This is a genomic window from Flavobacterium sp., assembly GCF_027533505.1.
Classification (GTDB): domain Bacteria; phylum Bacteroidota; class Bacteroidia; order Flavobacteriales; family Flavobacteriaceae; genus Flavobacterium.
This window is the reverse complement of record NZ_JAPZUB010000037.1, coordinates 57672-160244: the sequence shown is the minus strand read 5'-3', so window position 1 is coordinate 160244 and position 102573 is coordinate 57672. Positions and strand designations below refer to the sequence as shown.

Annotated in this window: 85 protein-coding genes, 1 tRNA gene and 1 riboswitch (1 of these 87 cut by a window edge); of the genes, 51 read left to right on the top strand and 35 right to left on the bottom strand. The window is 40.7% G+C overall.

What is annotated here, in order from left to right:
- The first annotated feature begins 288 nt into the window (after positions 1–288).
- The gene (locus O9316_RS08990; RefSeq protein ID WP_298203546.1) at positions 289–1641 is read left to right on the top strand and encodes an IS5 family transposase; all 1353 of its coding nucleotides are present in this window, start codon (positions 289–291) and stop codon (positions 1639–1641) included.
- A gap of 156 nt (positions 1642–1797) precedes the next feature.
- Here the strand turns inward: O9316_RS08990 and O9316_RS08985 are convergent.
- Positions 1798–1873, bottom strand: a tRNA-Phe gene (locus O9316_RS08985).
- Between the two features lie 99 nt (positions 1874–1972).
- On the opposite strand from O9316_RS08985, the gene O9316_RS08980 reads away from it, so the two are divergent.
- The 6 genes from O9316_RS08980 (at position 1973) to O9316_RS08955 (ending at position 8273) form a co-directional block, all read left to right on the top strand.
- Positions 1973–2704 carry a type III pantothenate kinase gene (locus tag O9316_RS08980; protein WP_298203545.1) on the top strand — a complete coding sequence of 244 codons (732 nt, stop codon included), beginning with the start codon at positions 1973–1975 and terminating at the stop codon, positions 2702–2704.
- Positions 2697–3947, top strand: a complete 1251-nt coding sequence (locus O9316_RS08975; protein WP_298203544.1) for a hypothetical protein — start codon at positions 2697–2699, stop codon at positions 3945–3947. Before O9316_RS08980 ends, O9316_RS08975 begins: the two co-directional genes overlap by 8 nt.
- A gap of 15 nt (positions 3948–3962) precedes the next feature.
- The gene (locus O9316_RS08970) at positions 3963–5201 is read left to right on the top strand and encodes a hypothetical protein (RefSeq protein ID WP_298203543.1); all 1239 of its coding nucleotides are present in this window, start codon (positions 3963–3965) and stop codon (positions 5199–5201) included.
- Entirely contained in the window at positions 5201–5743 is a 543-nt protein-coding gene (gene lptC / locus O9316_RS08965) for an LPS export ABC transporter periplasmic protein LptC (protein WP_298203542.1), read from the top strand. Before O9316_RS08970 ends, lptC begins: the two co-directional genes overlap by 1 nt.
- Positions 5744–5747: 4 nt before the next feature.
- On the top strand, positions 5748–5948 hold the full coding sequence (locus tag O9316_RS08960) for a DUF6526 family protein (protein WP_298203541.1): 201 nt from the start codon (positions 5748–5750) through the stop codon (positions 5946–5948).
- Positions 5949–6182: 234 nt separating this feature from the next.
- Complete coding sequence (locus O9316_RS08955; protein ID WP_298203540.1) at positions 6183–8273, top strand: peptidylprolyl isomerase; 2091 nt, start codon at positions 6183–6185, stop codon at positions 8271–8273.
- Positions 8274–8326: 53 nt separating this feature from the next.
- Here O9316_RS08955 and O9316_RS08950 read toward each other — a convergent pair whose 3' ends face one another.
- Positions 8327–9244 (bottom strand): GYDIA family GHMP kinase, encoded by a 918-nt coding sequence (locus O9316_RS08950; RefSeq protein WP_298203539.1) that lies wholly within the window; start codon positions 9242–9244, stop codon positions 8327–8329.
- 134 nt (positions 9245–9378) lie between these two features.
- The gene (locus O9316_RS08945; protein WP_298203538.1) at positions 9379–10716 is read right to left on the bottom strand and encodes a hydroxymethylglutaryl-CoA reductase, degradative; all 1338 of its coding nucleotides are present in this window, start codon (positions 10714–10716) and stop codon (positions 9379–9381) included.
- Positions 10717–10883: 167 nt separating this feature from the next.
- Here O9316_RS08945 and O9316_RS08940 point away from each other — a divergent pair, with 167 nt between their 5' ends.
- The 5 genes from O9316_RS08940 to O9316_RS08920 all read left to right on the top strand — a co-directional run bounded on the left by O9316_RS08940 (position 10884) and on the right by O9316_RS08920 (position 18321).
- Entirely contained in the window at positions 10884–13052 is a 2169-nt protein-coding gene (locus tag O9316_RS08940) for a S9 family peptidase (RefSeq protein WP_298203537.1), read from the top strand.
- 26 nt (positions 13053–13078) lie between these two features.
- Positions 13079–14587, top strand: coding sequence for a peptide MFS transporter (locus tag O9316_RS08935; RefSeq protein ID WP_298203536.1), 1509 nt, complete (start codon positions 13079–13081; stop codon positions 14585–14587).
- Between the two features lie 71 nt (positions 14588–14658).
- Positions 14659–16311, top strand: coding sequence for a peptide MFS transporter (locus O9316_RS08930; RefSeq protein WP_298203535.1), 1653 nt, complete (start codon positions 14659–14661; stop codon positions 16309–16311).
- 1 nt (position 16312) lies between these two features.
- Positions 16313–17785: a peptide MFS transporter gene (locus O9316_RS08925; protein ID WP_298203534.1), complete on the top strand. Its 1473-nt coding sequence runs from the start codon at positions 16313–16315 to the stop codon at positions 17783–17785.
- 32 nt (positions 17786–17817) lie between these two features.
- The gene (locus O9316_RS08920; protein WP_298203533.1) at positions 17818–18321 is read left to right on the top strand and encodes a thioredoxin family protein; all 504 of its coding nucleotides are present in this window, start codon (positions 17818–17820) and stop codon (positions 18319–18321) included.
- On the opposite strand, the gene O9316_RS08915 is transcribed toward O9316_RS08920, so the two are convergent.
- Genes O9316_RS08915 through surE form a run of 5 tightly spaced genes read right to left on the bottom strand, consistent with a single transcriptional unit; the run spans position 18318 to position 23242 of the window.
- Complete coding sequence (locus tag O9316_RS08915) at positions 18318–20321, bottom strand: ComEC/Rec2 family competence protein (RefSeq protein ID WP_298203532.1); 2004 nt, start codon at positions 20319–20321, stop codon at positions 18318–18320. The genes O9316_RS08920 and O9316_RS08915 overlap by 4 nt on opposite strands.
- A 24-nt stretch (positions 20322–20345) precedes the next feature.
- Positions 20346–21038 (bottom strand): C40 family peptidase, encoded by a 693-nt coding sequence (locus O9316_RS08910; RefSeq protein ID WP_298203531.1) that lies wholly within the window; start codon positions 21036–21038, stop codon positions 20346–20348.
- A 40-nt stretch (positions 21039–21078) separates the two neighbouring features.
- Complete coding sequence (gene lpxB, locus O9316_RS08905) at positions 21079–22194, bottom strand: lipid-A-disaccharide synthase (protein ID WP_298203530.1); 1116 nt, start codon at positions 22192–22194, stop codon at positions 21079–21081.
- A 3-nt stretch (positions 22195–22197) separates the two neighbouring features.
- On the bottom strand, positions 22198–22470 hold the full coding sequence (locus tag O9316_RS08900; protein ID WP_298203529.1) for a hypothetical protein: 273 nt from the start codon (positions 22468–22470) through the stop codon (positions 22198–22200).
- A complete protein-coding gene (gene surE / locus O9316_RS08895; protein WP_298203528.1) occupies positions 22463–23242 on the bottom strand; it encodes a 5'/3'-nucleotidase SurE in 780 nt (259 codons plus the stop codon). The genes O9316_RS08900 and surE overlap by 8 nt, the downstream gene beginning before the upstream one ends.
- Positions 23243–23391: 149 nt before the next feature.
- Here surE and O9316_RS08890 point away from each other — a divergent pair, with 149 nt between their 5' ends.
- Complete coding sequence (locus O9316_RS08890) at positions 23392–25563, top strand: carboxy terminal-processing peptidase (RefSeq protein ID WP_298203527.1); 2172 nt, start codon at positions 23392–23394, stop codon at positions 25561–25563.
- A 95-nt stretch (positions 25564–25658) separates the two neighbouring features.
- Here the strand turns inward: O9316_RS08890 and O9316_RS08885 are convergent, their stop codons facing one another.
- From O9316_RS08885 to purH, 7 genes are all read right to left on the bottom strand, one after another.
- Positions 25659–26066, bottom strand: coding sequence for a hypothetical protein (locus tag O9316_RS08885; protein ID WP_298203526.1), 408 nt, complete (start codon positions 26064–26066; stop codon positions 25659–25661).
- A gap of 71 nt (positions 26067–26137) precedes the next feature.
- Positions 26138–27403 (bottom strand): rod shape-determining protein RodA, encoded by a 1266-nt coding sequence (rodA, locus tag O9316_RS08880; RefSeq protein ID WP_298203525.1) that lies wholly within the window; start codon positions 27401–27403, stop codon positions 26138–26140.
- Positions 27400–29373 (bottom strand): penicillin-binding protein 2, encoded by a 1974-nt coding sequence (gene mrdA / locus O9316_RS08875; protein WP_298203524.1) that lies wholly within the window; start codon positions 29371–29373, stop codon positions 27400–27402. The genes rodA and mrdA overlap by 4 nt, the downstream gene beginning before the upstream one ends.
- Positions 29370–29879, bottom strand: coding sequence for a rod shape-determining protein MreD (locus tag O9316_RS08870; protein ID WP_298203523.1), 510 nt, complete (start codon positions 29877–29879; stop codon positions 29370–29372). Before O9316_RS08870 ends, mrdA begins: the two co-directional genes overlap by 4 nt.
- Positions 29869–30702 (bottom strand): rod shape-determining protein MreC, encoded by an 834-nt coding sequence (gene mreC / locus O9316_RS08865; protein ID WP_298203522.1) that lies wholly within the window; start codon positions 30700–30702, stop codon positions 29869–29871. The genes O9316_RS08870 and mreC overlap by 11 nt, the downstream gene beginning before the upstream one ends.
- A 66-nt stretch (positions 30703–30768) precedes the next feature.
- Entirely contained in the window at positions 30769–31797 is a 1029-nt protein-coding gene (locus tag O9316_RS08860) for a rod shape-determining protein (protein WP_073361559.1), read from the bottom strand.
- 57 nt (positions 31798–31854) lie between these two features.
- Complete coding sequence (gene purH, locus O9316_RS08855) at positions 31855–33381, bottom strand: bifunctional phosphoribosylaminoimidazolecarboxamide formyltransferase/IMP cyclohydrolase (protein WP_298203521.1); 1527 nt, start codon at positions 33379–33381, stop codon at positions 31855–31857.
- A gap of 142 nt (positions 33382–33523) precedes the next feature.
- On the opposite strand from purH, the gene O9316_RS08850 reads away from it, so the two are divergent.
- The gene (locus O9316_RS08850) at positions 33524–34768 is read left to right on the top strand and encodes an ABC transporter permease (RefSeq protein WP_298203520.1); all 1245 of its coding nucleotides are present in this window, start codon (positions 33524–33526) and stop codon (positions 34766–34768) included.
- 81 nt (positions 34769–34849) lie between these two features.
- On the opposite strand, the gene accD is transcribed toward O9316_RS08850, so the two are convergent.
- The 3 genes from accD to O9316_RS08835 form a co-directional block, all read right to left on the bottom strand.
- Positions 34850–35704, bottom strand: coding sequence for an acetyl-CoA carboxylase, carboxyltransferase subunit beta (accD, locus tag O9316_RS08845; RefSeq protein ID WP_073361555.1), 855 nt, complete (start codon positions 35702–35704; stop codon positions 34850–34852).
- 70 nt (positions 35705–35774) lie between these two features.
- Positions 35775–36845 carry a class II fructose-bisphosphate aldolase gene (gene fbaA, locus O9316_RS08840; RefSeq protein WP_298203519.1) on the bottom strand — a complete coding sequence of 357 codons (1071 nt, stop codon included), beginning with the start codon at positions 36843–36845 and terminating at the stop codon, positions 35775–35777.
- A 48-nt stretch (positions 36846–36893) separates the two neighbouring features.
- The gene (locus tag O9316_RS08835) at positions 36894–39443 is read right to left on the bottom strand and encodes a BamA/TamA family outer membrane protein (RefSeq protein WP_298203551.1); all 2550 of its coding nucleotides are present in this window, start codon (positions 39441–39443) and stop codon (positions 36894–36896) included.
- A 36-nt stretch (positions 39444–39479) separates the two neighbouring features.
- Between O9316_RS08835 and O9316_RS08830 the strand changes: the two genes are divergently transcribed.
- Entirely contained in the window at positions 39480–40205 is a 726-nt protein-coding gene (locus tag O9316_RS08830; RefSeq protein WP_298203518.1) for an RNA methyltransferase, read from the top strand.
- On the opposite strand, the gene O9316_RS08825 is transcribed toward O9316_RS08830, so the two are convergent.
- The 3 genes from O9316_RS08825 to O9316_RS08815 form a co-directional block, all read right to left on the bottom strand.
- Positions 40202–40840, bottom strand: a complete 639-nt coding sequence (locus O9316_RS08825; protein ID WP_298203550.1) for a porin family protein — start codon at positions 40838–40840, stop codon at positions 40202–40204. The genes O9316_RS08830 and O9316_RS08825 overlap by 4 nt on opposite strands.
- A 66-nt stretch (positions 40841–40906) precedes the next feature.
- The gene (gene ubiE, locus O9316_RS08820; RefSeq protein ID WP_288041113.1) at positions 40907–41635 is read right to left on the bottom strand and encodes a bifunctional demethylmenaquinone methyltransferase/2-methoxy-6-polyprenyl-1,4-benzoquinol methylase UbiE; all 729 of its coding nucleotides are present in this window, start codon (positions 41633–41635) and stop codon (positions 40907–40909) included.
- A gap of 57 nt (positions 41636–41692) precedes the next feature.
- Complete coding sequence (locus tag O9316_RS08815) at positions 41693–42175, bottom strand: dihydrofolate reductase (protein WP_298203517.1); 483 nt, start codon at positions 42173–42175, stop codon at positions 41693–41695.
- Between the two features lie 314 nt (positions 42176–42489).
- Here O9316_RS08815 and O9316_RS08810 point away from each other — a divergent pair, with 314 nt between their 5' ends.
- Positions 42490–42786 (top strand): isoamylase early set domain-containing protein, encoded by a 297-nt coding sequence (locus O9316_RS08810; RefSeq protein ID WP_298203516.1) that lies wholly within the window; start codon positions 42490–42492, stop codon positions 42784–42786.
- An 89-nt stretch (positions 42787–42875) separates the two neighbouring features.
- Here O9316_RS08810 and O9316_RS08805 read toward each other — a convergent pair whose 3' ends face one another.
- The 4 genes from O9316_RS08805 to O9316_RS08790 form a co-directional block, all read right to left on the bottom strand.
- Positions 42876–43700, bottom strand: coding sequence for a thymidylate synthase (locus tag O9316_RS08805; RefSeq protein ID WP_298203515.1), 825 nt, complete (start codon positions 43698–43700; stop codon positions 42876–42878).
- Between the two features lie 12 nt (positions 43701–43712).
- On the bottom strand, positions 43713–44321 hold the full coding sequence (locus O9316_RS08800; RefSeq protein WP_287785290.1) for a bifunctional nuclease family protein: 609 nt from the start codon (positions 44319–44321) through the stop codon (positions 43713–43715).
- Positions 44322–44543: 222 nt separating this feature from the next.
- A complete protein-coding gene (locus O9316_RS08795; RefSeq protein ID WP_298203514.1) occupies positions 44544–45512 on the bottom strand; it encodes an electron transfer flavoprotein subunit alpha/FixB family protein in 969 nt (322 codons plus the stop codon).
- A 20-nt stretch (positions 45513–45532) separates the two neighbouring features.
- Entirely contained in the window at positions 45533–46279 is a 747-nt protein-coding gene (locus O9316_RS08790; protein ID WP_287785286.1) for an electron transfer flavoprotein subunit beta/FixA family protein, read from the bottom strand.
- Between the two features lie 342 nt (positions 46280–46621).
- Here O9316_RS08790 and O9316_RS08785 point away from each other — a divergent pair, with 342 nt between their 5' ends.
- The 8 genes from O9316_RS08785 (at position 46622) to O9316_RS08750 (ending at position 60057) form a co-directional block, all read left to right on the top strand.
- Positions 46622–47599 (top strand): pyruvate dehydrogenase complex E1 component subunit beta, encoded by a 978-nt coding sequence (locus O9316_RS08785; protein WP_287785284.1) that lies wholly within the window; start codon positions 46622–46624, stop codon positions 47597–47599.
- Between the two features lie 67 nt (positions 47600–47666).
- The gene (locus tag O9316_RS08780) at positions 47667–50150 is read left to right on the top strand and encodes a DUF5686 and carboxypeptidase-like regulatory domain-containing protein (protein ID WP_298347113.1); all 2484 of its coding nucleotides are present in this window, start codon (positions 47667–47669) and stop codon (positions 50148–50150) included.
- Positions 50151–50388: 238 nt separating this feature from the next.
- A complete protein-coding gene (locus O9316_RS08775; protein WP_298203512.1) occupies positions 50389–50919 on the top strand; it encodes an inorganic diphosphatase in 531 nt (176 codons plus the stop codon).
- 238 nt (positions 50920–51157) lie between these two features.
- Positions 51158–53593 (top strand): sodium-translocating pyrophosphatase, encoded by a 2436-nt coding sequence (locus O9316_RS08770; protein ID WP_298203511.1) that lies wholly within the window; start codon positions 51158–51160, stop codon positions 53591–53593.
- Positions 53594–53667: 74 nt separating this feature from the next.
- Entirely contained in the window at positions 53668–55932 is a 2265-nt protein-coding gene (locus O9316_RS08765; RefSeq protein WP_298203510.1) for a family 20 glycosylhydrolase, read from the top strand.
- Entirely contained in the window at positions 55933–56931 is a 999-nt protein-coding gene (locus O9316_RS08760; RefSeq protein ID WP_298203509.1) for an isoaspartyl peptidase/L-asparaginase family protein, read from the top strand.
- Entirely contained in the window at positions 56928–57602 is a 675-nt protein-coding gene (locus tag O9316_RS08755; protein WP_298203508.1) for a copper homeostasis protein CutC, read from the top strand. The genes O9316_RS08760 and O9316_RS08755 overlap by 4 nt, the downstream gene beginning before the upstream one ends.
- Positions 57595–60057: a glycoside hydrolase family 2 protein gene (locus tag O9316_RS08750; RefSeq protein WP_298203507.1), complete on the top strand. Its 2463-nt coding sequence runs from the start codon at positions 57595–57597 to the stop codon at positions 60055–60057. The genes O9316_RS08755 and O9316_RS08750 overlap by 8 nt, the downstream gene beginning before the upstream one ends.
- 20 nt (positions 60058–60077) lie before the next feature.
- On the opposite strand, the gene O9316_RS08745 is transcribed toward O9316_RS08750, so the two are convergent.
- Entirely contained in the window at positions 60078–60692 is a 615-nt protein-coding gene (locus O9316_RS08745) for a deoxynucleoside kinase (protein WP_073361517.1), read from the bottom strand.
- Positions 60692–61483 (bottom strand): hypothetical protein, encoded by a 792-nt coding sequence (locus O9316_RS08740; RefSeq protein ID WP_298203506.1) that lies wholly within the window; start codon positions 61481–61483, stop codon positions 60692–60694. Before O9316_RS08740 ends, O9316_RS08745 begins: the two co-directional genes overlap by 1 nt.
- Before the next feature lie 126 nt (positions 61484–61609).
- On the opposite strand from O9316_RS08740, the gene O9316_RS08735 reads away from it, so the two are divergent.
- Complete coding sequence (locus O9316_RS08735) at positions 61610–62545, top strand: GLPGLI family protein (RefSeq protein WP_298203505.1); 936 nt, start codon at positions 61610–61612, stop codon at positions 62543–62545.
- An 11-nt stretch (positions 62546–62556) separates the two neighbouring features.
- Positions 62557–65262, top strand: a complete 2706-nt coding sequence (locus O9316_RS08730; protein ID WP_298203504.1) for a carboxypeptidase-like regulatory domain-containing protein — start codon at positions 62557–62559, stop codon at positions 65260–65262.
- Between the two features lie 54 nt (positions 65263–65316).
- Here the strand turns inward: O9316_RS08730 and metK are convergent, their stop codons facing one another.
- The gene (metK, locus tag O9316_RS08725; RefSeq protein WP_298203503.1) at positions 65317–66567 is read right to left on the bottom strand and encodes a methionine adenosyltransferase; all 1251 of its coding nucleotides are present in this window, start codon (positions 66565–66567) and stop codon (positions 65317–65319) included.
- Positions 66568–66842: 275 nt separating this feature from the next.
- Positions 66843–66950: riboswitch (SAM riboswitch) on the top strand.
- Between the two features lie 49 nt (positions 66951–66999).
- On the opposite strand from metK, the gene O9316_RS08720 reads away from it, so the two are divergent.
- From O9316_RS08720 to O9316_RS08700, 5 genes are all read left to right on the top strand, one after another.
- The gene (locus O9316_RS08720) at positions 67000–67992 is read left to right on the top strand and encodes a homocysteine S-methyltransferase family protein (RefSeq protein WP_298203502.1); all 993 of its coding nucleotides are present in this window, start codon (positions 67000–67002) and stop codon (positions 67990–67992) included.
- Between the two features lie 38 nt (positions 67993–68030).
- Positions 68031–68393, top strand: coding sequence for a four helix bundle protein (locus O9316_RS08715; RefSeq protein WP_298203501.1), 363 nt, complete (start codon positions 68031–68033; stop codon positions 68391–68393).
- A gap of 195 nt (positions 68394–68588) precedes the next feature.
- Complete coding sequence (locus tag O9316_RS08710) at positions 68589–71750, top strand: vitamin B12 dependent-methionine synthase activation domain-containing protein (RefSeq protein WP_298203500.1); 3162 nt, start codon at positions 68589–68591, stop codon at positions 71748–71750.
- A gap of 350 nt (positions 71751–72100) precedes the next feature.
- Complete coding sequence (metF, locus tag O9316_RS08705) at positions 72101–73057, top strand: methylenetetrahydrofolate reductase [NAD(P)H] (protein ID WP_298203499.1); 957 nt, start codon at positions 72101–72103, stop codon at positions 73055–73057.
- Positions 73058–73213: 156 nt separating this feature from the next.
- Entirely contained in the window at positions 73214–74800 is a 1587-nt protein-coding gene (locus O9316_RS08700; protein ID WP_298203498.1) for a T9SS type A sorting domain-containing protein, read from the top strand.
- Positions 74801–74910: 110 nt separating this feature from the next.
- Here O9316_RS08700 and O9316_RS08695 read toward each other — a convergent pair whose 3' ends face one another.
- Both O9316_RS08695 and O9316_RS08690 read right to left on the bottom strand, forming a co-directional pair.
- Positions 74911–75648, bottom strand: a complete 738-nt coding sequence (locus O9316_RS08695; RefSeq protein ID WP_298203497.1) for a hypothetical protein — start codon at positions 75646–75648, stop codon at positions 74911–74913.
- 266 nt (positions 75649–75914) lie between these two features.
- Positions 75915–76541, bottom strand: coding sequence for a hypothetical protein (locus tag O9316_RS08690; protein WP_298203496.1), 627 nt, complete (start codon positions 76539–76541; stop codon positions 75915–75917).
- Between the two features lie 123 nt (positions 76542–76664).
- Here O9316_RS08690 and O9316_RS08685 point away from each other — a divergent pair, with 123 nt between their 5' ends.
- Positions 76665–77753 carry an acyloxyacyl hydrolase gene (locus tag O9316_RS08685; protein ID WP_298203495.1) on the top strand — a complete coding sequence of 363 codons (1089 nt, stop codon included), beginning with the start codon at positions 76665–76667 and terminating at the stop codon, positions 77751–77753.
- A 2-nt stretch (positions 77754–77755) separates the two neighbouring features.
- Positions 77756–78502 (top strand): head GIN domain-containing protein, encoded by a 747-nt coding sequence (locus O9316_RS08680; protein ID WP_298203494.1) that lies wholly within the window; start codon positions 77756–77758, stop codon positions 78500–78502.
- Here O9316_RS08680 and gldA read toward each other — a convergent pair.
- Positions 78499–79404: a gliding motility-associated ABC transporter ATP-binding subunit GldA gene (gldA, locus tag O9316_RS08675; RefSeq protein WP_298203493.1), complete on the bottom strand. Its 906-nt coding sequence runs from the start codon at positions 79402–79404 to the stop codon at positions 78499–78501. The two genes, O9316_RS08680 and gldA, sit on opposite strands and share 4 nt — an antisense overlap.
- A gap of 483 nt (positions 79405–79887) precedes the next feature.
- Between gldA and O9316_RS08670 the strand changes: the two genes are divergently transcribed.
- From O9316_RS08670 to O9316_RS08590, 17 genes are all read left to right on the top strand, one after another.
- Positions 79888–80712 carry a prephenate dehydratase gene (locus O9316_RS08670; protein ID WP_298203492.1) on the top strand — a complete coding sequence of 275 codons (825 nt, stop codon included), beginning with the start codon at positions 79888–79890 and terminating at the stop codon, positions 80710–80712.
- The gene (locus O9316_RS08665) at positions 80709–81857 is read left to right on the top strand and encodes an aminotransferase class I/II-fold pyridoxal phosphate-dependent enzyme (protein ID WP_298203491.1); all 1149 of its coding nucleotides are present in this window, start codon (positions 80709–80711) and stop codon (positions 81855–81857) included. The genes O9316_RS08670 and O9316_RS08665 overlap by 4 nt, the downstream gene beginning before the upstream one ends.
- Positions 81854–82705 carry a prephenate dehydrogenase gene (locus O9316_RS08660; protein ID WP_298203490.1) on the top strand — a complete coding sequence of 284 codons (852 nt, stop codon included), beginning with the start codon at positions 81854–81856 and terminating at the stop codon, positions 82703–82705. The genes O9316_RS08665 and O9316_RS08660 overlap by 4 nt, the downstream gene beginning before the upstream one ends.
- A 5-nt stretch (positions 82706–82710) precedes the next feature.
- Positions 82711–83796, top strand: a complete 1086-nt coding sequence (locus tag O9316_RS08655; RefSeq protein WP_298203489.1) for a bifunctional 3-deoxy-7-phosphoheptulonate synthase/chorismate mutase type II — start codon at positions 82711–82713, stop codon at positions 83794–83796.
- A 40-nt stretch (positions 83797–83836) separates the two neighbouring features.
- The gene (locus O9316_RS08650) at positions 83837–84355 is read left to right on the top strand and encodes a hypothetical protein (protein WP_298203488.1); all 519 of its coding nucleotides are present in this window, start codon (positions 83837–83839) and stop codon (positions 84353–84355) included.
- 61 nt (positions 84356–84416) lie between these two features.
- Positions 84417–85379 carry a ribosome small subunit-dependent GTPase A gene (rsgA, locus tag O9316_RS08645; RefSeq protein ID WP_298203487.1) on the top strand — a complete coding sequence of 321 codons (963 nt, stop codon included), beginning with the start codon at positions 84417–84419 and terminating at the stop codon, positions 85377–85379.
- Positions 85380–85617: 238 nt separating this feature from the next.
- Positions 85618–86070, top strand: coding sequence for a D-aminoacyl-tRNA deacylase (dtd, locus tag O9316_RS08640; protein ID WP_298203486.1), 453 nt, complete (start codon positions 85618–85620; stop codon positions 86068–86070).
- A 55-nt stretch (positions 86071–86125) separates the two neighbouring features.
- Entirely contained in the window at positions 86126–88030 is a 1905-nt protein-coding gene (locus O9316_RS08635; RefSeq protein ID WP_298203485.1) for a DUF3857 domain-containing transglutaminase family protein, read from the top strand.
- Positions 88031–88034: 4 nt separating this feature from the next.
- A complete protein-coding gene (locus O9316_RS08630; RefSeq protein ID WP_298203484.1) occupies positions 88035–90011 on the top strand; it encodes a DUF3857 domain-containing protein in 1977 nt (658 codons plus the stop codon).
- 311 nt (positions 90012–90322) lie between these two features.
- Positions 90323–90547 (top strand): hypothetical protein, encoded by a 225-nt coding sequence (locus tag O9316_RS08625; protein WP_298203483.1) that lies wholly within the window; start codon positions 90323–90325, stop codon positions 90545–90547.
- Between the two features lies 1 nt (position 90548).
- Complete coding sequence (locus tag O9316_RS08620) at positions 90549–90875, top strand: nucleotide pyrophosphohydrolase (protein ID WP_298203482.1); 327 nt, start codon at positions 90549–90551, stop codon at positions 90873–90875.
- Positions 90876–91058: 183 nt separating this feature from the next.
- Positions 91059–92330, top strand: coding sequence for a 3-phosphoshikimate 1-carboxyvinyltransferase (locus O9316_RS08615; protein ID WP_298203481.1), 1272 nt, complete (start codon positions 91059–91061; stop codon positions 92328–92330).
- Between the two features lie 85 nt (positions 92331–92415).
- Positions 92416–93465, top strand: a complete 1050-nt coding sequence (queA, locus tag O9316_RS08610) for a tRNA preQ1(34) S-adenosylmethionine ribosyltransferase-isomerase QueA (protein WP_073361469.1) — start codon at positions 92416–92418, stop codon at positions 93463–93465.
- Positions 93466–93688: 223 nt separating this feature from the next.
- Entirely contained in the window at positions 93689–94972 is a 1284-nt protein-coding gene (kynU, locus tag O9316_RS08605) for a kynureninase (RefSeq protein ID WP_298203480.1), read from the top strand.
- 121 nt (positions 94973–95093) lie between these two features.
- Positions 95094–95732 carry a hypothetical protein gene (locus O9316_RS08600; RefSeq protein ID WP_298203479.1) on the top strand — a complete coding sequence of 213 codons (639 nt, stop codon included), beginning with the start codon at positions 95094–95096 and terminating at the stop codon, positions 95730–95732.
- A 174-nt stretch (positions 95733–95906) separates the two neighbouring features.
- Positions 95907–96125 (top strand): hypothetical protein, encoded by a 219-nt coding sequence (locus O9316_RS08595; protein ID WP_298203478.1) that lies wholly within the window; start codon positions 95907–95909, stop codon positions 96123–96125.
- Positions 96126–96214: 89 nt separating this feature from the next.
- Positions 96215–98605, top strand: coding sequence for a penicillin acylase family protein (locus O9316_RS08590; protein ID WP_298203477.1), 2391 nt, complete (start codon positions 96215–96217; stop codon positions 98603–98605).
- 30 nt (positions 98606–98635) lie between these two features.
- Here the strand turns inward: O9316_RS08590 and O9316_RS08585 are convergent, their stop codons facing one another.
- Genes O9316_RS08585 through O9316_RS08570 form a run of 4 tightly spaced genes read right to left on the bottom strand, consistent with a single transcriptional unit; the run spans position 98636 to position 102231 of the window.
- Positions 98636–100174, bottom strand: a complete 1539-nt coding sequence (locus O9316_RS08585; RefSeq protein ID WP_298203476.1) for a cryptochrome/photolyase family protein — start codon at positions 100172–100174, stop codon at positions 98636–98638.
- A complete protein-coding gene (locus tag O9316_RS08580) occupies positions 100162–101439 on the bottom strand; it encodes a DASH family cryptochrome (RefSeq protein WP_298203475.1) in 1278 nt (425 codons plus the stop codon). Before O9316_RS08580 ends, O9316_RS08585 begins: the two co-directional genes overlap by 13 nt.
- Entirely contained in the window at positions 101436–101579 is a 144-nt protein-coding gene (locus O9316_RS08575; RefSeq protein WP_073361459.1) for a DUF2256 domain-containing protein, read from the bottom strand. Before O9316_RS08575 ends, O9316_RS08580 begins: the two co-directional genes overlap by 4 nt.
- Entirely contained in the window at positions 101569–102231 is a 663-nt protein-coding gene (locus O9316_RS08570; protein ID WP_366941532.1) for a flavin reductase, read from the bottom strand. The genes O9316_RS08575 and O9316_RS08570 overlap by 11 nt, the downstream gene beginning before the upstream one ends.
- 128 nt (positions 102232–102359) lie before the next feature.
- On the opposite strand from O9316_RS08570, the gene O9316_RS08565 reads away from it, so the two are divergent.
- Positions 102360–102573: the 5' end (the start) of an NAD(P)/FAD-dependent oxidoreductase gene (locus tag O9316_RS08565; RefSeq protein ID WP_298203474.1), read on the top strand. The gene runs 1133 nt beyond the window's last position; the window shows 214 of its 1347 coding nt (coding positions 1–214); it begins with the start codon at positions 102360–102362; the stop codon falls past the right edge of the window.

Here is a 102573-nt window from a genome sequence, read left to right as displayed (position 1 = left end):
GGCAGTCCGTACCCATCGATTTGTCAGGACAACCCACAGGCGTGTTTCATATAACACTCCACACCGAAACAGCCTCCTATGCGTTGAAAGTAAGTAAACAATAAATCAAAAAGAAAAGAGTCGTGAATGCGGCTCTTTTTGTTTTAAAAAAAATAGGGATGCTTTAACTAGTCATCCCTTAAAAAACAAATAACTGCCTGATTGTTTTTTTATTACAATAAAATTTAGCTAGAAATAGATGATAATTATTGCCAAAAATGGTATATTTGAGTATAAAATAGTGGCAATATGTTAGGCAAAATAAAACCCGATTTACAACAAAATTTATTCAAAACTAGGCTCACAGACCTTATCAACCTTGGGCATCCGTTGGTAAAATTATCCCAAGAGATTTCTTGGGATAAAATGGAGGTTGAGTTCGAAAATTTATATTCGACTCAAGGAAGACCCTCTATTCCTATTCGTAAAATAGCAGGAATGTTGCTTTTGAAAGAAATGTTTAAAGAGAGTGATGAATCGGTAGTGGAACGTTGGATTGAAAATGCGTATTGGCAATATTTTACAGGAGAAGAATTTTTCCAAACCCATCAGCCTTTTGATCCATCAGAGTTTGTTCATTTTAGAAAACGCCTTAAAGAAAAAGGGCTAGAGTTTTTATTGAGCCAAAGCGTGTCGCTACATCCTAAAGCAAAAAACGAAAAAGAAGTTCAGATTGATACCACGGTTCAAGAAAAGAATATCTCTTTTCCAACGGATGCAAAATTAGCCAAGAAAGTAATTGATAATTGTACCAAAATAGCCCAAAAGGCAGGAGTTGTACAAAGACAAACCTACAAAAGAGTAGCTAAACAACATCTTAGAGATGCTTATTTTGGTCATCATCCCAAGAGAAAAAAGAAGGCTACAATGGCACGCAAAAAGTTACGAACTATTGGTCATCGAGTAGTGCGAGAGTTAGAAAGAAAATTGCCAGAGGAATTACAAAAGCAATACCAAGCAGAATTTACTCTCTACAAAAAAGTACTTACTCAAGGGCGAAACAGCAAAGACAAAATTTACAGTTTACACGAACCACAAACAGCCTGTATTGCTAAAGGCAAGGCACATAAAGCGTATGAATTTGGAACAAAAGTAGCTGTTGTAAGAGGTCGGAATACAGGAATAATCACAGCTGTAAAACGTTTTTTGGGAAATCCACACGACAGTAAAACTTTGGAAGAATCATTAGCACAAAGCGAACGAGTAAGAGCCAAAATTGGAGGGACAAGACCTGAAATTGCCAGTACAGACAGAGGTTTTAGAGGACAAACTCAGGTTGGAACCACGCAAATATTGATCCCCAAGAACAACAAAGAAAAGACAAAATACAAACAAGAGGTAGCAAGAAAAAGATTTAGAGCAAGAGCTGCTATTGAACCTACAATCTCACACTTGAAAAGAAATCATTCTTTAGGGTTAAATTTCCTTAAAGGAGTGACTGGAGATGTCCATAATGCACTACTAGCAGGAATTGGATACAATCTAAAGCTCCGATTTAACCAAATTAAAGAACTAATTATTTTTTGGTTACAATTATTGTTCAACTTTTTCACTAAAAATAAAACCACTATTTTAATGGAATTTAAAATAGTGGCTTTTTAAGGAATGACTAAATAGGGTCACAATCAAAAAAGTATAAGTTAAAAAAGCAAAAGATTTTAGTTCCTTTTCTTTTGGATATAAATTACGCTGTAAATTACACAGTGAAAAGAAAAAACCCTCAATAATCTATAGAAAATCAAGGGTTTGTAAAAACTGTGGTGGTACCTCCAGGAATCGAACCAGGGACACACGGATTTTCAGTCCGTTGCTCTACCAACTGAGCTAAGGTACCGTTGCTAATGCGGGTGCAAATATAGAATCATTTTTAATTTATCCAAAAGAAAAATCAAAAAAAATCTATTCGTATTTTTGCCTCTTAAATAACTGCTACATGCTTTTAGTCCTTGATTTTGGGAATACGCAAATCAAAGCCGCTGTCTTTGAGAAGTATACCTTGTTAGAAATGCTTCGATTTGAGGTAGTACAAGCGTCTCATTTGTTGGAATTAGTATGGCAACGTTATCCAAAAATAAATGCGGTTTGCTGTGCATCGGTTACGTTACAGCACCAAACAGTTTTGGAGAGTTTGCCAGAATCTTTGGAAAAATGGATCATCCAAAGGCATCATAAATTTCCTTTTGTTAATGCTTACAGTACACCTCAAACCCTTGGAATGGATCGAATGGTGTTGGCTGCGGGGGCTGTATTAGCATATCCTAACCAAAATCGATTGGTAATCGATGCAGGGACCTGTATTACTTATGACTTTATCACAGAACACGATGTCTACAAAGGAGGGGCTATTAGTCCTGGAATTAATATGCGTTATAAAGCCCTTCATGAGTACACGGCTCAACTCCCTTTATTAACGATTGCTGATGTGTTTCCGCTCACTGGCGATTCGACCGAAAAGTCCATTCATTCCGGGGTGCTTCAAGGTGTTCTTTTTGAAATTGAGGGTGTAATTGCACAATATGCTCAAGAAAATCATAACTTTAGTATAATTTTAACCGGCGGAGATGCCAATTTTTTGGCTGCTCACTTAAAAAATAGCATATTTGCCAATCCAAATTTTTTGTTGGAGAGCCTAGTACATGTATACCAATATCAACATAATGATTAAAAAATTTTTATTCCTTTTCGCAATATTGTGCTCCGGGGTGGTTATGGCACAACAAGGAACCAGCTCACCCTATTCGTTTTACGGTATCGGCGATGTTCGATTTAAAGGAACTATTGAAAACCGTGCCATGGGAAGTATCACAGCACACGGGGATAGTATTCACGTTAATTTGCAAAATCCGGCCTATCATTCGGCTATTCGATTGACAACTTTTGCCGTAGGGGCAACGTATGGGACCAACCAAATTGAATCCAATACGCAAAGTGCCAAAGCGCGCACTACTGCTTTAGATTATATTGCGGTGGTGATTCCAACAAAAAAAGTGGCTTTTTCATTGGGATTAATGCCTTTTTCATCCGTAGGGTATAATGTGTTAAATGATTTAAATTCATCGATTATTCGACAATATACGGGAACAGGTGGCATCAATAAAGTTTATTTTGCAACATCTTTTAGAGTGACCCCCAACTTTTCAATTGGAGCCGATCTTAATTATAATTTCGGAAATATTGAGACCAAATCCATCAGTGCTTTTCCTGGTGTAGAATTTGCCACCCGCGAAATTAATACCTCTAATGCCTCTGGGGTAAATTATAATATCGGTTTACGCTATCAAAAATTGTTTAAGAAGAAATATTTAGTCTACACAAGTGCTGTTTTCAGTCCCGAAGCCAATCTCACGTTTAACAATACGCGTCAATTAGCGTTAATTAATTGGACAATTGGCGGTGCAGAAACTGTGGTAACAGGGCAAACGCAAGATTTAGAAGTTGACGATACTAAAATTAAGTTGCCTTCAAAAATCGATTTTGGGGTTGGTTTTGGGCAAACCAACAAATGGACGATCGGAGCCAATATTTTGTTGCAAAACGCGAGTAATTTTGGAAACCGAAATAATGACATTACCAATGTGCGATTTGAAAATGCGACACGGTTCAGTTTCGGCGGTTATTACATTCCTAACTATAAATCGTTTTCAAGTTATTTTGACCGCGTAGTTTACCGTGCTGGACTTCGCTACGAGAACACAGGGTTGATTTTAAATGATAAGTCCATTACTGACACAGCGGCAACACTTGGACTTGGCTTGCCCGTTCGTGGGACTTTTTCAAACGTAAATTTTGTATTTGAATACGGTTCTCGTGGCACCCAAAGCAATAATTTGGTGAGAGAGCGTTATTTCAATATAGGATTCTCATTTTCGTTCAACGATCAATGGTTCCAAAGAAGAAAATATGATTAATTAAATGCATACGCAATGAAAGTAAACTGGACTTTATGGATGTGTATTTTTTGTGCTACTGTTTTTGGTCAAAAAGATTGTACGCTAACAAAAGATTTTGATACGGCCATTAACTTGAAGAATTTTGAGGAGGCCTCCGTGTTATGGAAAAATTATATGGCCCAATGTGAAAATAAGACGGAAGCTGAATACAAAAAAGGGGAGGTGATATATACCGCTTCCATTGAGAACGCCAAAGATCCGAAATCAAAAAAAAATGAAGTTGACGCTCTACTTGGCTATTATAACCAATACAATGCGTTATTCCCTAACAATGGAATGGAAATGTTTTCCAAATTAGCCTTTGTGATGTATACCTACAAAGATGATTTTAAAACAGAACAAATAAAAAAAGCCTTTGATCTTGCCTTTAGTGAAAAAAGAGAGTCTTTTCGTGAGCCATCCTATCTATTGGCCTATTTTGAAGTGCAATACCAAAATTATTTCAAAGAAGAAAATGGCGAACAAAAATTGCTTGCACTCTACTTTGATGTGGCGGCCAAATGCAATATAAACCGTCTAAAGTTTCCGGAGTTCTCCTCAGCATATGATGCGCTTCTTCAAACGATGCAAGTTCGCTTGAAAGATCAATTGAGTCGAATGAGTTTGGATGCCTTTGCGCACAAAGTGAATGATAAAGAGTTGTCAAATCCTTTTTGGATACAAGGATTGGTAGAAGCTTTAGCTAAGTTTTGTGAAATGGATCCCATTTTTCTGACACGCGCTGAGCAATCGTATCAATTGGAGAAAAATACTGCTACAGCTTATTATTACGCCGTTGCACTCAAAAATCAAGGAAGTTTAGACAAAGCCTTGGCCTATTTTGATGAATCGCTAACCTTGGAAAAGCCAGGTAAGTTGAAATCGGATCGTGCGTGTCAAGTTGCGATGTATCTTTTAGGTAGTGATAATAAAACCGCTATGAACTACCTCCAAAAAGCACAAATTGCCGATCCCAAAAATGCAAAAGTGAACTTGCTGATGGGCGAAGTATATGTCAATGCTATAAAAGAGTGTGATTTAGAGGGTAAACCTGCAGAAGCGGTATATGTGTTAGCTGCCAAAACGGTATTAAAAGCCGCAGAAGCCGACAAACGATTTGCTGCCGCTGCTCAAAAGAAAGCCGAGGAATACCGTAAAAAAGTTACTACGCCTGCAGGCAAAAAGACAAGTGTGGTGGTCGGGTGTTGGATCAATCAAACCGTAAACTGGTAATGAAAAAAGCGCTAGGGATACTCGGTGTCTGTATTGTTTTTTGGAGCGTTTTGGCTTGTGAAAGCAAGTTGCGTGAAGTCCAGAAATCAGTTTATGCCGAATTTACACCTAGCGGGGATGCCGATTCCATTCATGTCAAATACACCGATTCGGGGCGCATTAAATCGGTTTTGGAGAGTCCCAAAATGCTCGATTATGCTACCGTAAAGTATCCCTATACCGAATTTCCAAAAGGAGTTCGCGTTACCCTTTACGACAACAAAGGCGTTCCTACATTTGTCACCGCCAAATACGCCGTAAGTTTTAAAGACACCGACTTATTTGATCTACAAGGGAACGTAAAAATCAGTAACACTGCGGGTCAGGTTTTTGAAACCGAGCAGCTTTATTTCGATCAAAAAAACGAATGGTTTTTTACCGAAAGACGCTATAAATTTACCGATCCCAAAGGGGTTTCCTATGGCGAAGGAGTCGATTTTAGTAAAGATTTAAAAATTATAAACTCGCAACGAGTCTCAGGGGCTTTAGATAAAACAGAGTAACATTATGGGCTATTTGAAAATTACACAGTATTTGTATTTAGTGGCAGCGGGAATTTTTACTTTTGATGCGGTAACCCATTGGAACGACGAACCCAAGCCCTGGATTAGTGTTGGGATTGCCTTAGTTTCTCTTTTTTTATTCTTTTTTCGACGCCATTTTGCTAAAAAATTCCAAGACCGTCAAAACACCCAAGGCAGAAAATAAAATGCTATACTTTTCTGAGGGTTGAAGCCTTTGTATTTGTTAAAGTTAGGAATTTAAAAAAGCTAAAATTGGTTCCTATTTTCTCCCTATTTTTAAAAAATCGGTTGCAAAAACAGGCAATTTGAAATCATTCAAAAAAAAATTGCTCTCGAGCACAAATTATCCAACTACGATTGTAATTATTTCATAGATAATTGTATTTTCGCAGACTGAAATAAAAATATAGTAGATACAATGGCAGTTTTACAGAAAATTAGAAATCGTTCCGGATTGCTTTTACTGATTATTGGTTTTGCCTTATTGGCTTTTGTGGTGCAAGATTTGTTTACCAATGGATTGAGCCAACAATCGCGTGATGTAGGAAGCGTCAACGGGAAAGATATCGCCTTCGAAGATTTTAGAGTGAAAGTAGCGAATCTTGAAAAAAGCGGGCAAGGAGGTCAAATGACGCAAACGCAAGCTGCTAACCAAACGTGGGATATTGAAGTGAATAAAACACTTTTGGTCGATCAGTTTGACAAAGCAGGTGTTCGTGTAGGCGAAACTTTCAAATTGGAAACCTTCAAAAAAGACCCAAATATTGGTGCTAACCCAATGTTCCAAAACAAAGGGAAATTTGATTTGAATAAATTCAAAGAATTTTTCAAAAACAATCCAGAGCAAGCCAAAATGTTCGAGCAACAAGAAAAGGACATGGAGCTTAACGGGAAATTCCAAATCTACAACACCATGGTGAAAGCCGGGATGTACGTAACTCAAGTAGAGGGTAAATTCAAATATGCTTTGGAGCAAGATAAAGTGGACTTTGATTATGTAGGGGTTATGTACTCTTCAATTAAAGATAGTGAAGTCAAAGTAACCGATGAAGATATTACGGCCTACATGCAAAAACACGAAAAACGTTTTAAAGCGGAAGAAAGTCGTGAAATCGAATATGTATTGGTAGAAGATAAACCTTCAAACAAAGATCAAGAAGAAGCAAAGGCCAAAATAGTAGCGTTGTTAAATGCAACCGTTGAGTATAATAAAGAAACGGGCAAGAATGATACCTTACCGGGTTTTAAAACGACAACAAACATTGCTGAATTTGTAGCTAATAATTCCGATCGTTCTTACGATTCTACCTATGTAACCAAACAACAATTGCCTGCGGCTGTAGCCGATGCGTTGGTGAATTTACCTGTAGGTGAAATTTATGGACCTTACATTGATGGGGATTACTATTGTTTGAGTAAAATGATGGGGCGTAAAGCCAATGAAAAAGCTAAGGCAAGTCACATCTTAATTAGCTGGGAAGGTATAGATCGCGTTCAGAAAAAAGAAAAACGAACCAAAGAAGAAGCGAAAGCAAAAGCCGAAAGTTTATTGGCACAAGCAAAAGCCAACCCAGGTTCTTTCATGATGTTGGCTTTAACCAACTCGGATGACTCCTCAGCACAACAAGGCGGTGATTTAGGTTATTTCGGCCCTAACCAAATGGTGAAACCTTTCAATGATTTTGTATTCAATAATCCTGTGGGAACCATCGGTTTGGTGGAGTCTGAATTTGGATTCCATATCATCAATGTAACCGATAAGCAAGATGGTATTCGTTTGGCAACTATTGCTCAAAAAATTCAACCTTCTGAAGCTACTACCAACGATGCTTACACCAAAGCAACTCAGTTTGAAATGGATGCAGCGAAAGGTGATTTTGCCAAACTCGCTAAAAAATCAGGGTTAAAAGTGGAGTCTATCAAAGCTAAGGCGATGGATGAAGCTTTAGGTGCTGCAGGTAACCAACGTCAAGTGGTGAAATGGGCCTACAGTGAAGATACCGCCATTGGTGATGTAAAACGTTTTGAAGTAACCAATGTAGGTCACGTTATTGCGCGTTTGAAAAAAATTAATCCCAAAGGGTTAACGCCGATTGAAGATGCACGTCCTTCGGTTGAGGGTATTCTTAAAAACGAGAAGAAAGCGCAATTGATTATGGCTAAAATGAAAGGAAATTCCTTGGAAGCTATTGCCAAAGCCAATAAAACTACTGTAATGAACATTCCTGCGGTTTCTATCGAGAGTCCGATGCTACCCAGCGTAGGGATGGAAGCGAAAGTAGTGGGTACTGCTTTTGGAACACCTAAGAATAAGATCTCCGAACCTATTGAAGGTTTGTCAGGTGTGTATGTAGTCAAAACCAAAGCGGTGACCAAAGCACCAAAAATCGCGAAATACGATGAGTATGTAACGCGTTTAAAACAACAAGCTGCTCAAAATGCAAATCGAGTGATTCCAACCTTGCGTAACGCAGCCGATATTCAAGACAATCGTATAGAATTCTATTAATAGATTCAGAAATACATAAAAAATCCCGAAGAAGCACTTCGGGATTTTTTTATTTAGGAAAGAATCATTTTTGCATAGGGAACCACCACAGGATATCCATTTTGGGTGAAGTAATCGGTTGGATTTTCTTGAGAAACCACCAAGACAAAATCACCGCCCCAAGCTCCCAAACTTTTAATCACCCCATCAAAGTCAGGAAAGAGAGCTTCTTGGATTGTCATTTCTTCGAGTACATCACTTAAAATGATTTCATGTTCCCGCAGTGCTTTCGCAAATTCTTTGGGATGTTGTGCCGCGATTACCCGTTGTGTAATAGCATTAATCTGTAGAATTGTTTTTTCAATATTACCTTGTTTGTCCAAATAGGCCGCAATCGCCGCTTTCGAATTTCTTTTTTGATTGAGGTACACAAAAAAGAGATGTTCCGTAAAAGCTGGTGCAAAAGACACCGTTTGAATAACAGGTTGTTCGTTTTGCAATTGATAGCGTATTGGGGCGTTGTTTTGCGCACAAGCCACATCGTAACCACTCCCCCCGAAACTTCGTTTTAACAGCGTAAAGGCGTCCACTTCTGCCCATTGTGCGATATTATTTATCAAGGTGGAGGAGGTGCCTAATCCCCAATTTTTGGGAAAACTTAATTCGGTTTCGATTTGGAATCCCGCAGCTTGATGTAAAAACTCAGCATTCATTACGTAAGCTTCATGAAGGATCTCAATAAGCGTATTTTTAATAGTTGCTGCGGCATCTTCTTTTGTTTTTCGGATGATGGATTCCAATGGAATGGTGGCTTCAAACCAACAGCTTTTATCGCAATCAAAACTGGTCCATTGAATGCATTGGTTCTCACCCGATCGAACCTGCAGGGTTTGGCCAAAGCGTGTCGGTAAGGCAAGCGCTTGTGCTCCGTCTAGAACGACATATTCGCCAGTGATGAGCAATTTTCCGTTGCTATAAAACGATTGTTTCATGTTGGGTGTTTTGGAATCTAGTTTTTCTAATTAGCCCGGATAGAGCCGATATCCTCCCCCGACGCGAGGAGGGGGAGATACAGGCGAAAGCCGGAGGGGTGTGGTGCAAGACGAACATGTTCTTGCTCCTTATTTTACTTCCGAAGTTGTTCAATCAATTCCACCACCGAAGCGTGCGTAACCGTTTGTTTGGCAAAGTGTGCGTGAATGGTATTGCGTTCGTCGGCTGTGGCTTGGTATTGATTTAAGATATTGTTTAAGTGCATTTTCATGTGTCCTTCTTGAATTCCGGTAGTCGTTAACGAACGCAAGGCGGCAAAGTTTTGTGCCAAGCCGGTCGCTGCAACAATTTGCATCAGCTCTTGTGCTGTGGGTTTGCCCAGAATCTCTAAGGCTACTTTCACCAGCGGATGCAACGAGGTGAGTCCGCCCACCGTTCCTAGGGCTAGGGGGACGTCCATCCAAAAGGTAAAGCGATCATTTTCGATTTTGGCATGCGATAAGCTGCTGTATTTCCCATTTCGAGCAGCATAGGCATGAATACCTGCTTCGACGGCTCTAAAGTCATTACCCGTAGCCAAAACTACGGCGTCGATTCCATTCATAATCCCTTTGTTGTGGGTAACCGCACGGTAGGGTTCGATTTCGGCAATGGTGACTGCTTGCACAAATTTTTCAGCAAAGGCATGTCCGTTTTCAATAGCACCGGGTCTACCTGGGGGAAGACTTTCGGCCAAATCGGCTAGGGGACAAGAGACTTCGGCGCGCACTACACAGTTGGGAACATAATTCGACAAAATACTCATCACGATGGTGATGGCTTTTTCTGCATCGGTAAATGTAGGTTCTTCAGCAGCCAAACGGCACAAGGTTTTGGCCATTTGTTCCAAACAAGAGTTGATGAAATTGGCCCCCATACTATCTTTGGTGTTGAAGGTAACATGCAACTGAAAATAGTGTGCCAATTCGCTACTTTTATCGCGAAGTTCAATATCCAAAATGCCGCCACCCCGCTTATTCATGTTACGCGTAATGGGTTCGGTATCTTCCAAGAATTGGGGTTTTATTTTATCAAAAAACGGTTGAAGTTTTTCGTGCGAACCTTGAAATAAGAAGTGTACTTGTCCTATTTTTTCAGTTGCAATTACTGAAGTTTTAAATCCGCCACGGGTGCTCCAAAACTTGGCTGCTTTGGCGGCGGCGGCTACCACCGAACTTTCTTCAATAACCATGGGTACAGAATAATAGGTACCGTTGATATTGAAGTTGGGTGCGATACCCATTGGGAGGTAGAAATTGGTGATGGTGTTTTCGATAAACTCATCGTGCAATTGTTGCAGTTTTGTATCCTGATTCCAGTATTGTTTGAAGATTTTTTCAGCCTCTTCAGGGGTGTGGAAATAGGTTTGTGCGATCCATTGGATTTTTTCCTCTTTGGATAATTTTGAAAAACCAGAAACGGCTTGATTCATTTTCAATCGATTATAATTTAGTACAACAAAGATACATCTTCAACCCTTTTAATGACGTAATTTTAAGGAAATAAAATGCCTTGTTTAGTTGTATTTTGGCTAAAAAAATAAGGTAGTTTGCTTTTTTTTCATTAAAATTGAACTCGATAATTTTCATTTTTTGAATTATGCTAGTAAAAAGGCTTATTGCTTTATTTTTATTCGTTGGGATTGTCTCTTCAGCCCAGCAAAAGGTAACTATTGAAGAAATTTACACAGGTGCTTTTCGCGCCAAAGGAATGGATGAATTGCAGGCCATGAAGTTGTCCAACCAATATACTGTGTTAAACACTGATCGCAGTTCCCGAAGTCAGCAAATAGACTTGTATGATTATGCCACTTTTAAAAAGATCAGTACGCTTTTGGATACTAAAAATCACAAAGCCTTATCCGATGGTATCGACAGCTATACTTTTAGTTCGGATGAAAAGCAAATTTTGATTGCCAACAATTCCAATCCTATTTATCGCCATTCTTTTACGGCTGATTATTATGTTTATGAGGTCACATCCAAGTCCCTTCGCAAAGTTTTGGAACAAGTGCAAGAACCTATCTTTTCGCCTGATGGAACAAAAATCGCGTATGCCAAAGCCAATAATTTATATGTATACGACCTCGCTTCTGGTCAATCTACAGCGTTAACTACCGACGGGCAGAAGAATGCTATTATTAATGGGATTGCCGATTGGGTGTATGAGGAGGAGTTTGCTTTTGTGCGTGCTTTTGATTGGAGTAAGGACAGTCAAAAAATTGCCTTTATCCGATTTGACGAACGGGAAGTGCCCGAATTTTCAATGGATGTGTACGGCAAAAATTTGTATCCCAACCAAGAGCGCTTTAAATACCCCAAAGCGGGAGAGAAAAATGCATTGGTTTCTTTGCATATCTACGATTTGAAAACCGCCACAAAGAAAGAAGTAAAGTTATCTCAATACAACGATTTTTACATTGCGCGTATGCGATGGACCAATGAAGCCAACGTGTTATGTGCACAAGTCTTGAATCGCCATCAAAACAATTTGGATCTGCTTTTCATCGATGGAACCACAGCAGATGCTAAAGTGGTTTTGAATGAAAAAGACAATGCGTATGTGGATGTTACCGATAACCTCACCTTTTTGAAAGACAACAGTTTTATTTGGACCTCTGAAAAAGACGGGTGGAACCACATTTATCTTTATGACAAAACAGGAAAATTGAAAAACCAAGTCACCAAAGGCAATTGGGAAGTCACCGCTTATTATGGTTTTGATGAAAAAACGAACACAGTGTTCTATCAATCCACCGAGAATGGTTCCACACTGCGCGATATCTACCGTATCGGCTTAGACGGCAAAAAGAAAGTGAAGTTGAGTAATCAAGCGGGAACTAGCGCAGCAACTTTTAGTCCCAATTTTGAATTCTTTATCCATTCCTTTTCCTCGGCCACTATACCCCCTACTCACACTTTGAATCAAGCTAAGGATGGAGCGCAAGTACAAATGATTGTCGAAAATTCGGCTTTGATAGAAAAACTCAAAAAATACGATTTACCCATCAAAGAGTTTTTGGTGTTGACTACCGAAAAAGGGCACCAACTCAATGCCTGGATGATCAAGCCTAAAAATTTTGATGCCACCAAGAAATACCCCGTATTCATGTATCAATATTCGGGTCCGGGTTCGCAACAAGTGGCCAACGACTGGTTGGATACCAACGATTATTGGTTTATGATGTTGGCACAACAAGGCTATATTACGGTTTGTGTTGACGGTCGAGGCACCGGATTCAAAGGGGCGGCTTTCAAAAAATGTACCCAAAAAGAATTGGGGAAATACGAAGTAGAAGATCAAATTGATGCCGCCAAGGTAATAGGTAACTATGCCTATGTTGATAAAAACCGTATCGGTATTTTCGGATGGTCGTATGGCGGATTTATGGCGAGCAATTGTTTGTTTAAAGGGGCAGACGTTTTCAAAATGGCCATTGCGGTGGCTCCCGTGACCAACTGGCGTTTTTACGATTCGATTTACACGGAACGCTATATGCAAACACCTCAAGAAAACCCATCGGGATACGATGAGAATTCACCCATCAACCACGTCAGTAAGTTGAAAGGAAGTTTCTTGTTGATCCATGGAACCGCCGATGACAATGTACATGTACAAAATTCAATGCAAATGATTGAGGCCTTAGTGCAAGCCAACAAACAATTTGATTGGGCCATTTATCCCGACAAAAACCATGGCATTTATGGTGGGAAAACGCGGTTACAACTCTACACCAAAATGACCAATTTTATTAAAGAGAAACTATAACTAACCAGTAAATAAAAATAAACTATATGGAAAACAATGCTGTAAAAACGGGACACCCTAAAGGATTGTACTTTTTGTTCTTCACAGAAATGTGGGAGCGATTTAGTTATTATGGAATGAGAGCGATTTTCATTTTATTTATGACTAAAGTATTATTGATGAAAGATGCTGATGCTTCTGAAATATATGGAAGTTACACAGGTTTAGTGTACTTGACCCCACTTTTAGGGGGTTATTTGTGCGATAAGTTTTTAGGAAACCGAAGAAGTATTGTAATTGGAGGCCTTTTGATGGCAATAGGACAGTTCTTTATGTTCTTTAGCGCTTCCGTAGGAGCAAATGGTGGTGTTTCACTAATGTGGATGGGTTTAACTGCTATAATAATTGGAAATGGATTCTTTAAACCGAATATATCTACTATGGTAGGCCAATTATATCCAGCAAATGACAGAAGAATTGATAGTGCTTTTACAATTTTTTACATGGGTATTAATCTAGGAGCATTTTTTTCACCCTTAGTTTGTGGATCTATGGATTTCAAATGGGGATTCCTAGCAGCAGGTGTTGGAATGTTAATTGGCTTATTGGCTTTTATCGTAGGTCAAAAGAAATATTTAATATCAGAAGACGGAAAAGCGATTGGATTACCGGTAAAAAAATTAGATGTCAAAAATATAGCAATGATTATTGGATCTATTGCAATTATTTTTTTCATGTTAAATTTTAAGCAATTGTTTAAAAGCAATGTTGATATCATTAGCTATTTAATTTATGGTGCAATGGTTGCGATGCCAATTTTAATTTTTAGTGACAAAAGTTTAACTAAAATTGAAACACAACGAATTACTGTAATTTTCATCTTGGCGTTCTTCGTTATTTTCTTTTGGGGAGCTTTTGAACAAGCTGGCGCTTCATTGACATTGTTTGCTGATAGACAAACCGAAAGAACAATTTTTGGTTGGGAAATGCCAGCCTCTTATTTTCAGTCAGTTAATCCATTGGCAGTTATTGCTTTAGCTCCAGTAATGACAATTGTTTGGGGATTCTTATACGCAAGAAAATTAGAACCTTCATCTCCTAAGAAAATGGCAATTGGACTCGGTTTAGTTGCATTAGGATATGTGGTTATAGCGATAGCAGTAAAAGGGTTAGGAATTGGTGAGAAAGTTTCCATGTGGTGGTTATTTGGGTTATATGTAATTCATACAATGGGTGAATTATGTTTATCGCCAATTGGTTTGTCAATGGTTTCTAAACTAGCACCATTGCGATTATCATCTTTAATGATGGGAACATGGTTTTTAGCTAATGCTGCAGCAAATAAGTTTGCTGGAACCTTAAGTGCTTTAATTCCAGGAGGTGAAGATGGAACTGGTGGGGCAACATCATTCTTGGGATTCCAGATAACGAATTTATATGAGTTCTTCATTTTATTCATCATTATGTCTGGTGCAGCCGCTGCGATTCTTTTTGTATTGAGTTCTTGGTTAGAAAAAAGAATGCATAACGACCACATCGAAGGACAACCAGAATAGATTAGGATTTAAATGTTTTTTATATCTTTCAAACCTGTAAGTGAATTACAGGTTTTTTTAATTTGAGTATTATGAAAAATAAACACCCAAAAGGATTAATGTTTTTGTTTTTTACCGAAATGTGGGAGCGTTTTGGTTACTATTTGATTATAGGGATTTTTGTGTTGTATATGATTGATCCTACATCCACAGGAGGTTTGGCATTCTCCGATAAATATGCAGACGATATTTTTGGAACATACATTGCCCTAACCTATTTAACCCCATTTCTTGGAGGTTATTTGGCAGACCGATTTTTAGGGTATTTCAAAGCAATATATTTAGGTGGGTTTTTAATGGGATTAGGCTATATCGGTTTAGGATTCCATGATGTTACAATGTTTTATATTTCTATGGCTTTGATTATTGTGGGTAATGGATTTTTCAAACCAAGTATTTCTACTTTAGTAGGTAATTTATATTCTACAGATGAGTTTAAAGCCAATAAAGATGCGGGTTATAATATTTTTTACATGGGCATAAATCTCGGGGCTTTTCTATGCAACATAGTTGCTGCATTTATGCGAAATCAATACGGATGGGGAGCTGCATTCACTACGGCAGGTATAGGAATGTTTTTGGGGTTAATTATCTTCTTTTTAGGAAAAAAACATCTAGAAACCGCCAATGTTATGAAACCAGTTCAGGAAGGTGATATAAGTTTGAGTAAAATTTTAGGAATGGTTTTTTTACCCGCAATATTGTGTGGAGCTATTGGATGGATAATTCCAGGAAATATTTTTAAAAGTGATTCAACGGATGCCTTTATTTTTGCATGTATTCCAGTCATTATATTTTATGTACGGTTGTATTTAAAAGCAAATAGTGAAGATAAACGACCATTGGGTGCTTTATTAGCCATTTTTGCTGTTGGAATGTTATTTTGGGCTGTTTTTAAACAAAACGGGACTGCATTAACACGTTGGGCAAATTATTACACGGATCGACAAGTTACAGGAAAAACAGAAGAAGCATTATCCACGATTTATTTGGTGGAAGAAAAGGATTATCAAACTAAAGAAGTTCAAAAATATGACAATCAGTTTCAAGCGGAGAAAGATGCCAATAGTAATCCTATAAAAATTCAAGGAAAAGATGTTTATTTTACCAATGTCTCTCCCGAACAAAAGAAAGTTTTAGAATCAAATCCTGAACAAAAGGTTTCGTTAATTAATACCGAACTTTTTCAATCGGTCAATCCCGGTTGGATTATACTTTTAACCCCATTTGTAGTTGGATTTTTTGCATTGTTGCGAAGAAAAGGGAAAGAACCTTCAACACCTTCTAAAATTGTATTGGGACTATTTATCTCCTCTCTTTCTTGTCTAGTGATGGTGGTTGCAGTTTATTTTGGAAGTAACGGAGCAGTTAAAGTTTCCCCTTGGTGGCTTGTGGCAACTTATGGAGTTATAACTATAGGAGAGTTATGCTTGTCTCCAATGGGATTATCAATAGTCTCTAAGTTAAGTCCGCCACGATTAACAGCTCTAATGATGGGTGGATTCTTTTTATCAATATCAATTGGGAATAAGTTATCGGGTGTTTTAGCAAGTATGTGGTATGATTACGAAAATAAATCGAATTTCTTTATCGTAAATGCTCTGTTACTTTTGTTTGCAACAAGTTTAGGTTTGCTAATCCTAAAAAGATTAAATGCTGTAATGAAAGAAAAAGGCTTAAATTAATATGCAAACAATACAAGATATTCAAAATTTCGAGGGCAAGTACCCAAAACAACTTTGGTATTTATTCTTTAGTGAAATGTGGGAGCGCTTCTGTTTTTATGGGATGCGCGGTATGTTGACATTTTTCATGGTTGATCAATTATTAATGAAAGAAGATGTAGCCAATTTGCAATACGGTGCTACACAGGCTTTTGTTTATGCTTTCACATTTGTGGGCGGCTTATTTGCCGATAAAATTTTAGGATACAGAAAGTCATTGTTCTGGGGAGGTCTTATGATGATTGTTGGAAGTATAATTTTGGCCATCGATCCAAAACAATTTTTCTTTCTAGGAATTGCATTTACCGTTATTGGAACAGGTTTTTTTAAACCAAACATTTCTACTATGGTTGGAACGTTATATAAAGCCAATGATTCAAGAAGAGATGCTGGCTTTTCATTATTCTATTCTGGAATTAATATCGGTGCACTTCTTGGGGGCTATGTATGCATAGCTGTTGGTAAAAATTATTCATGGAATATCGCTTTTGGTTTAGCCGGAATTGTGATGATAATTAGTTTGATTACATTTTTATTCACCCAAAAGAATTTGGCAACAATTGGACTTTCACCTTTACTACACTTACAAGAATCTAAGCGAAAATCCTATGAGTATGCCACCTATATAGGGACATTACTGGCTATTCCTTTAATAATGACAATGGTTTCAAGCCCTGAGTATACGGATTATTTCATGTACACCATTGGCCCAATAACTTTATTGTATTTAGCTTATGAAATGCGAAACTTCTCACTTCAAGAAAATAAGAAGTTGATAGCAGCCTTAATTTTTATACTATTTTCAATATTTTTTTGGGCTTTTTTTGAGCAAAGTGGAGGTTCCTTAAGTTTATTTGCAGCTAACAATCTTGAAAATGATTTTTTTGGAGTTAATTTAGAACCTAATGGTGTCAATAATGCTGCAAATTCACTTTTCGTTATCATTTTTGCTCCTCTTTTAGGGCTAATTTGGATTTGGTTGAATACCCGTAAATTCGAACCCAATACGGTTGTAAAATTCGGACTTGGATTCCTATTCTTAGCGCTAGCTTTTTATATTTTTTATTACACAAGATATTTCGCTGACATTAATGGAATGACATCCTTGGAAGTATTTACTTTAGCTTATTTCATCATCACATTTGGAGAGCTATGTTTGTCACCTATCGGATTGTCAATAATGACTAAACTTTCCCCTGAGAAATTACAGGGGATGATGATGGGAATGTGGTTTTTGGCCAGCGCGTATGGGCAATATGTTGCAGGCATTTTGGGAGCTGGAATGTCTATCACAAATGAAAAAGCCACTAAATCCGAAAAATTAATTGCTTACACCAACGGCTACCAACAGTTGGCCCTCTACGCATTGATTGCTGGGGTTGTACTCATAATCATTTCGCCTTTGGTCCGAAAATTGATGCAGGATGTGAAATAATTTGTAACTTTCGAACGTAATTTACTTTTGTTATGAAAAAAATAGTACTTGCTTTTTTGTTGCTTACAGGATTACAGTCCCTAAATGCACAAGAAGGATTAACCTGGCATACCGATATTAATAAAGCCATCGAACTTTCGCGCACGGAGCAAAAACCCTTGTTCTTATTCTTTACCGGAAGCGATTGGTGCGGATGGTGTATCCGTTTGCAAACGGAAGTTTTTAAAAAACCAGAATTTATTCAATGGGCAAAGGAAAAAGTAATCTTGGTTGAACTCGATTTCCCACGACGTACTCCTCAAACCGATGCATTGCGCCAACAAAATATGCAATTGCAACAAGTCTTTCAAGTACGAGGGTACCCCTCCGTGTATTTGGTCAAACCCACTGAGGTCAATGGTAAAACCAATTTTGAACAGTTGGGTCAAACCGGCTACGTGGCAGGTGGCCCCGAAAAATGGCTAGCAGGCGCCAACGAAATGCTTACGCGCTATGTGCCCGACCCAAATCCTAAAAAAGATAAAAAGAAAGCTTAATATACGCTAAACGATCCCTTTTCTGAAGTATCATGAAAAGGGATTTTTAGTTGATAACAGCACTCTTTCCACGATTTTCGCAAATGATAGGCATTGCTTCCATCAAGCACAACCCAATCCGGGCGATGGCGTCGTAACCACAATTCGGGGCCACACCGCGGATTATTGGTAACAATCAAGATATGGGGACGATTTTTAGGGAAACGCCCTTTCTCATCGACCAATGCTATTTTTTTTCCGTTCAGCCAAAATCGATTTTGTCGCAAGTCTTGCTTTGCAGAAGGAGCAATCCATCGGGATAAAGCAAACGCTTCGAGGGGAATGAGGTAGGCATTAGTGGTTGCTAAATATTGATATTGATGGTGCTGCTGCTGCGCAATTAGAGTAGCTTTTCGTTGATGGAAAAGAATCCATGCCTCGTTTTGCCAATAGTAATGCCGAATACCGAGAATCGTTAATTGAAAAACCAGGATACTTCCTAAGAAATTTCTACAACAATTAAAGTTCCGTTTTTCCAGCGCAAAAACTCCCATTACGATAACACTATACAAAAGAAACATAGCCGTCAGATTCATCGGAATGCCACTCCATACCATTTCTTCTTGTTCGGAAATGATGCGAATGATTCCATTCATAAGATTCAATGCCCACTGTACTAATTTTAATAAGGGCGTCCAAATCCAATTAAAATACGCCATCACCACGCATAGTAGTCCCAAACCCATCAAAACGCCCATCCCCGGTAATAAAAGCAAATTAGTCACGAAGAATAGCCCCGGAAATTGATGAAAATAATACAGCGACAGGGGCAATGTACCCAATTGTGCCGCTAAGGAAACAGAAAGTAAGTCGCGTATATACCGTCCTATTTTGGACTGCGGTGACCAAAGATTTTGCAAAATAGGATGCAACCAAAGAATGAAAAAAACAGCAGTATAACTCAGTTGTAGTCCCACGTCCCATAGCGCATGGGGTTCCCAAAGTAAAATGAGAAATAAAGAAGTAAATAAAGTGTTGTAACTATTACTGCTCCGTCGAAGATATTCTCCCACAGCAAGTCCCGAAAACATCACCACCGAGCGCAATACAGAGGGGGCTAACCCCGCTAAAAATCCAAACGACCAAAGACCAAGGACGACCATCACAATTTTTAAACGTCGAAACCTTCGGGTATTCGGAATGGGTTTGAGTAATGTTTGTATAAATATCAGCACAAAACCGACATGAAGTCCTGAAACCGATAAAATATGTACTGCCCCCGCTTTTTGATAGGCTTGAATTAGATCGGCATTCATATCTTGCTGTTGCCCCAAAATCAGCGCCATAATGAGTGCCAAATCCGATTCATTCAAGTGTTTTTTTAAACGTTGATAAACCGTTTGCCGAATGCCATCAGCTATAGAGGGGATACTTTTTTGGGGAGGGCCAAGCCATTTCGCATTGGTGACCAAAAGTTGTCCATACCAATGCTTGTTTTTTAGATAAGCGCTGTAATCAAACTGCCCCGGATTTGCGGCGGTTTGCAAAGGAAGGAAATGTCCCGTTACGCCGTACAATTCTCCAATTTTATAGATTTGCTCATTTTTAGGGAACCCCACAACAATTTTCCCCACCGTTTTTTGGCCGTTCCCCTCATGCACCTCTGCCACATAGCGAGTTCGTGTTTTTGACGTGCGTAATTGTGATTCTAATGTTACAACAAGGGTGCAGGTTTGCGATTTTTTGAGGAAATGCGTAAAATGATAAGGATTTCGTTCCGGAACATCCATAGCAATTCGCATCCCGCCGACACCCACAAATACAAGTAATAGTAGGCCCCCAAGCGCGTACGGTGGCGTTATAAATTTTCGCGTGTAATAATGGATAACTCCTACGGTAAGCGCTGAAAAAAGGATACCGGATGCCCATAAAACAGGTGGAATAACAAATAGTTTTCCGAGAAAAAGTCCAATAATAAAGGCAAGGGTAACTCGAATCAGCGGAAATTGAATGGCTTTCATATTCCGGTGTTTAGATGTTACGATTTACTCGATAACCCTATTCACCTGTGCAAAAGTTCGTTGATAGTAAGGCTCTTTGGTGGAGGAGACAACAACGCCTAACTGAGTTGACGAATGTACAAATTTTATTTCATCGGCCAATACTTCCGTAATCATTCCCACATGATTTATGGTGCGGCGTCCATTCGTTCGGAAAAAAATCAAATCCCCACGACGGTATTCATTTCGATCCAAAACCCGACCAATACGGGCCATTTCGTGAGAACTTCGCGGGAGAATTATATCAAAAGTTTTGAAGGTCGTAAACATCAAACCACTGCAATCAAATCCGTTGCGACTCGTTCCACCACCGCGGTAGGGTGTCCCGAGATAATCCATTGCATTATTGATTAATTGTTCTGTAAGGTAGGGCGTGTCGTCACTGGTAACCACAATATCCTCGTCGTTTTGATCCAAAATCAAGGGCGTTTTCTTGGGTTTGGTTTCTGAAACTCCTTCAGGTTCTCGAACAACAGCAATTGTTTTTACTTTTTTGGCCGTTGTTGCGGGAGTTGGATTGGCTGTTGTTGAGGCTACTCCCGTAGTACTTTTGGGCGTGTAAGGCGTATAAATTTTCTTTTTTTGCGCTTCTTTTTTGGAAGTGACAATAGCCGTTTGGTTGGGTTTGCAGGAAACCAAAAGGAGTGCGACGATGATGTAATTCCAAACTTTAGGCAAACTCAAAAATTTTGGTAAAGATAAAACAAAGCCAGCTAAATTATGCTGTTAAAATGTTCCTAATATGTGTTGCCGTTCGTTGGCTAGCGCCTCCACCGCCTAATTTCTGTTCCAATTCAATATAGTTTTTGATCATTTTTTCGCGCGCTGGTCCCGAAAGAATTCGCAAAAGTTCAGTATGTAAACGCTCCCGATTGAGATCGTTTTGAATTAATTCCGTGACCACAGGTTGATCCATAATTAAATTGACCAATGAAATGTATTTTAAAGTGATGATTCTTTTGGCAATTTGATAGGATAAAGGATTGGCTTTGTAACAAACGATTTCGGGAACTTTAAAAAGGGCGGTTTCGAGCGTAGCAGTACCCGAGGTTACCAAAGCCGCATGCGCACAGGATAGTAAGTCATAGGTTTGATTCGCTACAAATCGTACCCGCTCTGAATCCAAGAATGGGGCATAAAAAGCATAATCCAAACTCGGAGCGCCAGCAATAACAAACTGGTATTCAGGAAAGTCGGGAACAACCGAAAGCATAATTTCGAGCATTTTGGAAACCTCTTGCTTGCGACTTCCGGGCAATAAGGCGATAATCGGACGATCGTCCAGTTGTGCCTGGGTTCTAAATAATTTCTCGTTGGTAGGTGTACGCTGTTGAATAGCGTCCAAAAGAGGATGGCCTACAAAATGCACCGGATAATGGTGTTTTTGTTCAAAATAGTTTTTTTCAAAGGGTAAAATAACATACAACGCATCTATGTCGCGTTTGATGGCTTTGATTCGGTTTTCTTTCCAGGCCCAAATTTGAGGCGCAATGTAATAATGAGTTCTGAATCCTTGTTGTTTTGCCCATTTCGCGATACGCATATTAAATCCAGGATAGTCGATAAACAAGATGAGGTCGGGTTGAAAAGCCTGAATGTCTTTTTTACAAAAACGAATATTTTTTAAAATCGTCCCTAAATTCATCACCACCTCGGCAAATCCCATAAAAGCCAAATCGCGGTAGTGCTTGACCAAAGTGCCTCCAACAGCCTGCATCAAGTCACCACCCCAAAAACGAATTTCTGCTTGTGGGTCCTCGTTCAAAAGCGCTTTCATTACATTTGAACCGTGTAAATCGCCCGAAGCTTCGCCAGCTATGATATAGTATTTCATGGGTTAAAAAAATAAGGTGGAAAGGGTGAGTACAGCTACGGCAAGAATGATTCCATAGCCCATTGCTTCTTTTTTTCGCGAAAGCAAAATAAAAAAGGGGAGCAAATTCAACAACGAACCTAATGCGATGTATTTCCCCAATAAATCGCCATTTTGAAAGGATTGCCAATGAAAATTCGGACTTACTAAGGAAAAGAGCAATGCGACCAAAAGCAAGCCTACGCCGGTGGTAAGGAGCCCTATTGCAAAGCCAAGTATAAGTTCTTTTTTATTCATTTTCGAAATTCCAACGGTTTAAAATAGGAATGGCATGGTGTGCGGTAAGGTCAAATTGAACGGGTACGATGGAAACAAACCCATGCGCAAGTGCCCATTCATCAGTATCTTCTCCTTTGTCTAAATTAATAAATTCCCCCGTCAACCAATAATATTCTTTACCAAAAGGGGACTGGCGTTTATCAAATTTTTCTTGCCAATACGCATGCGCCTGTCGGCAAATACGAATGCCTTTGATGGCCTCAGACGGGAGGTTTGGGAAGTTCACATTCAACACAGTGCCCGATGGTAATCCCTCCTCAAGTACGCGTTGCACGATGCTTCGAATGTAGATTTTTGCAGGCTCAAAATTAGCTTCCCAACTGAAATCTTGCAAGGAAAAACCAATAGCAGGTATCCCTTCGATGCCGGCTTCAACAGCTGCACTCATGGTGCCCGAATAAATCACATTTATGGATGAATTGGATCCGTGATTGATGCCTGAAACGCAAAGATCAGGCTTCCGTTTGATCAATTCATGTACGCCCATTTTGACACAATCCACGGGAGTTCCAGAGCAACTGTATGCCGTTATGTCTGTGCCAAACGGACTCCCTTTTTTTACATGCAACATGTCATTTACCGTAATGGCGTGTCCCATACCACTTTGGGGACTGTCGGGCGCAACGACTACCACTTCACCTAAGGTTTGTACGACCTCAATGAGGGCTCGAATTCCTGGAGCTGTAATTCCGTCGTCGTTGGTAACTAAAATCAAAGGTTTGGATTCCATAATTCAAATTGAAGTTGTAACAAAAGTACATATTTTGGGACTCATTGGGGACATTTTTCCTAACTTTGGATCGTAGTCTGAGTTTAACAAAAATTTAGACGGTATTCCATCGGGATGGCATGATTTTTTATATAATTTAGGAACACTTAATGAATGCAATTGTGAGTTTTATGAAAAGACATTATAAAAAAATCCTTATTGTGCTGATTGCAGCCGTGGGGTTATGGAGCTTTATGCCCAAATCGAAAGAGGGTGATCCTGAAAAAGATAAATTGCTTCTCGAATTATTAACCTATGTTATTGAAAAAGGGCACTACAGTCCTTCAGAAATTAATGATACCTTTTCAAAAGGCGTGTATAAAGAATACATTGAAGCTTTGGATCCTTCAAAACGTTTCTTTTTGCAATCGGATATCGACGAGTTTGCGCAATATGAAACCAAAATTGACGACCAAATTGTCAATCGTGACCTTACGTTTTTTAACCTGACTTACGAGCGGTTGATTCAGCGAATGGAAGAGAGTCGGGCGTATTACAAAGAAATCTTAGACAAACCCATTGATTATAAAGTGGATGAGTTCATCAATACGGATTATGAAAACGCGCCCTATTGCAAAAATGTTGCCGAATTGAAAGAGCGTTGGCGTAAACAAATCAAACTCTCTACCTTGGCCTCATTGGTTGAAAAGCAAAAACTTCAAGAAAAAGGTACGGATAAAAAGGAGGTTAAGGTTGAAGTAAAAACCTACGAACAACTTGAGAAAGAAACCCGTGAGAATGCCTTAAAGTCTTTAAACGAGAATTTTGATTTCATCAAAGATTTGACCCGTGCCGATTGGTTTTCGGTATACATTAATGCCATTACAACACGCTTTGATCCGCATACTTCTTATTTTGCGCCCGAAGACAAGGAACGCTTTGATGTGAGTATGAGTGGAAAATTAGAGGGTATTGGAGCGCGATTGCAAAAGAAAAACGATTACACTGAAATTACAGAGTTGATTTCTGGGGGTCCGGCATGGCGCGGTAAAGAATTGGAAGCCGGTGACGTGGTTTTGAAAGTGGCTCAAGGTAACGGCGAGCCCGTGGATGTTGTCGGGATGCGTTTGGACGATGTGGTGAAAAAAATCAAAGGCCCTAAAGGAACCGAAGTTCGACTAACCGTAAAAAAACAAGACGGTTCTTTGAAAGTAATTTCTATTATTCGCGATGAGGTTGAAATCGAGGAAACCTATGCGCGATCCAGTATCGTTGAAAAAAATGGCGTAAAATATGGTATTATTTATTTGCCAAAATTTTATATCGATTTTGAAAACAAAGACAGTCGTGATGCCGCCAAAGATGTTGCTATTGAAGTTGAGCGACTTAAAAATGCAGGTGTGGAAGGATTGATTGTCGACGTGCGTGACAACGGGGGAGGGTCCCTCAAAACGGTGGTTGACATCAGTGGTCTTTTTATAGACCAAGGTCCAATCGTTCAAGTGCGTTCTGCCGCCGGTCGAAAAGAAGTATTGTACGATCGTGATCCGAAAGTGGCCTGGGATGGACCGCTTGTGATCATGACCAATGAGTTTTCTGCGTCAGCTTCAGAGATTTTGGCCGCCGCGATGCAAGACTACAAGCGGGCTGTGATTGTGGGGAGTAAGCAAACCTATGGCAAAGGAACGGTTCAAAATGTCATCGACTTGAATCAGTTTGTACGCGGAAGTACTGTTGGAGATTTAGGTGCCTTAAAAACGACCACCCAAAAGTTCTACCGAATTAACGGTGGTTCAACCCAATTGGAAGGGGTGAAAAGTGATGTGGTAATGCCCGATAAATACGCCTATTTGGAAATGGGTGAGCGCGACATCGATAATGCCATGCCTTGGGATAAAATCGATCCAGCACCTTACAAAACATGGTCTAACCAACCAAACTATGATTTTGCATTAGCCAACAGTAGAAAACGAATCAGTGCTAGTCCGCAATTGAAGTTAATTGATGAAAATGCAAAATGGTTGGATAATCGAAACGACATTACCACTTACAGTTTGCAAATTGATAAATATAAGCAAGAGCAAAAGCAGTTGGATGAAATGAATAAAAAGTTCAAAGCGATTGCCGAATACAAAAACAATTTCGAATTTAAGTCCTTACCCAATGAAGCGGAACAAATGAAAACCGATGTTACGCTAAAGGAAAAACGCGAACGTTGGCATGAAAACCTCTCTAAAGATATTTACATTGAGGAAGCCATTCACGTCCTTGACGACTTGCAAAATGGAGCCAATAAAGGCGTTTCCAATAAAGTGAAAAAAGAGAAATTATTAAAGTCATAAAAAAAGTCCCGATTAGCTCGGGACTTTTTCTATCTCGGCTTATTCAAATTGGCTTATACCTTTTCTAAGTCTTTTTGTTCCTCAGCGATGCGTTCCTACTGCTTTTGGATTTGTTCTCTTGCTTTGGTTATAGCTTCCGATGATAAGCGATTTTTGTCGATGTCACGATTCAAGTTTTTTTGCATTTTTTCAAGCTTTTTCTGTGCGTTTGTCAAACGTTTCTCAGCTTTCGATACCGATGCGGTTGCCTTCTCAACTTTATCTTGCGCTCTCTCCATTTTTCGGAGCTCCTTTTCGGCTTTTTTCTGCGCTTTTTCGGCTTTGGCCTTTTCTTTTTCCATTTTAGCCATCGCTTTTTCAGTAGCACGTTCTTGCTTTAAGCGCGCTTTTTCAAGGGATTCTTGTTGCTTACGCAGGACTAATGAATCGGTGAGGGGTTGTTGCGCATGAACAGTGGTTAGGCCAACAATAAGTAGGCTCAAGAGGAATATGCGTTTTTTCATAGGGTTATAAATTAGTACTTCTAAGGTACAGCTATTTTCGAAAGAATGCCAAAAAGGAATGGTAAATAAACCTACCACTCATTGACTTTGTTGGCATCCATCTTCAGGAAGATAAATAGGAGAATGGTAAAGCCCCAGAGTCCTGAACCTCCATAAGAAAAGAAGGGGAGTGGGACACCAATCGTAGGAAAGATTCCTATTACCATAGCAATATTCACGAAAAAGTGGATAAACAATATGCCTGCCACACAATACCCATACACGCGACTAAACTTTGTTTTTTGTCGTTCTGCCAAATAAATAATGCGTAAAATTAATCCCGCAAAAAGTGCGATAACCATTAGGCTTCCCAAAAAGCCCCACTCTTCACCTACTGTAGTGAAAATGTAGTCGGTGTGTTGCTCGGGAACAAATCCCCCTTTGGTTTGTGTCCCTTCCAAATATCCTTTTCCAAACCATCCTCCCGAACCAATAGCAATTTCCGACTGGTTGGTGTTGTAACCAACTCCTTTTAAGTCAACTTCTTTCCCCAATAAAATATTAAAACGGTCGCGGTGGTGTTGTTTGAACACATTGTTAAACACAAAGTTTACCGAAAACGTAAAAGCCGTAACCATAAAAAACATGAGAATACTGGCAAAAATATTGCGGTCAACTAATCGGCTACGGTAATAATTGACCACCAAAGCCACTGCAGTGAGTCCAATCACGATATAGGGATTATTCGTCGCCAAAGTAAGGATAAACAAAAGTATAGCGATAAACCCCGTAACCAAATACCAGCCGGGCAAGCCTTCGCGGTACAAGACAAAAAAGAAAACAAAATAAATCAAAGCACTGCCAGGATCGGGTTGGGGAAGAATCAACATCACCGGAAGGAAAACGATAAATAAGGCTTGTAATTGCCGTTGCATTTCGCGGAGGTTGACTTGTACGTCGCTTAAATACTTCGCCAATGCCAAGGAGGTAGCTGCTTTGGCAAATTCCGACGGTTGTAAGGTAAAACTCCCGATACCATACCAACATCGTTGTCCGGCGATTACTTTTCCAAACGCAAACAAACCAAGTAAGGAGAGTAGCGAAACGGCAAAAATAATAATCGAATACTTTTCGTAAAATTTAGCTTCTACCGCCAAAACGGTAAATATGATGGGGATAGAAAATAAGATAAACAAAAACTGTTTCCCATAAATTTGGCTGACATCAAAAATGGAGGCATCTTCCGGAGCCCCCGACAACGAAGAAGAATAGATGTTTAACCACCCTAAGATGACCAATACAAAATAGATAACGATACTAATCCAATCGATGTTGCTGGTGACGCTTTGGTTTCTCATGGGGTTGTTTTACGTAGCGTATCGGGTTTGACTTCGGGTTTTTTGCCAGCAATCGAATCTTGTCGCTTTTTCACTTTAAAGAGACTGTCTTTGACTCGTGCATTTAAAATACCAATACTATCTTGGTGTTTTTTGGGATACAACTTTTGGTATTGATCTTGTAAACTTCCCTGAAGCATGCGTTTTTCAAAATCGGCGCGCGTAATTTTTCCTTTCAGGTATTTTTCAATCATTAAGGTGGCAATCGGACCTGCCCATCGTTTACCCCAATATCCATTTTCAACAAACACAGCGATGGCAATCTTGGGGTTGTCTTTGGGAGCGAAAGCCACAAAAATGGAGTGGTCTTGCAACTTGGTTCGCTTGCCATTAATGACCATAAAGTTCTCTGCTGTTCCCGTTTTTCCACAAATTTCAATCCCTTGTACGCCCAATCCTGAAGCGGTACCTCCTGGGCCATAGACCGCATGCATTCCTTCAATAATGGGGTCAAAATACTTGCGATCAATAGTCGTTTGATGCTTTTCTCTAAATTTTGGATCGATGGAACCTCCCTTTATTTTTTTAATGATATGAGGCGTGTAATAATAGCCACGATTGGCGATGGTAGCCATAAAATTGGCCAATTGCAGGGGACTCATCAAGACTTCACCTTGTCCAATAGCGTTGGAGACAATCGTTTTTCCATCCCATTTCCATCCGGCGTAAGTGCGGTTATAAATTTTTGAGGTTGGAATATTTCCGCGAACCCCAATAGGTAAATCATAGCCCATAAAATTGCCCAAACCAAAACTGCGTAAATGCTTGGCCCAAAGGTCTACTGCATAGCCGTGATCATTATATTTGTTAATTAATCGAATGTATGAACTAGAAAAATAAGTGTTACATGACTCATAAATGGCACGATGAAGTTGAACGGGACCACCCGAACAGTGGCAACGCATAAATCGACCGCGCGCATAACTAAATCCGTGATGACATACAAAACGCGTACTATCGCTGATCACACCTTCTTGAAGGGCGACTAATCCGGTTAAGATTTTAAACGGGGATCCTGGGGTATATTGCGCCAACAACCCCCGATCATACAAAGGCTTGGCGATCGAATCGCGGTAGAGTGTATTATAGTTTTTCGAACGTTGGCGCCCAACCAATAGCGCAGGGTCGTAATTGGGCGAAGTGACTAAGGCCAAAATCTCCCCAGTTTTGGGTTCAATAGCTACAATACCCCCCCATTTATTGGTCATGAGTAACTCACCGTATTCTTGCAAATCGCCATCAATGGTAAGGGTAATATCGCTTCCTTGTTTGGCAATCGTGTCGTATTTTCCTTCTTTATACGATCCGATTTCGCGATTGAATTTATCTCGTAAAATGTGTTTTACCCCTTTTTGACCGCGAAGTACTTCTTCATAACTTTGTTCAATTCCTTGTTTTCCAATCAAATCGCCGGGTTTATAATACGGGTTGCTTTTGATGATGGCTTCGTTTACTTGGGTGATAAAACCAAACACATTGGCGCCATAGCTCACTTGGTAATCGCGAATAGAGCGTTTTTGAATGTAAAATCCATTGAACTTGCGGATTTTTTCTTGAAAGGCAGCGTATTCCAACTTGTTCAATTGGGGTAAAAAAACGGAAGGAAGCATCGGACTGTAGACGCGGGCTTTTTCTAAACGTTTGATGAAAAAGGCTTTGTCAATATCCAACAGGCGGCAAAATTCAAGGGTATCAATATTTTTTACCTCTCGCGGAACGACCATGATGTCATACGAAGGCTGATTGGCAATCAATAATTTTCCATTACGGTCGTAGACATAACCGCGTTCTGGATAGTCGTATTTGATTTTTATCGCGTTATTTTCTGATTTCAGTTTGAACGAATCGTCAATGACTTGCAAATAGAAAATACGAATCAATAACAATACAGCCGTTATGATTACCAAAGAGGGAAGTAATACCTTTCTCATCGTTTACTGGGCTTGATTAAGTAAATGATCAAAATGCACAATAGTACGGTAAACAAAGTACTTACAAGGGTGCGTACCAAAATACTCCAAAAGAATTCCAAAGTAAACACCTCTATAAGGAACAAGGTCAAATGATGCACCGCCACAGCAATCAATAAAAACGAGAAACGTTCGGGCGTCAATACATCGTTCAATTTTACCGTTTGGTATTCGTAACTTAAACCAAAGGAAAACTTAAATATTGAAGGTCGAATATACGCCAACATTAAGCAGGCAGCTGTGTGAACACCTCCCGAGTTACAAAATAAATCCATCAGTATACCCAAGAGAAAACTGGCACCGAGCAAACCGTATTTATTTCCATTCACGGGGAAAAGAATAATAAACAAAATGTAAGGATAGGGGTTGATAAAACCCAGGAAGTTAATGTTGTTAAACACCACAACCTGCACCAAAAGGAGCAACACAAAACGGGCTAAATTGAAAAGTAAGCTACTACTGTTCATTGTTTTTTTGTGTTTTCTTTTCCAAGGTTAATATTTCTTGACGATCGCGATTTCGAATAATATACACATGACCTAAACTCGTCATGTCATTAAATAATCGAACATCAAGGGTATAATAGTTTGTTTGGTCATCGGTGTAAATTTTTTCAATGGTACCGATATTGATGTTTTCGGGGAAAATGGTAGATTGCCCGCCAGTGACAATGGTGTCGCCTTTTCGAACCGAAGCTAATCGAGGCACATCAATCAATTGAACAAAGCCTGTATTTTTTCCATTCCAAATCAAAGAACCGATATGATTGGATTTCTTGATTTTAGCATTGATCGGAGATTCCGTATTTAAAATACTCAACACGGTCGCATAGTTGGGCGATACATTTTCAACAATCCCTACGATTCCCAGACTGTTAATTACCCCCATCTCAGGACGAATTCCGTTTTTGGCTCCCGAGTCTAGCGTTAGGAAGTTAACTTGTGCACTGTAGGAATTGTGAATGACTTTGGCAACGATTAAATCTGTTTTTTTTACTCCTTTGAGGGTGTCCAACAGGGGGACTTTCAACGTGTCCTTTCGATTGAACAATATACTTTTCAACCGTGCATTTTCAAGGGCTAGTTCTTCGTTTTTGGTGCGGAGATTGAAGTATTCGTTGACGTTATTGATTTGTTTGTACACCCCGCCAGTCAAAAAATTAGCCGAACTAATGACTTTGCTTTTATGATAGGAGTGCGATTGAATAGTTAATGAAATGGCTGTCGCCATAAGCAGCAAAAACAGCATACGATAGCTGTTTTTAAAAATAAAATTAAAGATTTGCTGCATGAGTTACGCTAAAATTCCTGTTCCTAGTCCGTAATTAAGTGTTCTAAAATTAGTAAAAAAATCAAATTACTTGATCAGAATACTTCTGAATTTCGGTATATTTTTTAACGCCATTCCTGTTCCTCGAACTACTGCTTTTAGCGGGTCTTCGGCGATATAAACTGGCAGGTCAGTTTTTAAAGAAATTCGCTTGTCCAAACCGCGCAACATCGATCCTCCTCCAGCTAAGTAAATTCCCGTATTGTAAATATCTGCTGCTAATTCCGGTGGCGTTTGCGAAAGCGTCTCCATAATCGCGTCCTCGATTCGTTGAATGGATTTGTCTAATGCTTTGGCAATTTCGCGAAAAGAAACTTCAACCTGTTTGGGTTTCCCCGTCAACAAGTCACGTCCTTGTACCGACATATCATCCGGAGGTGATTCTAACGAATCTGTAGCGGCACCTATGGTAATTTTTATTTTTTCAGCGGTAGTTTCCCCTACAAATAAATTGTGTTGGGTACGCATGTAGTAGATAATATCGTTTGTGAAAACGTCACCGGCAATCTTTACGGATTTATCGCAAACAATTCCCCCCAAAGCAATCACCGCAATTTCAGTAGTTCCCCCACCGATATCCACGATCATATTTCCTTTGGGCTGCATAATATCGATTCCAATACCGATAGCGGCGGCCATAGGTTCGTGAATCAAATACACCTCTTTTCCGTTTACACGCTCACAGGATTCTTTTACCGCACGCATTTCCACCTCTGTAATCCCCGAAGGAATACACACTACCATACGCAAGGCAGGTGTAAACATTTTTTTCTTTAAAGCCGGAATACTTTTGATAAAGGCTTTAATCATTTCCTCTGAAGCGGCGAAATCTGCAATAACACCATCCTTAAGGGGACGAATGGTTTTGATGTTTTCATGCGTCTTCCCTTGCATCATATTGGCTTCTTTACCAACCGCAGTAATTTTACCCGTAATACGATCGCGCGCGACGATAGACGGACTGTCGATGACTACTTTGTCATTATGAATAATCAGGGTATTAGCGGTACCAAGGTCAATTGCGATATCCTCGGTCATGAAATCGAAAAATCCCATACGATGTTACAGGGTGTTAGTTTGTTATTTATGAATCAGCCCACAAAAATAATAAAATTAATGTTTGAAATGACGCGTCCCCGTAAATACCATAGCAACATTATTTTCGTTGCAATAGGCGATGCTCAATTCATCTTTTATCGAACCTCCGGGTTGAATAACCGCAGTAATTCCGGCATGATGGGCAATCTCTACGCAATCCGGAAAAGGAAAAAAGGCATCACTCGCCATCACGGCTCCGTTAAGGTCAAATTTGAAGGACCGTGCTTTCTCAATAGCTTGCCGAAGGGCATCCACGCGAGAGGTTTGTCCCGTGCCTGAAGCAATCAATTGACCGTTTTTGGCCAAAACAATGGTGTTGGATTTGGTGTTTTTACAAATCTTGGAAGCAAATAACAAGTCGTCAACTTCTTGCGCTGTAGGCTTGGTGTTGGTTACATAAGAAAGCCCGTTTTGACTATCGGTGACCGCGTTTCGATCTTGTACCAACAGGCCATTCAAACACGTTCTTACTTGTTGTTGGGGCAAAGCGGTTGGATGTTGAATCAATAGAATACGGTTTTTCTTCTCTTGTAAAATTGTAAGCGCCTCAGGCTCAAAAGAAGGTGCAATAACTACCTCGCAAAAAAGTTGGTTTATTTCGGCTGCTGTCGCTGTATCAATGGTGTTGTTGGCGATTAATACGCCACCAAAAGCAGAAGTTGGATCGCCAGCCAAAGCCTCTAAATACGCTTCTTTCATGGTTGCGCGGGTAGCCAAACCACAGGCATTATTGTGTTTGAGGATGGCAAAAGTAGGCGCACTATCCTTAAATTCTAGTATTAAATTAACCGCAGCATCAACGTCCAAAAGGTTGTTGTAGGACAATTCTTTACCATGAACCTTGGTGAATAAGGCGTCAAAGTCGCCAAAGAAAAATCCTTTTTGATGCGGATTTTCACCGTATCGTAGCGTTTGCCCTTGATCGGAACTTATTTTAAAAATAGTCTCTTCTTGGTTGAAATAATTAAAAATAGCCGTATCATAATGGGAAGAGGTGTGAAAAGCTCTTGCGGCCAAAAATTGCCGCTGCTCCAAAGTCGTACCTCCGTTGCCCGATTCAAGAAGGTCTAAAAACAAGCGATACTCCTTAACCGAAGGCACAATCACCGTTTCTTTAAAGTTTTTGGCAGCTGCACGAATAAGCGAAATCCCACCGATATCAATTTTTTCAATAATCTCCGCAGCAGACGCTCCCGACGCAACGGTTTTTTCAAAAGGATACAAATCCACTATGACCAAGTCCAATTGCGGGATGTTGTACGTTTGCATTTCCTCCACATCCGAGGCATGGTCTTGACGGTTCAAAATGCCCCCAAAAATCTTGGGATGTAAGGTTTTTACACGGCCGCCTAAAATGGAAGGATAATCGGTCACGTCTTCAACGGGAATGACAGGAATCCCAAGGTTTTTAATAAATTCTTCGGTGCCGCCAGTAGAATATAGGGTAACATTTAGCTCGTGAAGTTTACGAACGATGGGCTCGAGTCCGTCTTTCGAAAATACCGAAATCAGGGCCGACTGAATGGGTTTTGTAGTCGTCATGTTGTTGTGGTTTAGTAAGGCGCAAAAGTAGCGTTTTTTCACCCTATTTTTCAAGTGAATTTTAAAATAAAAAAGAAGATTTTGTCTCCCCTGTAACAATTGCCGATAAACCGCTACTTATGGAGTGTAAAGACAAAAGTTTATGCTCTTATACCTTCGGTTACTCAACGAAAGTTTCGGTTTTGCCATGAATGCGTTGCGCAATAATAAGTTGCGTACGTTTCTGTCATTATTGGGGGTAACTATCGGTATTTTTTCCATCATTGCCGTGTTGGCTGCCGTGGATTCTTTGGATCAAAAAATTAAAAAGGAGTTAAGCAGTTTAGATAAAAACACCATTTATTTATTCAACGACACCTTTGGTCCCTCGTCCGTACCTGCATGGAAACGCGAGCAATTTCCGAATGTCAATTATACCGAGTTTGAGTACTTGCAAGACAACTTACCCGATGCCGCTCAACTGTCGTATCAAATTTTCCTAAAATGGGAAAATGTGAAATACGAAGACAAAACCATGTCCAACGTCAATGTGGTCCCCGTTACACATACCTTTATTGATATTCAGGGTTTTGAGTTCACAGAAGGTCGTTTTTTCAATGCCTCAGAGTCCAATTCAGGAGCTACAGTGGCAGTTATTGGGGCCGAATTGGCTGAAGGACTTTTTGGGACGTTAAACCCTTTGGGAAAACAAGTGCGCATGTACGGCCAGCGGTTTACCATTGTTGGGGTTTTAGAGAAAAAGGGTGATGGAATGTTCGGGAATGACGATACCTCGATTATCATCCCCGTTAATTTTATCCGTCGCGCTTTGGGAGAAAACAAATCGATGACGCCCGTAATTGTGATCAAACCCGTCAAAGGGGTGGATATGGAAGCATTTAAAGCCGAATTAACGCAGAAGTTGCGCAGTTACCGCGGGATGAAAGTCGATGAAGACAATAACTTCTTTATCAATGTTTTTTCTGGATTTACCGATTTAATCGACGGCATTATCAGTTCGATGAATATAGGAGGTTGGATTATTGCGGCTTTCTCGTTATTGGTCGGTGGATTTGGAGTGGCCAATATCATGTTCGTTTCCGTAAAAGAGCGTACCAACCTGATTGGAATTCAAAAATCATTGGGGGCCAAAAACCGATTTATTCTTTTTCAGTTTCTATTTGAAGCAGTCATTCTTTGTCTTTTCGGAGGATTGATAGGAATCGGTTTGGTTTGGATGCTTACGATTCTTTTGACTTCTGCCTTAGATTTTGAATTTATACTCAGTCTCGGAAATGTGCTGAAAGGAACAGGTTTGGCGGTATTGATTGGGGTGATTTCAGGAATTCTCCCCGCTATTTCTGCCGCTCGATTAGACCCCGTGGAAGCCATTCGCAGCGGGATGTAAATTGTATTTGTGTTAGTTTGTTATAAAAAGAAAAGCACGGTCGTTGGAAACCGTGCTTTTTTAATTTTTAGCCCAAAACAATTATCGAATGGGGCGATTCAATATAAGATCCAAATAAAGATTTACTTTATTTTTCAACTCTTTACGGTGTGCGATAAAGTCCAAGAAACCATGCTCCAAAACGAATTCGGCCGTTTGAAATCCTTCGGGTAAATCTTTACCGGTAGTGTCGCGAACAACACGTGGTCCTGCAAAACCAATGAGGGCGCCTGGTTCAGAGATGTTGATGTCTCCCAACATCGCATACGAAGCCGTAGTTCCTCCCGTGGTAGGGTCGGTACATAAAGAAATATAGGGAATTTTTTTATCGGCCAACTGCGCTAGTTTAGCCGACGTTTTGGCCAATTGCATTAACGAATACGCCGCTTCCATCATTCGTGCACCCCCTGATTTAGAAATCATCATAAACGGAATATTGTGTTGCATGGCATAATCGATACCGCGGGCAATTTTTTCTCCCACAACTGCACCCATCGACCCGCCAATGAACGCAAAGTCCATACAACAAACCACCAAATCTTCACCTTTGGATTTTCCCACCGCAGTGCGCACCGCATCTTTTAATTTGGTTTTGTCCATGACTTCTTTCAATCGCTCGGAGTATTTTTTTGTGTCTACAAATCCAAGCGGGTCTTTCGACGTCATTTTGGCATCCAATTCTTTGAATTCGTTGTTGTCAAAAAGAATTTCAAAATATTCTTTACTGCCAATACGCACATGGAAATCATCTTCAGGACTTACCCATAAATTGCGCTCCAATTCATCGGCATCGACAATTTTACCTGTAGGCGATTTATACCATAGTCCTTTGGGAACATCTTTCTTTTCTTCGGTAGCAGTTTTTATCCCTTTTTCTGTACGTTTAAACCAAGCCATAGTTTGATGTATTAGGTCATGAAAATCGTTGCTCACACTACGAAAAGTAGTGCAAGCGCTATTTCAAAATTTAAATTAAGGTATTTACGTTGTTTAAGTCAGCAAAAGCTTGCTCCAAACGAGCATTGAAGGTAACTTCACCTTCGCGAACCCATTTGCGTGGATCGTAATGTTTTTTATTCGGTGAGTCGGCTCCTTCTGGACTACCGATTTGTGTTTTCAAGTAGTCAATTTTACCCGTCATGTAATCGCGAATTCCTTCGGTGAAGGCAAATTGAAGATCGGTATCAATATTCATCTTGATGACCCCATACGAAATGGCTTCACGAATTTCCTCCAGTGTCGATCCAGAACCACCGTGGAATACGAAATCGATAGGATTAGCCCCAGTATTGTATTTTTCTTGTACGTAATCTTGCGAATTTTTCAAGATCTTCGGCGTAAGTTTTACATTCCCCGGTTTGTATACGCCATGCACATTTCCGAAAGCGGCAGCAATGGTGAATTTTGGACTGATTTTCATCAATTCTTCATACGCATAGGCTACTTCCGAAGGTTGAGTATAAAGTTTAGAACTATCAACATCTGAGTTGTCTACACCATCTTCTTCTCCACCTGTAATTCCTAGTTCGATTTCTAAAGTCATGCCCATTTTGCTCATTCGGGCTAAGTATTGTTGACAGATTTCAATATTTTCATGTAAAGGCTCTTCCGACAAATCAATCATGTGGGAAGAAAATAAAGGTTTCCCGGTTTCAGCAAAGTGTTTCTCGGACGCATCCAACAAGCCATCAATCCAAGGCAATAATTTTTTGGCACAATGGTCGGTATGTAAAATCACCGTCGCACCGTAAGCTTCGGCCAAAGTATGAATATGTTTTGCACCAGCCACAGCTCCTAAAATAGCCGCTTGTTCTCCTGCATTTGACAATCCTTTTCCTGCATTAAATTGCGCACCACCGTTAGAAAACTGAATGATAACAGGTGCTTTTAACTTCGCTGCTGTTTCTAGTGTACCGTTGATAGTACTGGAACCCACAACATTTACGGCAGGTAAAGCAAATCCTTTTTCTTTCGCGAAAGCAAATATCTTTTGAACTTCATCACCGGTAGCTACTCCGGGTTTAATGTGGTGTGACATGGTGTAGTTGTATTAATCGTTAAGCGACAAAAGTAAAAATAAAAAAAATTAGAACGGATAATTTATCCCGATATTTAGTACCGACTTCGATAAGGTTATCTCTCTCAGCCATTTGTTTTCAATCTGTTCCGAAGGATTGTAGGTTTTAAAACCAATGTCAAATCGCACGACAAACAAACCTTGGTCATAACGCAACCCCAAACCACTGCCTAGGGCAATTTCATCCATTGACTTCCAACCTTTGAATTGAAACGAAGCTTGTTCCACGTTGTCAAACACATTCCAAATATTACCCGCATCAGCAAAGAGCGCTCCATTGAATTTTCCAAACAAATTAAAACGGTACTCCGCATTGAACGCCAGCTTCATATTGGCCTCATTAAAATCGTTGATGCCTCCACTACTTCCGGGACCTAAACTGTAAGGTTGCCATGCGCGATTATCATTGGATCCTCCCGAAAAATAACTTCGCGAAAATGGAATTGAGTTTGAATTTCCAAACGGAACGGCCAAACCGGCAAAGGAACGAATAGCGATGACGCTTTTTCCAGCTAATTTCCAGTGCTTGATGTATTCGATCTCACCTTTTAAATATTGTGAAAATTCTACATCAAAAAAGGTGTTGGCTCCTGTTTGGGTTTCCAACTGTTTTGATGCGCGCGCCAACAATGCCAGAATATTTCCCGCTGATTCAATTTTCGTTTGAATGGAGTAAAAATCATTATCGTTGACCCCGCGATTGGTGGTTTTATAAAATGAAATGTTGGTGGCAAAGATGAGGTTATTTTCGGTTAAACGTTTGCGGCGTTCTACAATGCTGCGAATCGTTCGTAAGTCAGTCGCTGATGGGGTAATTGTGGGATTAGTGCCTAAAACGGCATTGATAAAGCCGTTAGCTCCCGCATCAATAATTAAATTGTTGTTGACATCAAAAAACAAGGGATCGGCATTGTAATTTAAAGCAAGAACATTCAAAACATCGAAGGAAGATCTGTAAATATTGAAATAGTTTCCAATATTCACATTTTTCACAAACTGAATATTTAAAAGGTCAAAACGAATGGTGGTGTTTTTACGCGGCGTCCAATTGTAAGTAAATGTTCCCGTAAAGTTTTGTTTGTCCAAACCGATGTTGCGTTGTTTGGCATAACCAATCGTCATTGTCGTCGTGGGCAACATGGTTTTGGGGATAATTTTTTCAGTATTGAATGGGAAGAAGATACGCGGAAAATTTAGCTTGGCATCCAAACCGATTTCAGAAATGTTAAAAAAGGTATTGTTCGGATTGGCTAAGTCCTGAGAGGAACCCACATTTCCACGGAATCCAATTTCAAAAGTTTCTGCTCCATTAAAAACATTGCGAATTCCTAAAGAGGTATTTCCAGAAATCCCAAAATCCTGAATATTTGAATGGGTGAAGTCAACGGAGGCTCCAAAGGTGTATTTTTTTCTGGGTGTTAAAAAAATATTGGCAATCAAGCCGTTGGGGTCCTTGGGGTCTTGTTGGTATTGAATAGTAGGGTATTTGAAAACCCGTAAATTACTCAAATATCGTGTTGTCAGGGAGGTGTTGTTGTCAGAAAACATACTTCCTTTGGTGATAAAAACCGCATCGGTAATGGCTTTGGGACGGTATTTTAATTTTTTCTCACTGTAGAGGATAAAATCTTTGTATGTAACGCTGTCTTTGCTTTTTATTTCGTTTTTATTGGTCGATTGATCGGTATAAATGGCTACTTTATTAATGGTATAGAGTTGAAAAGGGGCTGTTTTGGCGGTGTCATTTTCGCGGTAAGTGTAGTCTTTGATGAGTAAACGCACATTGACTTTGTTTTGTGTTCCCAAGGTATCCAGCGAGAACCGAATATAGTTTTGTTGGAAAAGATAAGCTCCGTTATTACGAAACTCAGAGGTAATTCGATCCCGTTCGGCGTTGAGGGTTTCAGTTTCATACGGTTTGCCCGATTTGATAAGGGAACGCGCTGCATTCAACCGAAATAATGAATCGAGTTTGGGACTCGAAATTTGAGGCTTCAAACTGTCAATCAGGTACGGTTTTTTTAGGTCGACACGGTAGCGAATGCCAATTTTTTTAGCCTTAGATGTGTCTTTTTCGATCGTTGTCGCTACATCAAAATAGCCTTTGTTGTAGTAAAATGAGTTGAGGCGTTTGATCGATTTTTGGGTGCTGACGGAATCATATAAGGCTGGCGGTTCTCCCGTTTTCATCAAAAAATTACTCAACCCCGAAACGATAAACGATTTTCCTAAGCGTTCTACTTGTTTGGCCGATAAAAATCGATTCAACCGTTCTTGTCTTTTCGGTTTTCGTTGCAGCCACTGTTTGTAGGCGGTGTCCGCGTTTTTCTTGGCTAAATTATACAGTTGTAAACGAAGGCGATACCCGAGTAACGATGTGTTTGGTTTTTGGTATAATTGCACATACACAGCCTCATCACGCGTAGGTTTACCGTTGATTTCAATTTCATTTTTGACCAACAGTCGTTTATTGTTGGGAACCCGTTGGGTAACATTACAGGCCACAAGAAAAAGGACGATTCCGGTGAATAATGCTATTTTTGTAACGTGGACGCGCAAAGGTTCAAATTTTAAATCCAAAAGTAACGTTTTTTTATGGTGAGCAAAAACCAAATCAAGTTAATTGCATCCTTACAGCAAAAAAAGTACCGAACTGCTGAGGGCCTCTTCATCGCTGAAGGAGTCAAGGTGATTTCTGAACTGTTGCATTCCCATTTTCAACCTGTATTTCTTTTTCAAACGGAAAATGTTTTACCGCCAACATCGATGCTTCCCGAGCTCATTTCACCTGAAGTCTTGAAAAAAATGTCGGCCTTACACGAGCCCAACAATTGCTTAGCCGTTTTTAAAATGCGTGAACCACAACCCTTCGTTGAGGAGGGGTTAATATTGGTTTTGGATACGATTCGCGACCCGGGCAATCTTGGCACCATAATTCGTTTGTGCGATTGGTTTGGCATAACCCAAATTATATGTAGTGCCGCCACTGTCGATGTGTATAATCCCAAAGTAGTGCAAGCCACCATGGGGTCATTAAGTCGCGTTTCGGTGGTGTATACCGATATTGAAGCTTTTTTAACCCAAACGAAGTTGCCCGTTTTTGGGACATTTATGGATGGGGATTCCGTATATAAACAAACGTTGCCTCAGTCGGCCATACTACTTTTAGGAAATGAAGCCAACGGTATTTCGGATGCGGTTGCCCAACACGTCTCGCAGCGGTTGTCAATTCCTCGATTTGGCGATTTACAACAAACGGAGAGTTTGAATGTGGCGACGGCTGCTGCCATATTTTTAAGTGAATTTCGACGAGCGACTTAGTGGAACGTAAAATTAACCACAAAACCACGCGTGCGGAAACCTGAAATATTGCCTGTCCATGGACTGTCGGGATTGTTGTCGCGAATTAGTTCATCGCTCATACCAAAGATTCCACGGATAGACGGCGAAAATTTGAAGTATTCTAGATAAAGGTCAATTCCAAATCCGATTTCATAATTATTGGTCCACTGTTTTACTCTAAATCGTTGTTGGTAATTATCATCCAAAGACTTGGAATTACTTGACAAATTAAGGGTAGTATTGACACCACCTACCAAATACGGGCGCACATTTCCGACGCGTTTGGATGAAAATTTTAAAAGTAACGGAAACGAGATGTAGGTAGAACGAACTTCTCGCAAAGCGTCAATAGTTCGCGTAAATCCAGAATACGTAAGATTGCGTTGGGTATAATACAATCCAGGTTCAAAACGTAAATCAAAGTATTCATGCAAACGAAGATTTCCAACCAAACCTACATTAAATCCTGTCGTTCCATTGACCACAATATCGCGCGCGGGTGGGTTGATGTAATCAATTTTAAAGTCAAAACTGTTAAATCCCAAAAAATAACCCCAATGCACCCGTTGTTTGTCAAAGTTCTCCAAGTTAATGATAGGGTCTTTTGAAAACATCCCTTTGGATTGAGCGGTCAATCCTAACGAACAAAAACAAAACACGAATAAAAAATACCTCATAACTTATTTTGATGCAGTGTATATCGTGGCTACACCAAAGGTTTGGGGCAGCGCTTTCACGTTAGTAAACCCAATTTTACGCAAAATATTGTTTAGTTGTTCACCATATGGAAAAACAGCGGCCGATTCGGAGAGGTATCCATAGGCCACATTGTCTTTGGAGAAGAGTTTTCCAATGATGGGAAGAATATTTTTGGTGTAGAAACGGTATCCTTGTTTGTACGGAGTTTTCTCGGGCACGGAGGTTTCAAGGATGACAAAAATGCCGTTGGGTTTTAATACGCGTAAAATTTCAGCCAACCCCTTTTCTAAGGTTTCAAAATTTCGAATTCCAAATGAAACCGTGATGGCATCAAAGTGGTTATCGGGAAAAGGCATGTTTTCAGAATCCCCCAACACCATAGCGATTCGATTTTCGAGGGCACGGGCTTTTATTTTTTGCTTTCCCACTTCCAACATCCCTGAAGAAATATCTAAGCCTGTAATTTTGGAAGCGTTGGTTTTGGACATTAAAATTGCTAAATCCCCTGTTCCGGTGGCAATGTCGAGCACGGTGTCGGGATTTTTTTCTTGCACAAGACGCAATACTTTTTTACGCCATTTGACATCGATACCAAAGGAAATAACCCGGTTTAACCCATCGTAATTTCCTGAAATGGTGTCAAACATTTGCGTGACTTGTTCCTTTTTTCCTAAGGAGGAATCTTTGTAAGGCGTTACATTTTGTGCCATAAGAGTGTGCTGATTTGCGCGGCAAAGGTACATAACTTGCCGCATTTTTACATAGCTTTATTTCCGGTGATACGTGCAATAAGTATATGAAACGGCATGTTTATCGTCGGCGGGGTGCGATTCAGTAGCGATTAATTCCCACTCTTCCTCTGGAATTTCTGGAAAAAAGGCGTCTGCTTCAAACGAAGCATGTACCCGTGTTAATTCAATAGTATCTGCCCAGCGCATGGCTTGATGGTAAATTTCTGCCCCACCTATAATAAACGTTACTTGATCTTTAGGACAAACCGCTAATGCTTCTTCTAACGAGTGCACAACGATGCATCCTTCAAAGGTATAATCGAGTTGTCGAGTGATGATTACATGGGTGCGCTGTGGCAAAGGTTTGGGAAAACTTTCAAATGTTTTTCGTCCCATCACAATATAATGCCCTGTGGTTAATTCCTTAAACCGTTTGAAATCGTTGGGCAAGTGCCAAACCAATTGGTTGTCTTTTCCTAATGCATTGTTTTCAGCCGCAGCGGCTATTAAGGTAATCATGGATTTGTATTTGAAGATGTAAAAATACGTTCTTTCAATCAAATGTGAGGTTGGAATTCTGTTTCCCGACGTTTTTTAGTCAAAATTTGACGTTTGTTTAGCTGAAAAAGGGTGAAATCAATAAAAATGAAATTTACAATCCGCGATTAAGAAAACGTTTTCCTAAATTTTTTTAATGAGAAAAAAAACCAAAAAATAGCAATTGAACGATAATTTTTGGCAGTTTTTGTGAATATCATAAATCGTATTTGGAGCGATACAACCGCCGAAATATTTGCTTTACTTTGTTGCAGTAATCTATAAATGAAATAGTTATGGCGATAAAGAAGCAGTTTGTAAAAACGAAACCGGTATGTAAAGTGACGTTTACTGTAGAAGCCAAAGAAGCGGCCACAGCTGCGGTTGTGGGAGATTTCAATGATTGGAATCTTGAGTCCGGTTCACTATCGAAGTTAAAGAACGGATCGTTTAAAGGTGCCTTTGATTTACCCAAAGACAACACCTTTGAATTTAGATATGTGGTGGATGGGGAATACCTCAATGACCCTGAAGCCGACAGCTACCGTTGGAATGCTTATGCCAACGCTGAAAACAGCGTTTTAGAAGTATAAGTTTTAGTTGGTTTGTTTTAAAATCCGCCCTGCAAGGCGGATTTTTTAGTATACTAAATTAGTGACAAGAAGTCTTTTTAAAAAATGGTTTACACTGCTACCGCTCCTTTAATATGCGGATGTGGGTCGTACCCTTCTAATGTAAAATCTTCGTATTCAAATGCGAAAATATCTTTTACATTAGGATTGATTTTCATAATGGGTAAGGGTCGAGGCTCGCGACTCAATTGCAATTCCAATTGCTCAAAGTGGTTGTTGTAAATATGCGCATCGCCAAACGTATGGATAAAATCACCCGGTTGCAAGTCACAAACTTGCGCAATCATCATCGTTAAAAGCGCGTAGGATGCAATATTAAAAGGTACTCCCAAAAAAATGTCGGCACTTCGTTGGTACAATTGACATGATAATTTTCCTTCGGCTACGTAAAATTGGAAAAACGCATGACACGGAGGTAAAGCTGCTTTTCCATTGGCTACATTTTCAGCAAATGAAACGGATGTGTCGGGTAAAACCGAAGGATTCCAGGCAGAAATCAGCATGCGACGACTGTTGGGGTTGGTTTTTAAAGTCGTGATTAATTCCGCAATCTGGTCGATATTTTTATCATCCCAATTGCGCCATTGATGACCGTATACCGGACCCAAATCGCCGTTTTCATCGGCCCATTCGTCCCAAATTTTAACGCCATTGTTTTGCAAATAGCCGATATTGGTTTCCCCTTTTAAAAACCACAATAATTCATAAATAATGGATTTGACATGGAGTTTTTTGGTCGTCACTAAAGGAAATCCTTCGCTCAGGTCAAAACGCATTTGGTATCCAAAGATACTTTTCGTTCCCGTTCCTGTGCGGTCTCCCTTTTGGACACCCTGTTCCAATACATGTTTTACGAGGTCGTGGTATTGCTTCACTACAGTTGATGTTTAAGATTCACGTTTAGAAATTTCATCACGAATGCGCGCTGCTCTTTCGTAATCTTCATCTTGCACCGCATTTTCAAGTTGCTCGTGCAGTTCCGCAAGGCTAAATTTACTCAGTCCCGTTCCCGACGCTTCTTTCGAATCTCCAAGTGGTTCGGGCGATGAAAGCACATCATCACTTTCCGATTCAGAACCGGTAGGGTTGAGGTAAATTCCCGCTTTGTCTAAAATGTTTTTATAAGTAAAAATGGGAGCTTGAAAACGTAAGGCCAAGGCAATCGCGTCAGAGGTTCGGGCATCGATGATCTCTTCAATTTTATCGCGTTCACAAATGATGCTGGAGTAAAAAACACCATCGACCAACTTGTGGATGATCACTTGTTTTACCACAATATCAAAACGATCGGCAAAACTCTTAAATAAATCATGTGTCAATGGACGCGGAGGTTTGATTTCTTTTTCTAAAGCAATAGCAATCGATTGGGCTTCAAAAGCACCAATAACAATGGGCAATTTGCGCTCTCCGTCTACTTCATTTAATATCAATGCGTAGGCACCGTTTTGGGTTTGACTGTACGAAATTCCCTTTATGGTAAGTTTCACTAAACTCATGTTCCTTCCTCTATTTTTCTGATTCTAAACCGCTTGACAGTATGGGTTTAGGTGGCGGTTTTGATCCTTTTGTCTAAAAAAATAGTCCAATCTTATGTTTCTCAGACAGTAAGGTTACCGCTTGCAAAATAACAAAAAGATTCGGTGTTTTTTTAAAAAAAATAACGCCCTTTGCGAAAAAACAAAAGGCGTTGGTAGGATGTATATTTTAGTGAGAATTACTTAGCTGTTTTGCGCTTTAAATTCCTTCAATTTTTGCGTTAATCGCGGTACGATTTCCAGGGCATCGCCCACAATACCGTAGTCGGCTACCTTAAAGAAAGGCGCTTCGGGATCGGTATTGATGACCACTTTTACTTTGGAAGCATTGATGCCTGCAATGTGTTGAATAGCACCTGAAATTCCTAGCGCAATGTACAAGTTTGACGCCACCGGTTTTCCTGTTTGTCCCACGTGTTCACTGTGAGGGCGCCATCCGATATCAGATACGGGTTTGGAACAAGCTGTAGCGGCACCAAGCGTCGTTGCTAAATCTTCAAGAATATGCCAATTTTCGGGGCCTTTTAATCCACGACCTCCAGAAACCACAATATCAGCATCGGCAATTGATACCTGTCCACTAGCTTTTTCGACTGCGGCCACTTTGGTAGCAAAATCACCATCGTTTAATTGCGGTGTGAAAGCTTCAGCAGCGACACTTGTTGTGTTTTCGATCAATCCAAATGAGTTTTTAGAGATGCTCAATACTTTAACAGCGGTGTGGATCGTGGTGTAATTAAACGCTTTTTGGGAAAAAGCACTGCGTTTCACTTGAAACGGAGCCGTACTTACAGGGGCAGCGACAACATTGGATGCCATGCCCGCTTCTAAAGCAACAGCCACTAGGGGTGCAACATATAGGCTATCGGTTGAAGAAGTAAATACGACCACTTGCGCGCCTACTTGTCGAGCGGCCTGTTGGATCACATCGGCGTATGCTTTGGCATTGAATGCTTGTAGCGCGTCATTCTGTACTTGAAGGACTTTATTTACCCCGTATTTTCCCAATTCGCTAGCATCACTAGCGTTGATCGTTACCGCAGTAACCTGAGTTCCTAAAGCGTCGGCAACTACTTTGGCATAGGAAGCCAATTCCAACGCTGCTTTTTTGAATTTGCCGTCCGATGATTCGGCATAGAGTACTACTGACATAGAGATATATTTTAGGAAGCTTAAATAACTTTCGCTTCGTTGTGTAATAAGTTAATGAGTTCGTCAAGATTGTCGGGAGAAACCATTTTTACCGCTGATTTAGGGGCTGGCTTTTCAAATTTAACGGCCTTCGTTTTATCTTCACCGCCCACAGGTTCTACCACAGAAAGCGGTTTTGTTCGCGCCGTCATAATGCCACGCATGTTTGGAATACGCAAGTCTTTCTCTTCTACAATTCCTTTTTGGCCACCAACCACCAAAGGTAATGCAGTAGCAATAACCTCTTTACCTCCGTCGATTTCGCGGGCAGCTTTGGCTTGAGTACCGTCCACGGTAAGTTCGGTACATGCATTGACAAAATTATATCCTAACAAACCAGCCATCATACCGGGAACCATACCTCCATTATAATCCAATGATTCTTTTCCACAAATAATCAAATCATAGCCTCCATTTTTAGCAACTTCTGCCAATTGTTGTGCTACAAAAAAACCATCCATCGGTACCGCATTGACCCGAATGGCGTCATCAGCACCAATCGCAAGCGCTTTTCGTAAAGTTGCCTCTGTATCAGGGCCTCCCACATTTACAACCGTCACTTTAGCACCTTGTTGCTCTTGGAACCAAATGGCACGGGTTAATCCAAATTCGTCATTCGGGTTGATCACATATTGAACACCATTCGTGTCAAACTCCGTGTCCCCGTTGACGAAGTTAATTTTTGAAGTAGTATCAGGCACATGGCTGATGCAAACTAATATTTTCATACCGTATAGAGGGGTTTAAATTTTTTCGTTGTAAAAGTAAAAAATATATTTCTAATTTTTGTATGCGTGCATAATATTTTTTCATATTTCAATCGATTTCGCCAAAGATTCTTGAAGATGTTGGGGTAAAGCCTGATTTTTATAAAAAAATTAACGCAGAATTTCCTTTGGAGGGAAAAATTATTCAAAAACTAACGCTAAACGTTCCTTATTTCACGTTATTTTTTTTCACATATAACGATTTCGTAAAAAAAGCACTCACAAAATGGGAAAGGGCAATATTTAAATCCTATAGATTTGTTATTTTTGCCTTTCCAAAAATGGATTAACGATTTATTCGATATGAGAACGATACAATTTAGAGAAGCGATTGCCGAAGCGATGAGTGAAGAAATGCGTCGCGACGAATCAGTATATTTGATGGGGGAAGAGGTGGCCGAATACAATGGTGCTTACAAAGCCTCCAAAGGAATGCTTGATGAATTTGGTCCCAAGCGTGTCATCGACACCCCAATTGCGGAGTTAGGTTTTGCGGGGATTGCTGTGGGTTCTGCGATGAACGGATGCCGTCCGATTGTTGAATTCATGACTTTCAATTTTTCCTTGGTTGGAATTGATCAAATCATTAACAATGCGGCCAAAATGCGTCAAATGTCAGCGGGACAATTTCCAATGCCCATGGTGTTTCGTGGACCAACTGCTTCCGCGGGTCAGTTGGCGGCTACACACTCGCAAGCTTTTGAAAATTGGTATGCCAATTGCCCTGGACTAAAAGTAATTGTACCTTCCAACCCGTATGATGCTAAGGGACTTTTGAAAGCAGCCATTCGCGATAACGACCCAGTAATTTTCATGGAGTCGGAGCAAATGTATGGTGACAAAGGGGAAGTGCCAGAGGGTGAATACATCATTCCTATCGGAGTTGCCGACGTTAAACGTGAGGGTACCGATGTGACTATCGTTTCTTTCGGAAAAATTATCAAGGAAGCGATGATCGCTGCCGACGAATTAGCCAAAGAAGGTATTTCCTGCGAAATTATCGACTTACGCACCGTTCGTCCTATGGATTATGATGCCATCATTGCTTCAGTCAAAAAAACCAACCGACTAGTGGTTTTGGAGGAGGCTTGGCCATTTGCTAGTGTTGCTTCTGAAATTACCTACATGGTACAAGAGCGCGCTTTTGATTATTTGGATGCGCCTGTACAACGAATCACCACCGCAGATGCTCCAGCACCCTATTCACCCACCTTATTGAAAGAGTGGTTGCCCAATGCGGGTGATGTGGTAAAAGCCGTAAAAAAAGTAATGTATCGATAAGGATATTCTCTTATATTTGAAGCCATTTCGGGAAGTCTCGAGATGGCTTTTTTTTAATTTCTAATGCATGTTTAAAAAATTTCTTTTCTTGTTGTGTTGCACCATTTCCAGTCTCTCATGGGCACAGACAAAAGTGAGTGGAACGGTCATCGACAAAAAGAACCAACCCATTCCTTTTGCCAATGTAGTCTTTAAAGGGTCTAACGAAGGGGTAGTCAGTGATGAAAACGGAAAGTTTTATATTGAATCTTCTAAGTCTTACGCCGTATTGGTGGTGGCTTTCATGGGGTATACCACCCGCGATGTCGAATTGGAGAAGCCTGTGAATTACAACATGAAGATTGTACTCAATGAAGAACAAGTTCTAGACGAAGTCGTCATTTTTACAGGAAAAACGTCCAAGAAAAATAATCCCGCTTTACGTATTCTTCGCAAAATTTGGGAACGCAAACGGAAGAATGGTCTTCGCATGTTTGAGCAATACGCCTATGATAAATATGAGAAAGTAGAATTTGACCTGAATACCATCGATAGTAATTTTATGAAGAGTAAAATCTTCAAAGGTCTTGAATTTGTTTTCAAAAAAGTAGATACTTCCAAGATAACAGGAAAAACATACCTGCCTATTTTTATCAACGAATCGGTGTATCAAGTGTATGGTGATAACAAAATGGGTAAGGAGAAACAAATTCTCACGGGGAACAAAAATTCTGGATTGAGCAATGGTGATGGGGTGAACACTTTTATCAAAGACTTGTATAATGACTACAACATTTACAACAACCATTTGACCTTTTTCGACAAGAGTTTTACAAGTCCAATTTCTACCACAGGAATCGATGTCTACAATTATGTGTTGCGCGATAGTGCCTTTATTGACAATAAATGGTGTTATAACATTGTATTTTATCCCCGTCGAAAAAACGAACTTACTTTTAAAGGTGATTTTTGGGTCAATGATTCCACCTTTGCCATCAAAACCATTAACATGGCGGTGTCTAAAAGTGCCAACATCAACTGGGTGAAGGATATTTATATTGAACAAGAGTTTGATGTTGTGAACGATTCGGTTTTTCTACTCACCCGCGACTACATGATGTCTGATTTTTCGTTGTCCAAAAAAGATGAAGCCAAAGGTATCTATGGCAAACGGACTTCGTTGTACCGCAATCATAAATTCAACCAACCCAAGCCAGAGAAGTTTTATAAGGAGGAAGTTAATTTCATTGACAATACCGTGTACACCCGACCCGAATCGTTTTGGGAGCAAAATCGATTTGAAAAACTCAATAAAGATGAAATTGGGGTGTATAAAATGTTGGACACCCTCAAAACAGTCAAAAAGTTTAAACAAATGTATAATTTGGTCACCATTTTGGCGAGCGGTTACATTCAAAAAGGAAACTTTGATTACGGTCCCATTTTTTCCACCTTCGGGTACAATGTTGTGGAAGGTATTCGTTTGCGGGCAGGGGGTCGAACCTATTTTGGACCCAACGACAAATGGCGTTTACAAGGATACACCGCCTACGGTTTTGACGATAATAAATTCAAATACGGGATCTCGGCCAAATGGATGCTCAATACTAAAAATCGCTTGATTATCTCTACTGGAAACCGACGCGATATCGAGCAAATTGGGGCGAGTTTGACGACGACCAATGATGTCTTGGGACGCAGTTTCGCTTCCTCTGGAGTCTTCATGTCGGGCACCAACGGCAAATTGTCCAACATCAATCTTACCACCACAGCGCTTGAAATCGAACCCATTAAAAATTTAGTGTTCGAAACAGGACTGTCCTATCGTACTCTAGAGTCGGCTTCCCGAGAGTTTTTCACCATGGATTACTTTACCGATGAGGCCCGAACACAAACAAGGGGTGACTTGCGTCAAGCAGAAGCGCATTTTCAGGTCGAATATACCCCAGGACGAAAAACAGTAGGGTATGGGGTCGAGCGCCTTTCTGTCGACAATCCTTACAGCCGTGTATTTGCCAAGTTTAGTCAAGGAATCAAAGGGTTTTTGAACAGCGATTTTGACTATACCAAAGTCCAGTTGTATTACAAACAACCGATTATTATCGGACCCTTAGGGCGTACCAACTTAACCCTTGAAATGGGGAAAACGTTCGGGAAAGTACCCTTGGGATTGATGAGTATCGTACCTGGAAACCAAACTTATTTCATTATCGGAAACACCTTTAGTAACCTTAATTTCTACGAATTTGTTTCTGATAGTTACCTTACCTTGCAATGGGATCATAATTTTCAAGGGCGCTTGTTCTCGCGTATTCCTATGTTGCGTAAGTTGAATTGGCGAGAAATTATCGGAATTCGAGGCGCTTATGGGGATTTTTCGGAAGAAAACCGACGCTTAAATGCCTCAGGATTGGTATACAAAGCACCCACTACGCCCTATTGGGAATACAGTGTGGGAATTGGCAATATCTTCAAAGTGTTTCGAATTGATGCTTGTTGGCGTGGCAATTACCGCGATGTCCCCGGAACCAGTAATTTTACCATTAAAGGGGAATTTGGATTCTATTTTTAAACAAACCCAATATTCAGTCTAAAAACCGAGTTCATTCGTATTGATTTCGGTTTTTTTTGAATCCTTTAGGCTGTTAATTTGGCAATAAATTTGCCGGAAAAAAATGCATCGTTTATTTTTTAGGTTAAATTAATTTCGGATTCATAAATACGTATGCAGCCCTTTATTTTTGGGAAAAAGTGTTTGGTGAAAACGAGTTTGTAACTGTAAATTTGCCCCCTCTTAATAAGCTAATGAAATGACTGCAGATCATAAAAATACGTTTGATGTACTGATTGAAATTCCTAAAGGAAGTCGCAACAAATACGAGTACGATTTTGAGTTAAAGAAAATTCGTTACGACCGAATGTTGTTCTCCTCTATGATGTATCCCGCCGATTACGGATTTATTCCCGAAACCTTAGCGCTGGATGGCGATCCACTGGATGTGTTGGTCTTGGTTACTGAGCCCACCTTTCCGATGTGTGTAATGGAGGTAAAACCTATTGGTGTTTTTCACATGGCCGACGATAAAGGACCTGATGAAAAGGTGATTTGTGTACCGGTTTCTGATCCAGTTTGGAATAAATTAAATGACTTAAGCGACGTCAATCCACACATGCTTAAAGAAATCGAACACTTTTTTGAAGTCTATAAAGATTTGGAAAACAAAAAAGTAGATGTACACGGATGGGGAAATGTGACGGAAGCCCGTGAAATCATCCAACAATGTGTTGATCGCTTTGCGGCTATTGAAAATCGTCCGATAGGATTGTTTAGTATCAAATAAAAAGAATGAAGAGAGTTGTCAGTAAGGCAACTCTTTTTTTTTGACGTACTTTAAGCTATAAATTAATGACGAATTAACGATTTGCTTACAAGTCTCACGAAAATTTGAGATTCCAAAAAAAGAATGTGCCGCTTTTCTTGAAAATAAATAACAAAAAGGCAAAATTCATAATCTCAGAATTTATTTTTCTTTATTTTTGCTCGATTTCAAATTTAAAATTAACTAACTAACCAATTTTATGGAGAAAATGTATATCTATCTGCCCATTGCAATGGCAGTATTAGGATTGCTGTTCATGGGGATGAAAGCCGCATGGATTAATAAGCAGGATGCAGGTGACGAACGAATGCAAGGAATTGCCAAAAGTATTCAAGAAGGGGCGATGGCCTTCCTTAAAGCGGAATACCGTATTTTGGCCATTTTCGTGGTAATTGCTTCTGGAGCCTTGTTTGCTGTCTCTCAAATTTCAGGAGTCTCGCATTGGATGATTGTAGTAGCTTTTATTTTTGGAGCTATCTTTTCAGCACTTGCAGGAAACATCGGGATGCGTATCGCTACTAAATCTAATGTACGCACAACCCAAGCCGCCAAAACAAGTTTGCCTCAGGCATTGAAAGTATCCTTCTCAGGAGGAACTGTAATGGGGTTGGGAGTAGCTGGTTTAGCAGTACTTGGATTGAGCATTTTCTTTTTACTTTTCTTAAACCAATTTATGGACACCGAAGGAAAATCGTTTTACGATAATATGTCTATGGTGTTAGAAACACTTGCGGGGTTCTCTTTAGGAGCCGAGTCTATTGCACTTTTTGCACGTGTGGGTGGAGGAATTTATACCAAAGCGGCCGATGTGGGTGCGGACTTAGTGGGAAAAGTTGAAGCTGGAATTCCAGAAGACGATCCACGTAACCCTGCCACTATCGCGGATAACGTAGGCGATAACGTAGGAGACGTAGCGGGTATGGGTGCCGATTTATTTGGTTCGTATGTAGCTACAGTTTTGGCTTCAATGGTGTTAGGAAATTACATTATCAAAGATATGACCGAGGCCAATGGGACTCAATTTACCGATGCTTTCGGGAATATGGGGCCTATTTTGTTGCCTTTAGCGATTGCAGGTATTGGAATTTTAGCTTCTATCATCGGCACCTTCTTCGTTAAAATTAAAAATAACGATGCCAAAGAAGCCGAGGTACAAGGAGCTTTGAATTTAGGAAACTACATCTCACTTGCTTTAACGGTTGTAGCGTGTTGGTTTTTGATCGGTGAAATGTTGCCTGAAAAAATTAGCATGAATTTCTTCGGGGAAGGCATGAAAGAAGTGGCTCGAATCAATGTATTTTATGCCACATTAGTTGGTTTAGCCGTGGGATTATTAATCTCTGCCATTACCGAATATTTCACCGCTTTAGGTAAAAAGCCCGTTTTGAATATTGTACAGAATTCGTCAACAGGAGCAGCGACCAATATTATTGCAGGTCTTGCCACTGGAATGAAATCTACCTTCGGTTCAGTGATTTTATTTGCTGCGGCTATTTGGGGGGCTTACTTTTTAGCCGGGTTCTATGGAGTGGCAATTGCTGCGTCAGCGATGATGGCCACTACAGCCATGCAATTGGCCATTGATGCATTCGGACCCATTGCAGATAACGCTGGAGGGGTGGCTGAGATGAGCGAATTACCCAAAGAGGTGCGTCAACGTACCGACGTGTTGGATTCCGTTGGAAATACAACGGCAGCGGTAGGAAAAGGTTTTGCCATTGCTTCTGCGGCATTAACCGCACTAGCGTTGTTTGCAGCTTATGTGACTTTTACAGGAATCGATGGAATTAATATTTTCAAAGCCGATGTTTTAGCTGCTTTGTTTATCGGAGGAATGATTCCTGTGGTTTTCTCCGCTTTAGCGATGCAATCCGTAGGGAAAGCCGCTATGGATATGGTACAAGAAGTTCGTCGTCAGTTCCGTGAAATCCCGGGCATTATGGAAGGAACTGGAAAACCAGAGTACGGTAAATGTGTGGATATTTCTACCAAAGCTGCGTTACGTGAAATGATGTTGCCCGGAGCTATCACTATCATTACTCCCATTATCTTGGGATTATTAATGGGACCAGAAGCGCTTGGGGGATATATGGCTGGTGTATGTGTGTCTGGGGTGTTATGGGCGATTTTCCAAAACAATGCTGGTGGTGCTTGGGACAATGCTAAAAAGTCTTTTGAAGCGGGAGTGGTTATCAACGGAGAAATGACTTACAAAGGTTCAGATGCGCACAAAGCTGCCGTTACAGGAGATACTGTGGGTGATCCATTCAAAGATACTTCAGGGCCCTCTATGAATATTTTAATTAAATTAACATGTTTGGTTGGTTTGGTTATTGCTCCAATTTTAAGTGATGGTCATGCCACAACTGATAAGAAAGCATGTGCTAACAAAGAAATGTGTGCCGACAAAGCCTCTTGTGCTCCAGCTTGTAAAGAGCAAAATGCAGCTATGGTTGGAAAATGCGACATGAGCAAATGTGCCACCATGACGAAAGACGAATGCGCTAAAATGTGTGACTCATTAGGGTGTTCTCCCGAAGAAAAAGAAAAATGTTTGTCGCATTACGATAAAGATGGAAAATTTATAGCTTCTAAAGACGCGGCTGGATGTTGCGCTGAAGGTGGTAAAAAATAATCCGTACTAGAAATCATTAGCCTCACTTCGGTGGGGCTTTTTTTTTATATTTACCTCATACAAGTAAAGGAACAATGTATCGTAAGCTTTCTCTTTTTATTCTTTTATGCTCCACTTGGATGTGGGCACAACACGAGTATCCCCTGATTCCCCAACCTCAGTTTGCTGCTTTCCAAGAGGGATTTTTTACCATTGATGAAACCATTATCCTCACCGCACCCCTAGACATGGATGCCGAAGCTGAAGTTTTTATCAACGAAGTTCGCGCTCGAAAAAAAGCCCTTTATATTTCGAACAAAGCAGGAATTGTTGAAAATGCGATTGTGGTTCAAATAGAAGCGAGTATCGCCCCCGAAGCCTATGTGTTGGAAATTAATCCAAAAGTAGTTTTCTTAAAGGCAGGTGATTATACAGGAGTTCAATACGGCTTTCAAACGTTAACGCAATTGCTTCTCGGCGTACCCAAAAATCAATTGAAGTTGCCTTGTGGGCTCATTAAAGATGCTCCTCGATTCAAATGGCGTGGCATGCACCTCGATGTGAGTCGGCACTTTTTTCCAAAAGAAGCAATTTTTAAATATATCGATTACCTTGCGGCATACAAGTATAATACGTTTCATTGGCATCTTACCGACGATCAAGGTTGGCGTATTGAAATCAAAAAATACCCCAAACTAACCGAAGTCGGGGCTTGGCGCAACGGTTCCATGGTGGGTCATTATAATGAACAAAAATTTGATGACGAACGCTATGGCGGTTTTTACACCCAAGAGGAAATTCGTGAGGTGGTTAACTATGCCCGTATGCGTCACATTACTATTGTTCCCGAAATTGAAATGCCTGGACATGCAAGAGCCGCATTGGCGGCTTATCCGCAATTTTCCTGTACTGGCGGGCCGTTTGAAGTGGCTAAAGAATGGGGCGTTTTGGACGATGTGTTTTGTCCCAAAGAGGAAACCTTCGCTTTCTTACAAGAGGTGCTAACGGAAGTGATGGCCTTATTTCCAGGACAATTCATTCATATTGGGGGCGATGAATGTCCCAAAACCCGTTGGAAAGTTTGCCCCAATTGCCAAAAGCGAATGAAGGAAAACAACTTGAAAGACGCGCATGAATTACAGAGTTATTTTATCCAACGCATAGAAAAATTTGTGAATAGTAAAGGCAAAAAAATCATGGGTTGGGATGAGATTCTCGAGGGTGGATTGGCGCCCAATGCAGCGGTTATGAGCTGGCGCGGTACGGAAGGCGGAATCGCTGCAGCCCAACAAAAGCATCAAGTGGTGATGACGCCTGGTTCACATTGTTATTTTGATCATTATCAAGGCGAACCCAAAAACGAACCCTTAGCGATTGGCGGTTACACGCCTTTAGAAAAAGTATACAGTTACCAACCCATACCTAGCGAACTCACTGCAGAAGAAGCCTCTTATATTCTCGGCGCACAAGCCAATGTTTGGACCGAATATATTCCAACCTTTGAACAGGTAGAATATATGATTTTTCCTCGAATGACCGCACTTTCCGAAGTGTTATGGGGTACTGCCAATCCAAAAGAATACTCTAATTATTTTAACCGACTCACACCCCATTTTAACGATTGGGAAGTAAAAAAAATCAATTTTAGTAAAGCGGTGTTCGAAATTACGGCCGAAGTCTTGCCCAATCCAGGGGGTGAAAATGGGGTGTTGTATGTCTTAAAATCCCATCAAAATCCAGCAAACATTCGTTATACTTTAGATGGAAGTTCGCCCACTGCTCAATCACCTACATTTTCCTCTGCTTTAACAATTCAACAGTCGCAAACGGTAAAAGCAGCTTATTTTGAAAATGAAACTCAAAAAAGCGCACTTTCAGAACAGACGTTCACTATTCATAAAGCCACCAGTTGTTTAGTTAACCTTCAAAACCAACCCGATAAACGCTACAATACAGCAGGTGCTTTCGCTTTAGTTAATGGGGTCAAAGGGGATATTCAAAAATTTGGCAGGGATTGGTTAGGGTTTTGGGAAAAAGATATGGTTGCTCTTATCGATTTAGGTAAAAAACAATCCATCACCCACCTTAATTTAGGAACACTTGAGAGTCCGTCGAGTTGGATTTACTTTCCAAAAGAAGTCCTCTTTGAAGTCTCCACCGATGGTATACGTTTCGAAAAAGTAGCCTCTTTTACCCAACCCGAAATCCAAAATACTAAAGGAAGTGTCGATTGGATGGGGAAAAAAGTAAAAGCTCAATTTATCAAAGTAACCGCTGTCAATAATGGCAAAATACTAGAAGGCATGCCGGGCGCTGGAAACGGTTCTTGGCTTTTTGTAGATGAAATAATCGTGGAATAAATGGAAAACACACGTCGGAAATTTTTAAAATCAGCCGCCTTAGGAACTGTGGGCTTGTCACTTACTTCTTGGACATCTGAAGCTGCGGAACTATCGAATAATCCCTCTTTAGTTGGCACCAAGCCCATCGTTTTGTCAACGTGGAATTTCGGGCTGCAAGCCAATGAAGCCGCTTGGGAAGTCCTATCAAAAAAGGGTCGTGCGCTGGATGCTGTTGAAGCCGGCGTACGCATTCCTGAAGGGGATCCCAACGAACGCAGTGTAGGTTATGGCGGACGGCCCGATCGCGATGGCAAAGTGACCCTTGACGCTTGTATCATGGATGAATTATCCAATATTGGCTCGGTCGCTTGTCTTGAACATATCAAACACCCCATTTCCGTGGCACGTGCGGTCATGGAAAAAACACCCCATGTGATGTTGGTTGGACAAGGGGCCTTGGATTTTGCACTGTCCCAAGGATTTAAAGAGGAAAATTTATTGGTAGAAGCCTCTGAAAAAGAATGGAAAGAATGGCTGAAAACCAGTCAGTACCAACCCAAAGTCAATATCGAAAATCACGACACTATAGGGATGATTGCGCTCGATGCATCAGGTAATTTGTCGGGAGCTTGTACCACCAGTGGTATGGCCTATAAAATGCATGGTAGAGTAGGCGATTCACCCATTATTGGGGCCGGACTCTATGTAGATAATGAAATCGGGGCCGCTACAGCCACCGGTCATGGGGAAGAAGTAATTCGTATTGCCGGGTGTCATTTGGTGGTCGAACTCATGCGTCAAGGGAAGTCGCCGCAACTGGCCTGTGAAGAAGCTGTGATGCGCATCGTGAAACTGACCCAAAACCGTAAAAAGAATCTTAAAGATATCCAAGTAGGATTCATTGCTTTGGATAAGCAGGGGAATTATGGTTCCTATTGCGTGCAAGGAGGGTTTAATTATGCTGTTCATGATACTACTGGAAACCGTTTAATTGATGCACCGTTTTATTTAAAATGAGAGTCCAACTCGAAATTGCTTGTTTTAATCCCGAGTCGGCGAGTATCGCTGCCCAAGCAGGTGCCGATCGGATCGAATTGTGTGACGGAATTGAAGTGGGAGGAACCACACCGGATTTGGGAACCACACAAAAAGTCTTAACCCAAGTCCCTATTCCCGTCTATGTGATGGTGCGTCCGCGAGGGGGTGATTTTGTCTATACAGAGGCCGAATTTCAACAAATGAAAGCAACGGTGAGCGAACTCAAAAAGTTGCAAGTGCACGGAATGGTTTTCGGAATTTTGAAAAAAGACGACACGCTGGATGAAGAGCGCAACCGACTATTAGTCGCACTAGCCCATCCCATACCTTGTACGTTTCATCGGGCTTTTGATCGTGTTAAGCATTGGGAAATTGCCTTAGAACAGATCATCGATTGTGGGTTTTCGACAATTTTAACTTCAGGAACAAAGGCCAATGTTGTGGAAGGTATAAACATACTGCAAGCGATACAACTGCAAGCAGGTGACCGAATTGCGATTATGCCGGGTGGCGGATTACGCGCCTCCAATGTTCGTCAAATTGTACACACTACGGGGGTGCATTTTGTACATTCTTCTGCAATAACCGAGGGAGGAACTTTAGCCAACCCCGACGAAATTATAGCTTTAAAAAAAGAGTCCAATGCGTAACCAGTTATTGTTTTTTCTTCTTTGGACCATCAGCCTCACCGCTCAAGTGGTTGAAAAAGACTTGATTCCGTTATCATGGACCGTACATCCGTTAGGAAAAAACGATAAAATGAAAGCCACAGTTCCCGGGACTATTCATACCGATTTACTCGCCAATCACAGAATTCCCGATCCCTTTTTACAATCCCATGAAAATGAGGTGCAGTGGATTGAAAATGAAGATTGGGTTTATGAAACGACCTTTTCGCTGACTTCAAGAGAACTTCAAAATGCCCATGTCGAACTTGTATTTGAGGGCTTAGATACCTTCGCGCGTGTTTTTTTAAATGGGCAGTCCATTCTTGAGGCGAATAATATGTTTCGCACTTGGCGTGTGGATGTGAAATCATTCGTGAAAGCGCAAAATCAATTGAAAATTCATTTTAAATCAGCGGTTCAACAAACGAATGCATTAGCCCAAAAAGTACCATACCCATTGCCCGACGACAACCGTGTATTTGCCCGTAAAGCGCCCTATCAATTTGGTTGGGATTGGGGGCCGCGCCTAGTCACCTGTGGCATTTGGAAACCCGTAAAACTTCAGTTTTGGAATGAGGTTCGTATCCAGCATGTGTTTTATGAACAAAAATTAGTTTCAACGGAAAACGCTGAAATCGTTGTGAAAGTGGCTTTAGAGAGTGCTGCTGCGATGACGCTCGATCTTTTGATCAATAATCAAAAGCGCAGTGTCGCGGTGAAAAAAGGAACTTCAATAATCGATTTTCCTTTGACGATTGCACAACCCAAATTATGGTGGTGTAACGGGTTGGGGGCGCCGCATTTGTATACTTTTCCAGTGATACTTCAACAGAATGGAAAGGTAATAGAGCAGCGGGAACTAAAATTGGGCATTCGAACGCTTGAACTGGTGCAGGAAGTGGATGCCCAAGGGAAAAGCTTTTACTTCAAATTGAATGGCAAACCTGTTTTTATGAAAGGTTCCAATATCATTCCTCCCGATAGTTTTGTGCCTCGGGTAACGGAAGCCCAATGGATTAATTTGGTTGAAAATGCGCGTCTTTCCCATCAAAATATGCTGCGGGTATGGGGAGGGGGTGTGTATGCCGATGACGCTTTTTATACTGCATGTGATGAAAAAGGGATACTTGTGTGGCAGGATTTTATGTTTGCTTGCGCGATGTACCCCGGCGACGAAACCTTTTTACAATCGGTTGAACATGAGGTTGAAGATCAGGTCAAACGCCTGCAAAATCACCCGTCAATAGCAATCTGGTGTGGCAATAACGAAAGCGATGAAGGTTGGCACAATTGGGGTTGGCAAAAAAAATACAAGTATACAACTCAAGATTCAACCCGCATTTGGAACGACTATAAAGAGTTGTTTCATCAACGAATTCTTCAAACGTTAAAAAAACTGTTGCCTCAAAATGAAAACCGCTATTGGCCATCTTCTCCCGCTATCGGTTGGGGACGAAAAGAAAGTTTACGCCAAGGAGATTCTCATTATTGGGGCGTGTGGTGGGGGAAAGAACCTTTTGAAAAATATTCGGAAAAAGTGGGACGATTTATGAGCGAATACGGGTTTCAAGCCATGCCATCCATGCAAACATTACGTTATTTATCCGATGGCGAGCCGTTATCGTTAATGTCAAAAGCCCTACGACACCATCAAAAACACCCTACGGGTTTTGCGACCATCGATGAATACATGCAACGCGACTTTTGGGTGCCCGCCGATATTGAAAAGTATCAGTATGTTTCTCAACTATTGCAAGCACGTGGAATGAAAATTGCTATCGAAGCGCATCGTTTGGCGAAACCCTATTGTATGGGCAGTCTCTATTGGCAATTAAACGATTGTTGGCCGGTAACTTCTTGGAGTTCGTTGGATTATCAAGGCCACTGGAAAGCATCCCATTATCAAATAAAAGAAAGTTTTGCTCCTGTGTTTTTGGCGGTAACACAAAATGAAACGGGTATTTCAATTCAAGGAAATACGGACACTTTGGAGGAGAAAAAAGGTAAACTTACTGTTCGATTGATCGATTTTTCGGGGGTAGAACTTTGGAGCGCTTCGAAAGAGTGTGTATTGGAAGTTGAAAAAAATACCACACTTATGCCGATTCCGTTTACAGCATTCCCTGAATTTGTAAAAGAAAAATCGGTTTTGCTCATCGAGTTTTCTAGCCATCATAAAAAAACAGCTGTCTACCATTATTTTGTAAAGCCCAAAGAATTGCAACTTGAAAAACCGACAATTAATGTGAAAATTATTGGGGAAACTTTGCAAGAAATCAGCTCAAATACCCTCGCCAAAAATGTATTTTTACAAGCAGAAGGTCATTTTTTTGACGATAATTTTTTTGATGTAATTCCTGGGATTCCGCGAATTATTAAAACCGATCGACCAACCGATACGGTAAAAATACGCTCATTATTTGATACAATGCCCTAAAAAGTTAGCCCAACTAAGACTTAAAACAAACCGTTAATTTCAGCATCAATTCGGTTAATGATTGTCCCTAAATCCTCAGGATTATTGACAAAATCAATATGATCCACATCAATCACTAGTAATTTGCCTTTGTCGTAGGTGTGAATCCATGCTTCATAGCGTTCGTTGAGACGACTCAAGTAATCAATAGATATTGTGTTTTCATAATCCCGACCCCGCATATGAATTTGCTTCACCAAATTGGGTATAGAACTTCGTAGGTAAATCAATAAATCAGGTGCTTTAACTAAAGCTTCCATCAGTTCAAATAAGGAGCTGTAGTTTTCAAAATCGCGGTTTGTCATCAGCCCCATTGCATGAAGGTTAGGAGCAAAAATATGCGCATCTTCGTAAATGGTACGATCCTGAATAATCTTTTTCCCGCTTTCGCGAATTTGTAAAATTTGACGAAAACGACTATTTAAAAAGTATATCTGAAGATTAAACGACCAACGCTCCATTTGATGGTAAAAATCATCCAAATAGGGATTGTCAACAACGTCTTCATAATGGGGTTCCCATTTGTAATGTTTCGCCAAAAACCGTGTTAAAGTGGTTTTTCCGGCGCCAATATTTCCTGCGACTGCGATGTGCATTAGGGTACTGTGATTTTATAATTTGTAATTCCTTCTGCAGTAAAAATAGATAAAATTTGGTCGTTACACGAAAAATTTTTGACCGATTTCTCAACAATTTCAAAGCTGGATTTTTTCCCTGTAAGCCTATTTAATAGTGTCCATGTTTCATGGTTGTATACCAGTACGACGTTCTCATTAACAAAGTAATACAACCCTTCGGGGAGTTGGCCGTAATCGCTAATATGGCCATAAATGCTTATGGATTTCCAATGGTTTTGTGCGTCAATCCAACTCAAGCTATTGAAAGCACATTGGTAATATTTCCAACTCCCTTGTACAGGGTTTCCAATCGGACTAAATGAGCCTGTGGTAAGATGATACATTCCAATTTGTTGCATCACAGCATCGTACCCCCACAAGCGATTTTGATTGGCCATTCCTACGGCTGTAATTACGATGGGTGTTGGAATATTTGAAAATTCTACGACTTGAATTTCATTTAAAAAATTGTCTAAAACGACCACTGCATTGAAATTTTCATAAAACAAAATAGGACGCAACGGTTGTGTGATATCCACGCTTTTTAACTTGCCAAAGGGAAGATTTTGGTATTGCAAAACTCCCGATTCATGGTGTTTAAATAAAACATTGTTTTTACTGTAAAAATAATTTCCCAAACCGTCAAATCCCCAAAAAGCATCGGCCTCAATCGCAAGATAGGAACGCCGTTCGGGCTGTTGCGTTTCAAGTTGTGCCTCACACCAAAATGGGAGTCCAAGACAGAATAAAAGGAGCCAGCGTAACTTCATACAGCTAAGGTACTTTAAACCTTTGGATTATTTAAAAGGTCTAAAATAGAATTTAACATAATATTGGTAACTTTTTGAGCCTTGCGTCGTCATATTTGTTGACCAAAAAAAACAATTTTATCGCATATGAAAAATACAATCCTCCTCGGATTAGCTTTGTGCTTTTCTGCTTTGGCATTGGCCCAAAAAGATTTTCAAGGCATGGCCGTGTATGAATCCAAAACGAGTACTGCCGATTTTAAGTCCCGATTTGAAGGCAACAAAGACATGACGCCAGAAATGCAAAAAATGATTGAAGAACGCATGAAAAAAATGTTTGAAAAAACATTTGTACTTCAATTTGATAAACAAGCCTCTATTTATAAAGAAGAAGAAAAATTGGATGCTCCCGGTCAAAACGGCGGCGGTTTTCGTATGATGAGTTCATTTATGGGCGGCGGCGGAACTTATTACAAAAATGTGAAAGACCAAATGTATACCGTCGATAAGGAATTTATGGGCAAGGAGTTTTTGGTTAAAGATACCTTGACGCATTACAAATGGCAAATGACCGGCGAGACTAAACAAATTGGGGGTTACAACTGTTTTAAAGCAACCTGTGTCATCCCAGCAAGTAAAACGGATTTCCGTAATTTCCGTCCTAAAAAGAAAGAAGAAACAGCTGCTGAACCCAAAAAAGAGGAGGGAACTCCTGAGGCAAAAGCCGAAGCTCCCGCAGAGAAAAAGCAAACCCGCACCAATTTTATGGAGGATTTTGATCTTCCTAAAGACATCACCATCACCGCATGGTATACGCCTGAAATCCCTATTAATCAAGGGCCTGAGGGGTATTGGGGGCTTCCCGGTTTGATTTTGGAAGTCAACGACGGTAAGACCATTATTTTATGCTCCAAAATTGTATTGAATCCAAAAGATAAAGCCGAAATCAAAGCACCCACTAACGGAAAAGAGGTCAAGCAAAAAGAGTACGATGATATTGTACTGAAAAAAATGGAGGAGTTTCGTGAAATGAATGGCGGTCCTGGCGGTGGTCGTCGTATGGAAATGCGTTTTTCTCGTTAATTCCTTTTTTCATGAAAAAAATAAGCTTTTTTTTGGCGCTGTTGAGTTCGTTATTCACAGTAGCTCAAAGTGTTCGTGTAGAAGGAACCGTGACCGAATCGGGAAAGACCCCTTTGGAAATGGCCAACATTATGGCGGTAAATCAAGAGACCAAAGGGGTAGATTCGTATGCTATAACCAATGATAAAGGGAAGTATGCGCTCACCCTCAAAGCCAATGCTACTTACGTGTTGAAGTTGAGTTATATTGGGATGCAAAATAAGGAAATCACCTTGCAAACCAAATCGGAGAACCTCACGCAAAACATCGCTATGGAACCCGGGGGAATCCAATTGGATGGGGTTGAAATCATCAAAGAAATGCCTGTTTCCATCAAAGGGGACACCATCATGTACAACGCGGATTCCTTTAAAAACGGCACCGAACGCAAATTGGAAGACGTGTTGAAAAAACTCCCTGGTGTTGAAGTGAATGCCGATGGCGAAGTGGAAGTGGAAGGAAAAAAAGTCACCAAATTGATGGTGGAAGGAAAAGATTTCTTTGACGGCGATACCAAATTGGGCGTCAAAAATATTCCCGCCGATGCGATTGATAAAATTCAAGTGCTCCGCAATTATAATGAAAATTCAATCCTTAAAGGCGTTGAAAACAACCAGGATAATATTGCGATGAACATCAAACTCAAAGAAGGGAAAAAGAACTTCTGGTTTGGCGATGTGACGGCAGCGGGTGGTTTTCAACCCGAAGCCAAGTTTGATCGTTATAATGTCAATCCGAAGCTGTTTTATTACAATCCGAAGTACAGTATTAACGTCATTACCAACATTAATAATATCGGGGAATTACCGCTGACAATTCAAGATTATTTTAAAATTACGGGAGGTTTTCGCAATATGATGTCCAAAGGCGGCAGTAGTTTTAATGTGAGCTCCAACGATTTGGGACTTTCCCTATTGCGAAACAACCGTGCGAAGAATATCGATACGCAATTTGGTGCGGTTAATTTTTCCTATAATCCCTCCAAATCATGGACGTTAAGCGGATTTGGAATTTATTCCGGGTCCAAAACCGAACTGGAAACGCAAACCGTAACCACCAACTTTGCCAACAATACCATTGCCAACACTGTTGATCGAACACGTCAAAACAGCCGCTTCGGATTGATGAAAGGGAGTGCAAGCTACAAACCAAGCACAACCTTACAGGTAGATTATGATGTTTTGGTTAAAAAATCAGACCAGTTGGAAAATGGGAATTTGTTCCGAAATATAATTGCTGGCAGTACTGTTTTTGACGAAACCATTTTGACCAACAAAGATCAACAGCCGATTTCAGTCAATCAAAATCTAGCGCTCTACCACACGCCTTCAGAGAAACATGTGATCGCCTTTGAAGCCCAACATTTGTACCAAAACGAAGATCCATTTTACAATGCCAATCTAGCATTACAACCCTTTCAATTGAATGGATACATCACCCAAAACCGCAACGATTACAACCAATCGCGGTTGATTAAAACACACAAAGTCGATGCGAAACTGGATTATTACTACATGGTGACACCCAAGGCAAATTTGAATCTTACCCTAGGGAATACCTACTCAAAACAGCGCTTTAATTCCGCGATTTTTCAACTTTTGGATAACGGCACTCAAAACAACTTGACGGCACCTGAAAATAATAATGATGTTTCGTATGATTTTAATGATGTGTTTTTAGGGGTGCATTACAAAATTTTATACAAAAAATTCACCTTCAATCCTGGTGTCAGCGTGCATTACTATCATTTGAACAACGTGCAATTGGGGTCAAGTTTTAAACAAAGTTTTGCGCGCGTCTTGCCCGATTTTTATGCGATGTATCAAATCAAAAAGTCGGAAACCTTAACCTATAATTTTGCTATTACCAACGATTTTGCCGATGTAACGCGTTTGGCCCAAGGGTTTATCATTAACAATTACGCCAGTTTGTCAAGTGGAAATCGACGGTTGGAAAATGCCATTGCCCAAACACATTCCCTTCGTTATTTTAAATACAATATGTTTAATTTTGAAAACATCTCTGCAAATGTTTCTTATACCCGCCGCTTGGATGATATCAAATCACAGACGGAGTTCGTGGGCGTAAACCAAATTTCATCGCCCTTCAACAACACCAATTTTGTAGATGAAACACTTAGCGGTTTTGGCCAATACGGGCGTTCCTTTTTGAAATATTACAAAGCTTCGTTGTCAACCAGTGTGAGTTGGAATAAATTCTATAACTTTTTGGGAGGGGAAAGTGCTTTGTCACGAAGCATCAATCAAAACCATACCGTACGTTTATCAACCAATTTCAAAAATGTACCGAATTTAGAATTGGGATATACCTATTCTATCAGTGAATTTGAAAACCCCAGAGGAATTACCAAGTTCTTTACCGACAAACCTTTTGCGCGCTTAGAATATTACTTTTTAGACGGATTCTCATTCGTGTCGGAATACGAGTTTTATCATTATTATAACAGCGACAAAAGCGTCGATAACGAATACGATTTTCTCTCGGCAAGTTTCAGCTATCAGAAAAAAGGAAGTAAATGGGAATACCGTATTTCAGGAACCAACTTGCTCAATACAAAAGCCTTAAACGACAACTCGTTTGACCAGTTCCGAATCACCGACTCCCAGTTTTTTGTGCAACCCCGATTTGTAATGTTGACGTTACGCTATAACTTATAAAACAAAAAACCTGACTTGCGAAAGTCAGGTTTTTTTATCTTCTACGTAAAATGACTATAAGTTAAAAGCCGCTTTTACTTTTTCAACGTGGTCTAATTTTTCCCAAGTAAACAATTCCACTTCTACGGTTTTGGTTTGTCCATCCGGTGATTTGAAGGTTTTGGTAACCACTTCAGGCGTACGTCCCATGTGACCGTAAGCTGCCGTTTCACTATAAATCGGGTTACGTAACTTCAAACGTTGTTCGATATAGTACGGACGCATGTCAAAAATCGTTTCTACAATTTTGCTGATCTCGCCGTCTTTTAGGTTTACCTTAGCCGTACCGTAAGTATTTACGTTGATAGAAGTAGGTTTCGCTACCCCAATCGCGTACGATACCTGTACCAAAACTTCGTCACACAAACCAGCTGCTACCAAGTTTTTCGCAATATGTCGTGTAGCATAGGCGGCCGAACGGTCTACTTTACTTGGATCTTTTCCTGAGAAAGCACCACCACCGTGAGCCCCTTTTCCACCATAGGTATCTACGATGATTTTACGACCTGTTAAACCCGTATCTCCGTGTGGACCTCCGATTACAAATTTCCCAGTTGGGTTAATGTGATAGGTGATATCATCATTGAATAAATGCGCATATTGTGGATATTTCGCTTTCACACGCGGAATCAAGATTTCAATCATGTCTTTCTTGATTTTGGCCAACATCGCTTCTTCTTGATCGAAGTCGTCGTGTTGCGTCGAAATTACAATCGCGTCAATACGTTGCGGTTTGTTGTCGTCAGAATATTCTAAAGTTACTTGCGATTTTGCATCCGGACGTAAATAGGTGATTTCGTTATTTTCGCGACGTAAATTCGCCAACTCAATCAACAACGCATGGGATAAATCCAACGCCAACGGCATGTAATTGTTGGTTTCATTCGTGGCATATCCAAACATCATCCCTTGGTCACCCGCCCCTTGCTCTTCTTTGGTAGCTCGATCAACCCCTTGGTTAATGTCTGCCGATTGTTCGTGAATCGCTGAAAGCACACCACAGGAATTGGCTTCAAACATGTATTCGCTTTTGGTGTATCCAATTTTCTTGATGACATCGCGAGCGATTTGCTGCACATCCAAATAGGTGTTGGATTTTACCTCACCCGCCAAAATTACTTGTCCCGTAGTCACCAACGTTTCACAAGCTACTTTGGAATCCGCATCAAATGCTAAAAAGTTGTCAATTAACGCGTCAGAAATCTGATCCGCCACTTTGTCTGGGTGTCCTTCACTTACCGACTCAGAAGTAAATAAATAAGCCATAATTGTACCTTTAAAATTTTTGTTTTAAATGATAAGAGGGAAAAAAGGGTGGTGCAACAACTAAAGAAGAATTACTGCTTTAGCATTTTTTTACGAGGTTGCAATCAGAACAAATTTCTCCTCTTCTATTTTTCGGTTGCAAATTTATGAAAATCAATTCCAATAAATCCAAATATATCTTTAAATTTTTCGCAAACGTTTGCGCTTTTTTTCAAATAATTATTTTGAAATGAGGTTTTTCTTGTCTTACCTTTGCATTGTTCTTAAAATTAATGGCGTTATCACGAAAGCGGGAGGGAATAGACCCTACGAACGCTTAGCAACCCCTCAACCTTGAGGAAGGTGCTACATTCTATTCTGATTTTTTCAGAAAAAGATAACTTAGGAGAATCCTCTCTTTCCTGATAACGCACCAACCGAACTGTTATCAGTATGCGAACTAACATCAATGAAATTCTAAAGCAACGCATCCTCGTGCTTGACGGCGCTATGGGGACTATGTTGCAACGCAATGCCTTTGAAGAAGCCGACTTTCGTGGCGAACGCTTTAAAGATTTTCCGCATCCTTTAAAAGGAAATAACGATTTGCTTTCGATTACGCAACCCGAAGCGGTAAAAGCGGTACACCGTGCCTATTTTGAAGCCGGCGCTGATATTGTGGAAACCAATACGTTCTCGGGAACTACCATCGGAATGGCTGATTACCACATGGAAGATTTGGTGTACGAACTCAATTACCAATCCGCCAAAATTGCACGGGAAGTCGCCGATGAGTTTACCGATAAACCGCGTTTTGTGGCGGGTTCCATTGGTCCAACCAACCGTACCGCAAGTATGAGTCCGGATGTGAACGATCCCGGGTATCGTGCGGTTACCTTTGACGAGTTGCGAATTGCTTACCGCGAACAAGTGGAAGCCCTTATCGATGGAGGTGCCGATTTGCTTTTGGTCGAAACGATTTTTGATACGCTGAACGCGAAAGCCGCCTTGTTTGCTATTGAAGAAGTGAAAGAAGAACGCCAATCCGATATCCCCGTGATGGTTTCGGGAACGATTACTGATGCTTCGGGTCGAACCTTATCTGGGCAAACCGTGGAAGCCTTTTTGATTTCGATTGCGCATATTCCGTTGTTGAGTGTAGGCTTCAATTGTGCTTTGGGTGCCGATCAGTTGAAACCGTATTTAAAACGCTTGGGACAACATACCCAACTCAATATTTCGGCACATCCGAATGCCGGATTACCCAATGCCTTCGGACAATACGATCAAACGCCCGAAGAAATGCAAGCCTTAATTCGCGAGTATTTGAACGAAAACTTAGTGAACATCATCGGAGGGTGTTGCGGTACTACACCAGAGCATATTCGCGCGATTGCTGAAGTAGCTTCTGAATTTAAACCGAGATTGCAAATAGTTGTCGGTTGATGGTTGCCGGTTGTCGGTTGAAAAAAGAATTTTAAATTATGAATAAAGATTATACAGATTTGGAAGTTTGGCAAGAAAGTAGGAAGCTTACTAATCAGATTTACGAATTAACAAAAACATTTCCAAAAGAGGAACAGTTTGGATTAACCAATCAAATTAGAAGAGCTGTGGTGTCTGTAATTTCTAATATTGCTGAGGGATGTGGCAGACAATCTGCCAAAGAGACAATCAATTTTTTGCATATTTCAAGAGGTTCTTTGTATGAAGTAGAAGCACAAAGTTATATTGCTTTGGATCAGCAATACATCTCTGAAGATCAATTTCAAACGGTGTTAAATAATATTCAAGTTTGTAAGCGATTGCTTAACGGCTTTATTAATTATTATCGAAAGCTATTATGAGTAAAGTTGTATTACCGACAACCAACAATCAAATACTATTTAAGTTTGCGAGCGTTTGCTTAACGACTTCATTAATTATTTCCCAAAATTATCATGAGTAAATGAGATACCGACAACCGACAACCAACAACCAAACACTATTCAAGTTTGCAAGCGATTGCTTAACTGCATTATTAAATTTTACTGAAAATTAATATGAGTGAACTTGTATTACCGACAACCGACAACCAACAACCGATAACCCAATACCTACGGTTATCCGGCTTAGAACCTCTAATCATCACTCCTGAAACCAACTTTGTTAACGTAGGCGAACGGACCAATGTAACGGGTTCACGTAAGTTTTTACGGTTGATTAAAGAGGGGAATTACGAAGCTGCAGTGGATATTGCGCGCGCGCAAGTGGAAGGCGGTGCACAAATCATCGATGTCAATATGGATGAAGGAATGCTCGACGGCGTTGAAGCCATGACCAAATTCCTGAATTTAATTGCCGCCGAACCCGATATTGCCCGTGTTCCCGTGATGATCGACAGTTCGAAGTGGGAAATCATTGAAGCCGGACTCAAAGTTATTCAAGGAAAAGGGGTGGTGAATTCGATTTCGTTGAAAGAAGGGGAAGCCGCTTTTATCCACCATGCCAAATTGATTAAACGCTACGGCGCAGCGGTGATTGTTATGGCATTTGATGAAGTCGGTCAAGCCGATACCTACGAACGCCGTATCGAAATCTGCAAACGCAGTTACGATATCTTGGTGAACCAAGTCGGTTTTCCGCGTACCGATATCATTTTTGACCCCAATATTTTCCCTGTGGCGACCGGTATGGAGGAACACCGCCGTAATGCAGTGGACTTCTTTTTGGCGACGAAATGGATTCGTGAAAATTTGCCTTATGCGCACATATCGGGCGGCGTGAGTAATGTGTCGTTCTCATTTCGTGGGAATGATAAAGTACGCGAAGCCATGCACTCGGCCTTCCTTTACCATGCCATCCAACACGGCATGACGATGGGCATTGTGAATCCGGAGATGTTGGAAATTTATGACGAAATCGATCCGGAATTGCTCACCTATGTGGAAGATGTGTTGCTCGACCGTCGTGATGATGCGACCGAACGCTTACTAGATTATGCAGAAAACTTAAAATCGGATACCAAAACAACCGATAAAGTCGTACAAGAATGGCGCAACGGTTCGGTTCAAGAACGCCTCACGCATTCCTTAGTGAAAGGATTGGACGAGTTTATCGAACAGGATGTGGAAGAAGCACGTCAATTGGTAGACCGCCCTATTCAGGTTATCGAACAGCATTTGATGAACGGAATGAATGTCGTGGGCGATTTATTTGGCTCGGGGAAAATGTTTTTACCCCAAGTGGTGAAATCGGCTCGGGTCATGAAAAAAGCAGTGGCCTATTTATTACCTTTTATTGAAGCCAGCAAGCGCCCCCCAGCCCCCAAAGGGGGAGTTAAACCGTTACAATATTGGGAAACTTCAAATCCTAGTCTGTATGGTTTATTGAAAGATTATGCCAAGCAAATGCGATTTAAACCAACTGAGGCAGAAGAAATTCTTTGGAAAGCTTTAAGTGGAAAAAAATTAGAAGGATATAAATTTAGACGTCAACATATTATTGGACAATATATAACAGATTTTATTTGTTTACGAGAAAATCTTATTATTGAAGTAGATGGGTTAATTCATCAGTTGCCTGAAAACCAAGAAAGTGATGCTGATCGTACGGATTGGTTACGGAAAGAAGGTTATCATGTCATTCGATTTACAAATAATGAGGTTATCCATGAAACTGAAAAAGTACTGACTACAATTTTAGCAGTTTTAAAAGCTCCCCCTTCGGGGGCGGGGGGGGCTGGTAAGGTGCTTATGGCTACTGTAAAAGGCGACGTACACGATATCGGGAAAAACATTGTTTCTGTGGTCTTGGCCTGTAATAACTTTGAAATTATCGACTTGGGGGTCATGGTACCGCCAGAGAAAATTATACAAACGGCTGTTGCCGAAAATGTAGATATTATCGGATTGAGCGGTTTGATTACGCCGTCCTTGGACGAAATGGTATACCTCGCCAAAGAAATGGAACGCTTGAATATTTCCATCCCGATTATGATTGGAGGCGCAACGACTTCGCGGGCACATACTGCCGTGAAGATTGCTCCCGAATATACCGGAAGTGTAGTCCATGTGAACGATGCTTCGCGTGCCGTAACGGTAGCGAGTAATTTGTTGCAGCCCGAAAATAAAGCAATGTATGCCGAACAAATTCGGGAGGAATACGATCAATTGCGCGAAGGGTATTTGAACCGCAGTCGCGAAAAAGAATACTTGCGCATCGCGGAGGCACGTGCCAATAAATTGCAGTTGGATTGGTCCCATTACCAACCGGCAAAACCGAATTTTATTGGAGCGCAAGAGGTGCAGGTGACCTTAGCGGATTTGGTGCCGTTTATCGACTGGACCCCCTTCTTTCATTCGTGGCAATTGTTTGGGAAATACCCCGCGATTTTGAAGGATGAGGTCGTGGGCGAACAAGCCCAGCAGTTGTTTGACGATGCCCAAAAAATGTTGGCGCAAATTGTGAGCGAAAACTGGTTTACCGCCAAAGGATTGGTGGGCATTTTCCCAGCGAATACGGTCAATGACGATGATATCGAAGTGCAACCGACAACCGACAACCCTCAACCCTCAACCAGCAACCGACAACCGACAACCGACAACCAACTACCGACAACCTTTCTCACCTTGCGTCAGCAGTCAAAGAAAAATGTAGGAGCGCCGAATATTGCATTGGCCGACTTTATCGCGCCGAAAGAAACCGGAATTCAAGATTATATCGGCTGTTTTTGTGTGACTACCGGATTTGGAGTTGATGAAAGAGCTGCCGCTTTTGAAAAAGAGTTAGACGATTACCATGCAATTATGGTGAAAGCCTTGGGCGATCGCTTGGCTGAAGCGTTTGCGGAATACCTGCATTTGAAAGTACGAAAAGAAATTTGGGGTTATGCCAGCGACGAACAGTTGGATAACCCAGCCTTGATTGCCGAAGATTACAAAGGAATTCGTCCCGCACCAGGCTATCCCGCTTGTCCCGACCATTTGGAAAAACCCACGATATGGAGTCTTTTGCAAGTCGAGGAGCGTATTGGGGTTACCTTGACGGAAAGCATGGCGATGTGGCCGGCCGCTTCGGTGTCGGGGTATTATTTTGCGCATCCGGAGAGTAAGTACTTCGGACTCGGGAAAATCAAAGCGGATCAAGTGGAGGATTATGCCCAACGTCGAGGAGTAACGGTAGATGTGGCACATAAGTGGTTGGCGCCGAATGTGGCGGATTAGCCCCCCAGCCCCCAAAGGGGGAGAATGGTGATTAGTGATTAGTGGCTAGTGACTAGTGATTAGTGACTAGTGATTAGTGACTAGTGATTAGTGACTAGTGAATGGTGACTAGTGACTGGTGTCTAATGCAGGGAGTGCGCGAGGGGTAGTAGCAAGGTGCCGTGCACCGCGGATAACCCGACCCTGTGGATGTCGATTCGCGAATTTGAAAATCAAGGTGCTGCCACAGGGACGCGCCCAAAAAAAAAAACTTGAAATAGTAAACTTACCTCAGGCAGGCAGGCTTTAAAATGGAGACAATATTTTAATTAACGACTCATTTAAAATTTAAAATATATAATTTAAAATAGATGAAAGTAACCCAACATATCGAAAATGCCCAAGGAAAGCCGTTGTTTTCTTTTGAGATTTTACCGCCGTTGAAAGGCCAAAATATTCAGTCGATTTTTGACGGGATTGATCCGTTGATGGAGTTTCAACCGCCCTTTATTGACGTGACCTACCACCGTGAAGAATACGAATTCAAGGAGTTGGGGAACGGTTTACTGCAAAAGAAAATCGTGAAAAAACGTCCGGGAACGGTTGGAATTTGTGCCGCGATTCAAGGGAAATACGACGTGGATGCGATTCCGCACGTGTTGTGTGGCGGTTTCACTAAAGAGGATACCGAAAACCTGTTGATTGACTTGGATTTCCTCGGGATTGATAATGTGGTGGCGTTGCGCGGCGATGCGTTGAAAACAGAAACCTATTTCAAACCTGAGAAAGACGGGAACAATTATGCCTCAGAACTGGTGGAGCAAATCAGCAACTTGAACCGCGGGATTTACTTGGATGAGGACTTGAAAAACACAGCCAAAACCAATTTCTGTATCGGAGTTGCAGGCTATCCCGAAAAGCACATGGAAGCGCCTAGTTTGGATTCGGATATTCATTTTTTGAAACAGAAGATCAAGAACGGCGCGGATTATATCATCACACAAATGTTTTTTGACAACCAAAAGTTTTTTGATTTTGTAGACAAATGTCGGAAAGCCGGTATTGAGGTGCCGATTATTCCCGGACTCAAACCCATTGCGACCAAAAAGCAATTGAACTTGATTCCGCACCGCTTTAGTTTGGAGCTGCCCGACGCCTTGATAATGGAAGTGGTGCGCGCGAAAGACAACGATGCCGTGAAGCAAATTGGTATTGAATGGTGCATCGCACAAAGTAAAGAACTTTTGGCGGCGGGCGTTCCCGTGTTGCATTACTATTCCATGGGGAAAGCCGACAATATCAAAGCGATTGCGCAAGAGGTGTTTTAAAAAGCGACTAACTAACCTGTATATTCGAAAACCTGGTTCACTTCGGTGGAGCAGGTTTTTTTAGACTTTAGTCGTTGGACATTAGACATTAGAGGGTTGGGGGGCATAACGCTTTGATTATGCGTCGTTTCTTTTATATTTGTGAAAAATACGACCATGAGAACAATCACGTTTCTTTTTTTGCTTTGCTTTTCGTCCTTGACGACGGCTCAATTGGTGTTGGATCCAACCTATGGCAATGGAGGTGTCAATGATACAGGGTTGCCCTCGGGGAATATTTACAGCAGCGGCATTAATGGGGTATCGAATGCCCATTATTTTTATGCAGACAATAAAGTATTGATACCGTATTCTTTGAATCCCAATTTCAGTCCACAATTTCCCAATTTAGCTCCAACGATTGGTGTTCGAAAATATTTAGAAAATGGCAGTTTAGATACCACATTTGGGACCAATGGAATTGCTTTGTTTACCTCAAACAATCATGCTGAACGATTTGATGTTTCAGGAATTACCGTACAAAGTGATGGAAAAATTCTTTTAGTGGGTCGCAGTCACAACTTAGGCGGATTTTCAACGGATTACCGTGTGTTTATTTGTCGATTAAATGCCAACGGAACGAAAGATACCGGTTTTGGTACAAACGGAGTGCGAATTTTGAATACTTATGTTGAAAACAGCGCCGATCCCAACGATGAGCGATTAACCGATGTATATGTTGATAGTCAGGGGCGTATTATTGCTGTAGGGTATAATTATTGGTTTTTAGGGGGAACCAATTACGACGGCAGCGGATTAGCCATTCGCTTTACAGAAGCAGGCGCTGTGGATACTACTTTTGGTGTCAATGGTATTTTTGAATCTCCGCTCACTGGTACCGATAGTTTTTCGGAAATCTATGAAGCTGAAAATGGAAATATACTCGTTTTCGGTAATGTTATTCCTTCAAATTCGAGTTCTAATCTTACCGTTATGAAAATTACCCCCAATGGCACGCTTAATGCCGTATTTGGCACCAATGGAATTGCACAATTGGCTTTTGGAGGGAAAACATATCCAGCGAAAATTTTCCCACAGCCCAACGGTAGTTTAATGGTAAGTGGGTTGAATATAACGGGCGGTTTGGCTTTTGGGAAATTGGATGCTAATGGAATTTTGGATCTCTCATTTAGTGGCGATGGTCTAAATCTAACGAATATTGCTGTACCGAATCACAATACCATTGGTGCCGAAAATTACCCTGGGATTATCGCTGATCATTTGTTACAAATGCCCAACGGAAAGTACATTGTATGCATGTCGGTACGCCAAAATAATTCGTACAATTACATCATTGCACAGTTGAATGAAAATACAACACTTGATACTGCATTTATGTCAAATGGGTATTATTTGAATGATGTGACCGCTTGGGATTGGGCGCGATTTGCACACTTGCAAGGCGATAATAAATTGGTCGTAATGGTAAGTGCTGTGTTATACCGCTATCAAGATTATATTTCATTGCAAAATCCAAGTTTTCATCCGCACACCCCCGCTTTTCATCCGAACCCCACTACGGCTAGCGTTGAGTTGGGGCAAACCTATGCTGAGGTTACGGTTTTTGATGCCACAGGTAAGCAGTTATTAACCCACAAACAAGTGGCGGTAGTGGACTTATCACCGTTCGATAAAGGGGTTTATTTTGTACAAGTGCGCTTACCCTCAGGCGAACGCTTGACTCAGAAAGTGGTGAAGGAGTAGAGGTCTGATAATTCGAGTTGAATTTAGAAAGGGATGAAGTTGTTTATTTAGAAATGCTACCAGAGTTGAAATAATCGCATGGAGGTTGTCATTGACAGGAAGACTATTAACTAATAATAAAGACGTTGAATAAAATGTAATTTTATTTTTTCCGCTTTTTTTATATTTTGTTTTATCATATCAATATCACGAATGAACTTTGGAAGTTCTGGATCAATCCAACTTAAAAGATTGATTATTGAGTTATAAACTTCGCGAGTTTCAGTAAAATCAATAGTGTTCCCTTTGAAACAAATAGGTTCGTTGTGATTTATTCTATTTCTAAATCGGCGAACTTTATCTAATTCATCGTTTACTTCCTTTCGCCCAAAACCGGCTGGAAGAGAAGTAAAAATTTTAATCGGATTACCTTTCAAAAGTTTGTAATGATGAACTTCGAATAAGTCGGTCCAAAAACCCAATGTTTGTTCGGAAATAATTTTTCCACTTGTTATCACTATGCCATTTTTAATCAGTCGATTTTCAGCAAGATTAACCTGATTTAAAAGGAATCTATTTGTTTTTACTATACCAGTTTTCTTATAAGTATAAGTAAGAGACGGATCGACCATAAATCCTTTTTTTTGATTTAGTATCCAATCTGGATCACCAAAATAGGATGTAAAGACTTCATTAATTCTATTTCTAAGAATTACCTCAAAAATTACTAAAAGGGGATGAAATGATTTTGAAACGGCTAAATTTGCTTTGTAAAGTTTTATTGTTTTTTGTTCTGAATTTCCAGAAGCTTCATAATACCTACTAATTCTAGCCGAAGAAAAATAGTGTTTGAATTTAATAAATTGCATATTTCTTGGTCAAATGAACGAATATTTTTATTTTTGTACTGTGATGCTTGGTCAAGCCTCTTGTCGTTGATAACGTAACCAAGTTTAAGAAATTTAGCCTTTCAGTAATGGAAGGCTTTTTTTATACTTCCAGTTTTGCTCTGCCAACTACTTCCCGCCACAAACGATTAATGGTATACAAAGTGAACTCGATTATTTGTTACTAAGATAAAATGATAAGGAAGCTAAAAAAGACAATTTTATACTACAGTTCCTATTGGTTTTTACTATCTATTTTTTAATTTATTTGATTCTTCCAATGCGTGTAAAAATTTAAGGTATTTGTTTAAGTCGACTTGATTGTTTAGCCAAAATCCCATTCCATTACCTTTGTAAAGTATATGGTTATATTGCTCTTTTTCAGGATGATCTTTTAGGTTATGGACATAAGAAATGCAATTCCAATCGCTTCCAAAAGAAGAAAAAGTATTCCAAAAATACCCTCCGAAAACTGGCTTTTTGTTATTCGTTATTACAAATTGAGTTCCTTCCCGCATTGAAGCCCTTAAAGAGCTTATTTTTACAGCTGCAGATTCTGTAAACTTTATTTTATTAGTTTTCAAATCAAGATATTCAATTTCTTCATCAGAAATAAACGGTTTATCCTCTAATTTTGATTCATAAATATCAAATTCTCCTGCAAAATTAATCTTCTTATTTAGTGTATCAACGGTAGAAAAACGACCAATATCAAATCCCTCATTCTCAATAGACGTATTGATTTTTCTAAATTCATCTGGTGAAATACCATATTTATTTTTAGCACGAGATTTTAGTAAATAGATTTCAATTGTATTATCTGGATTAGAACATCCAATAAAAAGGAATAAAAGGAAAAGTAGATAATTCTTCATGGCAGTTATATTTGATTCTTTCACTCTTTAAAAATAAGAAATAGTACGCAATTTTTTAGTATAAATCATTTAAAATTCATAATTCCCAATTTCCGCTATATTTGCAACACCTAACCTCTTACCATGCGCAGTATTTTTTTCTTTTTGTGCGGAATACAACTTCTATGGGCGCAGTCGACAGGGGTTACACCACAATGGGAATTAAGTCTGTTTCGCGGGAATGTTATGCCGCATTCGCCCGACCTATATCATTTGCAAGGCCATCCCGAAGGGGTAATGTTGGCCTACAATTGGCAAACCCACGGAAGCAAAGAGTGGCACCGCACCTACGATAATCCCAATTACGGTATATATCTTTTGTATCAGGATTTCAACAATCGTTTTCTCGGACAAAGTTGGGCCGTCGGCGGGCAGTTTCAATTCTTTTTTCTAAACCGTCATGTACGACTCACCACGGCCGCTGGAGTGGCCTACATGAATCAGCCGTATGACAAGGTCACCAATAGCAAGAATAAAGCGTTTGGGAGTCCTTTGCTAGCCAATATCAACCTGGGTTTGCACTACCAAATTCCTTTATTTCGCTCTCCTTGGACGATGCAAGCGGGTTTTCTTTTTACCCATTACTCCAACGGACGGACCAAGTCGCCCAACAGCGGCATCAATTCGTATGGACTCAACCTCGGTCTCACCTACAGTTCCCCAAAATCAGCCGAAAAGGCCATCAGTACTTTGGCAAAAGACACGATCAACTACCGACAGCCATGGCATTACAACATCGTTGCGCGCACTGGCGTCAATGAAAGTTCGGTTATCAATAGTGGCCAATATCCTTTTTTACATTTGGGCGCCTATGTCGATAAACGCTTGAACCGTAAGTCGGGACTTCAATTCGGAGTCGATGTTTTTCTAACCCAAAGCCTCAAAGATTTTATCCGCTACAAATCGGCAGCCTTTCCCGAAGATCAGATTGACCCCGATACCGATTACCGTAGAGTGGGATTGTTTGCGGGTTACGAATGGTACATCAACCGTCTTTCGTTTGAAGCGCAAGTGGGCTACTATGTCTACGATCGATTGCAAAATGACATTCCCATCTATGACCGTATCGGACTCAAATACTATTGGACTCCGAAGGTCTATTCTTCTTTAAGTTTAAAAACCCATCTATTCCTCGCCGAAGCCATCGAGTGGGGTATAGGCATTCGATTATAAGTATGAAGCCGTTGTTCTATTGCTGTTTAGTAATGTTGTTTATTCGTTGTGAACGTCCTATGGATTGTATCGAATCAGAAGGTACGCGCCTTTTGCGTGAAGTTCCCGTAAGTCCGTTTACACGACTCGAAGTCTACCGTGGCATCGGAGTCGAAATAACCCAAGGACCCGAGTATAAGGTTTATATTGAAGCCGGAGAAAATCTCATCAACAATGTACAAGTCTCCCAAGACGGCAATCGCCTGATGTTGCGCGATGCCTCGCAATGCAATTGGACCCGCGAATACGGAACCGCAATCCTTAAAATTACCGCGCCCAATATTGAAGAAATTTACTCCAAAACCGAACAAGATATCCGCTCCAATGGCGTTTTGACCTATCCTATTGTGCGATTATTTGCGCTTGACGAGGATGGTGATGGCGTATCCGGAGCGGGCACAGGCGATTTTTTTCTAGAAGTTCAAAACTATCAAGTTGTTGTGCAATCCAACAATGTGGCGCGCTTTTATCTCAGCGGTCAAACGCAGCAAGCACAATACCTGATTTGGGCTGGAGATAGCCGCGTCGAAGCCCCCCAACTGGTAGCAAACGAAGTAGTGATTTTCCACCGTGGGTCGAACGACCTTTTGGTGCATCCGCTTCAAAAAATTTCAGGTAAGATTGTAAGTACTGGAAATGTACGTATGACCCATGTTCCTCCACTAATAGCGGTAGAAACTACCTACCAAGGGCAATTGCTGTATCCTTAACGTTTTGTCGTTGTTTTTTCGCGGAAAATTTGCTCCAAATTCTTGCTTTTTGTCACAATTTGCAAGGCACGAACTCCTTGTGCCGTAGCAAAATCAAACAATTGTACCCGCGGGTCTTCTTCGGTTTGAAAAGTAAGTTCCCATACGCGCTCTTTGGTTTTTCGAACATGTGTCAGTCCGGGGAGTGTTTCCAAAACATGCGCCTCCAAGTCTTGATCAAACTCCACCTCCAGCACCTGAACGGTGACTTCGTCGACGAGTTTATCCAACTTCTTGTCGGTTACAATTTTTCCCTGATTGATGATAATCACTCGATCGCACAAGGCTTCCACCTCCTGCATGATGTGGGTTGATAAGAAAACGGTTTTATTTTTCCCCACCTGACGGATGACGTTGCGAATTTCTACCAACTGGTTTGGGTCGAGTCCCGTCGTGGGTTCGTCCAAAATTAAAACTTCCGGATCATGCAACAAAGCGGTAGCCAATCCCACACGTTGCCGGTAGCCCTTGGAGAGTTGCCCGATTTTTTTATGCGATTCGGGGGTCAATCCCGTTAAAGCGATCACTTCTTCGATACGCGTTTTCGGGATACGATACACATCCGCATTAAACGCCAAATATTCGCGTACGTACAGATCGAGGTAGAGCGGATTATGTTCGGGCAAATATCCTACCACTCGTTGCACCGCCTTCGCTTGCGCCACTACATCATGTCCGTTGATGGCGGCCGAACCTTCGTCGGCACTCAGAAAAGTAGTTAAGATTTTCATCAAGGTCGATTTTCCAGCGCCGTTCGGACCCAAGAATCCTACAATTTCTCCTTTTTGAACAGAAAATGATACAGCATCTAAGGCTTTTTGTGCCCCGTAATATTTCGAAACCGCTTGAACTTCTATAGACATGATGGTAATGTATTTGACACAAAGGTACAGATTCTCATTCAATTTTTTGGGGCGTTCCCTCGTGGGGTAAATAATGCGAGGAAGAGGCACATTATTTACCCCCACGAGGTCAGGCTGTCAGCCGTCGCTGCCCTCGTCACCTCGGGCGAGCTTCGCAAGGCCTCCATCCTTAACGCGCCCATTGAGTGGAAAGTATACGAGCTTATTGAAATTCTCGCGCGAAATAAGATGTTTTATACGAGTGAAGTTCATTTCAATCGTTTTCGTAATTTTTTTTGGGCTTAGCGAAGGATGGGCTCCAATTTTTTGCTACATTAGCATCACAAACAATCATTTATGTCAAACACATTCCATACTTATGTTACGTATTTCTTTTATTTCTTCGCACCGAAGGAAAAGGGAATGGTTTTGTGTTACGTCAAGAAGTAAAAAATTAAGCACCAATACTACAATCCCGATTTCCATCGGGATTTTTTTTTGCCCATGAAAGCACAAATAGCCATCCAAGGAATTCAAGGTTCGTTCCACCATCAAGTCGCTCTTGCGTATTTTAAAACGCCGTTTGAGTTGGTAGAATGCCTCTCGTTTGAAGCCGTCGCCGACAGTTTACTCAACGGTCGCGCCGCCCAGGCTGTCATAGCATTAGAAAACTCTATTGCCGGTGCCATCCTGCCCAATTACGCCTTGATTGATCGTAACGATTTTCATATCGTCGGGGAACACTATCTGGAAATACAACAAAACCTGATGGCGCTTCCCGGGCAGTCGTTGGAATCCCTTCAAGAAGTTCACTCGCACCCGATGGCTTTATTGCAGTGCATGGAGTTTCTCAAACGGTTTCCCCACCTTAAATTGGTCGAAGATAAAGATACTGCTGAAACAGCACGACGTATCCAAACGCAACAATTACAGGGTATCGCCGCAATAGGAAGTGTGGTGGCAGCAGAATTGTTTGCCCTCGAAGTTATCGCCCCTGAGATTCAAACCGTGAACAATAACCTTACGCGGTTTGCCATCGTGTCGCGCCAACCCAATGCGCTTTCACCCCAAATCAATAAAGCGTCTATCAAGTTTGAACTCCACCACCAACGCGGGAGTTTGGCCGCTATACTCAATGTGATGAGCGATTGCCGCTTGAACCTGACCAAAATTCAATCGCTCCCCAAAATCGAATCGCCGTTTACCTATGCCTTTTTTGTCGATGTGACGTTTGAAGATTATGCCGATTTTGAAAAGGCGGCTGCTTTGCTCAACTTGATGGCTTTATCATTTAAAATATTAGGAATTTACCAAAATACATTACCATGATTACTCCAGCCAATCGCTTACAGTCTGTGCAGGAATATTATTTCTCGCGCAAATTGAAGGAAGTCCAAGCCCTCATGGCACAAGGACATCCCGTAATTAATATGGGTATAGGGAGTCCCGACTTGCCACCGCACCCTGCGGTACAACAAGCGCTAGTCGATGCACTTTCGCTACCCAAAGCCCATGAGTACCAGAGCTATCAAGGGATTCCCGAACTCCGTGCCGGCATGCGTCAATTTTATACCACACAATTTGGAATCGCACCCGATAGTCCGATCGATTTTCTCCCCTTAATGGGGTCCAAAGAAGGGATTTTGCACATCGCTATGGCGTTTCTAAACCCAGGCGATCAAGTCTTGTTACCCAACCCGGGCTATCCTACCTATGCTTCGGTAGCGGAATTGGTGCAGGCTGAGGCCTTGTATTACGACCTTCAACCGGAGCAAGAGTGGTTGCCTGATTTTGCCGCTTTGGAAGCCTTGGATTTGTCTCGCGTGAAAATGATTTTCATCGGCTACCCGCACATGCCCACGGGGGCACCCGGAAATTTAGCTTTGTTGCAACAATGGGTTGATTTTGCGCGTAAGCACGAGTTGCTTTTAATCAATGACAATCCATACAGTTTTGTGTTGCACCACAGTCCGATTTCCATTTTCAATTGTGAAGGAGCTGAAGAAGTGGCTATCGAACTCAATTCGCTAAGCAAAACCTTCAATATGGCCGGTTGGCGAGTTGGCATGGCGGTAGGGAAACCCGCATTTTTGGAAGCCGTGTTGAAAGTGAAAAGCAATATGGATAGCGGTATGTTTTTAGGCATTCAAAAAGGCGCTGTGACTGCTTTATCCTTGGGAGCAGAGTGGTTTGAAGCCCAACACGAAATCTATGCCCGTCGCCGCGAATTGATTTGGCAGTTGGCCGATTTGTTGGGATGTACCTATGATAAAAAGGGAGTGGGACTCTTCGTTTGGGCGAAGTTGCCCCAAAAAAGTAACGCCGAAACATTGATTGATGAATGGTTGTATAACTACCATGTGTTTATCACCCCAGGCCTCATTTTTGGCAGCAACGGAAAAGGATACATTCGCTTTTCACTTTGTGTGACCGAAGAAAAAATTGAAGAAGTAATACAACGATTTACCCCATGAAAGTAGCAATTATCGGTATAGGTTTGATAGGAGGTTCACTCGCCCGAGATATCCGTTTGATTTGGGATCAAGCCGAAATTATTGGAATAGATGTCGATACAGTTCATGTGCAAAAAGCAATCGAACTTGGGATTGTCAATCGTGAGGGGGCGTGGGAAGAAATACCGCAAATGGATGTGGTAATCGTTTCAGTGCCGGTGGACAAAGCGCTTACCGTAGTACTTGAAGTATTGGATTTAGTGAATGAAAAGACCTTAGTCATCGATGTAGGTTCGACCAAACAACCCTTGTGTGAAGCCGTACAACACCATCGCAACCGCCGTAATTTTTTAGCTACCCATCCCATAGCAGGAACGGAATTTTCAGGACCCACAGCAGCATTACAAGGTTTGTTTGAAGGGAAAACGAATATCATTTGTGAGGTTGAAAAAACGGCCTTTGGGCTGCAAGTACGCGCAATGGAATTGTTCCATAAATTGGGAATGCGCATTCGGTATATGGATCCAAAATCACACGACAAACATATCGCCTATGTGTCCCATCTGTCGCATATCAGTTCGTTTATGTTGGGCAAAACCGTCATCGAAAAAGAGAAAGACGAGCGCGATATTTTTGACATGGCCGGGAGCGGTTTTGAAAGTACGGTGCGTCTAGCAAAGAGTTCCCCCGATATGTGGACGCCTATTTTTAACCAAAACAAAGCAAATGTTTTGGCCACTTTAGAAGAATATATCCGAAATTTGTCCCGATTTCGGGAATTATTAGAAACGGATCAATATGACGCATTGTACCAAGAAATGCAACATACGAATCGCATTAAAGAAATATTAAACGGAATCAAAAAATAAGCCCTATGGAAAATAAGAAAGAAATGCGCACATGGTTGGATGATTTTCATTTGCCCCATCCGTTGGTGATTGCGGGTCCCTGTAGCGCCGAAACTGAAAATCAAGTCCTACAAATTGCTCGTGAACTGCAAGATTCAAAAGTGTCCATCTATCGCGCAGGCATTTGGAAGCCCCGCACTCGACCTGGTGGATTTGAAGGTGTGGGCGAAATCGGATTGAAATGGTTGCAAAAGGCCAAAGCCGAAACCGGATTGTTGATGGCGGTTGAAGTGGCTACAGCAGCGCATGTGAAATTGGCTTTGGAACACGATATCGATGTGTTATGGATTGGGGCACGCACCACAGTAAACCCATTTGCCGTACAAGAAATCGCCGACGCTTTACAAAACACGGATAAGATTGTATTGGTGAAAAATCCGGTTAATCCCGATTTAGCGTTGTGGATTGGTGGGATAGAGCGCTTGTACAATGCGGGAATTAAAAAATTAGGCGTGATTCACCGCGGATTTTCAACCTACGAAAAAACCAAATACCGCAATAATCCCGAGTGGCAGATTGCGATAGATTTTCAAAGCAAGTTCCCTGACATCCCTTTGATTATCGACCCGTCGCACATTACGGGAAAGCGCGATATGATTTTTCAAGTGACGCAACAAGCCTTGGATTTTAATTACGATGGAATGATTATCGAAACCCACTGCGATCCCGATAATGCTTGGAGTGATGCGGCGCAACAAGTGACCCCCGAGCGGTTGAAGCAAATTATTTTTGATTTGGTGATTCGCAAAGAAGATGATGCCGATGGTGACTATTTGCAGCAATTGTCCAAATTACGCGTTAAAATCGACGACTACGATTCCAAATTGTTGGATGTGATTGGACAACGGATGAAAGTCGCCGAAGACATTGGCACTTTGAAAAAGGAAAAGAATGTGGCGGTTTTACAAAATAAACGTTGGAATGAAATCTTGGAACGCATGGTCAAGGAAGGCTCGCAGAGAGGCTTGAGCGAAGAGTTTATCGTTCAGTTCTTTAAAGCGATTCACCAAGAAAGTATCGCGCATCAAGAAAAAGTTTTTAAGTCAGAATAATTTAGTAATATTGCGTTCGATAACCTCTAAATTATTTATCATGAAAAAATTAGTTTTACTATTTGCCTTGATCACTTCTATTGTATCAGCACAGGCAGACAAAATTTACAAGCACAACGGTGAAGTGATTACCGGAAAAGTAGTTAAATTAGAAGAGTTTACCATCGTATTCAAATATGATGGCGAGGATGCAGAAAATACAGTAAGTAAGTATGCTATTGAAAAAATCGTTTACGGAAAATCCGGACGTGTAGAAGAAGTTACAGAGAAAATTGTTATCAACGGAGAAGACGATTGGGAAAAAGTTGTCATCTTGGAAGATAAAGCATACATCTCTGGTTTGAAAAAAGGAGAAGAAGTACGTGGAAAAACGGGATTAATCAACTTTCAAACAGGAAATACAGGAGACAAGAAGGCAGAGAAAAAATTAAAAATGGAAGCCGCTAAGTTAGGATGTCCTTTTATTCTATTAACTGCTGACAAAGCCACTGTGGGTGCTAATTCTAACCAATTGGGAGGTTCTCAGGTCATCAAAAAAGGAGTAGCTTACAAATACTAATTCCGCATTATTTCAAAATACTAAAGGCACTTCGGTGCCTTTTTTATTTTATTTTTGTAGCATGACAGGATGGGTTTACAAATCGACGGGAAGTTACTACACAGTAAAAACGGATACGGGAGCGTTGTACGATTGTCGGATTAAAGGAAAGTTTCGCATCCAAGGCATCAAAAGTACCAATCCGATTGCTGTAGGCGACCGCGTTGATTTTGACTTAGATCAGTCTACGGATGAAATCATAGGACAAATTCACACTATCCATGATCGGAAAAACTACATCATTCGCAAATCGGTAAACTTGTCCAAACAAGTACACATCATTGCGGCCAATGTAGATGTAGTTTTTTTGCTGATAACCATCAATAATCCTACCACAACGACCAGTTTTATCGATCGGTTTTTGGTTACTGCTGAGGCTTATGGTATTGAAGCGGTGCTTATATTTAATAAAATAGACACTTATGACGAAGCGGCTTTGGAGGAGCAATTGTATTTGCAATATGTTTACAGTCAGATTGGCTACCGTTGTTTGCGCGTTTCGGCCTTAGAATCCAAAGGTCTTGAGGAACTAAAAGTCTTAATGAAGGGTAAAGTATGTATGTTTTCTGGCCATTCTGGAGTAGGCAAATCCACATTGGTCAATGCGTTAGAACCGGGGTTGGATTTACGTACCGCTTCGATTTCGGATTCCCATCAACAGGGGCAACATACAACAACATTTGCCGAAATGTTTGATTTGTCGTTCGGGACAAAAATTATTGACACTCCCGGCATTCGTGGTTTTGGCGTGGTCGATATGGAGCCCGAAGAAGTGAGTGATTACTTTCCTGAGTTTTTTGCCTTAAAAGAATCGTGCAAGTTCAACAATTGCCTTCATAAAGAAGAGCCTCAATGTGCCGTAAAAAAAGCGCTAGATGCCGACGAAATTGCTTGGTCGCGCTACCGCAGTTATTTGCAAATTTTAGCCGGAGATGACGAGCAGTACCGTGGGGATCAGTATGCTGATGAGCGCAAGAGTGGGTAGTGATTAGTGATTAGTGACTAGTGACTAGTGACTAGTGACTAGTGACTAGTGATTAGTGACTAGTGATTAGTGACTAGTGATTAGTGACTAGTGATTAGTTCCGAGACTTCGGGGGTGATTAGTTGTTGGCTTTCAGTGGTGGCAGGGATGCTAATTTGATATTCAAACTCAACCTCAAACCTAAAAACTCATAATTCATAACTCATAATTCATAACTCATAATTCATAACTCTTCCTTATGCGTGCAGTTCTTCAAAGAGTCACTCAAGCTTCAGTAACTGTTGATGGAAAAGTAGTTTCTGAAATTCAGTCAGGGGTATTAATTCTATTGGGCGTAGAGGATGCCGATGGAATGGACGATGTATTGTGGTTGGCGTCTAAAGTTGCTAACCTACGCATCTTTGGCGATGCTCAGGGGGTTATGAACCTATCTGTCAAAGATTGCCAAGGCGATTGTATTGTGGTAAGTCAGTTTACGTTGCACGCTATGACCAAAAAAGGCAATCGTCCTTCCTACATTAAGGCAGCCCGACCCGAACAAGCGATTCCTTTGTATGAAGCTTTTGTGTTGGCGATGGAGCGCGAATTGGGGAAAAAAGTCGGTACAGGTATTTTTGGCGCCGATATGAAAGTCGCCTTACTAAATGATGGTCCAGTCACTATTTTTATTGATACCCAAAATAAATTTTAAATTTTGTTTGTTAATATTTTCCAAAAAAAATATATTTGAAAAAAATTAGTTCGAGATGTATAAGCCTATTTTATTCGCCCTGTTAGTGATATGTCAATTGGTTCAAGCGCAAGAAACGCCTTATTCATCCCTAACACTTCCAGAAATACTTAAAGAAAATGCTAATGCTATTGTTCGAGAGCGTGATTATGAGGTAAAAATTCTCTCTCAAAAAGCATTTACCTTAAAGAAACGTGAAGTTGTCACGGTTTTAAATGAGAAGGGGATGCGTAATTTGGATTTGTCTGAAAACTACAGCCCTTCACTCAAAATAAATTCTTTGAGTGTAATTGTTTATAATGCTACAGGGAACGAGATTAAGAAATACAGACAGTCCGATTTTAAGGATCACAGCGTATCGGATGGATTTTCAATAGCCACTGACGACCGTATTTTATATTTGGATTATACTCCCACGGGCTATCCATTTACGATTGTTTTCGAAAGCGAAGTAAAATCAACGAATACAGCTTTTTTGCAGCCTTGGGTACCTATCGGATCATATTATGAAAGTGTTCAAAAAGCACGTATTCACTATTTTTATCCTGACGATTTAAAAGTTAAAGTAAAAGAGATAAACTTTGAAGGACACACCATTCTAAAAGAGGAGAGTGCTGGTAAGATTGTGTATTCGATAGAGAATTTTAAGGCTGAAAAGCCAGAAGATTATTCTCCGCCATTTTATGATATTTTTCCAATGGTACGATTTGCTTTGGATAAATTTAATCTTGAAGGAGTGGAAGGAAACGCAAATACTTGGCCATCCTATGGAAGTTGGTATTACAATGCGCTACTTACGGGAACCGATGAACTCCCCGATGCAACAGTGGTAAAAGTACAAAGTTTAGTAAAGGATACGAAAACGAATATTGAAAAAGCACAGAAAATTTACGAGTATGTTCAAAATAAAACTCGCTATGTAAGCATTCAATTAGGTGTGGGGGGATGGAAACCGATGCTAGCCAAAGATGTCGATCGATTGGGGTATGGCGATTGTAAAGCATTATCCAATTATACCCGCGCTCTTTTGAAAGCTGTTGGAGTAGAGTCTTATTGTACTATAATATACGCAGGTAATGATACTCGAGATTTAACTACAGATTTTGTTGCTATGCAAGGGAATCACATGATTTTGGCCTTACCCGATGAAAAAGGAGGATACTTGTTTATGGAATGTACCAGTCAGTCCAATCCATTTGGTTATCAAGGAAGTTTTACAGATGATCGTTATGCACTTCTTATCAAGCCCCAAGGAGGTGAGATAGTAAAAACGAATGATTATAACAACCACAAGAGTAAGCAAATAACCACTGGAATTGTGACAATTGCGGAGGATGGTTCTATGAAAGGCGTGATGATGCGAAAAAGTACAGGTTTTCAATATAGTAATTCTGAAGGTATTGAGTTGAAATCCAAGAAAGATGTTAATGAAAAATATAAGGAGGAAATGTCTTGGATAAATAATATGATTATTGAAAATTATAAGTTTGTTAACGATAAAAAAGCAGTAGAATTTACTGAGGAGCTCGTCATTTCTTCCCCAGATTATGTCAAAAAAAGTGGGCAATATCAAACGTTAGAAGTAAATGTTTTCAATCAAACTCACACTATTCCAACGCGCTATCGAAATCGAAAATATCCTTTTGAAATTGCCCGAGGTTTTTATGATGAGGATTCGATAATCATTGAGTTGCCTAAAGGATACAAGATAGAAACATTGCCTGATTCAACAACTCTGCTGGATAAGTTTGGAGAGTATCGATTGAATTTAATGATGTTATCTCCTGAAAAATTAGAAGTGAAACGTTCATTTTTTATGAAAAAAGGACTTTTTGAAAAAACAGATTATGAGAGTTTTAGAAAGTTCCGTGAACAAGTTGCTCGTTTGGATTCAACCAAAGTAGTATTAATCAAAGCCTAAAATAATGAAAAAGTTTATTTTAATCATAAGTGTATTTACTGCACTTTCTAGTATTGCTCAAAAAAGAGAATTGGGGGAAGTTACTCTTGATGAACTTAGCCAAAAATTTTGTCCTGCAGATACTTCGGCTCCAGCTGCCGTTTTGTTTAGTCTTGGTAAGACTTATTTTGAATACTCAGAGAATGAAGGGTTTAGAATAATTACTGAAATCCAAACAAAAATAAAGATATACAAAAAGGAAGGGTATGAGTATGCTAATGCTGTGGAACGAATATACACAGGAGGTGGTACTAGCGAGGAAAAAGTCTCTTTTTCAAAAGCAGTCACATACAATTTGATTGATGGTAAAATTGAAAAGACCAAGTTAAACAGTAGTGGTGAGTTCCGTGAGGAAGTAAATAAATATTGGGCGTTAAAAAAGATTACTATGCCAAATGTTAGAGAGGGATCTATTATTGAATATAAAGTCATGATTTCTTCTCCTTATATTCACAATTTCCCCGAATGGGTTTTTCAAAAGTCAATACCCGTTCTATATTCAGAGTACACCACAGTAATTCCTGAATATTTTACCTACAGTAAACATTTTAGGGGGTATCATTCTCCTATAATTAGCAAAGATTATAGAGAGCGTTCTGTTTATAATACTTCCAATTCCTCCAGTTCCGGTGGATTTCGTTTTCGTGAAGAGACTTCAAAATATGTTGTCGAAAACATAGCGGCTTTAAAAGAGGAAATATTCACCAGTAACATTAATAATTACCGCACAACTTTGGTTCATGAATTATCTACAACTCAATATCCTAATTCGCAGATCAAAAGATATTCAACCGATTGGGAGACCGTTGCAAAAGAGATTTATGTTTCTTCGAATTTTGGTGATGAGTTAAAAAAAACAGGATATTTTGAAAAAGATGTGGATGGTTTACTTCAGGGAATTTCTGACCCAGAAGAACGAATGGTTATTTTGTTTAGTTTCGTTCGTAACCGTATGAACTGGAATGAGTTTTATGGAGTGTTTTGTAAAGATGGGGTGAAAAAAGCGTACGCTGAAAAGAAAGGAAATGTTGCAGAACTAAATCTAATGTTAGTCTCTATGTTGCGTTATGCGGGATTGAATGCCAATCCCGTAATTATTAGCACGCGGAACAATGGAATTCCGCTTTTTCCAAGTCAGACATCTTTTAATTATGTGATTGCTGCCGTTAAGTTTCAGGATAATATTTATTTGATGGATGCAACCAGCAAGTATTCAATGCCCAATATTTTACCGACAAGAGATTTAAATTGGCAAGGGCGAATTATTCAAAGTGATGGTACAAATCAATCGATTAATTTGGTGCCTTCATTTTTATCAAAAAGTGCTACCACATTAATGGCAAAAATCGATAAGACGGGTGTCATTGAAGGGAAAGTCCGCGAAATGTATTTTGATTACGAAGCTTTTGATTACAGAACACGTTATGGAAATGCCAGTATTGAGTCTCAAATGGAACGTTTGGAAAAGCGGCATAGTGGTATTGAGGTCTCAGACTTCAGTGTTCAAAATAACTTAGAAATTTCAAAGCCAATAGTTGAATCGTATAGTTTTAAAGATAATCATTCTGTTGAACTCATTGGTGGTAAACTACATATTAGCCCACTCTTATTTAAAACATTGAGTGAAAATCCTTTCAAACAAGATGAACGAGAATATCCCGTTGATTTTATTTATCCCCATCAAGATAAAACAACCATTTCTTTGACGATTCCGGAAGGATATGTAGTTGAAGTACTCCCAGAAGGTAAAGCCTTTACAATGCCAGAAAATATAGCAGGATTCAAGTATATGATTCAAAGTGCGGATAATCAAATACAAATTATTTTAACATTAGATATCAATCAAGCCATTATAGGTTCAGAAAATTATGAATTCTTACGCTCCCTTTTTAATGAATTTGTAAAGAAAAATACAGAAAAAATTATTTTGAAAAAAGTCTAATGAAACGTGTTTTATATTCTTCATTTGTGTAGTTAGTATTTCTTTTGTTTTCTGACAATTTCAATCATATAAAATTAGTAAAGAACAGTTGTAGGAGCGATATTATCCCAAGGATAGTACTGCTCCTGCTACTTTTTTATTAAAAACATGTTGCTTAAAATTTGATTATTTGGAGAATAATGTATTTATCAATCCTCTTGTCTATTTAGCTCAAATGAGGAATTCTTTTTCTGCTGAAACTCGAACATTTCCAATACATTTTAGTTAACCTAATACGATACACTTCGACAGTGATAATATCAATTCCTGAAATGTATAAAGTTACAGTTCTTCCTAAAGCGGCTGTTTTTGCAATGTCAAATAATGGGATGAATTATCGATATCAAATCCAAGGCGAAGAGAGAAAAGTGACAATAACTACAACGCAAGAAATTAATCATGTCGATTTTCCCGTCGAGTCGTATGATTCCCAAAAAGAAATTTTTAAATTAGCTGTTGATAAAGAGCTTGGAAAAATCGTGCTCGAAAAGAATTAAAATGAATCTAAAAAACGCCCAACTTGACGTCGATCATTGGATTAAAAATCATGGTGTTCGCTATTTTAACGAACTCACCAATATGGCGCAACTCACCGAAGAAGTGGGAGAGGTAGCTCGAATTATTGCGCGCCGCTATGGCGAACAATCGGAAAAAGAAAGTGATAAAAATAAAGATCTCGGCGAAGAACTGGCCGACGTCGTCTTTGTCGTACTTTGTTTGGCCAATCAAACAGGGGTCGATTTGCAAGCTGCTTTTGATAAAAAAATGGACTTGAAAGCGAAACGCGACCACGACCGCCATCATACTAATGAGAAGCTGAAGTAGCAAATAGTAATTAGCCCCGAAACTTCGGGGGTGATTAGTGACTAGCCCCGAAACTTCGGGGGTGACGAGTAATTAGTGACTAGTAATTAGTAACTTTCTAACTCATAATTCATAACTCATAATTCATAACTCATAATTCATAACTCAAGACTCCTTGCGTTGGAATCAAATTAAGCCTGTTCCATGACTTGCCACTTACTTCATTCTAATTTACATACCGGGAAAGAAATAGCCATTACGGGGTCTAAGTCAGAAACCAATCGACTTCTTTTGCTCCAAGCCTTATATCCGCATTTACAATTGGAAAACACCTCCAATTCCGATGATTCGGAAGTGATGATGCAAGCACTTGAAAAGTCCAAAAAAAGCCATTCAAATCCCGTGCTCATTGATGTGCATCATGCCGGGACGGCCATGCGTTTTCTTACGGCCTATTTTGCGATACAAGAGGGAAAAGAAGTTTTGCTCACGGGTTCCTCCCGCATGCAGGAACGCCCCATTCATGTTCTTGTCGAAGCCTTAAATCAGCTTGGCGCCGCAATTACCTACGAAAAAAATCAGGGTTTTCCACCATTGCGAATTCAAGGAAAAAAACTATTGCATTCGCAAGTGATCTTGCCCGCTCATATCAGCAGTCAATATATTTCCGCATTATTATTAATTGCGCCGAGTTTGAAAAACGGACTCCAATTAACTTTGGAAGGGGAAATAACTTCTGTTCCCTACATACAAATGACCCTGGCCTTATTGAATCACATTGGCGTAACCACCTCCTTTGAAGGGAACCACATTGCGGTGGCACCGTTTGAAGTGCAATCTGCCATGGCAACTAGTCAATCCGTCACGGTGGAAAGCGATTGGTCATCGGCCTCGTATTGGTATAGTATAATCGCTTTATCAGAAGTTGGCGCTCAAGTTACGTTAACAAGTTACCAGGCTGAAAGTTTACAAGGGGATCAAATCTTAGTTTCTTTGTACGAACATTTAGGCGTAACCACCACTTTTTTGCCCGATTTTCGCCTTCAACTAACCAAAGTATCACCACCCAAAACGTCACATTTTGAAGCCCATTTAATGGGGGCTCCTGATATTGCACAAACTCTTGCAGTGTCTTGTTTCGGACTCGGAATTTCGTGTGCCTTGACGGGGTTACATACGCTAAAAATCAAAGAGACCGATCGGTTGGCAGCCTTACAACAAGAAATTTCAAAACTAGGAGGACAAATCCAAACCACCGCTGATTCTTTGCATCTTGAATCCTCAACACACATCATTCCCGATGTAACCATAGCGACGTATCAAGATCATCGTATGGCCATGGCTTTTGCACCTTTAGCCCTAAGAGTACCTTTAATAATAGAAGACGCCGAGGTGGTATCGAAATCGTATCCCACTTTTTGGGGTGATCTCGCTCGGGTAGGGATTTCAGGGAAAATGTCGGAAAATAAATCCTAATTTACTTGACAACCCCCTTTTGCGCATAGTATATTTGCACCCGTTTGTCGTGAGGCAAATCAATGTAATTTAAAGGCTATAAAAGATGAAACTATCCCATTTTAATTTCCATTTACCTCCAGAGTTACTGGCCGAATTTCCCGCTGAAAATCGTGACGAGTCGCGCTTAATGGTGGTACACCGCAGCACCGGACAAATCGAGCATAAATTGTTTAAAGACATTATCGACTATTTTGACGATGGCGATGTGATGATTTTAAACAACACCAAAGTGTTTCCTGCCCGTATGTATGGAAACAAAGAGAAAACCGGCGCTCGTATCGAAGTTTTCTTGTTGCGCGAATTAAATGCGGAACAACGCCTATGGGATGTTTTGGTCGATCCTGCCCGTAAAATCCGTATCGGAAATAAATTGTATTTCGGCGATGACGATTCCTTAGTTGCTGAGGTTATCGATAACACCACTTCCCGTGGACGTACCCTTCGTTTCTTGTACGACGGATCGTATGAAGAATTCCGTTATAAATTAAAGGAACTAGGGGAAACACCAATTCCAAAATACATCAACCGCGAAGTCACCGAAGAGGATGCCGAACGTTACCAAACCATCTATGCGAAAGAAGAAGGTGCGGTAGCGGCGCCCACTGCTGGATTACACTTTTCAAAACATTTACTGAAACGTCTAGAAATCAAAGGGATCAACTTCGCTGAAGTCACCCTTCACGTCGGACTAGGAACCTTCAATCCTGTTGAAGTAGAGGATTTGTCCAAACACAAAATGGACTCCGAAGAATTACGCATTTCTCAAGAAGCCTGTGATACAGTGAATAAGGCCATTGAAAATAAACGTCGTGTGTGTTGTATCGGAACCACTTCTATGCGTGCCATCGAAAGTTCGGTCTCTTCCAACCGCACGCTAAATCCCTACGATGGCTGGACGAATAAGTTCATCTTCCCACCCTACGATTTTAGTATTGCCAATTGTATGGTGACCAATTTCCACACGCCCAAATCCACCTTGTTAATGATGATTTCGGCTTTCTGTGGGCACGATTTGATGAAAAAAGCTTACGAAGAAGCCGTAAAAGAACGCTATCGTTTTTATTCCTATGGCGACGCAATGTTGATCTTATAATACAAAGAAGGCTTTCAGAAATGAAGGCCTTTTTTTAATGAGTCAATATGTCGATGGGTCAATGAGTCAATGAGTCAATGAGTCAATGTGTCAATGAGTCAATATGTCGATGGGTCAATGAGTCAATGGTTCTGTAAACTCATAATTCATAACTCATAACTCTTTAACCCTGTTTCAATTCTCAATCAAGATTACTACATTTACCATCCAAACAAACTAACCCATGACATTTCAAAATACGCGTGAATTCGCACAACAACTCGACGCACAAGACGAATTACGTTCCTACCGCGATCAATTTATTTTTCCGCAACACAACGGTAAAAATGTAATTTATTTTACAGGGAATTCGTTGGGGTTGCAACCCAAATCGGCTTCCCAATTTGTTCAGGATGTAATGAATGACTGGGCTAATCTTGCCGTTGAAGGCCACTTTTATGCCGAGAAACCCTGGTGGGATTACCACGAACGTTTTGCAGCGCCTCTTGGTAAAATTGTTGGCGCCTTGCCCTCTGAAGTTACCGTAATGAATACCTTGACTGTAAACCTACACTTATTGATGGTGTCGTTTTACCGTCCCCAAGGCAAACGCTACAAAATTATTTGCGAAGAAAAAGCTTTCCCCTCCGATCAATACATGTTTCAATCACAAGTGCGCGTTCACGGCTTTGATCCCAAAGACGCCATTGTTGAAGTAAAACGACGTGAAGGCGAACACAATATTCGTCTCGAAGATATTCTGGCCAAAATCAAGGAAGTAGGCGAGGAGTTGGCCCTAGTGTTGTGGGGTGGTGTGAATTATTACACGGGTCAAGTGTTTGATATGAAAACAATCACCGAAGCAGGTCACGCTGTAGGCGCTTATGTCGGATTCGACTTGGCTCACGCTGCAGGGAATGTTAAATTGAACTTACACGATTGGAATGTCGATTTTGCAGCATGGTGTAGTTATAAATACATGAACTCCGGCCCTGGGAATGCCTCGGGTTGTTTTGTACACGAAAAACACCACTACAGCAATCTCCCTCGTTTCGCGGGTTGGTGGGGACATAATAAAGAACGTCGTTTCAAAATGGAACCCGATTTTGACCCAGTCCACGGGGCCAACGGTTGGCAAGTGAGTAATTTGCCCATATTGTCATTAGCACCCTATTTGGCTTCAGTCGAACTCTTTGACGAAGTAGGGATGGAGCGTCTCATACAAAAGCGGAATCAATTAACTGCGTACCTCGAATTTGTGTTACACGACATCGACCAACAGCTGGAAGGCGCCGATTTTGAAGTCATCACGCCCAAAAATCCCGAAGAACGCGCCTGTCAATTGTCCGTATATTTACATGGACAAGGACGAAGTTTGTTCGATTATTTAATGAACAATGGCGTGATTACCGATTGGCGCGAACCCAATGTAATTCGGTTGGCTCCCGCTCCTTTCTATTGCTCGTATGAAGATATGTATGCATTTGGACAGATTTTGAAAAGGGGGATTCTTGCATTAAACCAGTAAAAATGGCGACTGAAAATAGTTTGATTAATGTGATGATGTTATTTCAATTCTCTTTTTTCAAATAATTAAAGTTACTAAAATAAGTTTTATTAAATTCAATTTTTAGAATACACTTAAACAAATGACCCATCGTCCAAAAGTTTATATTTACGCATTAAGCAACGTAGCTTACGACGGGTATTATATAAGTGGTTTGAAGAAATTCCTTGGGATAAAAAGGGTTATTTTTAGTACTAAACGATTTCCAAGATTTGGCTTTTATGACGGATTGGCCGTGATCATTAAATATCCCGACAAGGAAATTAAATTATGCATCGATGCCAATGACCGCAATGAAATTATACTTTCACAATTGGAGTGGTGTGATGTATATGGAAAGGTAAATTATAACCCTAATGTTGTCCCGAGACAAGGCGCTGAAAAAGTAATTCCAATTGGATCTAGTTTCGGAATTCGACTATGGAATTTACCAGAAACGATTTTTATGGCTGGATTCAATTTTATACGTTTTTATTCTGTTATTCCTCACAAAAAATTGTTTCTGTCAAACTATTGGGCTCAATATTTACGTAAACCATTATCCTTTTACCTTCATAATTCCTCTCAATCCAAGAGTGATTATGTGTTTTTTGTAAGTACAATTTGGAAAAATAATCCTGAGACCAACCAATTACGTGCTAATTTTATTGCCGCTTGTAAAGAGGTGAAAAATATTCATTTTGAAGGAGGTTTCGCACCTAGAAAGGATGGTAATCAATAGGGATGGGAGGCATTCTTAACAGATGGTGTTGTTCCCTTTGAAATTTATTTAAAAAAAACAATACAATCTTTATTTGTATTCAGTACTCCAGCAGTTGATCAATGCCATGGTTGGAAGTTAGCAGAGTATTTAGCTCTTGGAAAAGTAATTATTTCGACTCCATTTTCTAATGAGATGGCAATACCATTGCAAAATGGTCAAGACATTATTTTACTTAAAGAAGGAAGTAAAGAAGAAATTGTCAATGTAATTCATGTACTAATCCAGCATCCTGAGCAAATTCTTCATATAGAAAATCATAGTAAACGGTATTTCATGGAAAATTTACTTCCTGAAAAAGTAATACGCCGATTGCTAGAGCATAACAATCTACAAAATGTCAATTCGTTTTAAAAATAAAAGAGTCTCTATTAATGAGGCTTTTTTTATGTTACATTCGTTCCTTGCTATAGACTAACTTTTTTGGAATTAAAATTGATTTTATGAAGATAATTAAGAAAATTCTGCTTGTTATCACGTTGATCACAGGGTTACTAGGGTTGACTTTGTTTAGCTATTTTCAGTATAAAAAACCGAGTTACGAAGGCGAACAATTGCTGGTAGGCTTGTCAAGCGAAACCAAAGTCTATTTTGACGACTACGGCGTGCCTCATATTTATGCCCAAAATCAAAAAGATGCGTTACGGGCGCTCGGCTACGTGCATGCCCAAGATCGCTTGTGGCAAATGGAGTTGATGCGTCGTATTGCTCCCGGACGCCTGTCGGAGTTGTTTGGGGCGAAAGCCTTAGAAAACGACAAGTTCTTTGCAGGGATTGGAATCGATGAAAATTCAGCCCAAGCCGTAGCTGCTTTAGATAAAAATTCAGAAGCCTACCTGTTGGCCCAAGCCTATATCGATGGAGTAAATCAATACATGGTGGAAGGAAAAACACCCGTTGAATTTGATTTAATCGGCGTGGAAAAGACACCGTTTACCCTCAAAGATATGTACAACATTTTTGGCTTCATGTCCTTCAGTTTTGCCATGGCCCAAAAAACCGACCCGTTACTGACGGAAATCCGTGACGAATGGGGCATGCACTATTTAGCCGACTTTGGATTGGACGGTGCCTTAGCCAAAACCCGTTTGAAATCGTATAAAGGCAAAGCCAACGATTATGCTGTAATTTCAAAATCAATCACTGAACTCCTTCAGCAATCGCCTGTACCTCCCTTTATCGGAAGTAACAGCTGGGTAATTGGTGCCGAAAAAACCAAGAACCAAAAAGTCATTTTTGCCAACGACCCACACATTATGTTCTCCCAACCGGGCACTTGGTACGAAGCCCATATTTCCTGTCCAGGATACGAAATGTATGGCTACTATTTGGCCGGAACCCCGTTTCCGTTACTCGGTCATAACCGCGATTATGCGTATGGATTGACCATGTTTGAAAATGATGATTTGGACTTTTTCCTAGAGGAAAATCATCCGCAAAATGCCCATCAATACAAAACCGCAACGGGCTATGCTAATTATTCGGTGCACACCAAAACCCTCAAAGTAAAAGACACTGCCGATGTTGCATTAACCATCAAATCCACCGCCCATGGACCCGTGATGAATGGATTGTTGAAAGGATTGAATGCCAAAAGACCAGTAACCATGTCGTGGATTTACACCCAACACGCCAATCGTATTTTGGAAGCCGTCTATGGGTTGAGTCATGCCAAAAATTTGGATGATTTTTATCAAAAGGTAGGTCTCGTTCACGCCCCCGGTTTGAATGTCATGTACGGCGATGCCAAAAACAATATTGCTTGGATTACGTCGGGGAAATTGTATCGCATGCCCGATGGGGTAAATCCCAACTTTATTTTGGATGGAACCAATGGCAAAGACGACCAACGGACCTTTTTGCCTTTTGAAGAAAATCCCTATGCCATCAATCCCGATTGGCACTATGTGTATTCGGCCAATAACCAGCCCGAGCCCATCAACGGTTATTTGTATCCCGGGTATTATTTGCCCCAAGATCGTGCAAAACGTATTCAGTCGTTGCTGGCCACCAAAAATAATTGGGACCGTACGGATGTGGAACGCATGATTAACGACCATACGTCGGTAATTTATCCTGGTTTGGTCAAAAACTGGATAAAATGTATCCCCAAAAACGGATTGACAGCTACTGAAAAAAGTGCGTTAGAAACACTCCAACAATGGGAAGGAACCCATGCCGTGTATGACATCGCACCTACGATTTACAACAAATGGCTGTATTGTTATTTGAAAAATACCTTTCAAGATGAGTTGGGCGAAGAACGTTTTTCATTATTTCTTGGAACCCATATTCTCAAGCAAATGATTGCAGGACAAAGCGTTAATCTGAAGTCGCCTTGGTGGGATGATGTGACAACCAAAGGCACTACAGAAACCCGAAATCAAATAATGAACCGTTCGTTTCATGAAGCGATTAAGGCGCTTGAAAATCAATTAGGCTCAGACTATACGAATTGGCGCTGGGGCAAAGTCCATACACTTGAACACCAACATCCCTTGGGTAAAGTAGCGGCTTTACGTCCTTTGTTTCATGTGGGAACTTACGAAGTACCCGGAGGAAATGAAGTCATCAATAATTTATTGTTTTATTTGGCCAAAGACGGAAAGTACAACGTTGGCGGTGGACCCTCAACGCGGCGTATTATCGATTTCTCCGATGTGGAAAATAGTGTGAGTATACTACCTACGGGTCAATCAGGAGTGCGCTCGAGTCCGCATTATAACGATCAAGCCGAATTATTTGTCAAAGGCCATTTCCGAAAAATGAAACTCAACCGCAAAGAGATTGAAGAAACGTCAACGTTATTGGTATTAAAACCCAAAGCCCACTAATTCAACATTTATAATTTGTAATTTCTAATATCAAAATAGGTCTGGGTTTTCGATAATTTCGGAAGCCCTTTTTTTTATCGCATACAATTCTTCAGGTTGGATTTTCCCCAGCAAATTCAGCATCATGGACATGCGTTGGTTCTTGGTAAAATAGGCTTTTTTATCATCCAAAAAATTCCAATACAAACTGTTAAACGGACAGGATTGCTCGCCTGTACGGGATTTGACATCATAGTGACAACCCGTGCAATAATTACTCATTTTTTGAATATAACTCCTTGAAGAAACATAGGGTTTGGTAGCCAAAATTCCACCGTCTGCATACTGGCTCATGCTGCGGGTATTCGGGAGTTCGACCCATTCCAACGCATCCATATAGACGCCCAAATACCACGCATCGACCGCATCGGGATGCCGCTGGGTGAGTAATGAAAAATTACCTATGACCATCAACCGCTGAATGTGATGCGCATAGGCGTTTTGCAAACTCAACCCCAACGCCTGTTGCATGCAGTTCATTTTGGTTTTTCCTGTCCAATACATTTCAGGCAACGGATAGGTATTGTCCAAGGCGTTGCGTTGCGCATAGTCGGGCATGTGGTGCCAATAAATTCCGCGCACGTACTCGCGCCAGCCAATAATTTGCCGTACAAATCCTTCCACTTGCGAAAGGGTAATGGTCTCTTGATTGGCATAAAAATGCTGCACTACCCGATCGATAACTTCCTTCGGACTCACCATTTTTGTATTCATCACAAACGATAAGCGCGAATGAAAAAGAAACGCCTGTTCGGTATGCATCGCATCTTCGTAGTCCCCAAAATGCGGCAGCAAGTGTTCACAGAAATAGTTCAGTTGGATTAAAGCTTCTTTTCGATTGATTGGCCACGCAAAGCACTTGGGTTCAATGTCACCAAAGGTTTGCACTTCGGCTTGCGCAAGTTCGTTGAGAAGTGCTGTGACATCTTTCGGGAAAACCGCCATAGGAGGCACAGGTACTTGATTTTTGAATTTCAAACGGTTGTCGTGATCAAAGTTCCATTGGTTGCCCAAGGGGTCGTTCCCTACCATCAAAACCTGATGTTTCTTCCGCATCATGCGGTAAAAAGTCTCCATCAAGAATTGTTTTTTACCAGCAAAAAACTGTCCCAGCTCCTCACGAGTCGTGTAAAAATGCTCGGTATCAACTGCTTGATGCGAAATGGATAATTGGGCGCAAAACGTTTTCAATTGTACGTCCAAGCGGTATTCATCGGGGAGTTGGTATTCAAAATTTTGGATGGCGTAAGTGTCTATACAATGCTGGAGAATCTCAGGCAAACTTTTGGTAGCCATTCCATCCGTAATGCGTATGTAATGCACCTGATGTCCTTGGTTTTGGAGTTCTTGCGCAAAATCACGCATCGCCAAAAAGAATCCTGTAACCTTTTGAATATGGTGGTTTACATAGTCGGTTTCTTGACGCATTTCGGCCATCAAGTACACTGCGGAGGGGTCTTTTTGAGTGAACCACGAATGCTGTAAATTCAATTGGTCTCCCAAAATCAAGCGTAAGGTTACGTATTCCATAAATCTTGGTATTCGTTTTTCGGGTCATACATTTCCGCTTGTCGGCGAATATTAAACTTCCGGTCACGCGGGTCATTGCCTACGCCCGAATTATACAACCAGTTACCATAATTGGAATGCACGTCATAATCAATCAAAAGGGATTCAAACCAAGCCGCACCCGCACGCCAATCTTGTTCCCATTCTTTGGCCCAAAAACTCGCCACATTTTGTCGCCCGCGATTGCTCATGAATCCGGTGGCCGCCAATTCTTTCATGTTGGCATTCACAAAAGGTTCGGGGGTTTTGCCTTGCGTCCACTTTTCAAATTTTCGGGCATTAAGTTCCCACTCGTATTTTTGTTTGACGATTCCGTTCAATTGAAAGATTTTGTTGCCATGTTTTTGGGAAATGTATCGAAAATAATCACGCCAAATCAATTCAAAAATCAACCAATAGGTATCTTCATTTTTGCATACTTCCGCTTCGTACTGTTGCACCTCCCAATAGATTTTTCGGGGCGAAATACAACCGTTTGCGAGCCAAGGCGAAAACTTCGAACTGTAATCGGGGCCTATTAATCCGTTGCGGGTTTGTTTGTATTGCGATAAATTCTCAGTCGTGTAAAAGTAATCCTCCAAACGCAACAAAGCGTTGTTTTCACCTCCTTGAAACGGGAATGCCGTACGCTTGTCAGGCCTTTGTGTTGTTATTCCACAGGAAGCCAAAGTGGGCAGTTCCGGCGTTGATTCATAATTCGACTTTGGCATCGTTTTGGGTTCGACCAACGGACGTATTTTTGAAAGCTTTTCACATTTCTTACGAAACTCGGTGAAGATTTCGGGAACTTCTTTTGCCGAGGTATACGGAATGTCTTCGGGATGAAACAAAAAACCATCTTGGAGTTCGTGGAATACAATCCCGGGCATATGAACTTTAAGCGCCTCGCTGACTTTTCGTTCCTCCGAGGTCCATTCATAAGTCGTGAAAAGGGTAGTAATACCGTGGGTTTTCGCCAACTCAGGAATCACCGTCTCGGGTTCGCCATAAAATACCCAAAGCGGAATGTTCAAGGCGTCCAAATTGCGTTTTAATTCGCGAAGACTGTCCCATAAAAATTGAGCGCGATACGCACCCGTTTTGGGAAATCCATAGGATGTTAGCGCAAAATGGCGCGGGTCTAAACAATATACGCCAATCACTTTTTCGGCGTGTTGTGTGGCTTTCCACAACGCATATTGATCTTCGGTGCGAAGGTCATTGCGAAACCAAACGAGATGTTTCATAAGGTGTTTTTATTTTTTCGGCAACGGTCACTGCAAAATTTAACGGACTCCCAATTCTTTTCCCATTTTTTGCGCCAGGAAAAGGGGAGTCCGCAAACCACACATATTTTTTGGGGTAAAAAGGGTTTTTTATGAGGCATGAGGACGAAGCGATTTTAAGGGCGTTTTCGGTCGGGCGTAAGCAAACCGGTCTTGTAGGCTGGGACGTGCATAGCCATCCAACCCGTTGATCGCTACCACATCCCCACGGTCCAATTGCAACCAACCGTCGGGCGTGACTAAAGCATCTTCAACATAGATAGCTTCAATAGCCGCAATGACATGGATCGTGTTGTTTTCATGGATCGGGTATTCATTCAAATAGCGACAAAGCAATTGTACAGGCGATCCCGAAACAAAAGGCACCGCAATACCCTCGCGGTACGTCGGCGTCAATCCCGTCATCTCAAACTCCGAAATCCCATAGTCGTAAGCAGCCGAGGTTTGATGGGCGGCTTCCATTTGTGCCAGCGTAATATGATTTACTGTAAACAGTCCGGTGGCTTTGATATTTTGATAGGTATGACGCGGTACTGAGGTAGGTCGTACGATAAATCCCAACATTGCCGGGTCACTTCCCAAATGCGTAATGCTCGAAAAAACCGCTACATTCTCATGCCCCTCCGGCGAAAGGGTACCAATCAAGTTGGCCGATTTATAGCCAGTGCAACTGTTGACAAGGTTCAAACGTTCTACTTTGGATAAGGCGGCAAGGTCCGAAGGGGTAAAGACTTTCATTACTTTTTTTGTCAAAGATAAATTTGTTTAACGAAATATTAAAAAGTTTAAACAAATTTTAAGTTTTGCTTTATTTTTGCGCTTCTGTTACGGTAACGTTCGGATATTATTAAGTATTTTTGTCTAATATTTTTACCAATACCATGCAAACGCCACAACGAATTGCCGTGGTGGGCTCCGGTTTAGTCGGGACACTCCTAGCGATTTATCTCAAAAAGCAAGGCCATACTGTACACGTTTTCGACCGTAGTGCCGACATTCGTACGGTTGAATTCTCAGGACGCTCCATCAACCTAGTGATGTCCGATCGCGGTTGGAAGACGTTGGCAGATATTGGTTTGGACGATGCCATTCGCA

Coding starts and splice junctions, on each gene's coding strand:
- O9316_RS08990 (WP_298203546.1), top strand. CDS start 289: ATGTTAGGCAAAATAAAACCCGATTTACAACAAAATTTATTCAAAACT.
- O9316_RS08980 (WP_298203545.1), top strand. CDS start 1,973: ATGCTTTTAGTCCTTGATTTTGGGAATACGCAAATCAAAGCCGCTGTC.
- O9316_RS08975 (WP_298203544.1), top strand. CDS start 2,697: ATGATTAAAAAATTTTTATTCCTTTTCGCAATATTGTGCTCCGGGGTG.
- O9316_RS08970 (WP_298203543.1), top strand. CDS start 3,963: ATGAAAGTAAACTGGACTTTATGGATGTGTATTTTTTGTGCTACTGTT.
- lptC (WP_298203542.1), top strand. CDS start 5,201: ATGAAAAAAGCGCTAGGGATACTCGGTGTCTGTATTGTTTTTTGGAGC.
- O9316_RS08960 (WP_298203541.1), top strand. CDS start 5,748: ATGGGCTATTTGAAAATTACACAGTATTTGTATTTAGTGGCAGCGGGA.
- O9316_RS08955 (WP_298203540.1), top strand. CDS start 6,183: ATGGCAGTTTTACAGAAAATTAGAAATCGTTCCGGATTGCTTTTACTG.
- O9316_RS08950 (WP_298203539.1), bottom strand. CDS start 9,244: ATGAAACAATCGTTTTATAGCAACGGAAAATTGCTCATCACTGGCGAA.
- O9316_RS08945 (WP_298203538.1), bottom strand. CDS start 10,716: ATGAATCAAGCCGTTTCTGGTTTTTCAAAATTATCCAAAGAGGAAAAA.
- O9316_RS08940 (WP_298203537.1), top strand. CDS start 10,884: ATGCTAGTAAAAAGGCTTATTGCTTTATTTTTATTCGTTGGGATTGTC.
- O9316_RS08935 (WP_298203536.1), top strand. CDS start 13,079: ATGGAAAACAATGCTGTAAAAACGGGACACCCTAAAGGATTGTACTTT.
- O9316_RS08930 (WP_298203535.1), top strand. CDS start 14,659: ATGAAAAATAAACACCCAAAAGGATTAATGTTTTTGTTTTTTACCGAA.
- O9316_RS08925 (WP_298203534.1), top strand. CDS start 16,313: ATGCAAACAATACAAGATATTCAAAATTTCGAGGGCAAGTACCCAAAA.
- O9316_RS08920 (WP_298203533.1), top strand. CDS start 17,818: ATGAAAAAAATAGTACTTGCTTTTTTGTTGCTTACAGGATTACAGTCC.
- O9316_RS08915 (WP_298203532.1), bottom strand. CDS start 20,321: ATGAAAGCCATTCAATTTCCGCTGATTCGAGTTACCCTTGCCTTTATT.
- lpxB (WP_298203530.1), bottom strand. CDS start 22,194: ATGAAATACTATATCATAGCTGGCGAAGCTTCGGGCGATTTACACGGT.
- O9316_RS08900 (WP_298203529.1), bottom strand. CDS start 22,470: ATGAATAAAAAAGAACTTATACTTGGCTTTGCAATAGGGCTCCTTACC.
- surE (WP_298203528.1), bottom strand. CDS start 23,242: ATGGAATCCAAACCTTTGATTTTAGTTACCAACGACGACGGAATTACA.
- O9316_RS08890 (WP_298203527.1), top strand. CDS start 23,392: ATGAATGCAATTGTGAGTTTTATGAAAAGACATTATAAAAAAATCCTT.
- O9316_RS08885 (WP_298203526.1), bottom strand. CDS start 26,066: ATGAAAAAACGCATATTCCTCTTGAGCCTACTTATTGTTGGCCTAACC.
- rodA (WP_298203525.1), bottom strand. CDS start 27,403: ATGAGAAACCAAAGCGTCACCAGCAACATCGATTGGATTAGTATCGTT.
- mrdA (WP_298203524.1), bottom strand. CDS start 29,373: ATGAGAAAGGTATTACTTCCCTCTTTGGTAATCATAACGGCTGTATTG.
- O9316_RS08870 (WP_298203523.1), bottom strand. CDS start 29,879: ATGAACAGTAGTAGCTTACTTTTCAATTTAGCCCGTTTTGTGTTGCTC.
- mreC (WP_298203522.1), bottom strand. CDS start 30,702: ATGCAGCAAATCTTTAATTTTATTTTTAAAAACAGCTATCGTATGCTG.
- O9316_RS08860 (WP_073361559.1), bottom strand. CDS start 31,797: ATGGGATTTTTCGATTTCATGACCGAGGATATCGCAATTGACCTTGGT.
- purH (WP_298203521.1), bottom strand. CDS start 33,381: ATGACGACTACAAAACCCATTCAGTCGGCCCTGATTTCGGTATTTTCG.
- O9316_RS08850 (WP_298203520.1), top strand. CDS start 33,524: ATGCTCTTATACCTTCGGTTACTCAACGAAAGTTTCGGTTTTGCCATG.
- accD (WP_073361555.1), bottom strand. CDS start 35,704: ATGGCTTGGTTTAAACGTACAGAAAAAGGGATAAAAACTGCTACCGAA.
- fbaA (WP_298203519.1), bottom strand. CDS start 36,845: ATGTCACACCACATTAAACCCGGAGTAGCTACCGGTGATGAAGTTCAA.
- O9316_RS08830 (WP_298203518.1), top strand. CDS start 39,480: ATGGTGAGCAAAAACCAAATCAAGTTAATTGCATCCTTACAGCAAAAA.
- O9316_RS08825 (WP_298203550.1), bottom strand. CDS start 40,840: ATGTTTTCAAAAGACCCTATCATTAACTTGGAGAACTTTGACAAACAA.
- ubiE (WP_288041113.1), bottom strand. CDS start 41,635: ATGGCACAAAATGTAACGCCTTACAAAGATTCCTCCTTAGGAAAAAAG.
- O9316_RS08815 (WP_298203517.1), bottom strand. CDS start 42,175: ATGATTACCTTAATAGCCGCTGCGGCTGAAAACAATGCATTAGGAAAA.
- O9316_RS08810 (WP_298203516.1), top strand. CDS start 42,490: ATGGCGATAAAGAAGCAGTTTGTAAAAACGAAACCGGTATGTAAAGTG.
- O9316_RS08800 (WP_287785290.1), bottom strand. CDS start 44,321: ATGAGTTTAGTGAAACTTACCATAAAGGGAATTTCGTACAGTCAAACC.
- O9316_RS08795 (WP_298203514.1), bottom strand. CDS start 45,512: ATGTCAGTAGTACTCTATGCCGAATCATCGGACGGCAAATTCAAAAAA.
- O9316_RS08790 (WP_287785286.1), bottom strand. CDS start 46,279: ATGAAAATATTAGTTTGCATCAGCCATGTGCCTGATACTACTTCAAAA.
- O9316_RS08785 (WP_287785284.1), top strand. CDS start 46,622: ATGAGAACGATACAATTTAGAGAAGCGATTGCCGAAGCGATGAGTGAA.
- O9316_RS08780 (WP_298347113.1), top strand. CDS start 47,667: ATGTTTAAAAAATTTCTTTTCTTGTTGTGTTGCACCATTTCCAGTCTC.
- O9316_RS08775 (WP_298203512.1), top strand. CDS start 50,389: ATGACTGCAGATCATAAAAATACGTTTGATGTACTGATTGAAATTCCT.
- O9316_RS08770 (WP_298203511.1), top strand. CDS start 51,158: ATGGAGAAAATGTATATCTATCTGCCCATTGCAATGGCAGTATTAGGA.
- O9316_RS08765 (WP_298203510.1), top strand. CDS start 53,668: ATGTATCGTAAGCTTTCTCTTTTTATTCTTTTATGCTCCACTTGGATG.
- O9316_RS08760 (WP_298203509.1), top strand. CDS start 55,933: ATGGAAAACACACGTCGGAAATTTTTAAAATCAGCCGCCTTAGGAACT.
- O9316_RS08755 (WP_298203508.1), top strand. CDS start 56,928: ATGAGAGTCCAACTCGAAATTGCTTGTTTTAATCCCGAGTCGGCGAGT.
- O9316_RS08750 (WP_298203507.1), top strand. CDS start 57,595: ATGCGTAACCAGTTATTGTTTTTTCTTCTTTGGACCATCAGCCTCACC.
- O9316_RS08745 (WP_073361517.1), bottom strand. CDS start 60,692: ATGCACATCGCAGTCGCAGGAAATATTGGCGCCGGAAAAACCACTTTA.
- O9316_RS08740 (WP_298203506.1), bottom strand. CDS start 61,483: ATGAAGTTACGCTGGCTCCTTTTATTCTGTCTTGGACTCCCATTTTGG.
- O9316_RS08735 (WP_298203505.1), top strand. CDS start 61,610: ATGAAAAATACAATCCTCCTCGGATTAGCTTTGTGCTTTTCTGCTTTG.
- O9316_RS08730 (WP_298203504.1), top strand. CDS start 62,557: ATGAAAAAAATAAGCTTTTTTTTGGCGCTGTTGAGTTCGTTATTCACA.
- metK (WP_298203503.1), bottom strand. CDS start 66,567: ATGGCTTATTTATTTACTTCTGAGTCGGTAAGTGAAGGACACCCAGAC.
- O9316_RS08720 (WP_298203502.1), top strand. CDS start 67,000: ATGCGAACTAACATCAATGAAATTCTAAAGCAACGCATCCTCGTGCTT.
- O9316_RS08715 (WP_298203501.1), top strand. CDS start 68,031: ATGAATAAAGATTATACAGATTTGGAAGTTTGGCAAGAAAGTAGGAAG.
- O9316_RS08710 (WP_298203500.1), top strand. CDS start 68,589: ATGAGTGAACTTGTATTACCGACAACCGACAACCAACAACCGATAACC.
- metF (WP_298203499.1), top strand. CDS start 72,101: ATGAAAGTAACCCAACATATCGAAAATGCCCAAGGAAAGCCGTTGTTT.
- O9316_RS08700 (WP_298203498.1), top strand. CDS start 73,214: ATGAGAACAATCACGTTTCTTTTTTTGCTTTGCTTTTCGTCCTTGACG.
- O9316_RS08695 (WP_298203497.1), bottom strand. CDS start 75,648: ATGCAATTTATTAAATTCAAACACTATTTTTCTTCGGCTAGAATTAGT.
- O9316_RS08690 (WP_298203496.1), bottom strand. CDS start 76,541: ATGAAGAATTATCTACTTTTCCTTTTATTCCTTTTTATTGGATGTTCT.
- O9316_RS08685 (WP_298203495.1), top strand. CDS start 76,665: ATGCGCAGTATTTTTTTCTTTTTGTGCGGAATACAACTTCTATGGGCG.
- O9316_RS08680 (WP_298203494.1), top strand. CDS start 77,756: ATGAAGCCGTTGTTCTATTGCTGTTTAGTAATGTTGTTTATTCGTTGT.
- gldA (WP_298203493.1), bottom strand. CDS start 79,404: ATGTCTATAGAAGTTCAAGCGGTTTCGAAATATTACGGGGCACAAAAA.
- O9316_RS08670 (WP_298203492.1), top strand. CDS start 79,888: ATGAAAGCACAAATAGCCATCCAAGGAATTCAAGGTTCGTTCCACCAT.
- O9316_RS08665 (WP_298203491.1), top strand. CDS start 80,709: ATGATTACTCCAGCCAATCGCTTACAGTCTGTGCAGGAATATTATTTC.
- O9316_RS08660 (WP_298203490.1), top strand. CDS start 81,854: ATGAAAGTAGCAATTATCGGTATAGGTTTGATAGGAGGTTCACTCGCC.
- O9316_RS08655 (WP_298203489.1), top strand. CDS start 82,711: ATGGAAAATAAGAAAGAAATGCGCACATGGTTGGATGATTTTCATTTG.
- O9316_RS08650 (WP_298203488.1), top strand. CDS start 83,837: ATGAAAAAATTAGTTTTACTATTTGCCTTGATCACTTCTATTGTATCA.
- rsgA (WP_298203487.1), top strand. CDS start 84,417: ATGACAGGATGGGTTTACAAATCGACGGGAAGTTACTACACAGTAAAA.
- dtd (WP_298203486.1), top strand. CDS start 85,618: ATGCGTGCAGTTCTTCAAAGAGTCACTCAAGCTTCAGTAACTGTTGAT.
- O9316_RS08635 (WP_298203485.1), top strand. CDS start 86,126: ATGTATAAGCCTATTTTATTCGCCCTGTTAGTGATATGTCAATTGGTT.
- O9316_RS08630 (WP_298203484.1), top strand. CDS start 88,035: ATGAAAAAGTTTATTTTAATCATAAGTGTATTTACTGCACTTTCTAGT.
- O9316_RS08625 (WP_298203483.1), top strand. CDS start 90,323: ATGTATAAAGTTACAGTTCTTCCTAAAGCGGCTGTTTTTGCAATGTCA.
- O9316_RS08620 (WP_298203482.1), top strand. CDS start 90,549: ATGAATCTAAAAAACGCCCAACTTGACGTCGATCATTGGATTAAAAAT.
- O9316_RS08615 (WP_298203481.1), top strand. CDS start 91,059: ATGACTTGCCACTTACTTCATTCTAATTTACATACCGGGAAAGAAATA.
- queA (WP_073361469.1), top strand. CDS start 92,416: ATGAAACTATCCCATTTTAATTTCCATTTACCTCCAGAGTTACTGGCC.
- kynU (WP_298203480.1), top strand. CDS start 93,689: ATGACATTTCAAAATACGCGTGAATTCGCACAACAACTCGACGCACAA.
- O9316_RS08600 (WP_298203479.1), top strand. CDS start 95,094: ATGACCCATCGTCCAAAAGTTTATATTTACGCATTAAGCAACGTAGCT.
- O9316_RS08595 (WP_298203478.1), top strand. CDS start 95,907: ATGGCAATACCATTGCAAAATGGTCAAGACATTATTTTACTTAAAGAA.
- O9316_RS08590 (WP_298203477.1), top strand. CDS start 96,215: ATGAAGATAATTAAGAAAATTCTGCTTGTTATCACGTTGATCACAGGG.
- O9316_RS08585 (WP_298203476.1), bottom strand. CDS start 100,174: ATGGAATACGTAACCTTACGCTTGATTTTGGGAGACCAATTGAATTTA.
- O9316_RS08580 (WP_298203475.1), bottom strand. CDS start 101,439: ATGAAACATCTCGTTTGGTTTCGCAATGACCTTCGCACCGAAGATCAA.
- O9316_RS08575 (WP_073361459.1), bottom strand. CDS start 101,579: ATGCCTCATAAAAAACCCTTTTTACCCCAAAAAATATGTGTGGTTTGC.